The 115,343-nt window shown below is 31.3% G+C and carries 104 protein-coding genes, 1 pseudogene and 1 riboswitch (2 of these 106 running past the window's edge); of the genes and pseudogenes, 68 read left to right on the forward strand and 37 right to left on the reverse strand.

What is annotated here, in order from left to right; genetic code table 11:
• From BT107_RS02255 to BT107_RS02270, 4 genes are all read left to right on the forward strand, one after another.
• A protein-coding gene (locus BT107_RS02255; protein WP_072302127.1) for a peroxiredoxin-like family protein crosses the window boundary here: on the forward strand, positions 1–229 show its end. Its footprint begins 278 nt before the window's first position; 229 of the gene's 507 nt are visible here — the last part of the coding sequence; its start codon lies off the left edge, out of view; it ends in the stop codon at positions 227–229.
• 208 nt (positions 230–437) lie between these two features.
• The gene (locus tag BT107_RS02260; protein WP_072302128.1) at positions 438–629 is read left to right on the forward strand and encodes a cold-shock protein; all 192 of its coding nucleotides are present in this window, start codon (positions 438–440) and stop codon (positions 627–629) included.
• 147 nt (positions 630–776) lie between these two features.
• Entirely contained in the window at positions 777–2,036 is a 1,260-nt protein-coding gene (locus tag BT107_RS02265) for an NAD(P)/FAD-dependent oxidoreductase (protein WP_072302129.1), read from the forward strand.
• Between the two features lie 77 nt (positions 2,037–2,113).
• On the forward strand, positions 2,114–2,563 hold the full coding sequence (locus tag BT107_RS02270) for a KTSC domain-containing protein (protein ID WP_072302130.1): 450 nt from the start codon (positions 2,114–2,116) through the stop codon (positions 2,561–2,563).
• Positions 2,564–2,735: 172 nt separating this feature from the next.
• Here the strand turns inward: BT107_RS02270 and BT107_RS02275 are convergent, their stop codons facing one another.
• The 7 genes from BT107_RS02275 to BT107_RS02305 all read right to left on the reverse strand — a co-directional run bounded on the left by BT107_RS02275 (position 2,736) and on the right by BT107_RS02305 (position 8,017).
• Positions 2,736–3,545 (reverse strand): type 1 glutamine amidotransferase domain-containing protein, encoded by an 810-nt coding sequence (locus BT107_RS02275; protein ID WP_170854688.1) that lies wholly within the window; start codon positions 3,543–3,545, stop codon positions 2,736–2,738.
• 9 nt (positions 3,546–3,554) lie between these two features.
• A complete protein-coding gene (locus tag BT107_RS02280; protein WP_072302131.1) occupies positions 3,555–4,712 on the reverse strand; it encodes an iron-containing alcohol dehydrogenase in 1,158 nt (385 codons plus the stop codon).
• 35 nt (positions 4,713–4,747) lie between these two features.
• Positions 4,748–5,746, reverse strand: a complete 999-nt coding sequence (locus tag BT107_RS02285) for an NADP-dependent oxidoreductase (protein WP_072302132.1) — start codon at positions 5,744–5,746, stop codon at positions 4,748–4,750.
• Between the two features lie 11 nt (positions 5,747–5,757).
• Positions 5,758–6,390, reverse strand: a complete 633-nt coding sequence (locus BT107_RS02290; RefSeq protein ID WP_072302133.1) for an NAD(P)H-dependent oxidoreductase — start codon at positions 6,388–6,390, stop codon at positions 5,758–5,760.
• A 36-nt stretch (positions 6,391–6,426) separates the two neighbouring features.
• Positions 6,427–7,005, reverse strand: a complete 579-nt coding sequence (locus tag BT107_RS02295; protein ID WP_072302134.1) for a TetR/AcrR family transcriptional regulator — start codon at positions 7,003–7,005, stop codon at positions 6,427–6,429.
• A complete protein-coding gene (locus BT107_RS02300; RefSeq protein WP_072302135.1) occupies positions 7,005–7,373 on the reverse strand; it encodes a DoxX family protein in 369 nt (122 codons plus the stop codon). The genes BT107_RS02295 and BT107_RS02300 overlap by 1 nt, the downstream gene beginning before the upstream one ends.
• Before the next feature lie 98 nt (positions 7,374–7,471).
• Positions 7,472–8,017, reverse strand: coding sequence for a pseudouridine synthase (locus BT107_RS02305; RefSeq protein ID WP_425291836.1), 546 nt, complete (start codon positions 8,015–8,017; stop codon positions 7,472–7,474).
• 172 nt (positions 8,018–8,189) lie between these two features.
• Between BT107_RS02305 and BT107_RS02310 the strand changes: the two genes are divergently transcribed.
• The gene (locus BT107_RS02310; protein WP_072302137.1) at positions 8,190–10,313 is read left to right on the forward strand and encodes a M3 family metallopeptidase; all 2,124 of its coding nucleotides are present in this window, start codon (positions 8,190–8,192) and stop codon (positions 10,311–10,313) included.
• Positions 10,314–10,383: 70 nt separating this feature from the next.
• Here the strand turns inward: BT107_RS02310 and BT107_RS02315 are convergent, their stop codons facing one another.
• The 5 genes from BT107_RS02315 to BT107_RS02335 form a co-directional block, all read right to left on the reverse strand.
• A complete protein-coding gene (locus BT107_RS02315) occupies positions 10,384–12,600 on the reverse strand; it encodes a nitric-oxide reductase large subunit (RefSeq protein WP_072302138.1) in 2,217 nt (738 codons plus the stop codon).
• A gap of 11 nt (positions 12,601–12,611) precedes the next feature.
• Complete coding sequence (locus BT107_RS02320; protein WP_072302139.1) at positions 12,612–12,953, reverse strand: cupin domain-containing protein; 342 nt, start codon at positions 12,951–12,953, stop codon at positions 12,612–12,614.
• A 76-nt stretch (positions 12,954–13,029) separates the two neighbouring features.
• The gene (locus BT107_RS02325; RefSeq protein ID WP_072302140.1) at positions 13,030–13,464 is read right to left on the reverse strand and encodes an RrF2 family transcriptional regulator; all 435 of its coding nucleotides are present in this window, start codon (positions 13,462–13,464) and stop codon (positions 13,030–13,032) included.
• A gap of 136 nt (positions 13,465–13,600) precedes the next feature.
• Positions 13,601–15,340: a M14 family metallopeptidase gene (locus BT107_RS02330; RefSeq protein WP_072302141.1), complete on the reverse strand. Its 1,740-nt coding sequence runs from the start codon at positions 15,338–15,340 to the stop codon at positions 13,601–13,603.
• A gap of 10 nt (positions 15,341–15,350) precedes the next feature.
• Positions 15,351–16,970, reverse strand: a complete 1,620-nt coding sequence (locus tag BT107_RS02335; protein WP_084639080.1) for a M14 family metallopeptidase — start codon at positions 16,968–16,970, stop codon at positions 15,351–15,353.
• A gap of 284 nt (positions 16,971–17,254) precedes the next feature.
• Between BT107_RS02335 and BT107_RS02340 the strand changes: the two genes are divergently transcribed.
• The 3 genes from BT107_RS02340 to BT107_RS02350 all read left to right on the forward strand — a co-directional run bounded on the left by BT107_RS02340 (position 17,255) and on the right by BT107_RS02350 (position 21,733).
• Entirely contained in the window at positions 17,255–19,765 is a 2,511-nt protein-coding gene (locus BT107_RS02340; RefSeq protein WP_072302142.1) for a TonB-dependent receptor, read from the forward strand.
• 227 nt (positions 19,766–19,992) lie between these two features.
• Complete coding sequence (locus tag BT107_RS02345; protein ID WP_072302143.1) at positions 19,993–21,288, forward strand: phosphoribosylamine--glycine ligase; 1,296 nt, start codon at positions 19,993–19,995, stop codon at positions 21,286–21,288.
• A 7-nt stretch (positions 21,289–21,295) separates the two neighbouring features.
• Positions 21,296–21,733 carry a GNAT family N-acetyltransferase gene (locus BT107_RS02350; protein WP_072302144.1) on the forward strand — a complete coding sequence of 146 codons (438 nt, stop codon included), beginning with the start codon at positions 21,296–21,298 and terminating at the stop codon, positions 21,731–21,733.
• On the opposite strand, the gene BT107_RS02355 is transcribed toward BT107_RS02350, so the two are convergent.
• Both BT107_RS02355 and BT107_RS02360 read right to left on the reverse strand, forming a co-directional pair.
• Positions 21,730–22,410, reverse strand: a complete 681-nt coding sequence (locus BT107_RS02355; protein WP_072302145.1) for a LytR/AlgR family response regulator transcription factor — start codon at positions 22,408–22,410, stop codon at positions 21,730–21,732. The two genes, BT107_RS02350 and BT107_RS02355, sit on opposite strands and share 4 nt — an antisense overlap.
• Positions 22,403–23,425: a sensor histidine kinase gene (locus BT107_RS02360; protein ID WP_072302146.1), complete on the reverse strand. Its 1,023-nt coding sequence runs from the start codon at positions 23,423–23,425 to the stop codon at positions 22,403–22,405. Before BT107_RS02360 ends, BT107_RS02355 begins: the two co-directional genes overlap by 8 nt.
• Before the next feature lie 190 nt (positions 23,426–23,615).
• Here BT107_RS02360 and BT107_RS02365 point away from each other — a divergent pair, with 190 nt between their 5' ends.
• Genes BT107_RS02365 through BT107_RS02380 form a run of 4 tightly spaced genes read left to right on the forward strand, consistent with a single transcriptional unit; the run spans position 23,616 to position 25,942 of the window.
• Positions 23,616–23,906 (forward strand): EF-hand domain-containing protein, encoded by a 291-nt coding sequence (locus BT107_RS02365; protein ID WP_072302147.1) that lies wholly within the window; start codon positions 23,616–23,618, stop codon positions 23,904–23,906.
• Positions 23,907–23,918: 12 nt separating this feature from the next.
• On the forward strand, positions 23,919–24,755 hold the full coding sequence (locus tag BT107_RS02370) for a YHYH protein (RefSeq protein ID WP_072302148.1): 837 nt from the start codon (positions 23,919–23,921) through the stop codon (positions 24,753–24,755).
• Positions 24,756–24,771: 16 nt separating this feature from the next.
• Complete coding sequence (locus BT107_RS02375; protein ID WP_072302149.1) at positions 24,772–25,299, forward strand: toxin-antitoxin system YwqK family antitoxin; 528 nt, start codon at positions 24,772–24,774, stop codon at positions 25,297–25,299.
• Positions 25,226–25,942: an SCO family protein gene (locus tag BT107_RS02380; protein WP_244543090.1), complete on the forward strand. Its 717-nt coding sequence runs from the start codon at positions 25,226–25,228 to the stop codon at positions 25,940–25,942. The genes BT107_RS02375 and BT107_RS02380 overlap by 74 nt, the downstream gene beginning before the upstream one ends.
• A 32-nt stretch (positions 25,943–25,974) precedes the next feature.
• Here BT107_RS02380 and BT107_RS02385 read toward each other — a convergent pair whose 3' ends face one another.
• The 3 genes from BT107_RS02385 to BT107_RS02395 form a co-directional block, all read right to left on the reverse strand.
• Entirely contained in the window at positions 25,975–26,874 is a 900-nt protein-coding gene (locus tag BT107_RS02385) for a DMT family transporter (RefSeq protein WP_072302151.1), read from the reverse strand.
• 46 nt (positions 26,875–26,920) lie between these two features.
• Entirely contained in the window at positions 26,921–28,237 is a 1,317-nt protein-coding gene (locus tag BT107_RS02390; RefSeq protein ID WP_072302152.1) for a Na+/H+ antiporter NhaC family protein, read from the reverse strand.
• Positions 28,238–28,290: 53 nt separating this feature from the next.
• Positions 28,291–28,386: riboswitch (SAM-I-IV-variant riboswitch) on the reverse strand.
• Positions 28,387–28,439: 53 nt separating this feature from the next.
• Complete coding sequence (locus BT107_RS02395) at positions 28,440–29,258, reverse strand: DUF1853 family protein (RefSeq protein ID WP_072302153.1); 819 nt, start codon at positions 29,256–29,258, stop codon at positions 28,440–28,442.
• Between the two features lie 81 nt (positions 29,259–29,339).
• On the opposite strand from BT107_RS02395, the gene BT107_RS02400 reads away from it, so the two are divergent.
• From BT107_RS02400 to BT107_RS02410, 3 genes are all read left to right on the forward strand, one after another.
• Positions 29,340–29,906 (forward strand): phosphatase PAP2 family protein, encoded by a 567-nt coding sequence (locus tag BT107_RS02400; RefSeq protein WP_072302154.1) that lies wholly within the window; start codon positions 29,340–29,342, stop codon positions 29,904–29,906.
• Between the two features lie 140 nt (positions 29,907–30,046).
• Complete coding sequence (locus BT107_RS02405; RefSeq protein WP_072302155.1) at positions 30,047–30,670, forward strand: hypothetical protein; 624 nt, start codon at positions 30,047–30,049, stop codon at positions 30,668–30,670.
• A gap of 366 nt (positions 30,671–31,036) precedes the next feature.
• Positions 31,037–32,893: a T9SS type A sorting domain-containing protein gene (locus BT107_RS02410; RefSeq protein WP_084639082.1), complete on the forward strand. Its 1,857-nt coding sequence runs from the start codon at positions 31,037–31,039 to the stop codon at positions 32,891–32,893.
• Between the two features lie 70 nt (positions 32,894–32,963).
• Here the strand turns inward: BT107_RS02410 and BT107_RS02415 are convergent, their stop codons facing one another.
• A complete protein-coding gene (locus BT107_RS02415; protein WP_072302157.1) occupies positions 32,964–33,857 on the reverse strand; it encodes an AraC family transcriptional regulator in 894 nt (297 codons plus the stop codon).
• Between the two features lie 43 nt (positions 33,858–33,900).
• Between BT107_RS02415 and BT107_RS17480 the strand changes: the two genes are divergently transcribed.
• The 9 genes from BT107_RS17480 to BT107_RS02455 all read left to right on the forward strand — a co-directional run bounded on the left by BT107_RS17480 (position 33,901) and on the right by BT107_RS02455 (position 41,073).
• Positions 33,901–34,044, forward strand: a complete 144-nt coding sequence (locus BT107_RS17480) for a hypothetical protein (RefSeq protein ID WP_170854689.1) — start codon at positions 33,901–33,903, stop codon at positions 34,042–34,044.
• Positions 34,045–34,191: 147 nt separating this feature from the next.
• A complete protein-coding gene (locus BT107_RS02420; protein ID WP_072302158.1) occupies positions 34,192–34,743 on the forward strand; it encodes a thioredoxin family protein in 552 nt (183 codons plus the stop codon).
• 80 nt (positions 34,744–34,823) lie between these two features.
• Positions 34,824–35,453, forward strand: coding sequence for an alpha-ketoglutarate-dependent dioxygenase AlkB family protein (locus BT107_RS02425; protein WP_072302159.1), 630 nt, complete (start codon positions 34,824–34,826; stop codon positions 35,451–35,453).
• A gap of 220 nt (positions 35,454–35,673) precedes the next feature.
• A complete protein-coding gene (gene nfsB, locus BT107_RS02430) occupies positions 35,674–36,333 on the forward strand; it encodes an oxygen-insensitive NAD(P)H nitroreductase (RefSeq protein ID WP_072302160.1) in 660 nt (219 codons plus the stop codon).
• A gap of 173 nt (positions 36,334–36,506) precedes the next feature.
• Complete coding sequence (locus tag BT107_RS02435; RefSeq protein WP_072302161.1) at positions 36,507–36,980, forward strand: cupin domain-containing protein; 474 nt, start codon at positions 36,507–36,509, stop codon at positions 36,978–36,980.
• A 1-nt stretch (position 36,981) separates the two neighbouring features.
• Positions 36,982–38,088, forward strand: a complete 1,107-nt coding sequence (locus BT107_RS02440) for an L-dopachrome tautomerase-related protein (protein ID WP_072302162.1) — start codon at positions 36,982–36,984, stop codon at positions 38,086–38,088.
• Positions 38,089–38,245: 157 nt separating this feature from the next.
• On the forward strand, positions 38,246–38,839 hold the full coding sequence (kefF, locus tag BT107_RS02445; RefSeq protein ID WP_072302163.1) for a glutathione-regulated potassium-efflux system oxidoreductase KefF: 594 nt from the start codon (positions 38,246–38,248) through the stop codon (positions 38,837–38,839).
• A gap of 6 nt (positions 38,840–38,845) precedes the next feature.
• Positions 38,846–40,732 carry a monovalent cation:proton antiporter-2 (CPA2) family protein gene (locus BT107_RS02450; protein ID WP_072302164.1) on the forward strand — a complete coding sequence of 629 codons (1,887 nt, stop codon included), beginning with the start codon at positions 38,846–38,848 and terminating at the stop codon, positions 40,730–40,732.
• A 2-nt stretch (positions 40,733–40,734) separates the two neighbouring features.
• Positions 40,735–41,073 carry a TfoX/Sxy family protein gene (locus BT107_RS02455; RefSeq protein ID WP_072302165.1) on the forward strand — a complete coding sequence of 113 codons (339 nt, stop codon included), beginning with the start codon at positions 40,735–40,737 and terminating at the stop codon, positions 41,071–41,073.
• Between the two features lie 35 nt (positions 41,074–41,108).
• Here BT107_RS02455 and BT107_RS02460 read toward each other — a convergent pair whose 3' ends face one another.
• The gene (locus BT107_RS02460; RefSeq protein ID WP_072302166.1) at positions 41,109–41,840 is read right to left on the reverse strand and encodes an NUDIX hydrolase; all 732 of its coding nucleotides are present in this window, start codon (positions 41,838–41,840) and stop codon (positions 41,109–41,111) included.
• 259 nt (positions 41,841–42,099) lie between these two features.
• On the opposite strand from BT107_RS02460, the gene BT107_RS02465 reads away from it, so the two are divergent.
• The 6 genes from BT107_RS02465 to BT107_RS02490 are packed head-to-tail and all read left to right on the forward strand — an operon-like array spanning position 42,100 to position 48,978.
• On the forward strand, positions 42,100–42,969 hold the full coding sequence (locus BT107_RS02465; RefSeq protein WP_072302167.1) for a hypothetical protein: 870 nt from the start codon (positions 42,100–42,102) through the stop codon (positions 42,967–42,969).
• A gap of 21 nt (positions 42,970–42,990) precedes the next feature.
• Positions 42,991–44,055 (forward strand): substrate-binding domain-containing protein, encoded by a 1,065-nt coding sequence (locus BT107_RS02470; protein ID WP_072302168.1) that lies wholly within the window; start codon positions 42,991–42,993, stop codon positions 44,053–44,055.
• A 17-nt stretch (positions 44,056–44,072) separates the two neighbouring features.
• On the forward strand, positions 44,073–45,587 hold the full coding sequence (locus BT107_RS02475; RefSeq protein ID WP_072302169.1) for a sugar ABC transporter ATP-binding protein: 1,515 nt from the start codon (positions 44,073–44,075) through the stop codon (positions 45,585–45,587).
• 28 nt (positions 45,588–45,615) lie between these two features.
• Entirely contained in the window at positions 45,616–46,584 is a 969-nt protein-coding gene (locus tag BT107_RS02480) for an ABC transporter permease (protein ID WP_072302170.1), read from the forward strand.
• 11 nt (positions 46,585–46,595) lie between these two features.
• Positions 46,596–48,092, forward strand: a complete 1,497-nt coding sequence (locus BT107_RS02485; protein WP_072302171.1) for a mannitol dehydrogenase family protein — start codon at positions 46,596–46,598, stop codon at positions 48,090–48,092.
• Position 48,093: 1 nt separating this feature from the next.
• On the forward strand, positions 48,094–48,978 hold the full coding sequence (locus BT107_RS02490) for a carbohydrate kinase family protein (protein ID WP_072302172.1): 885 nt from the start codon (positions 48,094–48,096) through the stop codon (positions 48,976–48,978).
• A gap of 70 nt (positions 48,979–49,048) precedes the next feature.
• Here BT107_RS02490 and BT107_RS02495 read toward each other — a convergent pair whose 3' ends face one another.
• Complete coding sequence (locus tag BT107_RS02495; RefSeq protein WP_072302173.1) at positions 49,049–50,524, reverse strand: glycosyl hydrolase family 28-related protein; 1,476 nt, start codon at positions 50,522–50,524, stop codon at positions 49,049–49,051.
• 295 nt (positions 50,525–50,819) lie between these two features.
• On the opposite strand from BT107_RS02495, the gene BT107_RS02500 reads away from it, so the two are divergent.
• From BT107_RS02500 to BT107_RS02510, 3 genes are all read left to right on the forward strand, one after another.
• Positions 50,820–51,407, forward strand: a complete 588-nt coding sequence (locus tag BT107_RS02500; RefSeq protein WP_072302174.1) for a Crp/Fnr family transcriptional regulator — start codon at positions 50,820–50,822, stop codon at positions 51,405–51,407.
• 70 nt (positions 51,408–51,477) lie between these two features.
• The gene (locus BT107_RS02505) at positions 51,478–52,572 is read left to right on the forward strand and encodes an alkene reductase (protein ID WP_072302175.1); all 1,095 of its coding nucleotides are present in this window, start codon (positions 51,478–51,480) and stop codon (positions 52,570–52,572) included.
• A gap of 229 nt (positions 52,573–52,801) precedes the next feature.
• Positions 52,802–54,259, forward strand: a complete 1,458-nt coding sequence (locus BT107_RS02510) for a CotH kinase family protein (RefSeq protein WP_072302176.1) — start codon at positions 52,802–52,804, stop codon at positions 54,257–54,259.
• Between the two features lie 157 nt (positions 54,260–54,416).
• Here BT107_RS02510 and BT107_RS02515 read toward each other — a convergent pair whose 3' ends face one another.
• The 6 genes from BT107_RS02515 to BT107_RS02540 all read right to left on the reverse strand — a co-directional run bounded on the left by BT107_RS02515 (position 54,417) and on the right by BT107_RS02540 (position 62,193).
• Positions 54,417–55,277: a sigma-70 family RNA polymerase sigma factor gene (locus BT107_RS02515; protein ID WP_072302177.1), complete on the reverse strand. Its 861-nt coding sequence runs from the start codon at positions 55,275–55,277 to the stop codon at positions 54,417–54,419.
• A 242-nt stretch (positions 55,278–55,519) separates the two neighbouring features.
• Positions 55,520–56,896, reverse strand: a complete 1,377-nt coding sequence (locus BT107_RS02520; protein ID WP_072302178.1) for a right-handed parallel beta-helix repeat-containing protein — start codon at positions 56,894–56,896, stop codon at positions 55,520–55,522.
• Between the two features lie 200 nt (positions 56,897–57,096).
• Positions 57,097–58,491 (reverse strand): TolC family protein, encoded by a 1,395-nt coding sequence (locus tag BT107_RS02525; protein ID WP_084639084.1) that lies wholly within the window; start codon positions 58,489–58,491, stop codon positions 57,097–57,099.
• On the reverse strand, positions 58,491–59,852 hold the full coding sequence (locus BT107_RS02530) for an HlyD family secretion protein (protein WP_072302179.1): 1,362 nt from the start codon (positions 59,850–59,852) through the stop codon (positions 58,491–58,493). Before BT107_RS02530 ends, BT107_RS02525 begins: the two co-directional genes overlap by 1 nt.
• A 3-nt stretch (positions 59,853–59,855) precedes the next feature.
• Positions 59,856–61,523, reverse strand: coding sequence for a peptidase domain-containing ABC transporter (locus BT107_RS02535; RefSeq protein WP_072302180.1), 1,668 nt, complete (start codon positions 61,521–61,523; stop codon positions 59,856–59,858).
• A complete protein-coding gene (locus BT107_RS02540) occupies positions 61,513–62,193 on the reverse strand; it encodes a TetR/AcrR family transcriptional regulator (protein ID WP_072302181.1) in 681 nt (226 codons plus the stop codon). The genes BT107_RS02535 and BT107_RS02540 overlap by 11 nt, the downstream gene beginning before the upstream one ends.
• Before the next feature lie 1,157 nt (positions 62,194–63,350).
• Here BT107_RS02540 and BT107_RS02545 point away from each other — a divergent pair.
• Genes BT107_RS02545 through BT107_RS02555 form a run of 3 tightly spaced genes read left to right on the forward strand, consistent with a single transcriptional unit; the run spans position 63,351 to position 65,770 of the window.
• On the forward strand, positions 63,351–64,325 hold the full coding sequence (locus tag BT107_RS02545) for a YHYH protein (RefSeq protein WP_072302182.1): 975 nt from the start codon (positions 63,351–63,353) through the stop codon (positions 64,323–64,325).
• Between the two features lie 13 nt (positions 64,326–64,338).
• On the forward strand, positions 64,339–64,989 hold the full coding sequence (locus BT107_RS02550) for a DUF6702 family protein (RefSeq protein WP_072302183.1): 651 nt from the start codon (positions 64,339–64,341) through the stop codon (positions 64,987–64,989).
• 10 nt (positions 64,990–64,999) lie between these two features.
• A complete protein-coding gene (locus BT107_RS02555; RefSeq protein ID WP_072302184.1) occupies positions 65,000–65,770 on the forward strand; it encodes a hypothetical protein in 771 nt (256 codons plus the stop codon).
• Between the two features lie 90 nt (positions 65,771–65,860).
• Here the strand turns inward: BT107_RS02555 and BT107_RS02560 are convergent, their stop codons facing one another.
• Entirely contained in the window at positions 65,861–66,598 is a 738-nt protein-coding gene (locus tag BT107_RS02560) for an arylesterase (protein WP_072302185.1), read from the reverse strand.
• A 31-nt stretch (positions 66,599–66,629) separates the two neighbouring features.
• Here BT107_RS02560 and BT107_RS02565 point away from each other — a divergent pair, with 31 nt between their 5' ends.
• The 9 genes from BT107_RS02565 (at position 66,630) to BT107_RS02605 (ending at position 77,079) form a co-directional block, all read left to right on the forward strand.
• Entirely contained in the window at positions 66,630–67,319 is a 690-nt protein-coding gene (locus BT107_RS02565) for an ABC transporter ATP-binding protein (protein ID WP_072302186.1), read from the forward strand.
• A 44-nt stretch (positions 67,320–67,363) separates the two neighbouring features.
• Positions 67,364–69,859 (forward strand): ABC transporter permease, encoded by a 2,496-nt coding sequence (locus BT107_RS02570; RefSeq protein WP_072302187.1) that lies wholly within the window; start codon positions 67,364–67,366, stop codon positions 69,857–69,859.
• Between the two features lie 163 nt (positions 69,860–70,022).
• Positions 70,023–71,354, forward strand: coding sequence for a TolC family protein (locus tag BT107_RS02575; RefSeq protein ID WP_072302188.1), 1,332 nt, complete (start codon positions 70,023–70,025; stop codon positions 71,352–71,354).
• A gap of 10 nt (positions 71,355–71,364) precedes the next feature.
• Positions 71,365–72,570 (forward strand): efflux RND transporter periplasmic adaptor subunit, encoded by a 1,206-nt coding sequence (locus BT107_RS02580; RefSeq protein WP_072302189.1) that lies wholly within the window; start codon positions 71,365–71,367, stop codon positions 72,568–72,570.
• A 6-nt stretch (positions 72,571–72,576) separates the two neighbouring features.
• A complete protein-coding gene (locus BT107_RS02585; RefSeq protein WP_072302190.1) occupies positions 72,577–73,320 on the forward strand; it encodes an ABC transporter ATP-binding protein in 744 nt (247 codons plus the stop codon).
• Positions 73,321–73,322: 2 nt separating this feature from the next.
• Complete coding sequence (locus BT107_RS02590; RefSeq protein ID WP_072302191.1) at positions 73,323–74,543, forward strand: ABC transporter permease; 1,221 nt, start codon at positions 73,323–73,325, stop codon at positions 74,541–74,543.
• Positions 74,544–74,548: 5 nt separating this feature from the next.
• Positions 74,549–75,586: a sensor histidine kinase gene (locus BT107_RS02595; protein WP_072302192.1), complete on the forward strand. Its 1,038-nt coding sequence runs from the start codon at positions 74,549–74,551 to the stop codon at positions 75,584–75,586.
• Positions 75,587–75,589: 3 nt separating this feature from the next.
• Complete coding sequence (locus BT107_RS02600) at positions 75,590–76,318, forward strand: LytR/AlgR family response regulator transcription factor (protein WP_211435259.1); 729 nt, start codon at positions 75,590–75,592, stop codon at positions 76,316–76,318.
• Between the two features lie 170 nt (positions 76,319–76,488).
• Positions 76,489–77,079 (forward strand): DUF6515 family protein, encoded by a 591-nt coding sequence (locus tag BT107_RS02605; RefSeq protein ID WP_072302193.1) that lies wholly within the window; start codon positions 76,489–76,491, stop codon positions 77,077–77,079.
• 177 nt (positions 77,080–77,256) lie between these two features.
• Here the strand turns inward: BT107_RS02605 and BT107_RS02610 are convergent, their stop codons facing one another.
• Entirely contained in the window at positions 77,257–78,000 is a 744-nt protein-coding gene (locus BT107_RS02610) for an acyl-CoA desaturase (RefSeq protein WP_072302194.1), read from the reverse strand.
• A gap of 71 nt (positions 78,001–78,071) precedes the next feature.
• The gene (locus BT107_RS02615) at positions 78,072–78,641 is read right to left on the reverse strand and encodes a Crp/Fnr family transcriptional regulator (RefSeq protein WP_072302195.1); all 570 of its coding nucleotides are present in this window, start codon (positions 78,639–78,641) and stop codon (positions 78,072–78,074) included.
• A gap of 174 nt (positions 78,642–78,815) precedes the next feature.
• Between BT107_RS02615 and BT107_RS02620 the strand changes: the two genes are divergently transcribed.
• From BT107_RS02620 to BT107_RS02655, 8 genes are all read left to right on the forward strand, one after another.
• Entirely contained in the window at positions 78,816–80,486 is a 1,671-nt protein-coding gene (locus BT107_RS02620; RefSeq protein WP_072302196.1) for a hypothetical protein, read from the forward strand.
• Between the two features lie 76 nt (positions 80,487–80,562).
• On the forward strand, positions 80,563–81,558 hold the full coding sequence (locus tag BT107_RS02625; protein ID WP_072302197.1) for a hypothetical protein: 996 nt from the start codon (positions 80,563–80,565) through the stop codon (positions 81,556–81,558).
• Positions 81,559–81,818: 260 nt separating this feature from the next.
• The gene (locus BT107_RS02630) at positions 81,819–83,081 is read left to right on the forward strand and encodes a DUF2130 domain-containing protein (RefSeq protein ID WP_072302198.1); all 1,263 of its coding nucleotides are present in this window, start codon (positions 81,819–81,821) and stop codon (positions 83,079–83,081) included.
• 198 nt (positions 83,082–83,279) lie between these two features.
• Complete coding sequence (locus BT107_RS02635; protein WP_072302199.1) at positions 83,280–83,471, forward strand: cold-shock protein; 192 nt, start codon at positions 83,280–83,282, stop codon at positions 83,469–83,471.
• Positions 83,472–83,736: 265 nt separating this feature from the next.
• Positions 83,737–84,945, forward strand: a complete 1,209-nt coding sequence (locus BT107_RS02640; protein WP_072302200.1) for a hypothetical protein — start codon at positions 83,737–83,739, stop codon at positions 84,943–84,945.
• A 10-nt stretch (positions 84,946–84,955) separates the two neighbouring features.
• A complete protein-coding gene (locus BT107_RS02645) occupies positions 84,956–85,480 on the forward strand; it encodes a hypothetical protein (RefSeq protein WP_072302201.1) in 525 nt (174 codons plus the stop codon).
• 17 nt (positions 85,481–85,497) lie between these two features.
• Positions 85,498–86,457 (forward strand): DUF6175 family protein, encoded by a 960-nt coding sequence (locus tag BT107_RS02650; protein WP_072302202.1) that lies wholly within the window; start codon positions 85,498–85,500, stop codon positions 86,455–86,457.
• 11 nt (positions 86,458–86,468) lie between these two features.
• Positions 86,469–87,407: a hypothetical protein gene (locus BT107_RS02655; protein ID WP_139254262.1), complete on the forward strand. Its 939-nt coding sequence runs from the start codon at positions 86,469–86,471 to the stop codon at positions 87,405–87,407.
• Between the two features lie 106 nt (positions 87,408–87,513).
• Here the strand turns inward: BT107_RS02655 and tamL are convergent, their stop codons facing one another.
• On the reverse strand, positions 87,514–89,826 hold the full coding sequence (gene tamL, locus BT107_RS02660) for a translocation and assembly module lipoprotein TamL (RefSeq protein ID WP_072302204.1): 2,313 nt from the start codon (positions 89,824–89,826) through the stop codon (positions 87,514–87,516).
• A gap of 54 nt (positions 89,827–89,880) precedes the next feature.
• A complete protein-coding gene (locus BT107_RS02665) occupies positions 89,881–94,899 on the reverse strand; it encodes a translocation/assembly module TamB domain-containing protein (protein WP_072302205.1) in 5,019 nt (1,672 codons plus the stop codon).
• Between the two features lie 237 nt (positions 94,900–95,136).
• Between BT107_RS02665 and BT107_RS02670 the strand changes: the two genes are divergently transcribed.
• The 3 genes from BT107_RS02670 to BT107_RS02680 all read left to right on the forward strand — a co-directional run bounded on the left by BT107_RS02670 (position 95,137) and on the right by BT107_RS02680 (position 96,951).
• Positions 95,137–95,607, forward strand: coding sequence for a nucleoside deaminase (locus BT107_RS02670; protein WP_072302206.1), 471 nt, complete (start codon positions 95,137–95,139; stop codon positions 95,605–95,607).
• A 165-nt stretch (positions 95,608–95,772) separates the two neighbouring features.
• A complete protein-coding gene (locus BT107_RS02675; protein WP_072302207.1) occupies positions 95,773–96,294 on the forward strand; it encodes a DUF421 domain-containing protein in 522 nt (173 codons plus the stop codon).
• A 57-nt stretch (positions 96,295–96,351) separates the two neighbouring features.
• A complete protein-coding gene (locus BT107_RS02680; RefSeq protein WP_072302208.1) occupies positions 96,352–96,951 on the forward strand; it encodes a DUF6642 family protein in 600 nt (199 codons plus the stop codon).
• A gap of 62 nt (positions 96,952–97,013) precedes the next feature.
• On the opposite strand, the gene BT107_RS02685 is transcribed toward BT107_RS02680, so the two are convergent.
• Positions 97,014–97,781: a TIGR03915 family putative DNA repair protein gene (locus BT107_RS02685; RefSeq protein WP_072302209.1), complete on the reverse strand. Its 768-nt coding sequence runs from the start codon at positions 97,779–97,781 to the stop codon at positions 97,014–97,016.
• Positions 97,782–97,790: 9 nt separating this feature from the next.
• On the reverse strand, positions 97,791–99,053 hold the full coding sequence (locus BT107_RS02690) for a putative DNA modification/repair radical SAM protein (RefSeq protein ID WP_072302210.1): 1,263 nt from the start codon (positions 99,051–99,053) through the stop codon (positions 97,791–97,793).
• 135 nt (positions 99,054–99,188) lie between these two features.
• Between BT107_RS02690 and BT107_RS17650 the strand changes: the two are divergent.
• From BT107_RS17650 to BT107_RS02710, 5 genes and pseudogenes are all read left to right on the forward strand, one after another.
• Positions 99,189–99,365 (forward strand): annotated as a pseudogene (locus BT107_RS17650) (helix-turn-helix transcriptional regulator); the annotation flags it as partial.
• Entirely contained in the window at positions 99,360–99,794 is a 435-nt protein-coding gene (gene lexA / locus BT107_RS17655; RefSeq protein WP_280173621.1) for a transcriptional repressor LexA, read from the forward strand. The pseudogene BT107_RS17650 and the gene lexA, both read left to right, overlap by 6 nt.
• A gap of 254 nt (positions 99,795–100,048) precedes the next feature.
• A complete protein-coding gene (locus BT107_RS02700; protein ID WP_072302212.1) occupies positions 100,049–102,223 on the forward strand; it encodes an ATP-binding protein in 2,175 nt (724 codons plus the stop codon).
• Between the two features lie 148 nt (positions 102,224–102,371).
• Positions 102,372–102,887 (forward strand): hypothetical protein, encoded by a 516-nt coding sequence (locus tag BT107_RS02705; RefSeq protein ID WP_072302213.1) that lies wholly within the window; start codon positions 102,372–102,374, stop codon positions 102,885–102,887.
• A 319-nt stretch (positions 102,888–103,206) separates the two neighbouring features.
• On the forward strand, positions 103,207–103,545 hold the full coding sequence (locus BT107_RS02710) for a hypothetical protein (RefSeq protein ID WP_139254263.1): 339 nt from the start codon (positions 103,207–103,209) through the stop codon (positions 103,543–103,545).
• A gap of 114 nt (positions 103,546–103,659) precedes the next feature.
• On the opposite strand, the gene BT107_RS02715 is transcribed toward BT107_RS02710, so the two are convergent.
• Positions 103,660–103,812, reverse strand: coding sequence for a YqaE/Pmp3 family membrane protein (locus BT107_RS02715; RefSeq protein WP_072302215.1), 153 nt, complete (start codon positions 103,810–103,812; stop codon positions 103,660–103,662).
• Positions 103,813–104,270: 458 nt separating this feature from the next.
• Here BT107_RS02715 and BT107_RS02720 point away from each other — a divergent pair, with 458 nt between their 5' ends.
• The 3 genes from BT107_RS02720 (at position 104,271) to folE (ending at position 107,865) form a co-directional block, all read left to right on the forward strand.
• A complete protein-coding gene (locus BT107_RS02720) occupies positions 104,271–106,412 on the forward strand; it encodes a tetratricopeptide repeat-containing hybrid sensor histidine kinase/response regulator (RefSeq protein ID WP_139254264.1) in 2,142 nt (713 codons plus the stop codon).
• 393 nt (positions 106,413–106,805) lie between these two features.
• A complete protein-coding gene (locus BT107_RS02725; RefSeq protein WP_072302217.1) occupies positions 106,806–107,210 on the forward strand; it encodes a MerC domain-containing protein in 405 nt (134 codons plus the stop codon).
• A complete protein-coding gene (gene folE / locus BT107_RS02730; protein WP_072302218.1) occupies positions 107,200–107,865 on the forward strand; it encodes a GTP cyclohydrolase I FolE in 666 nt (221 codons plus the stop codon). Before BT107_RS02725 ends, folE begins: the two co-directional genes overlap by 11 nt.
• Positions 107,866–108,001: 136 nt before the next feature.
• Here folE and BT107_RS02735 read toward each other — a convergent pair whose 3' ends face one another.
• The 3 genes from BT107_RS02735 to BT107_RS02745 all read right to left on the reverse strand — a co-directional run bounded on the left by BT107_RS02735 (position 108,002) and on the right by BT107_RS02745 (position 111,396).
• Positions 108,002–109,123: an acyltransferase family protein gene (locus BT107_RS02735; protein ID WP_170854690.1), complete on the reverse strand. Its 1,122-nt coding sequence runs from the start codon at positions 109,121–109,123 to the stop codon at positions 108,002–108,004.
• A gap of 105 nt (positions 109,124–109,228) precedes the next feature.
• Positions 109,229–110,110, reverse strand: a complete 882-nt coding sequence (locus BT107_RS02740) for a LytR/AlgR family response regulator transcription factor (RefSeq protein WP_072302220.1) — start codon at positions 110,108–110,110, stop codon at positions 109,229–109,231.
• A gap of 440 nt (positions 110,111–110,550) precedes the next feature.
• Positions 110,551–111,396, reverse strand: coding sequence for an AraC family transcriptional regulator (locus BT107_RS02745; protein ID WP_072302221.1), 846 nt, complete (start codon positions 111,394–111,396; stop codon positions 110,551–110,553).
• Between the two features lie 145 nt (positions 111,397–111,541).
• Between BT107_RS02745 and BT107_RS02750 the strand changes: the two genes are divergently transcribed.
• From BT107_RS02750 to BT107_RS02765, 4 genes are all read left to right on the forward strand, one after another.
• The gene (locus BT107_RS02750) at positions 111,542–112,498 is read left to right on the forward strand and encodes a dihydrodipicolinate synthase family protein (RefSeq protein ID WP_072302222.1); all 957 of its coding nucleotides are present in this window, start codon (positions 111,542–111,544) and stop codon (positions 112,496–112,498) included.
• A 201-nt stretch (positions 112,499–112,699) separates the two neighbouring features.
• Complete coding sequence (locus BT107_RS02755) at positions 112,700–114,277, forward strand: aldehyde dehydrogenase (NADP(+)) (RefSeq protein WP_072302223.1); 1,578 nt, start codon at positions 112,700–112,702, stop codon at positions 114,275–114,277.
• A gap of 3 nt (positions 114,278–114,280) precedes the next feature.
• Positions 114,281–115,291 carry a 4-hydroxyproline epimerase gene (locus BT107_RS02760; RefSeq protein ID WP_072302224.1) on the forward strand — a complete coding sequence of 337 codons (1,011 nt, stop codon included), beginning with the start codon at positions 114,281–114,283 and terminating at the stop codon, positions 115,289–115,291.
• Between the two features lies 1 nt (position 115,292).
• Positions 115,293–115,343: the start of an NAD(P)/FAD-dependent oxidoreductase gene (locus tag BT107_RS02765; protein ID WP_072302225.1), read on the forward strand. Its footprint extends 1,197 nt past the window's final position; only the first 51 of its 1,248 coding nucleotides appear in the window; its start codon is at positions 115,293–115,295; its stop codon lies beyond the right edge, outside the window.

Consider the following 115,343-nt stretch of genomic DNA (forward strand, 5'->3'; position numbering starts at 1 on the left):
TGGTTTATCTATTGATGAAGCAAGAAAATGGGGTTTATTTATTTCTAGTGGAATAAAGCAGGAACCAGAATTTTTTGCAGAACCAGGCTTATTTTTATTAACAGCAGATAGTATAGTATATTGGGAGTCTATACAATCTATGCCATTTGGGCGTCCAGAATTTAGAGACGTCTTAGGAGGAATAGATTATATTTTAAAAGCAGATTATCCAGCAAGGGGAGAAGCTTAATTAGTTTTAAATCTGCAATTAATATTAAAACCTTTATTTAACTGGCTAATATATAAGAGATATAAGGCAGACAAAAGAGTAAAACAATACTTAAATATTGCCACTGTATTAACTTTAAGTTAACTGATTCTAAAGTGTTTAAAAATATTTGGTAATCTTATTCTTATGTATTATTTTTGTCTAAATTAATTATTATAAATACAATACAATGAGTAAAGGAACAGTTAAATTCTTCAACGATGAAAAAGGATTTGGTTTTATCACAGAAGAAGGTTCAGGTAATGACATCTTTGTACACATCTCTGGTTTAGTAGACGAAATTCGTGAAGGCGATGAAGTTGAATACGATGTTACAGAAGGTAAGAAAGGTTTAAATGCAGCAAACGTAAGAGTTTTATAACATATACTAGTAAAAGCTTTAAACAAAGAGCCTATTCATTTATTTGAATAGGCTCTTTTTTATTGCATCTATTTTAACGTAAAATAGGGTTTTATCTCGCCTTTAAAAAGAACCATATTTTGTATCTTTATAGTACAATTTAAACTTATGGGAAATAGAAAAAGAGTCGTAGTTATAGGTGCTGGTTTTGGCGGTATAACCATAGCAAAAGCTTTTAAAAATAAAAATGTAGACGTTCGTCTAATAGATCAAAATAACTACCATAATTTTCAGCCTCTAATGTATCAAATTGCTACAGGAGGTCTTGAGCCAGATAGTATAGCGTATCCAGTTAGGCGTATTTTTAGAGGATACAAAAATGTTACTTTTAGAATGGCTAATGTGGTTTCTGTTAACCCAGAAACTAAAGAACTAGAAACCTCTATAGGTACAATTAATTACGATTATTTAGTAATTGCAACTGGGAGTCAAAACAATTTCTTCAATTTTGAACCTATCAAGGATGAGTTACTCACCTTAAAGTCTATACCAGATGCTTTAAACTTAAGAAGCTATATTTTTCAGAATTTAGAAAAAGCATTGGCTAAAAAAGATAAAGAACCTTTAGATGAAATCTTAAATATTGCTATTGTTGGTGGCGGACCAGCAGGTTTAGAATTGGCTGGTGCTTTAGCAGAAATGAAAAAACACGTATTACCAAAAGATTTTCCAGATTTAGATATCTCTAAAATGAGTATCAACTTGTACGAGGCTTCTCCTAATCTGCTTAATGCAATGTCTAAAGAGGCTTCTGCTAAAAGTTTAACGTATTTAACCAATCTTGGTGTTAATGTGCATTTAAACTCTAGAGTAAGCTCTTATAAAGACAATAAGCTAGAGATAGATGATAAAAGCTTTTATACAGACACTGTTATTTGGACAGCAGGTGTAAAAGCAGCCCCTATAGATGGTTTACCAAACGATTCTATAATACGTGGTAACCGTATTGCTGTAGACAAATACAATCGAATTTTACAAACAGATAATATTTTTGCTATTGGTGATGTTGCTGCACATATTTCTAATGAAGAACCTAATGGGCTACCAATGCTAGCTCCTGTAGCACAGCAACAAGGTACGCACTTAGCTAAAAACATAATAAACCTATGTGATAATAAACCTTTGCAGCCCTTTGAGTATAAGAATAAAGGTGTAATGGCAACAATTGGCCGAAAAAAAGCGGTTGTAGATTTACCTAAATGGAAGTTTCAAGGAACGTTTGCTTGGTTGGTTTGGATGTTTATACATATTATGTCACTAGTTGGTTTTAAAAACAAAATATCTGCTTTTATGGGCTGGATGACAAACTACTTTACGTACGATAGACCTTTAGGTTTAATAATTAGACCCTTTTCTAAAAGAAAATAAGAATTCTTAACTGCTTTATAGATTGATTATCAATTAAAAAGATGTAATTTCGCGGCTGGTTAAAAAAAAGTATCCGTATGAAACGTATTAATGAGTATAAAAAAATGTTCTCTGTTGAGAATAACATAGAGCTAAAATCATTAAAAACTAGTTATAGAAATTTAGTAAAAGAATGGCACCCAGATAAATTTCAAGAGGGTGATGCTAAACGTGAAGAGGCAGAAATTAAAAGTAGACAAATTATAGATGGTTACCATTTTCTAGTGAGTATTGCACCAGAAACTAAAGCAGCAAATGCAGAAGAGTACAAGACTCTTACATCTGCATCTGGTATTTTAGATTTTCAACATAATGGTCAGCTTTTAGAAGTTACCTTTTTGGATGGTACTACATATGAGTATTTTGGAGTTCCAAAAAAGATATATGTAAAAATGATTAATTCTGATAAGATTTATCGTTTTGCAAAACGTAATATATTTGATTCTTATATGTACCGTAAGTCTAAAAAAACAACACAAGAAGCATAGTAACTTATTAATTTAAGTTATGTTTCGTAAAAAGCTTTGTAATAAATAGTTACTATTTATTACAAAGCTTTTTTTTATGTGCATAAGTTAACAGATCTACTTGTAATTTATGCATAAAAAAAAGCGTGTAAACTAAGTGTGTACACGCCCTTTTTAGAAAAAATGGAATCTTTTATTTCTTTAATTCTGCAACTAATTTTTCAGCAACTAACTCAGACGAAGCTGGGTTTTGTCCTGTAATTAAGTTACCATCTTGAATTGCATAAGCAGCCCAATCTTCTTTTTTAGAATAAATACCGCCGTTTTCTTTTAGCATATCTTCAACTAAAAACGGAACAACATCTGTAAGTTGTACAGCAGCTTCTTCAGTATTTGTAAAACCAGTTACTTTTTTACCTTTTACTAAAGGATTACCATCAGTACCTTTAACACCTTTTAAAGCAGCAGGAGCGTGACAAACAAATGCTACTGGTTTTTTCTGAGCATTAAATTTTTCAATTAACGCAATAGATTTTTCGTCATTAGCTAAATCCCATAACGGTCCGTGACCACCTGGATAAAATACAGCATCAAAATCATCTGCATTCATATCTGCTAAAACTTTTGTATTTGCAATTTTAGCTTTTGCATCTGCATCGTTGTTAAAACGCTCTGTATCTTCAGTAGCAGCATCTGGCGAATCACTACTTGGATCTATTGGAGCAGCTCCACCTTTTGGTGTTGCTAAAGTAATTTCGGCACCTTTATCTAATAGGTTGTAATATGGGTTTGCAAATTCTTCTACCCAAAATCCTGTTTTTTTACCCGTATCTCCTAATTTATCGTGAGATGTTAATACAAATAATACTTTCATTTTTTTATCTTTTTTAAGTTCTGTTTTTTCTTCTGAAACTTTTTCAGAAGATTGTTGCTCTTTTTTGTTATTGCAAGCTGTAACTGTTAGTATTACTAGCGCAATAACTGTTGTTTTAATAAAATTCATTAAACTTATTTAGTATGCCATTTTCACAATCTTTTCCGCGTCTTCTGGCATTAACGCTTGGTGCTCTCCTAATTTCCAACCACGTTCTGTAAAACGTTTTGCAATTTCTTCGGCAGTACCTTCGTAATCTTTTGTGTAATCAGATAATTTAGTGTCTATACCTAACTGGTGGAAAAAAGCTTCAGTTTTCTCTATTGCAGCATATGCTTTATCGTCTGTACTACCTTCAGTTACATTCCAAACACGTTCTGCATATTGAGCTAATTTTTCTTTTTTAGCTTCAAAATTATATTTGTAGTGACTAGGAGTAACTACAGCTAATGTTCTTGCATGGTCTATTCCAAAAAGAGCAGTTAACTCGTGACCCATCATATGTATAGCCCAATCTCCAGGAACTCCTTGTTGTATTAACCCGTTTAAAGCCATTGTACAACTCCACATAAAGTTAGATGCAGCTTCGTAGTTTGTAGGGTCTTTAACCACTGTAGGTGCAACTTCTACCAAAGTTTGTAAAATACTTTCTGCAAAACGATCTTGTAATAAACCACCGGCAGGGTAGGTCATATACTGTTCTAAAACGTGTGTAAAAGCATCTGTAATACCATTTGCTAATTGGCGTTGTGGTATAGACGTAATTACCTGTGGATCAAGTATAGAAAAGGTTGGGAACAATGCTGGTCCGCCCATAGAAAGTTTTTCTTTGGTTTCTTTTCTAGATACAACTAACCCAGAGTTCATCTCAGATCCTGTTGCTGGTAAAGTTAATACAGTTCCAAAAGGTAACCCTTTGCTAGGACGTTCCTTGTTTTTTAGCATATCCCAAGGTTCTGCACCATCATATAAAGCAGCAGCAGATAAAAATTTAGTTCCGTCTATAACAGAACCACCACCGACTGCTAATAAATAGGTGATTTTTTCGTCCTTAATTACTTTTAAAGCATCCATTAAAATAGAATACTCAGGATTTGCAGGAATACCACCAAACTCTATAATATCTACTTTTGCTAAAGCAGTTTTTACTTGGTCGTAAATTCCGTTTTTCTTAATGCTACCACCACCATAAAGTAATAAAACTTTAGCATCTGCTGGTATTTCTGTAGTTAATTTTTCTATAGTATTTTTCCCAAATATTATTTTAGTTGGGTTTTTATATTCAAAATTATTCATTTTCTTTGTTTTTTAAGTTGATAAAAATCTAATTCTTAAATTTTCACAATCATTTTTCCTTTGTTTTTTCCATCGAATAAATCGATAAAAGCACTTGGGATATTTTCAAAGCCGTTGACAACGGTTTCAGTATAGGTTAATTTACCTTCTGCTAACCAAGTTGATAATTCCTTCATTGCTTCAGGAAACTTATCTGCGTAGTTAGATACAATAAACCCTTGCATTAAGGCGCTGTTTTTAACTAAAAATGGTTGTACACTTATACTTTGCGGTAATTCGGTATTATTATATACAGATATTGCTCCACAAATAATCATCCTTGCAAACTTGTTAATATTAAAAAGCACTGCATCAGATATTGGTCCGCCTACATTATCAAAATAGATATCTACACCATTTGGAGCAGCTGCTGCAATTGCAGCTTTCATATCTTTAGTAGTATTGTAATTTATAGCAGCATCAAAACCAAATTTAGACTTAAGCATTTCTACTTTTTCATCTGTACCTGCAATACCAATTACATTAAGTCCAAGAATTTTTCCTATTTGGCCAACAACACTACCAACAGCACCAGCAGCACCAGAAACAACAAGTGTTTCGCCAGCTTTAGGTTTTCCTATTTGGTTTAAGCCTAAGTAAGCAGTTAAGCCAGTCATTCCTAAAACACCTAAGTATGTGCTTAAAGGAGCTTTAGAACCATCTACTTTTAATAGGCCTTCGCCGTTAGATATTTGCTTTGTTTTCCAGTCTAACATTCCGGAAACAAAATCTCCTTCTTTAAAATTGTCATTTTTAGAAGCAAGTACTTTTGCAACAACACCAGAATGTACTGGTTTATTTAACTCAAAAGGAGGGACATAAGACTTTGCATCGCTCATTCTTCCTCTTAAGTAAGGATCTACAGATACGTAAGTTGTTTCTAAAAGCAACTCACCATCTTTAATCGTTACATCAGATTCATCCTTTACAAATTCAAAATCTGATACTGAAGGCTTCCCCTCAGGTCTGTTTTTTAATAAAATTGTCTGAATCATAATTTTTGTTTTTATTCTATTACAGTTACTAAATCTTCTGTACTATTACGTACTTTAACTAAATTTACTAACCAATCTTCTTCTGTTTTTCTGTATCCTAATGGTAACAAAACTGCACTACGTAATCCTTTTTCGCGTAATCCTAAAATTTCGTCTACTGAAGCAGGATCAAAACCTTCTAACGGAGTAGCATCTACACCTTCAAAAGCAGCAGCTATAATTGAGTGAGAAAAAGCAATGTACGCTTGTTTTGCAGCGTGATTAAAGTTTTCTTCTGCATCTCTTTGTGGGTACATATCTAACAACATTTTTCTGTAGTTTTCCCAACCTTCGTTTTTAAAGCCACGGATATCGTTAGTTAAATCGAACATTCTATTAATACGTTCAGGAGTATAGGTATCCCAAGCAGCAAAAACTAATAGGTGAGAACAGTCTGTAATTACAGATTGGTTCCAAGCTATTGGCTTAATTTTTTCTTTAATTTCTTGATTTTTTACTACAAAAATTTCAAAAGGTTGTAAGCCACTAGATGTTGGTGCTAAACGCGCTGCTTCAATAATTCTGTCAATTTTGTCTTCAGCTACTTTTTCACCATTCATTGCTTTAGCAGCGTATCTCCAATTTAATTTATCTAATAATTCCATTTTTTCTGTATTATATATTTAGTTTATCTATTTTTTTTATGCTTTAATGCTATTCCAAGCCGCCAAATAAGACTGTTCTATATGCTCCTTAGTTAATGTAATTGCTCCTCTTTTTTGAGAAATAATTAAAAATGATAACGGTATAATTGTGTATGCATATAAAATATGATCTGACATTGGTTTTATTAAACCTTCCTTTTTACCTCTTCCCCATAAATCTAACAAGGTCTGAAAATGCTTTATGCCAACTTCTCGACTAGGTTCGTCTATCATTGGTGTGTTATCACACTGTGCTAAAAACATTGCCTCTTCACAATGTTTAAATTTAAAATCGGCAATTCTATTCCAAATCAATTTAAAACCTTCTTCCACAGACATACTTTCTTCAAAAGTTTCAAAGGCATATGCAGTAAATTTTTCTTTAACCTCTATATATGTCTTGTTTACTAAATCTTGTTTGTTTTCAAAATACAAGTATATAGTAGCTGGTGAAACATTTGCCATTTTGGCAATTTTAGACATAGGAGTAGCGTGGAAACCATTGTTATTAACCAACTCTATTGTTGCTTTAATAAGTGCATTACGTTTATCTATACTCTTTTGTAATTTTGCCATTATGCTTTAATTTTATATAATTTATAAGACAAAGCAATTAAAATTAGCTGAATAGGTAATCTTATTAATGCGGCTTCGTGACTACCAATTGCCGGTGTGTCTGAAAACACATCCCAAATGTGTATTGGTAAAAAAAGTAACATTAAAATACAAATTGCTAATGCAGCTTTTTTAGTAAATTTTGGAAAAAGTAATAAGACACCCAAAGTAACTTCTAAAATTCCTGAGGCATAAATAATAAAGGTTTTAAAAACCAATACATCTGGCACAAATGGATTAAAAAAGTCTGGATTTACAAAATGCTGACTACCTGCATATATCATAAATACAGCAAGAAGTAGTTTTAAAATGTTCCAAATTAATTTCATGTCTTTGTTTTGATAGTACAAAGATATATAAAAATGAATGTTCATTCTTTTTTTTAACGTTATTTAATATCAAATTAACATAGACGTTAAAAAAAGGACTAAATTTGGATGCTAATTATTTGGCCAGGAGTAAGGTTATCTAATGTAATGTCTGCGATGCGTGCACGTACAAGACGTAGTGTTGGAAAGCCAACCGATGCAGTCATTTTACGGACTTGTCTATATTTGCCTTCAGTTATAGAAATGCTAATCCAGCTGTTAGGTCTGTGTCTACCTAATCTAATTTTAGAATCTGGTTTTGGTAAATGCACAGGTTCATCAATAAGCTTAACATTGCAAGAATTTGTAGTATATGTGGTACCATTTAAGCCAATTTCTACTCCATTTTCTAATTTTTGAATAGCATCAGCAGTAATTAAACCATCTAATTGTGCGTAATATTCTTTTTCTATACCAGATCTATTTATAGTATCACTTAATTTACCATCTGTTGTGAGTAAAAGTAGACCTTCAGATTTTTCATCTAAACGACCAATGGGCATTATACCATCAGTAAAAGTATAAAATTCTGATAAAAACTTTTTTTTAAGTTGATTTGTGTCATTCGTCGCCAACTGACTAAGTACACCGTATGGCTTGTACATTTTATAATGAAGATGCTTAGGCATAAAGTATAATCAAATATGAGATGCAAAAATAATAAGAATATAGACAGCAGCTCTATTGTTTACAATCTAATAAACATTAAGATAATTTTAAGAGTATAGCCTTGCTAACAAAAGTATCTTTATATTCAATTTTTAAAACCTATTATTAATGAAAAATATATATGCAGTAGCACTCGTTACTATTTTGTTTGCCTCTTGTAAAGATGGTAAGACAAAAACAGAAACAACTACCGAAAATACTATGAACAAAACAGAAAACCCTTTGCTAATAGAGAGTAAATTACCTTATGGTGCACCGGACTTTACGTTAATTAAAAACGAACATTTTAAGCCTGCATTGCAACAAGGTATAGCTGCACAGAATGAAGCCGTAGCTAAAATTGCAAATAATACAGAGCCAGCAACTTTTGATAATACTATTTTAGAATTAGAAAAGAGTGGTACATTATTACAAAGTGTACAAAATGTATTTTCTGGACTTACAGGTGCGCATACCAATGATGAATTGCAGGCGGTACAGGAAGAAATGGCTCCAAAGTTTTCTGAATTGCAAGATGGTATTTACTTAAACGAAAAGTTATTTAAGAGAGTTAAAGAGCTTTATGTAAAAAGAGATAGCTTGGTTTTAGATCCAGAATCTAATAAATTATTAGAGACTTATTTTGAAGCCTTTGAAAAAGCAGGAGCAAACTTAAGTGAGGCAGATAAAGAGACACTAAAAACATACAATACTAAGTTAGCTACACTTATTAATACCTTTAATAAAACATTATTAGCTGCTAATAATGACGGAGCTCTAGTATTTACTAATAAAGAAGATTTAGTTGGTTTAACGGAATCACAATTAAAATCTTTAGAAAATAAAGATGGTAAAGGGTGGAAAATTCCATTATTAAATACAACGCAACAACCATTATTACAAAGCTTAGAAAATAGAGCTACTAGAGAAAAAGTATTTAAAGCATCTTGGACTAGAGCAGACGGATCTAAAAATGATACAAAAACGATAATTACGCAAATAGCAGAATTAAGAGCTAAAAAAGGCGCTTTATTAGGTTTTGCTAACTACGCAGAGTGGAGTTTACAAGGAACTATGGCAGAGAAACCAGAAAATGTAATTAATATGTTTAATGGCTTAATACCCGCTGCTACAGCAAAAGCAAAGAATGAAGCTTCTGAAATTCAAAAAATGATTACCAAGAATGGAGAAGATTTTACTTTAGAAGCTTGGGATTGGAACCGTTACGCAGAAATGGTTAAAAAAGAAAAGTACGACTTAGATGAGAGTGCTATTAAACCATATTTTGAAGTAAAAACTGTTTTAGAAAAAGGTGTTTTTTACGCAGCAGAAAAACTATACGGTATTACCTTTAAAGAACGTAAAGATATACCAACCTACCATAAAGATGTTATGGTATATGAGTTATTTGAAGAAAACGGAGATCAATTAGGATTGTTTTATGCCGATTACTTTGCAAGACCTAGTAAAAGGGGTGGTGCTTGGATGAGTAATTTTGTGACGCAGTCTCATTTATACAATAAAAAACCTGTTATATATAATGTATGTAACTACCCTAAACCAGCAGAAGGTGATGCTGCTTTGTTAACGTATGATGAAGTTAGTACAATGTTTCATGAATTTGGACATGCATTACATGGTTTCTTTGCAAATCAAGAATATCCTTCTTTATCTGGTACAGCTGTAGCTAGAGATTTTGTAGAGTTTCCTTCTCAGTTTAACGAGAACTGGGCATTATATCCAGAAATATTAAAAAACTATGCTTTAAATTATAAAACAGGAGAGCAAATACCACAGGCTTTACTAGATAAAATTAAAAAGGCTGGTACGTTTAATCAAGGATATAGTTTAACAGAAAACCTTGCTGCTTCTAATTTAGATATGCAATGGCATACTATTGCTGCAAATGCAAATGTTACCGCTGCAAATGCTTTTGAAAAAGATGCATTGCACAAAACAAAATTAGATGTTGTAAGCGCTGTACCACCACGTTACAGATCTACTTATTTTGCACACATATTTGGTAGTGGATATGCTGCTGGGTATTATTCTTATTTATGGACAGAAATGTTGCATCATGATGCGTACAATTGGTTTGAAAACAATGGAGGTTTAACTCGTGAAAATGGACAACGTTTTAGAGATATGGTTATTTCTAGAGGAAACACTGTAGATCTAGAAGCAATGTATAAAAACTGGAGAGGTAGCGACCCAAAAATTGAGCCAATGTTAAAAGCACGTGGTTTAAAATAAACAAATACTATATTAAATAAAAAGGAGCCTTTGAAAGGCTCCTTTTTTTGTTTAAAAAAATCGGGGATTACTATTTTTTCTTATAACAGTATATTGTTTCCTGTACTGTAAACCAGCAGAAGTAGAATATACCAATAGAGAATAAAATATCGCCCACCATACGCAACCATTTTAAGGTTTGTACTGTTGGTGAGTATAATAAGTTGGACTCTCTAGCAAAAGAATACCCTTGAGTTATAGAGGTATATGCTTGTATAATACCAATTGGTAATAAACTTAGTAATACCATAGCTATTAAGCCTATGTTTAAAAACCAAAAGGCTCTTTTTAGCTTTTTACTTTTCCAAACTCTGTCTGAATAAAAACGTAGACACATTATAATAAAGCCCATTCCTAACAAACCATATACACCAAACAAAGCCGTGTGCGCGTGCACTGCAGTTGTATTTAATCCTTGTATATAATACAGCGCAATTGGCGGGTTAATTAAGAATCCAAATACACCTGCACCTAAAAAGTTCCAGAAAGCAACAGCTATAAAGAAAAAGATAGGCCATTTGTATTTTTGTATCCATTCTTTACTTTTTAATAAATTCCAATGTTCCCTAATTTCAAAGCCCATTAAAGTTAATGGTACAACTTCTAAAGCACTAAAAGTAGCTCCTAATGCAATAGCTTGTACAGGTGTACCAGAATAGTATAGATGGTGTAATGTGCCAATAATACCACCTGCTAAAAATATTGAAGCAGATGCAATAGAAACTTTACCTGCTGTTTTTGCTGATATAATTTTCATTCTTGAAAAAATAAAAGCAATAACTACAGTAGCAAAAACTTCAAAGAAACCTTCTACCCAAAGATGTACCAACCACCACCTCCAATAGTTAATAACAGGTAAGCTACTGTTTTCGCCATACATTAATCCTGAAAAGAAGAACATGCCAATAGCCATTACAGATAATAGCAATATAATAAGTAAGTGTTTAGACTCATCATTCTTTTTTATAGCAAATAAAATATGTCTACTTACCATTATTACCCAAAGTACAAGTCCTATTCCTAGGAATATCTGCCAAAATCTACCTAAGTCCATATATTCATACCCTTGGTGACCAAAGAAAAAGTTAGTGGTTAAGTCTAAGAATTGATGTACACCAAGCCATTCTCCAAGCATAGAACCTAAAACAATTACAAGTAAGGCTACAAATAAGAAGTTAATTCCAAAAACTTGATATTTCATTTCTTTTCCTGATATCATCGGAGCTAAAAATAAACCAGTAGCTAACCACGTAGCAGCAATCCAGAATACTGCCAATTGTGTGTGCCAGGTTCTTGTAATAGAGTAGGGCAAGAAACTAGATAAATCGAACCCAAAAAATGCTTGACCTTCTACGGTATAATGTACTGTTAGTATGCCTAAGACTACCTGTAATGCGATTAAAAAGCATATTATTAAATAATATTTTAATACAGCTTTTTGCGAACGTAGCATTTTTAATCCAGTTAATGGGTCGGAATCTGGTTTAGTAATAGAATCTCCTTTTTCGTGATTTCTTAAGTAATAAAACGTAAGAATACCAATAAATAGTAGCAGTAAAACAATAGACAAGCCAGACCATATAATAGAATCGTTTGTTATATTATTATCTATTAATGGTTCGTGTGGCCAGTTAGATGTGTATGTGTAATCTTTACCAGGTCTGTTGGTGCTCGCAGCCCAAGAGGTCCAAAAGAAAAACGCATTTAATTGTTTTAATTTTGTTTTATCTGTTAATGCACCTACAGGTATAGCATACCTCTCGTTACCATTTGAAAAAATACTACTGTAGTGCTCGTTATTGCTAAGTATAGGGGCAACACGAGCTTCAGAAATAGTAATGGTTTTGGTATCAGGATTATAAGAATCTGTTTTTATATCCTTAATTAACTTAGCCTTTAATGCGGCTTTTTTTTCTACATCTAAATTAGCATAAGTGCTATTAAAGTCTCGTTTAGACCAATGTTCTAATATATAAACAGCTTCTTTGTGTATCCAGTCTGCCGTCCAATCTGGTGCCACATAACTACCGTGACCCCAAACAGAACCAACCTCCATACCACCAATAGACTCCCATACATTTTGCCCTATTTGTATATCTGCTTTTGTATAAAATATTTCACCTGTTTCCTTTACTATTACTTGCTCTGGTATAGGAGGCTGAGTTTGATAAACTTCTGTACCAACCCAAATTAGTACTATAAAGGAGAGTACTACTACGCTTGTAAAAGCTATCCAAATTTTTCTCATTGTATCTGTGTTTAGTTGTTTATTACTTTGTTTACACGGTCTAATGTATCTGCTTTGGAGATAGACAACCTAACAATAGCATCTTCAGTACAGACTAAATCGTGTGGTATGTTGCTTTTTAGACTTAATAAATCTCCTTTTTTAAGAAGATGTTTTTTATTATGTACACCAAATTCTATTTCTCCTTCAAAGATTTCTACAACTATAGGGCAGGGTGCTTTGTGTTCTTTCATTACGTTTCCTTTTCGCATTAAAATTCTTATTTCTTTGCTTACTTCTGTTTCCATTAGTAGTTGCAAAGAGGGTTTACCATCCTTATAGATTTTATCCTTTGTTAATGAAGCTGTTATCATAATTTTTAATTTAAATAGTTATTTATTTATATAAAAAGATAAGATTACCTTTTTATCCTTTATTGGGTTAAAAGTTTTATATTTTAAGGTGAAATATATCAGAGTTCATATCCTTAACCACCATAGATAAGGTGTTTTTTTCTAACATATTTTTAAGATCTTCTCTAATTTTCACAAATTTAAAATGAAGAGGGCAGGGTTCTTTTTCGTTACATTGATGTAGGCCTAAGCCGCAACCCGTATAAATAGAATCTCCGTCTAAAACAGATACAATATCACTTAATTTAATAGTAGATAAGTTTTCTTTCTCTATAAAAAAACCTCCGTACGGACCTTTAGAAGATTGTACAAATCCGCTTTTTGTTAGTTGTTGTAAAATCTTTGCTGTAAAAGCCTGTGGCGAGTCTATAGATTCTGATATAGTAGTTAAACTAACCTTTGTATCTACAGTAGATTGTTTTGCAATAAAAAGTACTGCTCTAAGTCCGTATTCGCAAGATTTTGAAAACATACAATTATTTTATGTTACAAAACTATACAATATTTTAATAGCGGACAAAATTATCCTTTATTATTTTTTAATAAAAAAAGAAGCAATTATTTAGTATAAATAATTGCTTCTTAAAACTTAAGTTTATGTTAGAATTTTAGCTTTGCTTTTTACTAATTAATCCTCCTTTTGCACTGTCTACAGTAACAGTAACTTTTCCACCGCCTTTAACAATCCATCTAACTTTAATAATGCTGTTGCCGGGAATATTATCTACTTTAATTTTACTAGGATTGTTTTTTTGTTCTGTAGTGATGTTAAAATCATCATTATCTACAATCATCCCAGCTAAAACAGTAGCTCCAGATAAAAAAATATAATCTGGTCTTTCTATTTTATATTTTAAATCTTGGCTAGCGTGTGTAGGCATTAGCCTATCATTTTTTATAATAGCGGTAATCTCTTTTAATCCGTTACCAATAGATTTTTCTGTAATATTATCTACAGAAAGTAGTGGCATATGATGTGCGTGGTAAAAAGTAAACACCATATTTCTATGTGCTTCTTCTTCCAGTAGAAAACCAGGAGTAGCTCTACCAACATTTTTTCTAAATCCACCAATTTCTATTTCTCCGTATGTAGGATGGTTGTATGGTTTCCAATTGGTAAATCCGTCACCTAAAAGCAAATCTTTTTCTGCTTTATATGCCTGATCTCTATCTCCGTTTTTATTTTTGTAATATGCAAAACCAGTAAATATCTCGTTGGTAAATGTATATACACCTCTAGAACCGTAAAACCAATCTAACTCACCACCAAAAACAGAATACAAATCTTTGTAAACTACCATATATCTGTAACCAGGTAACAATTCTGCTCCTTTGTTACCAATAGCATCATATATTCTAGCATCAACTCTGTTATACGTTTCTTTATCTTCTTCTGCACCTGGACCTCTTAATATCATTCCGCCAGAGTTATGAAAACTTTGTGCACCAGCAATATTTGGTCTAGTTAATACAAAATCTGCAACAGCTCTGTTTTCTGGAGCAGAGAACGGATATTTATAAGCGCCACGTTGTATGTAATCTGGTTGCCATTTCCAACCCCAATCTCTGTTAGGGTCATAATAACCAGGTACATCTTCATTAATACTACCATCACCATCATTATCTATACCTTCACCACCTAGATTTTCATAACGCTGTGCTGTAACCACATCATCTGGCCCTATTTGTATCATTTTTCTAGGATCTAATGGGTCAACAATCATATTACCATTAGGGTTTTTTCTACGCATTCTGGTAATAGAACCATCGTTATCTAAATCGTCATAACCATCTTCATCAAACAAACCATCGCTATCATCATCTAAAGCAATTAAACCAGCTCTAGGACTGTGAGCGGTATTACCTTCTTTCATATAGTTGTTACGTGCATCAGGATTTATGGTAGGCACAATGTAAAAAATACGATCTTTAAGCATCTGTTTTACATAGTCTACATCTTTAAAACTCTCTGTTAGATACCATGCGGTATAGGTGCAAATTTCGCCTCCTTGTATTTCGTTAGAGTGTATGTTACCATCTACATAAAAAGCAGGTTTTCGGTCTGCATCACCAACGGAATAGTCTGTAATTGCCAACATCCAAATATCTCTACCTTGAGTAGATTTACCAATAGATTTTCTTTTTACCAATTCTGGGTATGCATCTGCAATTTTTTTGCTAATGGTAGCTAAACCTTCCGCAGTATAGTATTTGTTAAATGCAACAGAAACTTTAGGGTTATGAGGAGATCCTGCGGCTCTAAAAATATCGTTTGCACTTTGTGCTTCTATAGTTGTAGTACTTAGACCAAAAACTAGAAGGGCTATAAAATATATATAAGATTTCATATGTAGTATTTTAAAGGTTTATGGTTATTTCTTGTGTTCCTGTTTGCGGTGCACCAGCTTTTAATACCAATTTCCCTTTTCCGTTAATTAACCAAGTAAAATGACTTGTGCCATCTTCGTCTATTTTAGTAATAAGTTGGCGTTGTTTACCAGATATTATTTTTTGACCGTTACCTAAATCTAAAGCAACGTTTATTTTGCGTAACCATCTAGATTTTGCTCCCATTTCGGTTTGCGTTGGTAGTAAACCTTGGTTGTGTAAATCTACTGTTATACGGGTAAGTCCAGAACCTAATTTTTCTTGTTTTAGGTTTGTAAAAAGTAAAGACGGTTGCATTTTAACAACATCTAAAATAAATGTATTGTGTTTTTGTGCTATACTGTCTACCATTTTATACGGAGGGTTATTTTGTACAAATGGAGCTATACCACCAACTTCTACTTTGTTATTAGGAAAATCAGGATGACTTATTTCTTTCCAATCTACAAATGCATTAGTTACATCTTCTTGTTCTGCCCATTTTAAAAAGTTAGCGTCTCTATTCTTTGGAGCCTTGTTAATAGAATCTCCTTTAAATTCTGGTGCCCACCATGCAGGTGTACTTAATGCTAATCTTCCAAAGTGAAAGTAAGACCACTCAAAAAAACCACCTCCATTTGTAATAGATGCAGGAGCATTTTTGTTTGGTATAAGTTCATTATATTTTTCTGATAATTGTTTGTTTAGTTTAGCATCATTCTTTAAAACACTTGTAACAACACGTTTTTTTGCATTAGAGGCACTGTATTTAAGGGGTTCTGATAAGTTATTAGCTGGTCCAAATGAAAAAATACTGTATACATTCCATTTTTCGTATAAGAAATCTAGCATAGCTCTGTTTTCTAATTCAGAAACAGCGTGTTCGCCAGCGCCAGGCTTAAAGTAAGGAGAATTATAGGTGAAGTTTTTGTTAAAGTGTACGCCACCTTCACCATCTTCATTAAAAGCACCATCTTTATCGTTATCTATACCTTCTGTAAATACTTTATAAGTTCCTTTTTCTCCTTTATTCGTATCTGCCTTTACCATAATGCGGTTGTCTTCTTCAAGCATCATATAATCTCCAGTAGGATCTTGAATACGCATAAGAGTAATTAGTCCGTCTTTGTTTAAATCTTCATAAGCATCTTCATTTATTTGTCCGTCTCTATCATCATCTGTCTTTTTAGCATTTCCTTGACGCTCATATTTTAACTTACTAAAATATTGTTCAGTAGCATCCGGACTCATATTAGGAAAAATATAGAATGTAGTATTGTCTAAAACGCTTTTGTTGTTAGTTAAAACATTTTCGGCAAACTTAATAGCTAATTCAGTACCCAATAAATAATTGCCTTGTACGCCACCAACAACTACCATTGCAGGGTTGTTATCTGGGTTACCCTTAGACAATGTTAGTACCCAAATGTCTTTACCACCTAAAGTTTTGATTAAAGATGTAAGTTTAGCGTTGCTTTTGTGTTTAGAAACAAGGCTTTTTAAGTTTGATGTTAATTGCGTTGTTGTTTGGTAATTTTGTTGCGCAAATAGGGTAGAAGTAGATGCAAAACAAATACACCCCAGCAACAAATACTGTAGTTTTAATTTCATTAGTTGAGTTTGTTAGTTATTTGCTATGAAAATACTACTTCTTGTTAAAACGAACTTTGTTTTAAGATAGTTTTAAGACTTTGCTTTGATTTAAGATTGAAAACACTCTGTTTTGTAGATGTGTTTTAAGCCTTCTTTAGATATCTATTTACTAAAACGTTTTCGTGGTTTTAACATATTTAAGGACTTAATTTTTAGTTTAAAAGTTGATATATTATATACATTTACTACAACTAACTTAATAACCTATACATCCTTTTTTTATCAAAACAAATCATCTTTTTATGAAAATTAAAATACTCTTTACACTATTTGTAATGTGCTTTGTAATTACCAATGGAATAGCACAAATTACTGGTAAGGTTAGTGATATAAGTAATAACGAAGCTTTAGAATACGCTACGGCCGCATTATATAATAAGCAAGATGCCAGCTTGGTTACAGGAGTAATTACAGATTTAAATGGTACATTCTCTATAGCTAATGTAAAAGCGGGTTCTTATTATTTAGAAGCATCATTTTTAGGCTACACAACTAAGACTATAAGTTCTGTATTAGTGTCTAAAAAAGGTGCTAAAATAGATTTAGGAACCATACAATTGTCTTTAGGAAACCAGTTAAACGAAGTTGTAATACAAGCAGAACGTCTTGCTGTTGTACATAAAATTGATCGTCAAGTTTTTGATACTAAAAAATACCAAAACAGTGAAGGTGGTTCTGCAGTAGATGTTGTAAAAAACCTACCATCAGTTACAGTAGATGGTCAGGGAGGAATAAGTGTAAGAGGTAGTCAAGGTTTTTCTGTTTTAATAAATGGTAAACCAACCCAAGGAGATGCTAGTGCTATTTTAGCACAGCTACCTGCAAATGCATTAGAATCGGTTGAACTTATTACTGCTCCTTCTGCAAAATATGATCCAGAAGGAAAAGGCGGAATTTTAAATATAATCACAAAAAAAGGAGCTACAAATGGTACTTATGCACAAGTAAATGTACGTGGTGGTTTTCCGTCTATAGAAGAATACAAAACAAAAGAAGCAGCACAGCGTTATGGTATTGATGCTACATTGAATAAACGTACAGATAAATGGAATTTTTCTTTAGGCGCAAGTTATCAGCGTAATGATAAAACGGGAAGAAGAGAAGGTGATATGTTTATTGTAAATGAAGCTGAAAATAAAACTACTTTTTTACCCTCTGATGGCGAACGTAGTTTTGATGAAATTAGTTACAACGGAAGATTTAATGTAGACTATACGCCTAATAAAAGAGACAGTTATTCTATTGGTTTTTTTGCAGGAAAGCATACTAAAGATCGTTTAGCAGATATAGTTTATTATGACAATCACGCTGTATCACCAATAGGGAGTGACTCTAGATTATATACTTTTAAGTATTACAACCATAATCTTAGAATTAGAAAAGGAGATTTTGCTTTAGGTAGTTTTGATTATGAGCATAAGTTTAATAATGAATCCAGATTATCTACTTCATTTTTATACGAGTATACTTTTTTAGGAGGTCCAACAGAGAATGATAATCTTGGACATCCGGATAATAGTATTGTTTATCAACAAGAATACAATACCAATGATAACCCGTTATATGGTACACGTGTAAATATAGATTATGCATTTAAGCCATTTTCTTTTGGTACAATTGAAGCAGGGTATCAATATCGGAATCTAGACCATACAGGAGAATTTGTATACCAAAGAGATGGTGTTTTAGTGCCTGAGTTTTCTAGTGATGTTAGTTTAAACAGAACAATACATTCTGGTTACGGACAATTAACAGGGGCTAATGAGAATTGGGACTATGCTGCTGGTGTACGCTTAGAGTCTATGGACCGTGAGTATACAGAATCTTTAAAAAGTGAAGTGCTACCTAGTACTTATAAGTATGATTTTGTGAAACTTTTTCCGTCTGCATCTTTACAATATGAGATTAACGCTAAAACAAAGCTTAAAACGGCTTATAGCAAAAGGGTAGAACGTACCACGACTTTTAAAATGAATAGTTTTGCAGAGAGAGAACATTCGGAAGTTTTTGAGCAAGGAGATAATAAATTAGAACCAGAGTTTATTGACTTAGTAGAAGTTGGAATTACAAAAAAATTAAAACACGGAAATTCTTTTTTTGCAACAGCGTATTATAGACACGTAGAGAACGTTATAAATAGAGTTAATGTGCTTGCTTACCAAGAAAATGGTGCCGTAATAGATACTATTATTAACCGTGTTTATTCTAATGTAGGCAAAAGTAATTCTTATGGTCTAGAGATAGGAGCTACAATAAAACCATCTAAAAACTGGTCTAATTTTATTGGAGCAAATGTATATAGTTACAATATAAATGGCGCTCTTAATTTTAACCATAGAGATGGTGTATTGCGTACTTATGATATAAATAGTAAAGCTACTATTTACTCTGTAAACCTAAATTCTACTTATAATTTTTGGGAAAACGCAAGTGTACAGTTTTCTTTTAATTATTTGTCAGACAGAAATACAGCAATGGGTGAAGACTCTAGATTTTACTCGCCTAATTTAACTTTTAGAAAAACATTTTTAGATAATAAGCTAACAGCCACATTACAATGGCAAAATATAGATATGGGTATGTTAGATACTAATGAACAGCGTATTACTACATCTAGGCCTGGCCAGTTTTATACCACAACAAATTATAGGTATGAGGTAGATATGGTTTCTTTAAACCTATCGTACACCTTTAATGCAAATAAAAATAAATCTAAATTTATAGATAGTGAATTTGGAAAAAGAGAGTTTTAATTAAATTGTTAGATTTGTTAAAAGCCTAATTAGTGTACAACTAATTAGGCTTTTTTTATGGTATATTGTTTTACTAGACTTGTGGCATTTTTAATATTATAAAACATCTTTTAGTCTACTTTATTATTTTGAGTAACGTATCAAAATAAAATATACATTTACAAGCTTTATTTACAACTAAAATGTACTGTAAAGCGTATATAATTTATATTATTTTTTAAATTAAATTGAAAAAAGAAGAAGGGATAAGTAGAAAAATACTTTTGGTTTCTAAATACGGAGAAACCTTAGATATTGCGTATGCTATGAGCCAAGAAGGGCATAGTATTAAAATGTTTATACAAGAAAAAGGCTGTAAAGAAATTGGGTATGGCTTTGTACCAAAGGTTACAGATTGGAAAAAGCATATAGATTGGGCAGACTTACTAATTTTTGATTACACTGGCTATGGTGCAATTTGTGAAGAACTACGCGCTGCGGGCAAGCTAGTTGTTGGTGGCTCTACATATACAGATTTGTTAGAGATGGATCGTAATTATGGACATCTGCAATTAAAAGCACATAAAATAAAGGTGTTGCCATCTTATGAGTTTACCAATTTTAAAGATGCAATTTTACATATAGAAAAACATCCAGATTCTTACGTAATTAAGCCCTCTGGAGAAACTCAAGAATTAAAACAACTGCTTTTTGTTGGTAGTGATGACGAAGGCTTAGATGTAATTAGAGTTTTAAAAGCATATGAAAAATCTTGGGGGAATGACTTTGGAGATTTTCAACTTCAGAAAAAGGTAAAAGGAGTAGAGATTTCTGTATCTGCTTATTTTAACGGTAAAGAGTTTCTAAAACCGTATGACATAACTTTTGAGCATAAAAAACTGTTTCCAAAAGAGCTAGGGGTTTCTACAGGAGAAATGGGTTCTAGTATGTTTTGGACTAAAGATTCGCCTATTTACGATGCTACACTTAAAAAGTTTGAACCTACTTTGGCAACATCTAACTTTATTGGCCATATAGACATTAATTGTATTGTAAACGGTAATGGTATTTATCCTTTGGAATTTACATCTAGATTTGGTTATCCGCAAATAATGATACAAAGAGCTGGTATTACAGAGCCTATTGGGCAAATGTTTTACAAACTAGCACAAGGTTTAAACTTTACTATTGCTACTAAAAAGGGCTTTCAGGCGGGTGTATTTATTGTTGTGCCTCCTTTTCCTTTTAACGATAAAAAGGCGTTTAAACTATTCTCTAAAGATGCTGTGGTTATCTTAAAAAAGAATGCAAAAGAGGGGATACATCCAATGCATTTAAAAAAGATTAATGACGAGTGGTTAATTACAGGCGATACTGGTATTGCTCTTTTAGTAACTGGTACTGGCTTAACAATGAAAGATGCGCAACGTAGTATGTATGGTAGAGTGCAAAATGTAATTGTAAACAATAGTTACTACCGTACAGATATTGGAGATCGTTGGCAAGAAGATTGTGATAAGCTTTGGTCTTGGGGACTTTTATAATATTAATATGTTAATAGATATTACTAATAATCCTTTTCCTTTCTTTAGTCTACTGCCTAAAGATTGGACAGATGGCTTAGTGCCAAATTGGAATTTATTAAAAAATAATGCAACAGTATTCGTTTTAGAAAATGATACAGAAATATGTGCTGGAGGCATTATTTTTTCTAAAATTACTCCAGAGATGGATAGTTGTAAAGAAGATGCATTATATTACTTTTCTAAAAATTATCTATATGTAGGGTATGTTTGGGTGCCAGAAAATAAACGTAACCGTAGCTACGGTTCTCAATGGTTTAAGGAGCTATTTAGGGCAGATAAAAACAAGCACTATTGGCTAGTAACAGAAGATAAGATGTTGCGTAAATTTTATGAAAAAATTGGATTTGTATACCAAAAAACCATCAATTTTAATGAAGAAGAAGAGGAGTTGTTTTGTTATTAAAACAACTCTTGCTTCACTTTGTCATAATAGCTATCACTTACAGGTATACTTAAGTTAGATAGTAGTAAGTCTCTGCCTTTTAAACTTGTAACTTTAGTTTTATTTACTATAAAAGATCTGTGTACACGCATAAACATAGTCGCATCTAAGGTTTTCTCTAAAGACTTTAATGTTTGGTGACTCATTATTTTTTTAGAATTAGTATAAAAAATAACATACTCACTATCGCTCTCTATATGTGTAATATCTTGTAATTGTAGTTTATGTAGGTCGTACCCAGATTTTATTGTAATTGTTGTGTCTGTAACTTCTTTATTTTCTATAACGGTTTTAGTCTTTAGCTTATCTACAGCTTTTAAAAAGCGCTCAAACGTTATTGGTTTTAATAAATAATCTAAAGCGTTAAGTTCGTAGCCTTCTAAAGCATAATCTGAATAGGCTGTTGTAAAAATAATTTTTGTTGATGCAGGTACAATTTTAGCAAAGTCGGTCCCTTTTAGGTTAGGCATTTGTATGTCTAAGAAAATTACATCTACGGTTTCACTTTTAACTAATGAAATAGCTTCTAATGGGTTTTCAAACGAGCCAATTTGTTCAAGAAAATCTAACTTGTCAATATAACTAGTAAGTAAAGCTCTTGCTAGTTCTTCATCATCAATAACAATACACTTATACATAATTCTCTAGTTTTAATTCAACTTTAAAAATACCATCGTTTTTAGAAATAGACAAGTTGTGTTTGTTAGGATATAGAATTTCTAGTCTCTTTTTTACGTTTTCTAAACCAATGCCACCAACAGCATCTTTTAAGATGTTATCTTCTGCAATACTATTCTCTACTTTAAACGTAATTGTATTGTTTTTAGATGTCAAGTATATGTTTATGTAAGTATCTTTAATTTGCTCTATACTACTATGTTTAAAAGAGTTTTCTACAAAAGGAATAAGTAACATTGGTGCTATTTTTATTGTGCTGTCTTCTATGTTAAATTTAGTTTCTATAGGATATTTTTTGCTGCTTTTTAAAGCAAATAATTTAATATAGTTTTCTATGTATTCTACTTCTTTAGATAGTAATACAAAAGGTCTTTCGCATTCGTATAAAACATAGCGTAGCATAGTAGATAAGTGACTAATACTCTCCTGTGTTTTGGTTGTATCTATTGCAGATAAAGCATAGATATTGTTTAGGGCATTAAATAAAAAATGCGGATTTATCTGTGACTTTAAAAGCTTTAATTCTGTTTCTAAATTTTCATTTTTACTCCTAATTATCTCTTCTTCTTTTCTTTTAGCATAAACTACAAACTCTACTACAGTGGCTAATATGTATGCAATTAATAAAAGTAATATTTGCGTAAAATATCTTGATGGCGGCCTTGGTTTTAGTCCTCTGAGACCAGGAGGGCCTTGTATGTTAGGAAGCGGAACTTTTGTGCTTATTAAAGAAGATATACCAATAAACACTGCAATAGCAGTTAAAGAGATAGCTATAAAATAGAAGTGCTTCTTTGTAAATAAAAACTTAGGAGCTGTATAGAATATAAGTAATGCTATGAGCGAAATTTGACCTATTAAGGAAAAACTATTCTCTTGTAAAAACCTATAATCCCAAGTTTGTTGTGACCATAAAACAAACCACAAAACCACCCATAGTACAGACTGAAAAATAAATCTAATTGTTGTATTCATACTGCAAATAAATGAAAATAAAAATCAATAGATTGCTAAAAATAGGCTCATTTTCCTGCTTTATAATTGGTTTTACAGAATATAAAACCAGATTCACAGAAAGTTCATTGGCATTCACTTAAAACGTTACATCTGCATTAATCTTATGTTCATCTTTGACATCTAAATAGTTGAATTTAAAATTAAAAATATGAAATCTACAACAGTAAAAAAAGGAGTTTTAGCAGCAGTTATGGTTGCATTTGGGGTAATGGGAGTAAAAGCACAACCACCAAAAGGAGAACAGCGTAAAAGACCAACAATAGAAGAGCTTTTTAAACAAATGGACGCCAATAAAGATGGTAAATTATCTAAAAAAGAAGTAAAAGGACCTTTAAAAGACGATTTTAAAAAGATTGATGCTAACGAAGACGGATTTTTATCTAAAAAAGAGATAGAGAAGATGCCTAAGAAAAAGGAAGAAAGACCATCTAAAAACTAAAACTATATCAATATGAAAAAATCTAATAAATTAAGAATAGGAGTACTAAGTACATTGTCTTTATTTGTTATAGCATTTGTTGCTTGCAGTAGTGATAGTAATTCTACAGACGATACAGTAGCTACAACAGGAGAATTACACGCAGCTTTTGCTGAGTTTGATGTTGATAATGTAACCATTATGTTAAGCGGTACAGATGTAGAAATAGAAACTAATGGTATGCCAAACCATACTTCTCCATATTGGTCTAATACTACGGAACGTTCTGCGGTAGACCCTATGGGAAACACATTAACTACTGAAGCAGCAGACACAGACCACCCTTTATTTGTAGAGCCAACTGTAACTAGTTATCAGAAAATGGCACCAGGGAATATAGATGATTTTAATGGTTCTTACTCTTTAACAGTTCCGCAAGTGCCATCTAAGGCATCTGCAAGTAGTTCTACAGGTTTAGGAGCAATTGGTATTGCTGTTAGTGGTGCAATGATTTATAATGATGAAGAAGGGCCTAATGTACCTTTAGATGATGCTGTAGGGTCTTTAGATTATACAGCAGCGCATACAGGACCACAGAGTTACCATTATCATCTAGAAACAAAGGCGTGGTCTAACGATGACGAAAACTTAATTGGAGTAATGGCAGATGGTTTTTTTCTTTATGGAAGAAAATGTAACTCTACTAGTACTTATCCGGAAGATTTAGACGCATCTGGCGGACACACAAGTACTACGCAACATACAACAGAACAAGAATATCATTATCACATACAAAATGAATTATACCTTAATCAATTTTACATCTTATTTCCCGGAGATTACCAAGGTACGCCAAATACTATTTTGTAAGGTATTGCTAGCTTGTATGTTGTTTACGGCTGCAAGTTGCACAAATGCTACAGTAATTTCTAAAGACAAATTAGAGGTTAACACACGTAAAGGGCTTGTATATTATAAAAAAGAGCCTTTTACAGGTGTAGCGGTAAGTTACTATGCAGGATCTGTACTAGCAGAAAGTATTAGCTACGAAAATGGTAAAAAACACGGCGTTTATAAAAAATGGTTTAGTTCTGGTGATCTTAGTTATGAGGCGTATTATAAAAATGGAAAAAAAGAAGGAGTTGCCAAATCCTGGTGGGTTAACGGTAATCTTAGATCTAAATCTATTTTTAAAAAAGGTATTGTAAACGGATTACAAAAACAATGGTACAATACAGGTGCTAAGTTTAAAGAAATGAACATTGTAAATGGTAAAGAAGATGGAATTCAAAAATCTTGGAGAAAAAATGGAAAAGTTTATAACAATTATGAAGCAAAAGATGGACGCATTTTTGGGCTTAAACGAGCAAATTTATGTTTTCAATTGGAGAATGAAGTTGTACAAGTTAAATAGAATAGTAGCTGTTTTTTTAGTTACTGCTACGGTTTTTAGCTGTAAACAAAATACTACTCCAGAGAAGGTTAGTGCTTTGCCTTATTATCAAGAATCTAGTTTTACTCCACAGTGGTTAGCTGCTAATAGTAAAGAGGTTAAAAATTTACATACTATACCAGATTTTAGTTTACAAAATCAGGAAGGTAAAACTATTACAGAAAAAGAGTTTGACAATAAGATTTATGTAGCTGATTTTTTCTTTACTACTTGCTCAGGAATTTGTCCTAAAATGACATCAAATATGGCTGTTATTCAAGATGCTTTTAAAGATGATGATAATGTGCTTTTATTATCTCATTCTGTAACTCCAGAGACAGATTCTGTTTCTGTGTTAAAAGAATATGCAAATTTTAAAGGGGTTATTACAAATAAATGGCATTTGGCTACAGGCAAAAGAAGTGAGATTTATAGTCTTGGTAGAGATTCTTATTTTATAGAAGAAGATTTGGGAGAATTAAAAACAGATGATGATTTTTTACATACAGAAAACTTTGTGCTTATTGATAAAGACAAACACATTAGAGGTATTTATAACGGATTAAATAAAACTGCTGTACAGCAATTAATTAAAGATATTAAAACTTTAGAAGAAGAGTCTTAAGTGTTTTTATTTTTAATTGATTATGATTTTTTTTAAGAATATAGAATTAATGCTACGCCTAGCATTATACCAGCAAGCGGAATAAGTTTTTTTCGCTTGTTTTTTTCTTTAAATAAGATTCCGCCTAAAACAACAGCTATTAAAATTTGACTTCTTTTTATTGCTGATAATAGCATTATTAAAGCATCTGGATCTTGTAATGCTTTAAAATAAAAGTAGTCTGCTGTTTGCAATAAAATACCAACAGCAGGTATAGACCAACGCCACTTAAATGCTTTTCTTTTTTCTGCTTTTGGAAACCACGTAATGGCTAATATTATTAAAAGGATTAAGATGGTATACCAGCAAAACCAAAATTGTAATGTCTGCGGATTTAAATGTATATGCTGTATTAGAAATTTATCATACAAACCACTAGAAGAGCCAAGGAATGTGGCTCCTATAATAGCAAATATCCATTTGTTATTTTTAAAATTTATGCCTTCTTTTTTACCTATTCTAGAATATAGAAAAACAGAAAAAATAATTAAGAAAAACCCAATCCATTGGTAATTGTTAGGTCGCTCTTGATATATAAATATAGCCCCAATAAACGTAAAAAATGGTCCAGCAGAGCGTATAGGTGTAACAATGGTTATTGGTAAGTGTTTTAACGCTTGGTATGCTAGTACCCAAGAACCTGCCATTAGTATAGATTTTATAATAATAAAACCGTGTTGTTGCCAAGGAATATCTGTTATGTAAAATCCTATTTCTTTGGTAAAATCAGGAAAAAATTTAGAGCCTATAAAAAAAGGCAATAGCATTAAGAATCCCGCAGTTATGGTGCCTAAGAGCACAGGAAAAACTTCATTACCTTGTACTGCGTGTTTTTTACATAAGTTATGTAACCCTAAAAATAAAGCCGATAAAAGGCCTAAATACATCCACATGGCCGCGAAGATAACTTTTTAGCTAAGTTTTAAAAGAGTAGATCCTTTAATTTATGCTAGTTTTCTTCAATTTAAATGGGGTAAAGGTTATGTAAAGAATAGTGTAGACTAAGAGCAACAGTAAATACCAAGTGTTACTAATTAGATCTGCATATGTTAAACTTCCGTCAGAAAAACTTAAAATCATTAAAACCTGTGCTCCATAAGGCAGTAAACCTTGTGTTATACAGGCAAAGATATCTAGTATAGATGCTGTGCTTTTATTGTCTAATTTATATTCATCATTAATAGTTTTGGCAATAGAACCAGAAATAATAATAGAAACAGTGTTGTTTGCAATAGCCATATTTACAGTGCTTACAAGAGTAGCAATACCAAATTGCGCCGATTTTTTACTTTTTATTAAGGTTTTAATTTTGTTTAAAATATAGTCAATTCCGCCATTTTTAGCCACTAATGAGGCTAAACCACCTGATAGTAATGAAAGTAGAAAAATCTCTGTCATACTCGTAAATCCAGTATATGCAATTTTAGTAGATTCTATAATTGTAAAATCATCATAAAAAACACCTAATAGAGCAGCAAAAATTACACCTAAAAGTAACGTAATAAATACATTTACACCTATTATAGATAATGTTATAACCAATATGTAAGGCGTTATTTTTAGAATTGAGTATGTATAAGATACATCTTCTAAACTGTTAGATTCTAGTGCTGTACCTTTAAAAATTAAAATAGCAATAGTTAGTATTGCGGCTGGTAACGCAATTTTTATGTTTTGTTTAAACTTGTCACTCATTTTAACGCCTAAAGATTGTGTTGCGGCTATTGTAGTATCAGATATTACAGATAGATTATCACCAAACATAGAGCCTCCTAAAAGAGCACCACAAAGTACAGGTAAAGATGCGCCACCTTTGTCTGCAAAACCTATAACAATAGGTGTTAGTGCTACTATTGCGCCTACGGAGGTTCCTGTAGAAACAGATAAGAACGATGCTATAATAAAGATTCCAAAATAGATATATTGTATGGCTATGTAATCTAATCCAAAATTTACAATAGCATCTACACTGCCTGTTGCTTTTGTTATTGCAGCAAAAGCACCAGCTAGTAAGTAAATAAGGCACATTGTTAGTATTTTACTATCTCCGCAGCCTTCTAAAAGTGTATTAATTTTAGAATTTATACTTTGTTTAAACAGTAAAAAGGCGACTATTATACCTGCAATTACAGCAATAGGAGCTGGTAATGCATAAAAATCGTTTTGATAAATACCTACGCCTAAAAACGTAAACACAAATGCAAATAAAGGAAGTAGTGCAGTAAAACTTGGTGAATTATTTTTAACAGTTGTCATTTCTATTGTTTTATAGAATAACAAAAAGATGTATAAGACAAATATTAGGGATTACAATTAACGTTTGTTCCAAAGTATTGGCTTATCGCTTTAGCACCTTGCTCGTTACTGCAGGTTGCTATCTCTTTTTGAGATTCTTGATAATTAAGTCAGCAAAACTAAAACATAACAACGAGATAAAATCATAATTTTCTGTTATTTTTTATTGCCACCAAACAACAAAGAATTTTTGTAATTTGCCATTAGGGAATTTTATCCAACATAAAGGCGATTTTTTATCGTCTACAAGGGTGTGTATTTTAGAGGTAAAATTGTTGTATTGTAGCCAATTAACTTGTGTCTGTGGGTTTTGCAACCAGTTAACTTTAGACGGAATGTAGAATTTACAATCGTTAAATTGACCCAACTCTTTAACGTTAATATAAAAACCTTGTACACAATCTTCATTTAAAGTATTAAAAACTGTTGTTTTTCTTTTGTAGGGTGTAAATAGCTGTGCTTTAAAAAATACACGTTGCTCTAATTCATTTGCTTCTATATTTAAAGCGTCTAAAGTGGGCTTTGTATGTATGTTGTAGAGTAGTGGTAGTTGTTTTTCTTTTAATTTGGTTAGCTTTTTTATAAGAGTATCATTTCTGTTTGGGCCAATCCAATGTTCTAGTTCTGTTGTACCAACAGTTGCATCAAACAAATAAAACTTAAAAATTATTTCTACGTGATATAATCTATTATCTTGTTTTAAAATACAATCTATTTCACCAATAGTAAGTTTGTCGTTTTGTATTTGTATGTTCTCTGCTAGTATACTTATAGCTTTGTTATTTTTTAGCTCTGCACTTACATAGCGCTCAACTCGTTTGCCTAGGCGTAAGTTTATAGGTATACTCTCGTTAAACGGAATGTTGTTTTGTTCTTTATATTCTAATTGTTTTAAATCTAAAACAGTTTGCTTTGTCCATAGAAATGGAGTACTTGCATAACCTATAATTTGTAAATCTATGTCTTTAGAATTTGTATCCATTTTACAGAAAATGTAGAAGAAAGATTACTTGTTAGCACTACTTTACAAATAAAGTTATATTTGTTTTAATAAATCGTTTAAATGAAAATTAAAATTGCTCAGTTTTTATCAATCATAGGGCATCCGTTGTTGTTATTTTTTTTCCTGATTTTATTTTTTAATCTAGGACAAGAAAAAGCAGCGTTTTCTAACACATTATCTATTGTTTTTGGACTTTTTTCCTTAGTCCTAATATCTTGGGTGTATATTGGAAAAAGAAGAGGGAAATATACAGATTTAGATGTGTCTAATAAAAAGCAGCGTAAATCTTTATACATATTTGTTATACCCTTAATGGTGTTAACATTAACCTTTTTAATGTACACTAATCAGCCTAAACATATTGTAGCAAGCTTTGGGTTAGCTACACTTTTATTACTAGTTTCTTTTTGTATTAATTTTTATATTAAGGTATCTATGCACGTTGCCATTAATATATACTTGGCTTTAGCTATTAGTAAAGTTAATCTAGAATTAGGAGTATTATTGGGGGCTTTTACAATTGTAGTGCTTTGGTCTAGACTAGTTTTAAAAAGGCATACACCTAAAGAGGTTGTTCTTGGGTTTGTAGTTGGTTTTATATTTGGAACAGCATTATTGTTTGTTTAGTAAGTCTTAGATTAAATAGAAAAAAACGAAAATTGACCTAATCCATCTAAATAAACATTAGATAGCTACAGATTTACATTCTAGTTTCTTTAAAAACCTCTATTATAATAGTTTTGTTGTAAATAAAAGAACTAAATAATATGAAAATTATAGGGAAAATTGCATCAGTATTTATGCTTGTACTTATTACTTCTTGCGGAGGAAGTGGAGAAGAAACAATTAGAATATCTACACCAGAAGGTCTAGCAAAAGCAAAAGAGTTAATGGTTAGTTCTTTTGGACCAGATTTAGAAATACATAAATTACGTTTAAACTCATCAGAAGATTTAAGTTCTGATTTAGGTTCAATAGAAGTTAACTATCTTAAAGATGGTAAATTATATTCTAGAACTTATAAAAGTAAAACAAATTATACAGAGACTATTCTAGAGGACGAAGAGTTGCGAAGTAAAAATTTTCAGAGTGAGTTTTTTATAAAGAATGCTCAAGGAAAATTAAAAATTAGTGATATAGATGTAAATGCAATTATGGCAAACATAGATAAAGCTGTTACTTTAGTTAGCGAAGAAATAGAAGTTAAAAACTACCAAGTAAGAAAATACTATTTAAGTGTAGATCCTAAAACAAATAAAGTTACTGCAGATTTTGAGTTGCACGTAACAAAACCAGATAATAAGTCTATTGAAGGACGTAATATAGTTACTAACTTTTACGAAGTTAACTTTTCTTCAGATGAAGAAGGTAATGTAACTATTGAGGACTAGACATACTAAACACTAACCCCACTTTTAAGAAATTGGTTGCTTGTAAAAAGGCAACCTTTTTTTGCTTTTATACGTATTCTATAAGTTATCAATTATTCTTAAAATTAAAATTTAGTAAGAAATCTTGTGTTTGTGTAAGTTTTTACTTGTTTTTTTATTTTTCTTATGTAATTCAACGACTCATCGATAAAATACATAGCTTTTAAAAAGCTAGTAATTTAATTGTTGAGTATTTGTCTAGTGTATATCTATCATCTTTTTCTTGTTAAAATGTAGTTTAGCTCCAAAATAAATTTAGTCTGTTTCCCCAGGATATAAATTTTCAACTAAGAAATAATTTTAATCAATACTTAAATTACATTTTTTATGAAGAAGATTAGCCTACTATCGATTTTTATGTTCTTTCAATTACTAATTGTTAATGCTCAGTACGACTGGGATAACATACCCATACCAGCAAATGCTGGTTCGGGAAAAGTGTGGAAGCTACAAGCCCAAGCTAGTGACGATTTTAATTATCAATTTTTACCGTCTACTAGTGTTACAGAATTTGGACCCGCAAACAATAAAAAATGGTATAATAAATTTCACAATCAAGCTAATGGTCAACCTAATAACTGGCCAGGACCAGGACCTACAGTATGGAGACAAGATCACGTAGCTGTTTCTGGAGGAAACCTAAATATGTGGGCATCAAGAATTACTGGAGCAACTAAATCTTTTGTAGGGTCTAGCGGAAGTTTAATTTCTAGACCAGAAACAAGAGCAGGTTGTATTACAAATAAAACAAGGGTAAAGTATCCTGTTTTTGTGGAAGCTAGTATTAAAGTAATGAACTCATCTTTAGCATCTGACATTTGGTTGTTGAGTCCGGATGACACCCAAGAAATAGATATGATTGAGTGTTACGGTGGACCTGGAAACGACAACAGAAATGGCTTTTTTGCATCTAAAATTCATTTAAGTCACCATGTGTTTATTAGACCTCCAAACTTTAAAGATTACCAGCCAGCAGATTTTAATAGTTGGTTTCAAAAAAATGGAGTTAGTCAATGGGGAGGTAAAGTAATTAGAATTGGGGTTAATTGGGTTTCACCTACAAGATTAGAATATTTTGTAGACGGACAATTGGTACGTGTTTTAGATGATACTGCTGTGCAAACAAGGTTAGGAGATGGTACTTGGCAGTATACATATCCTGCAGGGGTAACAAGTACAGGTGTTAATGGGCAGTTGGTTAAAGAAAACGGATACCAGAAAATGAATATTGCTTCAAGTTTAAACGATGCAAAAAACAAATCTAATATAAGTGTTATAGATCCATTTAACTATTTAAATAATCAAAGACGATTAACAAAAGAAATGGATATTATTATTAATGTTGAAGATCAAAGTTGGCAAGCAGAAGCTTATAGATCTCCTACAGATACTGAAATAAATAATTTTGACAACAATAATTTACTTGTAAATTGGATAAGAGTTTACAAGCCTGTTAATTCTGGTAATGGAAGTAACCAAGGAGCTGTAAGTTCTGGGAGTTATGATTTTGGCTCTACTAGTTCTACTTTGTTTCCTAATTATACAAGAGTGTCATATGGTCTTAATGATAACATTTGGACAAATAAAAACGGCGTTAATTACGCAGATAGAGGTAGCTTTAATGGTACTAATGATTTAAACAGAGATTTTGCATATGGTTTGGGTACAACAAGAACATTACAATTTGCTGTAGAAAACGGAACTTATAATGTTACGGCTACTTTTGGAGATCGTTTAGGACCACGTAAAAATAATTCTATTAGTACAGGAAATAAAAAGGCAACAGTATCTACTGCTACTGCACAATATAAAAATGCGGTATTAAATAATGTTGTTGTTACTAATGGCATATTAAAGATTAATGTATCTGCTACAGCTAATGAATATTGGTCTTTAAATAGATTAACTTTTGCAAAAGCTGCAAATGCAGCAAGAGCCTTACAAACAAGTGAAGCCGAAGCAGAATTAACATTGTTTCCTATGCCAGCAAGTACTATTATAAATATTAGCAATGTAAATTATGTGCAGGCTAAGGTTTATAATTTGCAAGGGTTAATTGTCTTAAGAAAAGATGTAGCCGATGGCAAACTAAATGTATCTTCTTTAGAGAAAGGTATGTATGTATTAGAATTAGCTAAAAGAAACGGTGAATCTACAAAACAAAAGATAGTTATATCTAGATAACTAACTATAATATAATATGTAAAATCCCAAAATATACTTATGTTTTGGGATTTTATTTTTTAAGTCTTATTTAGGTTCTGGCAGAAGCGCAAGATCCTCTTTTAAGTAACATATATTCACCGTTATTTTTAAACTCGCGTATAGAAGTGCCAGCATAACGTTTAAAAGTTTTAGATAAATGGCTTACATCTGTAAAGCCTAAATCATCTGCAATTTGTGTAAGTGTATAATCTGAGTTTAGAAGCCTTATTTCTACTAATTTTAGTTTTGCTTTGATAATATACTCTCGTAAAGGCATATTTACTTGCTTTTTAAAAAACTCACTAACATAGGTTGGCGACATCATAAAAACAGCTGCTAAGTTTTCAACTTTTAGCAATTCTGTTTTATCAATGTTTTCATTAATATAAGTTAGCATTTTAGTAATTCTGTCATCAGAGTTATTCTTAGGAACTTCAAAATAAGTACTCTTCTTAATATTTCTAATCAATATTTCTAATATACTAGTCATTAAACTGGTTACAAGGTTTATAGATTCGTTACCATAGTTTCTAGATTCTTGCAAAATCATACCAATTAAGTTTTCTAAATGGTTACGGTCTATATCGTTCTTAATAATATCTCCAGGTAGTTGATTGTAATTAGATAGGATGTAAGATGCTTCTTTAAACCATTCATTCCTATCTATGGTAATTCGGTTAATATTTTTAAAAAATGAATCTGTAAACTTTAAAAACACAAACTTGGTAGGTTTTTTTATTGTAAAAGAATGGCATTTTAAAGGAGGCAGTAAAAACATACTTCCTTTAGTGTAGTTATAATCATTATAGTTTATGCATTGTGTACCTTCTCCGTCTTTAATTAAAACAAGTTCAAAAAAATTGTTTTTAACAGGGCGTTGTTTCCATTCTGTTAATTCTAGTTCTTGTATTTCAAAAGGTTTATATGCTTCTAGTACTTGCATTTTGGTATAATTTAATAAAAATTTAAGGCTAAAATAGAAAAAAATGAAATATCAAGTATTATTTTTGTGTTGTAAACCTTTAAAAGTACATAAGTATCCATTTAATGTACCAAAGAAAGAAAATGTTGTGCAAGAATATTTGTGTGGTAATTTAGTGCTTAATGAATTTATGTACTGGATGACATAAAGAGATCAAAAGAAATATTAATATTACAGAAGATAATAGATAAGCTGTGTTGCTCTTTGGAAGATTATAGCTGCAAGATAATTTGAAAAAACATTAGAAGATAGATTGATTTTTACGCCTAAAATAATAATATAAAATAGAAATAGTATGTCTTTAGCATATTCAAATATGATGGAATTGGGAGCGAAAGCACCCAATTTCTCTTTATTAAATACAGTAACAGGAAAAACTGTAGACTTATCAGAATTAAAATCAGATATAGCAACTGTGGTTGTTTTTATTTGTAATCACTGTCCGTTTGTACATCATATTAATTCAAAATTAGTAGAACTAGCAAATGTTTACCAAGCAAAAGGTGTAAATTTTATAGCTATAAGTAGTAATGACGTAGCTAATTATCCGCAAGATGCACCGGAATATATGACTGAAATAGCCAAAAAAGAAGGATATACTTTCCCTTATTTGTATGATGAAACTCAAGATGTTGCTAAAGCCTATAAAGCTGAATGTACACCAGATTTTTTTGTGTTTAATAAGGATTTAGAATGTGCTTACAGAGGTCGTTTTGATGAAACTAGACCAGGAATGGGGCAACCAACAGGTAAAGATTTAACAAATGCTTTAGATGCTTTAATAGCAGGGAATAAAGTAAATGTAGGCCAGAAGCCAAGTATGGGGTGTAATATTAAGTGGAAATAAAGTGTGTTAACATAAATTTACTCATAGTATTGTTTATTTTTTAGTTCGATTAAAATAAAAAATGATTTAGAATAAAAGAGATGGATTTATTTAATCAAATAGAACTTTTTTCAACAGATGAAGTCCGTAAAACAGAATTTAATTTACCGGGAGCTGATGTTGTTTTATTCGAGAATTTCTTTAGTATAGAAGAAAGTAACAATTTATATAGTAGCTTACTAAAAAATACATCTTGGCAACAAGAACAAATTACAATTCACGGTAAAAATGTAGATTACCCTAGATTAACAGCTTGGTTTGGAGATGTTACCAAGGATATTAAATACACAAACACGGAAAGTAAAATGCATTTATGGACTACTGATTTACTTTTTATTAAAGAGCGAATAGAGAAGGAGGTAAATGTAAAATTTACACGATGTTTGCTTAATTATTATAGAGACGGTAAAGATAGCGTAGATTGGCACCAAGACTATAAAGGAGAGCAACGTAAAAATACGGTTATTGCTTCGGTTACTTTTGGGGCAACAAGACCTTTTCAATTAAAACATACTACACGTAAAGATTTAAAACGCATAGATATTCCCTTAGTTCACGGAAGTCTGCTTTTAATGCAAGGTGCTACCCAAGACAATTGGAAGCATAAAATACCAAAAACTACAAAACAAATTCGGCCAAGAATTAATTTAACCTTTAGATGGGTTGGTTAAGTAAACTTTAACTTTGTATTAAAAAAGGATTAAGTCTCCATTTTTGGTATAAATAGCAGTTTCTAAGGTGCTATTTTGCTTTTTTTAATAAAAGTTTAAGATTATATCATTTAAAAACCTCTATTTGTACCAATATCACCTTTTTTTTTACTCTAAAAGAAGGGGTACTATTTTTAGCTTTGTATAAAATTAACAAAACAACTTTTTAAAACATATAATAATGAATTTACAAGAAACTTTAGATTGGAGATATACAACAAAGGAATATGACACAACCAAGAAAATATCTGATGCAGATATGACTGAAGTCAAAAATTTATTAAGAATGAGTCCTTCGAGTGTAAATCTACAACCTTGGCACTTTATCGTTGCTGAAACTAAAGAAGGAAAAGCGCGTATAGCAAAAGGAACACAAGGTTTTTTTAGTTTTAACGAGTCAAAAGTAACTAACGCTTCAGCTGTTGTATTATTTTGTTCAAAAATTGATGCTGATGATGAGTATTATCAACATATAGCTGATACAGAAGATAAAAATGGAAGATTTCCAAATGAAGATATAAAAAAAGGATTTTTAGGAGCTGTTAAGGCATTCGCCGGTATTCATAAATACGATTTAAAAGATCTTCAACATTGGATGGAAAAACAAGTCTATCTTAACATTGGTAGTTTTTTATTAGGTGTTGCAACTTTAGGTATAGATGCAACTCCAATGGAGGGGATTGATGTAAAAGTATTAGATGAAGAATTTGGATTAAGAGAAAAAGGTTATACTTCTTTAGTTGCTGTTTCTTTAGGATATAGAGCAGAATCAGATTTTAATTCAACTGAAAAAACTCCAAAATCTAGATTAGCAGAAAATGAAATTTTTACTGAAATATAATCTATTACAAAAATAAGCTAAGATGAAAGCAATAGGTTATAAAGAGAATCTTCCAATAGAAGATGTCAAATCTTTACAAGATCTATGTTTTAAACATAACACTTAGAATGGTTCTCGATACAAAATTATGAGAACGAATTTCACTGGAACTGACGAAATATATAAATAGAAAAATGAATTTCAAATCAATTATAGCAGCACTAGCTGTAACAGCATTTTTTGCTAGTAATACAATAAATGCACAGGTAAATACAATAGATTCTTTAGCCACTTCTAAAGTACAGCATTTCAATTTTGATGATATGGAATCTGAAACTATTGGAGAAGGTATACAACGTAAATGGTTTCACGGTCAAAAAGGACAAATGACCATTTTTAATCTAGAAAAAGGTGCACATATTCCTTGGCACAAGCATCCAAACGAGCAAATTACTTACATAATGTCTGGCAAAGTAAAAATTAAGACTATTATAGATGGTAAAGAAGAGTTTGTTATTGTTTCTGGTGGAGAAGTAATTGTTTTTCCAGAGAATGTACCACACGAATTTTGGGCATTAGAGAAAACGGTAGATTTAGATGTGCACGTTCCTGTTCGTCAAGATTGGCTGTCTAAAGAATTACCAGATTACTTAAAAAAGAGTAAATAAGATGAGAAAACAATTAATAACATTAATTGTAATTCTATCAGTTATGACTGCAAACGCTCAAAAAACATTAGCAAAGGCAGAATTTTTTGCAACTGTAGATCAAGCTGTTGGTAATATAACATTTACAAACAATGGTGATTTGGTATATAGTCATCATCCATTTTTTGGACCAGAAATTAGAGTTGTTAAGTTTGATAAAAAAACAAATACAACAACACCATTTCCTAACCTAGAGTGGAATACTCCGAGAGATACAGATGACAATTATTTAAGTAACGTTTTGGGTGTCAGAAATGATGAAAACGGTATTATTTGGATGTTAGATATGGCACAACGTAACAATGTAACACCAAAAATAGTAGGTTGGAACACACATAGCAATAGTTTGGAGCGTATATATTACTTGCCAAAAGCGGTAGTGCCAGCAATTGCACAACCTAACGATATGGTGGTAGATACTAAAAACGGTTATTTTATTATAGCAGATGAAGGTATTGGTAATGGTGGAGATGGGAGCAAAGCAGCGTTTATTATTGTAGATATGAAAACCGGCAAAGCACGTCGTATTTTACAAGGAACACGTACTACGTTACCAGAAAATACACCTACTGTTATAGATGGTAAACATTTAGCAGTAAACGGTAAAGATTTGTTAATTGGTAATGATGGTATTACAGCCGACGAAAATTTTGAGTATATTTATTATGGTCCTTTAAACGGAACAAAAATATACAGGGTAAAAACATTAGATCTAGTAGATAAGAAACTTACAGATGTAGAGCTAGATAAAAAGATAGAAACCTACTCAGATAAACCAAATAATGGTGGCATCTCTATAGATAAAGATGGTAACCTGTATTTAACTGCATTAGAAACAAAAAGTGTAGCTGTGGTTTTAGCTAAAGACCGTAGTGTGCACACAATGATAAAAGATGATAATTTGGTATGGCCAGATGGCGTAAGTTACAATCATGTAGATGGTTATATGTACGTATCTGCAGCACAGGTTAATAGAGGTGCAGCTTTTAATAATGGCAAAAATATAGCTACGAAACCATTTTATATTTTAAGATTTAAACCTATTACAAAAGGTGTTTCTTTTAGGTAAGATTTCTAGTATAAGCTTAACCGCTTTAAGGTCGTTTTTAGTAAGATACTAAAGACTGTTCCCCACTTAAAAAGTCGCTCTAGGGCGACTTTTTTTATAAAATTATATAGAGAATAATATTCATTTTTTGTATATTATTTTCAACTAAATTCGTAAAATGAAAAAAATACTAATTCTATTTTCTCATCCTAAATTTGAAAAATCTAGGGCGAATTCCATTTTAGTAGACAAAATTAAAGATAAAGAAGGGGTAACGTTTTGCGATTTGTATGAGCGTTATCCCGATTTTAATATAGATGTAGAAGCAGAAAAAGAACTTTTAACTGCGCACGATATTATAATTTGGCACCACCCTTTCTATTGGTATAGCTGTCCGCCATTAATGAAACAATGGATAGATATGGTGTTAGAGTTTGGTTGGGCTTATGGTCCTAATGGAAATGCCCTGAACACAAAAAAATGCTTAAATGTAATTACAACGGGTGGTACTAGAGCTTTGTATTGCGAAAAAGGAACCAATAGCTTTTCTGTAACAGAGTTTTTACGCCCTTTTGAGCAAACTGCAAACTTATGTGGTATGCGCTATCTTCCTCCTTTTACAATTATGGGAACGCATAAAATTGAAGATAAAGAATTACACGACTATGCAGATAAGTATGATAAGTTGATTGGTTTATTACAACAAGGTTTAAAGTTAGCCGATGTTGGTAATTTTTCTTTTTTAAACGATATTCCACAATTAAACACATAAGTACGTATGACGGGTAGTATTCTTTTTGAAGCCATTGTATTTTTATTAGGAGCAATTATTTGTGTATCTATAGCCAAACGTTTAGGATTAAGTTCTGTGCTGGGTTATTTGTTAGCAGGTGTGTTAATTGGGCCTTATGTTCTTGGTTTTATTGGTAAAGAAGGTGAAGATATTCTTCATTTTGCAGAGTTTGGTGTTGTAATGATGTTGTTTTTAATTGGTTTAGAAATAGAACCTAAAAACTTCTGGAAAATGCGAAAAACCATCGTAGGTATGGGAGGTTTGCAAGTCGCAGGCACAATGTTATTATCCTACTTCTTATTTATTTTATTTGGGTTCGATTGGAAAGTGTCTTTAACATTTGCTATGGCAGTTGCATTATCTTCTACGGCAATAGCCTTGCAAACAATAAAAGAGAAGGGCTTATTAAATACAACTTTTGGTCAATCTTCATTTTCAATATTACTTTTTCAGGATATAATAGTCATTTTTATGCTTGGTATGTTGCCATTGTTAGCAAACACGAGCAGCGTTTCTTTAGAAAACAATGATGGGCACACTAGTCTGCTTCAAAATTTACCATTAGGTCTACAAACCTTATCTATTTTAGTCTCAGTAGTGGCAATTATTATTGCGGGTAAATACTTAATAGTACCAATGTTGCGTAAAGTGGCTAAAACAGGAGTTAGAGAATTATTAATTGCAGCAGCATTACTCATTGTTTTTGGGATTTCTTTGTTAATGGAATTAGTAGGTTTAAGTCCTGCTTTAGGAGCTTTTTTAGGTGGCGTAGTTTTATCTAACAGTGAGTTTAAGCACGAGTTAGAAAGTACCTTAGAACCTTTTAAGAATCTACTTTTAGGTTTGTTTTTTATGGCTGTTGGTGCATCAATAAACTTTATTGTAATTGCAAAAAGTCCGTTAACGGTTGGTGGTATTTTAGTTGCTGTAATAGTACTAAAGGCGGTAATTTTATTTATTACTGGTGCCGTTTTTAAGTTAAAATTGAATCAGAGAATGTTGCTAACCTTTAGTTTAGCGCAAGTAGGAGAATTTGCATTTGTATTATTGTCTTTTGCTTTTTCATTAAACATTCTAGAGCAAAGTCAAATGGATATTATGCTCGTAGTAACGGCATTAACAATGACCATTACACCAATTATAGGAATGATTAATGAGCGTGTTCTATTACCTCGTTTAGGAACTAAAGAATCTATAAAAAGACCAATGGACCATATAGCAAAGTCACAAAAAGTAATTTTGGTTGGTTTTGGGCATTATGGAAGTACAATTGGCCGTTTTTTACGCACACACGGTGTAGAAGCTACTATTTTAGACCACGACTCTAATCGTGTAGATTTTTTACGTAAAATGGGTTTTAATGTTTATTATGGAGATGCTACAAGAGCAGATTTGTTAAAATCGGCAGGTATTGCAGACGCTAATATTTTAATTTGTGCTATGGATAACCCAGATGTCATTAAACAATTGGCAAAAATGGTAAAGAGTAAATATCCGAAAGTAAAATTAATGGTACGTGCTAAAAACCGATATGCTGCTTACGAGTTTTTAAATATGGAGATAGATCATATTTATAGAGATTCATTAGAAACTTCTTTAAAATTAGCAAGTGAAGTTCTTAGTCAAATGGGCTTTAGAAAATATACATTACAACGTCAGATTAAGAATTTTATCAAGTATGATGAGGATAGCTTAAGACGCTTGGCAAAAGAAGGTAAAATAGGAGACGATAATTATATTTTTAAAGCACGTAAAGAATTAGAGCAGCAAGAAAAACTATTAGAGCAAGACTTTAAAAGAGGTATTGTTGAATTTGATGGTCATTGGGATGCAGAGCAAATTAGAAAGTCTTTAGATGATTCTAGTTTTTAGATATGCCAATTTCAGGAGACTTTTTAGACTATGTACTAGATCGGTTACTAAAATGGAATGGTGTTTACACTAAAAAAATGTTTGGTGGTGTAGGCTTATTTTTTGATGGTTTAATGTTTGGTCTGGTTTATAATGATACTGTTTCTTTAAAAATAGACGATACTAATGTAAAAAAGTATATTGAAGTAGGGGAGTCACCTATAGAAATATTTAAAACCAATACACCCTTACCTTCATTCTATACTGTACCACCTTTAGTTCTAGAAGATATAGACAATTTTGTAATTTGGGCGCAAGAGTCTTATCAAATACAAGTAAAAAAGAATTCTATAGATTTGTAAAAAATAGAGTCTTTTAATATTTTAATAACAGCTATTTATATGTTTATTAGGTAGTTTTTCTTAAACATTTTTTCATACAAATCTAGGCTAAACATATAGAGTTGCGCAGGTTTTTTAGAGACACCAACTTGTTTCTCATCTAATGCAATTATATACTTTTTGTTTATTAACTTTCTTCTAAAGTTTCTGTTATCTATTTCTATTCCTAAAATAGATTGATATAGATCTTGAGCTTCATTTATGGTAAATTTATCTGGGAGTAGTTTAAAAATAATAGGTTCGGACAAACATTTTATTTTTAAATCTTCATATGCTTCTTCAATAATTTTTTTATGATCGAACCCTAATTCTGGTAAGTTGTTTACAGGAAACCACTTGGCTTGGTATTTGTTCTTATTTACATCTACATCTTCAGTTTTTAATAAAAAGTAGTAGGCAATTGTTATAGTTCTTAAGTTAAATTCTTCATTTTTAATCCAAATAATATCCTTTTCGTTTGTCAATCGATCTGGATTACCAAAAGCCTTAAACTGTTTTTTATACTGCCCTGTTAAGCCTGTTAACTCCTTTAATACCCTAGTTGCCGTTTGGTCTAATGTCTCTTGCTTATAGACATGATATCCTGTTAAAACATAATCGTCTACCAAAACTTTTCCTTCAGCTTCTAAAAAACGTTTTATAACTAAAACATTCAAGGATTTTGTAGTTATATCATATCCAAAGACAACACAATCTACAGATATATTTAATATTTTTTCTGGCTCCATAACTAAACGTATTTAAAATATTGACTTAACTAGTATTATGCTAATATAGTAAATCTTATTTTAAACGTATTTTTTACGTTATTAACCACATTGTACTTGTTGTTATATCCGTAATAAACAGGCAAAATAATATAGATTTATGTTAAATTTGTATATATTTTTACTGAATATTAGGTTGTTAGGTTTTTTTTTATTTACATTTGAAAAATAAACGTAAAAATGACGTTTGTAAATTTATAACCCAACTAGAGTCATAATTATGAAAAAAATAGCGAGACCAATGTTAGATTGTATTTTTGATTTAGGCATAAAAAAGGCAAGTAAATTACTTTTAACCTCTACAACCATCTTATTGTTTTTTGGCGTAAATTTAGGAGTAGCGCAAGAAGAAGTGGTTAATGAGGATTATAAACCTTTTAGTATAGGTGCACATATAAAGAATATGCATACTTGGCATGGGTTTGTAGTTCATCCAGGTGCTCTTTTTGCAACAAATATTGAATACAACTCAAAGGATACCAAATTTACCTTTGGTTTTTGGGGAGGAGCTAGTTTTTCTACTGTAGATGTTGCAAATACTACTACAGGAGAAAATGTAAGTGCATATTATAAAGAACTTTCAATTTATACTAAATACCGTTTTTCTGATAAGTTTTTTATTGAAGCTGTATCTCACAACAATTACACAGGTGTAGAAGAAAGAGGAGATAAGTTGCACTATTGGAGTTACGATAAAACGCAGGGATATAATTTTGTCGATTTAAATTTTGGATATAATGTTACTCCAAATACGTTACTATACTTGGCAACCATTATTAATGGTGGTTCTGGAGATTACGAAATAAAAGAAAACGGATCATTAGAGAATTCTTGGACACACTATTTTGAAGTTAGTAGTAAAGTATGGCAAGATAAAAACTCTAGTTTATCTCTTTTTGCAGGTGGTGCTTGGTCTTTTATTACAGATAAAACATTCTACACAGAAAGTTCTGGAAATATTATAAATGTTGGAGCAACTTTTAGTGAAAAATTAGCAATAAGAGATTATAAAATTCCTGTAGATGTTACATTAATGTGGAACCCTGAACAAGAAAAAACTGTACTACAGTTAGATGTTACTTTATTTTAAACGAACCAAACATAAATAATTATGAAAGCTAAAAATTTAAAAGCCACTTTTAATAAAATGTTTTTACCACTATTGGTTATTGCATTGTTTTTAAATGTAGTTGGCTGTGCAGAAGAAATTAAAACAACACAATCTAGCGGAAACGACACGGAAGATTCTGGAGAAATTTTTAATAGTAAATTAGATTTAACAGGCAAAAAAATTGGGTATTGTACTCCATCTTTAAACGCACCATACTACCAAGCATTACTACAAAGTATAAAATCTACAACAGAGAAAAATGGTATGGAATTTATATCTGCAGACGGTCAAAACGATATTAACAAGCAAATAGCAGCTGTAGAAGATTTAATTACCAAAGGTGTAGATGCTTTGTTATTAAACCCTAAAGATCCAGATGCCTTAGTTGGTGTAACAAAAATGGCTAAAGCGGCTGGTATACCTGTTTTTATTTTAGATAGCTCTATTAACCCTTCAGCAGATTTTGTAACTACAATACAGTCTAACAATTTAGCAAACGGTGAATTAGCAGGTGAGTGGTTGGTAAAAAAAATGGGGAATAAAAAAATGAACATCGCTTTATTAAGTGGTAATGCAGGTAACCCTGTTGGTAAAAAACGTAAGCAAGGTTTATTACAAGGTATAACAGAAGAACAACTTAGAACACAAGGTAAAATAGACTTAAATATAAAAACACAAGCATATACAGAATGGTCTTATGCTGGCGGTTTACAAGCTATGGAAGATATTTTAGTGGCTCATCCAGATATTAATGTTGTAATTACTGAGTCAGACGTTTGTGTTTTAGGAGCTATTAAAGCAATAAAACAAGCAGGTAAAACCAATGATATTTTAATTGTAGCTGGCGCAGATGGTCAAAAAGAAGCAATAAAATACATTATGGAAACAGATTTTTACGGATGTACGGCTATGAATAGTCCTGTACAAATAGGAAAAAATGCTGTTAAATACGCTATAGAATATATAAACGGAAAAAGAGATTTTGATAAAACTTCTTTTACTGCTCCGTTATTAATTACAAAAGCAAATGCTGCTAAGTATTACAATCCTAAAGCATTATTTTAAATTAAATATCCATTACTATGAAAGAGCCAGTAAATGAATACCGTCTTGAAATGTCTGGGATATCAAAAAGTTTTGGTGTTGTTTCTGTACTTAAAGATGTAAACATTAAGGTTAAACACGGAGAAATACATGCTTTACTAGGTGAAAATGGTGCTGGTAAATCTACATTAATAAAGATCTTAAGTGGTGTACACCAAAAAGATTCTGGAAAAGTAGTCTTAGATGGCGCAGAGATAAACCCTAAAAATACGCATGAAGGTCAAGTTCTTGGTATAAACGTAGTATACCAAGAGTTGTCATTGGTTAAAGATTTGTCAGTAGCAGAGAATATTTATTTACACAAATTAGGTGCTAGTAAATTTTGGATGAATTGGAAAGAACTAACTAAGAACGCACAAGAGTTATTAGATTCTTTAGGGTTTAAGATTGATGCTACTGCTACCGTAAGAGATTTAAGTATTGTTCAAAAACAAGTAGTAGAAATAGCAAAGGCAATATCTGAAGATACTAAAGTTTTGGTTTTAGATGAACCAACTACAGTTTTTGATCCTACAGACATTAAAAAATTGTTTAACAACCTTTTAAAACTGAAAGAAAAAGGAATCTCTATAATATACATATCTCATCATTTAGATGAAATTTTTAAAATAGCAGACACCATAACAGTACTTAGAGATGGTATAGATACAGGAAGTGTACCTGTTTCTAAAACAGATAAAGACAGTGTAATACATTTAATGATTGGTCGTGAATTAAAAGATTTATACCCAGTTAGAGACTTAAAAATAGGAGAAGAACCAATTTTTGAGGTTAAAAATTTAGCAGGTAAAGACTGCATAGTACATGATGTTTCTTTCTCTGTTAAAGCAGGAGAAGTTGTTGGTATAGCAGGTTTAGGCGGAAGTGGAAGAACAGAAACAGCAAAACTTATTTTTGGTGCCGACAAAAAGAAATCCGGAACAATATTTCTAGAAGGTGAAGAAATAAAAATTAATTCTCCTGTAGATGCTGCAGGTTATCAAATTGGTTTTGTTTCTGAAGATAGAAAGGAAGAAGGTGTGTTTTTACCTTTGTCTATTAGACGAAATATTAGTGTTACCAGTTTTGGATCTATATCTAGCAAGCTTGGTTTTATTAACATAGATAGTGAGTATAAAAAGGTTTTAGGTTTAATTGAAAAATTGAATATAAAAACACCAAGCTCTGAGGTTAATGTTAAAAACCTAAGTGGAGGAAATCAGCAAAAAGTAGCATTAGCCAAGTGGTTAAGCATAGATAGTAAAGTTATTTTTATAGATGAGCCAACAAGAGGAGTAGATGTTGGTGCAAAAATAGAAATCTATAAACTAATAAACGAAGTAGCTAAAAAAGGAGTTGGTGTTGTTGTAATATCTTCAGATATGCCAGAGATTATGGGTATTTCAGATCGTATTCTTGTGATGCACGAAGGTACTTTTTATGGAGAATTACAAAAAGATCAATTCTCTGAAGAAAACATATTGCGTTACTCCATAGGAGAACCATTAAAATAACCAATTAAATTATTAAAAAACTAACGTTATGGCTTTAACATTAAAAGAGCAATTAAGCAGTCCTAGTGGTATTCTTAAGTTTTTAGTAAAGTACAATACTGTATTTATATTTATTTTACTACTTATATTTTCAGCACTAATATCAGATGTATTTTTTACATCAGTAAATTTATCAAACTTACTAAAACAAGTATCTGGAATAGGTATTATTAGTATTGGTATGTTAATCGTTATTTTAACAGGAGGTATAGATTTGTCTGTAGGTTCTATGGTAGCATTACTGGCAGTAACCTTTGCCATACTTGTCAATTTAGTAGTATTGCCTCTTGCCATTTTAATTACAATTGCTATTGGTTTTGGGTTGGGTAGTATTTCTGGCTATTTGGTTGCTTATCAAAAAATGGCGCCATTTGTAGCCACATTAGCATTAATGACTATTGCTAGAGGTCTAGGTTTTATTTATTCTAAAGGATCTCCTATTACATTTAAAACCTACGGAGGTTTGTACATGTCTAATTTTGCAAACAACTCTACTTTAGGAATACCAAATATTGCTTTGGTATTTTTTATCATCGTTATTATAACAATGGTTATGCTTAGGTATAATGTATTTGGCAGATTAATTATTGCAATAGGTAGTAATGAAGAAGCATCTCGTTTATCTGGTATTAAAGTAAATAAATACAAGTTTTTAGTCTATGCTATTTCTGGAGCTTTAGCAGCTACAGCAGCTATAATTGTTGCTTCTAGAACAAATCTTGGTTCTCCTAATATGGGAATGGCCTGGGAGTTAGATGCTATTGCAGCGGTTGTAATTGGTGGTGCAAGCTTAAACGGAGGAAAAGGAACAGCAATAAACACTCTAATGGGTGTGCTTATTTTAGGACTAATAGGTAACATTTTAAACTTATTAAATGTACCATCTTACCCACAACAGGTAGTAAAAGGTGGCATCATCATATTTGCAGTACTGCTTCAAAGATTTGAAAGTAAATAATACAATATTCTATGAAAAATTATAAATTAAACAGTGAGAATCTTTCGGCTATATCAGAGAGAATTTCAATTCCAAAATACGATAGATCTAAACTAAAAACAGGAATAGTACACGTTGGTATAGGTGGCTTTCATAGAGCACATGAGGCTTTTTATACAGATCAGTTATTACATAACCAGAATATTACAGATTGGGGAATTTGTGGTGTAGCATTATTAGATTTTGATACTAAAATATACAACACCTTAAAAGAACAAGATGGCCTGTATACTTTAATTATTAAGGAGTTAGATGGCACCCACAAAAAACAAGTAATTGGTTCTATAGTAGAGTATTTATTTGCTCCTGAAGATCCAATAAAAGTTATAGAAAAAATGGCTAGTCCAGAAGTAAAAATTATAACGCTAACTATTACAGAAGGTGGTTATAATTATAATGAAGCCACAAAAGACTTTGATTTTAACAACTCATTAATTAAACACGATTTAAAAAATATTTTTACGCCAAAAACTATTTTTGGTTACCTAACTCAGGCTTTAAAACTTAGAAAAGAAAGAGGTTTAAAAGGATGTACAATTCAGTCTTGCGATAATATCCAAGGAAACGGACATATGACTAAGAGGATGTTGCTTAGTTATGTAAAGATTGCAGAACCTAATTTGGTAAAGTGGATAGAAACAAATGTATCTTTTCCTAATGCAATGGTAGATAGGATAACACCTGCTACATCAGAATCAGATATCTTAATGTTAAAAGAAACTTCTGGTGTAGATGATGCTTGGCCAGTTGTTTGTGAGCCATTTAGACAATGGGTTATTGAAGATGATTTTATAGAAGGTAGACCAGCCTGGGAAACTGTAGGAGCACAATTTGTAGCTAATGTAGAACCTTATGAAAAAATGAAGCTTAGCCTACTTAATGCAGGACATTCTGTATTGGGCATACTTGGTGCTTTAATAGGGTATTCTACGATAGACGAAGCTGTACATAACGAAAACATTAAAACGTTTTTAAATAATTATATGAATATCGAGGTAACTCCCGTACTGGGTGACCTAGAAGGTATTAACTTAAGTGAATACAAAACCTCGTTGCTAGAAAGGTTTGGTAATATGAATATAAAAGATCAAATAGATCGTATTTGTTCAGAGAGTTCTGCTAAGTTCCCAATCTTTATATTACCAACGGTAAATTCACAATTAAAGAAAAACGGATCTATAAAAATGGCTGCTTTTATGGTTGCGGCTTGGGCAATTTATAGCTTAGGTAAGGATGAAAACGGAAAGGTTTTAAATATTAAAGATGCCCTAAAACTAATTCTAGATATTAAAGCAAATGCAGCAAAAGAAAATCCAAAAGCTTTTTTAGAAATAGATTCAATTTTTGGTAATCTTATAGATGCTACACCTTTTGTAGACGCATATACATCTGCATATAAAAACATCACTACTAATGGTGTAGAAAAATGTGTTATTGAGATGAATAATAACCTTGCAAACAATAATTAATATGAAGAACATAGTTTGCTTTGGTGAAGTTTTATGGGATGTTTTTCCAACTCATAAAAAAATAGGAGGTGCGCCTTTAAATGTAGCCTTACGGTTACAGTCTTTGGGTAATAATGTCTCTATTATTAGTAGTATTGGTGATGATAAAAAAGGAAAAAAAATTAAAGCTTATATTGAAGAGCACGGCGTAAATGCTAGTAATTTACAGGTAAATGCAGCATTAAAGACAGGAAAAGTTAAGGTAATGCTTAACCAAAAAGGTTCAGCATCTTACGATATTAAATTTCCAAGAGCTTGGGATAATATTGAACTTACAGATACAAACAAAGCTCTAGCAGAAACTGCAGATGCTTTTGTGTTTGGTAGTTTGGTTGCGCGTGATAGCAATTCTAGACATACATTGTATACCCTTTTAAAATTAGCAAAATATAAAATTTTTGATGTTAATTTAAGAGAGCCATATTATACCACAGATGTTTTAAATTACTTAATGAAGCAAGCTAACTTTATTAAGTTTAACGATGATGAAATTTTTGAAATAGGAAAAAATATAAACTCTAAAACACACTCATTAGAGCAGAATATTAAGTTTATAGCAGCGCATACAAATACCAAGTCTATTTGTGTTACAAAAGGACGACACGGAGCTATTTTATATTATAATGATGTTTTTTATTACAATAGTGGTTACCAAATAGAAGTAGTAGATACCGTAGGCGCAGGAGATTCGTTTTTAGCATCCTTAATTAATAAGTTAATTAATGAAAAAGATCCACAAGAAGCAATAGATTTTGCTTGCGCAGTAGGCGCATTGGTTGCTGGTAGCGAAGGTGCAAATCCAGAGATTAAAGAAGAAGATATTATTAAATTTATTTCCCCCAATTAACCGTTCCCCAAAACTAAAAACAGCTGTTTATTAATTTAAACAGCTGTTTTTTTATGGTATAGAAATAAAATTAATTACAAGAATTAATGGTGCCAACACCTTTATTACAAAGTTTAGCTGTATTATGTTTTACATTTAAAATGTAATTATTAGGAAAACCTTGTACGCTAGAAGTACTTACGTTTACATTATAATTACCTAGACTATTATTACTTTTGGTATTGTCTATAGTAACGCCTAAAGAAGGACCGTTATACTCAAAACCAGTAGGGCCAGGTTTACATAGTTTAGACCATTCTGAACAAGGTAAATAAGGTAAAAAAGCTTGTTTTAACTTAGCTCCTGTATTTTTGTAAGTTACTTTTACATTTTTTACAGTAGAGTTTTTAAAACTTCCTGGCTTAATACCGTTTACAGTAGCATTAGGGTGATTGTATGCCTTTTCGCTAAAATCATTAGCTATTCTTGCAGCCCAAGTTCTTCCATTGTTACGTTTGTATACAATTTCTACAGAACCTGCACCCAAAATACCTTCTATGTAGTTTTTAAAAGCATCACCACTAGCTCTATTTTGCTTATCAAAAATTTCTATAAATCCGTGTTCTACACGCACCGCATACGCGCAACCAATAGCAGTTACACCGTCTACAGTTACTTTGCCATTTTCCATAAAGTGTGGAGAAAACATAAGTGGTGTTAATCCATTTTTATTAATAATATTAGTAGCAAATATTTTTCTTACGCCTCCTTTTTTAGCGGTTTTCATAGCAAGGTTATCAGTCTCTAGTCTTAAAGTTACGCCACCAGAACAACTTAAGTTATTAAAAAGTATATTATCTGCAGCATATGCTTGTATTAAGCCGTAACCTGTATGTGCATTGGTTTGGTCTATATTCTCAATAATACCATTATGTGGCCAAGCATTACCAGGTTTACCCGTAAAGCTTATAAGTATAGATGCAAATACCGTTTTTTCATCTTTAATAGAAAAGTTAGCTATTTTAAAATTATCTACATCACCAACATCTGCTACAATAATGTTTTTAGAAGAGTTACCTCTAACATCTACAATAAACTTTCCGCCTTTACCAATAATACTTACATTCTCAATTTTGGTTTCGGTTTTACTAGCAAAATCAAAGATTCTATGGTTTCTAGCTGGTGTTAATCCTTTTGTAGGGTAAATTACCGTTTCTTTTTCAATCTCTAAATGTACATTAGAGCGCATTCTAATTTTATTAAAATAATACTTTCCTTTAGGTATAATAACTACACCTCCAGAACTAGCTTGGTCTTTAATAGCTTTATTTAATTTTTCTGTGTCATCATTAGCATCTCTATTGTTAACACCATAATCTGTGACTAAGTTTACTTTGTTTGCTAGCACTGTTCTGCTTGGCGGTGTATAGAAGTTTGTGGCGTTTGCCCTCATTTCTATTGGAGCTTCTAAAATTTCGGAATCGTTAATTTCCTCTGCTTCTTTAGAGCATCCAATTGCTAATAATGCAATTGTAGCTAGATAAACATGTTTAAATTGTAATTTCATAGTAAATATTTTAAATTAATATTTACGCAATTTATGATGTTTATTCTTACGTATATAAGAGTAAATTACTGTTAATTAACATTGTTTTACCTTTTAAGACCATTATTTAATGTTCAAAACCTGTAGTTTTAATGTTTTAGGATGTGTTACAAACTGCTTAAGTCCTGGTAGTTAGCTAGTTGTGTGTTGTAGAACTAAATTTCTAGTAGGTCAATTAAATGTAAACTAGAATAGAGGTATTGTTTACCATCAACTAGGTATTGTTTAAAGACAATGCTTTTAGCATCTTTGTAAGATGCATCAATCTATAGAAAAACATATTAGTAAACATATTAGCCCAACAGCAGAAGAGTTGCACCAGTTTACTTCAGTTTTAAAAGAAATAACTATTGGTAAAGGTCAATTTTTAGTAGAACCAGGACAAATTGTTAAACATAAGTATTTTGTAACAAAGGGATGTTTAAAAGCATATTATATAGACCCTAAGGGAAATAAACATATAATTCAGTTTGCAATAGAAAATTGGTGGGTTGGCGATTTTGATGGCTATTATAATAAAGTGCCATCTAAACTACATATAGAGGTTTTAGAAGACTCGGTATTGTTGTCTATAGATTATGACAGCCTACAAAAAATATATGATAATATGCCAATATTTGAGCGCTACTACAGACTTTTGGTAACAAATAGTACTATTGCACAACGTAAGCGTATACTGTCTTCTTTAGAGAAAAACACACAAGAACGGTATCTAGAATTTTGCGAAACGTATGCTAATATAGAGAATAGAGTGCCAAATTATGATATAGCAAATTACCTAGGTGTATCTCCGGAAAACTTAAGTAGAGTTCGTAAGCAACTAAAAAAGTTAAATATATCTTAATTGATATAGGTCAATGGAATTGATAAAGCAGTCTCGTAAATTTGTATATACAAACAAAATATACATTAGAATGAGCAAGCAACAATTATTGACACCATATCATAAAAATATAAACCTAAAAAACAGAGTTGTTATGGCGCCTATGACGCGTAGCAGAGCAGATAACGAAGGTAGTGTAGCTACAGACGAGTTACACGGACTTTATTATGAGCAAAGAGCATCTGCAGGTTTAATAATAACAGAAGGGTCTCAAGTATCTAAGGATGCAGTAGGTTACATACACACTGCTGGTATACATACAGAAGAACAGGTAGAAGGTTGGAAAAAAGTAACCAAACGTGTACATGATAAAGGCGGAAAAATCTTTATACAATTATGGCACGTTGGCAGAATGTCTCATCCAGATTTTCATAACGGAGAGTTACCTCTTGCGCCATCTGCTATAAATCCTAATGCAAAATCTTATACTCCAGAAGGCTTTAAAGATACTGTTACACCTAAAGCAATGACTATAGATGACATTAAAACTACGGTTAAAGATTTTAAAAATGCAGCTGCAAATGCTATAAAAGCTGGTTTTGATGGGGTAGAGATTCATTCTTCTAATGGGTACTTATTTCATCAGTTTTTTACTGCTACATCTAACCTAAGAACAGATGAGTACGGTGGAAATATTGAAAACAGAACACGTTTCTTTTTTGAGGTTTTAGACGCTATGAAAGAAGTTATTCCGCAAGAAAAAATAGGAGTACGTTTTAATCCGTCTTTAGATGGTTTATTTGGTATAACTATGGATGAAGAAACAATACCAACATTTGAGTCTATTATTAAAAAATTGAACGATTACAATTTGGCCTACGTTCATTTATCAGAACCGTTTACAGATGTATCTAATATTCCGTTTGCAGTAAAAGAAATTGCAAAGCATTTTAGACCATTATACAACGGAACGTTAATGATAAATTCTGCTTTTGATCAAGTAAAAGGAAACAAAGTTATAGAAGATGGTTATGCAGATTTAGTAGCTTATGGTAAGCCTTTTATATCTAATCCAGATTTAGTAGAGCGTTTTAGAGATCATCTAGAATTAGCAGAGTGGGATGAAAGTACATTTTACGTTCCTGGAGCAAAAGGATATACAGATTACCCAACAGCTTCTAAGTAATTTGCTATAGAAAAGAACAACACTTAAAGTGTAATTCAATATTATTTAAAAGAGGCTCTATGCAACCATAGAGCCTCTTTTTTGCTTTAATTTTTAATCTCTTATTTTTTCTTATAGGATTTAAAAGTGCATTCACAGAAAACCAAACCCTATTCACAGATAGTATCTAAATGCTATGTTTGTTCTCTGCATCTTTGAGCCAGATTAATAACTATAATAAGACTTAAGGATGAAAAAAAATAATTCGATATTGCTATTAGCATTACTAAATTTTATGTTTTTACTATCGTGTTCTTCAGATTCTGAATCTACAGCAGACGATTTAGAAGAAACGGAAGAAACAGAATCGTATGTAGAAATGTATGAAGATTCTGACTTTACGGCTACAGATTGGACAGACAATACGCATAGTAAAAGTGCAGATCCTAATTTTGAAGAAATTTTTCCTAATACAAAAGTAAATCGTTTAGACTTAGTTGTTACCAAAGATCGTTGGCAAAGTATGTTAGATGATATGACAACCAATTATGGCGAATTTGGAACCACTACAGGTGGTCCTGGAGCTGGTGGCCCTCCTGCAGGTGGTGGCGAATTGGTAGAAGCAGATGAGGATCCTATTTTTGTTCCTGCAGATGTATTTTACGAAGGTAAAGAATGGTATAGAGTTGGTATACGTTTTAAAGGAAACTCTAGCTTACAATCTACTTGGTCTAGCGGAAACTTAAAATTGTCTTTTAAACTTGATTTTGATGAGTTTGAAGATGAATACCCACAAATAGACAACCAACGCTTTTACGGATTTAAAAAATTGAGTTTAAAAAATAACTACAATGATAAATCTATGCTTAGAGAAAAAGTAGCTGCCGATGTATTTACAGCTGCAGGCTTGGTAAGTTCGCATACGGCATTTTATACAGTATACGTAGATCACGGAGACGGACCTGTGTATTTTGGATTGTATACTTTGGTAGAAGAAGTTGATGATACTGTTATAGATACACAGTTTTCTGATGATGATGAAAATTTATACAAACCAGATGGCGATGGAGCTAGTTTTGCAGAAGGTTCTTTTTCTGAAGAGGTATTTGTAAAGAAAACAAATGAAGACGAAGCAGATTATTCTGATATATTAAGTGTTTTTGATGCTTTGCATGCAAGCAACAGAACAACAGATCCTGAAGCTTGGAGAACAAATTTAGAATCGGTTTTTGATACAGATCAGTTTTTAAAATATTTAGCAGTAAACACGGTAATTCAGAACTGGGATACGTATGGTAGAATGACGCACAATTACTTTTTATACAACAATCCAGATACCGATAAATTACAATGGATTCCTTGGGATAATAACGAGGCCTTACAACAAGGTAATATGCAAGGTTCTTTAGCCTTAGATTTCTCTGACTTAAACGAAGAAGAATGGCCTTTAATTGGGTATTTATATGCAGATGAAACATATAAACTACAATACAACTCTTATGTGCAAGATGTTATAGACAATGCCTTTAATGCAAGTACATTACAAGCAACATATACTACGTATGCATCTTTAATAGAGCCGTATGCAACCACAGAAATTACAGGACATACATTTTTAAACTCTAGTACAGATTTTAGTACGGCAGTAAACGAATTAAAAAATCACGTTACAGAACGTGCAACAGCAGTACAAAATTATTTAGATTAGTAATTAGTTGAGTTAGTTTTTTAAGCCAGTTATTTTAAATAACTGGCTTTTTTGTGTTGTATAAACAAACAATCGCATATGGCTTTAGGTTTTAAAAAAAGGCATAAAAAAACCGACCTTTTTTGGTCGGTATTTATTTGTGGGGAAAAGGACCTTTTTACAGGTATGCTTTTAATACTTGGTTTTGAGATTTTCTGCGCAGTATTACAATTGCTTTTTCTCTAATTTGTCTAACGCGTTCTCTACTTAATTCAAACACTTCACCAATCTCAGAAAGGCTCATAGGAGCTTTTTCTCCAATACCGTAATACAGGCGTATAATTTCGCTTTCTCTACTAGGTAAGGTTTTTAATAACTGTGTAATGTCAGAACTTAAAGATTCTTTAATCATATTAACATCAGGACTTGTTACGTCTTTAGATTGTATAACAGTGTATAGGTTAGATGTTTCTCCGTCTTCAAAAGGAGCATCCATAGACAAGTGTTTACCAGAGTTTTTCATAGCAGTTTTAACCTGTGATGTACTCATATCTAATTCTCTAGCAATTTCTACAGCGCTAGGAGGTCGTTGGTAATTTTGTTCTAAAGAAGAAAAGACTTTGTTAATTTTACTAATCTCTCCAATTTTATTTAAAGGTAAGCGTACCATACGAGATAGTTCAGATATTGCTTGTAAGATAGATTGTCTAATCCACCATACTGCGTACGATATAAATTTAAAACCTCTTGTTTCATCAAAGCGTTGTGCAGCTTTAACTAGTCCAACATTTCCTTCATTAATTAAATCTGATAATCTCAATCCGCTTCCTTGGTATTGTTTTGCAACCGAAACTACAAAACGTAAATTGGCGTTTACTAATTTGTTAAGTGCAACTTGATCTCCTTCGCGTATTTTTTTTGCCAGTTCTACTTCCTCATCAATGGTAATCATATCTAGCTTAGATATTTCTTGAAAATACTTTTCTAATGATTTAGTATCTCTGTTTGTAATTTGCTTCGTGATCTTTAGTTGCCTCATATATGTGTTTTAGTTAATATTTCTCTTACCTTATTATACCATTTTATTTACGTAATTCCTAATTAAAAGGCATATTTTATCAATTTTTTGTTAAAAAATAGTTATTTAGGGTTAAAATAGTACTTTTTTAGATTTTTGTAAAAACAAGAAAATACGTTAACAAGTTGATAGGTAGTGAACTAAAAATGCCTTTCTGAAGAATACTTCAAAAAGGCATTTTTGTATTTAAATTATACTAAATGTTACCAACCGTCTAAAACGCACTGCATAGTATATGGTTTGGTTGTAGATAAAGGTAAATCTTGTAGCTCATCACCCAAATAATTACCACTAGCAGAACCAGTAGCATTTTTAAAACGATAAGACCAACAGTACCTAAGGTTGGTATGTTCTTCTGAATATGTTACTAAATTATCTTCTAGAATTACATTGTCAAAATCTGAGAATGCTAAAAAGTAGCCTAAAAACTTGTTTCTACGTACATCTGCATCTGCACTTTTGTACATATACATTCCGCAATTGTTAAGTACGTTGTCGTGTACATAAGTAGCTCTGTTGTGTCCTTTATCTCCACCACTAGAATATTGTATGTAACCCAGCCTACCATTTACAGAGCCGCTAAGCATTGTAATTGTATTTCTGGCAATAATGTTGTGGGTTTTATGCCAAGAAACAAGAGGACCATCTATATATACGTTACCATCTCCTTGCTCTAATATGTTATCTAAAATATAAACGTTTTTACCACTAGTGTTTACAATGTCTCCGCCTTTGTTATGGTGAAAGTAATTGTTATGTATTAAAATGTCTTCATCTACACGGCCAGCACCCTCTATGTCTATTCCAAATTGTGGACTAGTACCATTTATATTATGTATTTCATTATCTGTAATAGTAATACGTTTGCCACCAACAATAGAAATTCCTTGTCTACGGTTGTTAAAAATGTTATTGTTTGTAAAAGTAACATCTGTAGCATCTAGGACTAAAGAACCATCGCCTGTTGTATCTTTAATAACCATATTATCTATTAAAACAATGTTACTATCGTTCCAAACACAAATACCATGACCCTCATCATGAGATGTAGCACCATCACTTTCGCGAGGTGTAAAAATATGAGAATCTCTATCACCCTTAATTGTACCATCTCTAACAATAATATTATCGCCATCTAAGCTAATAATACAGTAGTTCCATTTGTCGTTTGTATCCATTTCTAATACGGCACCTTCACTAAAGACAAACTCTGTATTGTTGTGTATTTCTATGCCACCTTGGTATATTTCGTTTACATCTTTACCAACAAGGTATTCACCTTTTGGTAATGTAACCATACCAAAACCCTCGTCATAAGCCCAGTCTATTGCAGCTTGTAAATTAGCAGTTGTAGTAACAGGGTCTGTGCCGTTGTTAGGTATATTCCACTGCTCTAAATCTATAATGTATTCTTGTATGTTGGTTACTTCTGGTTGCTTAGAGCTAAAGGCTAGTTTTGGCAAACCATCACCGTCTAAGTCTTCTGCAGTAACTTTATTAACTACGTCTAACTCGTCCTTATTACAAGAGGTTAGGCATACAAGTAGGGCTAAAAATAAAGAATGGGATACTTTTTTCATGTTGTTTTTTTCTAATTTAATAGGTTGTAAAAACTATGTTATATCTAAATTTAGATATAACAATGCATAAAATAGTAAACTGATTTTTTCTTTAATTAGTATTATAAAGAAGCACAACTTTGTTTTTTTAGAGGCATCTTATTCTTTGATAATTAACTTAAAAGCTATAGTTAATAGGAGGGAAGAGTCTATTTTAAAATTTACTCTAAACTACTAATAATGTTTAGAAATTTATACTTACTATTAAACAACTTGTATTCTGTATCTATTTCTTTAAGCTGACTTTCTATTAGTTTTACTTCTCTGTAATTAACTAAAAAAAGAGAACCTTCGCCCAAATTAAACATACGTTCTTCTGCGGTTACCAACCTTGTATAATCTATGACTAAACTCTTTAAAATGGAATGCTGTACTTGGTAAGACTCAATTTCTTGTAAACTACTATTTATTTTATTTTTTAAACTCACTTTTGTAGCCATAATATCAAAGTCTACATCTTGCAGCTTTACTTTGGCTAACTTTAAATCTGCACGTTCTTTTCTTAAAAATAAAGGGAAGCTAATAGCTAAACCAGTTTTGTAATTGGCAGTATTAAAGCTATTAAGATTTTCATAATCTGCACTTAAAAAGTTATACTGCAAATCTATTTTAGGCAATAGGTTGTTTGTTTTATAGCGCTTATCTATTGTTAAAATATTCTTTTTAATTTCTAATGCTCTTAATTTAGGATGATTTTCTATTAAATTATCTGTTGTATCGTTTAAAAGTGAACTATTAAGTACAGCGTCTATAGTAGCAATGGTGTTTATGTCTGGTGTAATGTTATCTTCAATCTCTAATGGTACATTGTTTTGCAACCATAAAAAGTTAGAAACTTCTAGGGTCGATTTTAAATAACCAATTTTTGCTTTTTCTAAATCTAACAATCTATTTTTGTAATTAATGCCAGCCTCTAGCGTATCTATTGCAGGTTTATCACCAGCTCTAAAGCTCTTTTTTACGTTTTGTAAACGTGTGTCTGCATTTACCAAATAGCTTTTGTAAGCAACAACAGCTTTGTAGTTTTTTAGCCAATTAAAATAAGACTCAGATGCGTTGTACAAAAAGTCGCTAATTACCAATTTTTGTTTTGCTTCTGCTTGTTCTGTATATAGTTTGGCTTGTTTTAGGGTTGCCATTCTTTTATTGGTAAGCAAACCTTTTGCAAGCGATACAGAAACACCAGCACTATACAAACCATCTTCTGGCGTATTGTATTCTGGGTTTAGATAAACCCCTTCGTTATTTTCATAATTTGCTTTTAGCTCTATACCATACCAGGTAGGTATTTTAAAAGTAGCGTTTAGCTTATCATAATAATCTGTGTTTTTAAACTTTTTATTGGCAAAATCTACTTCTAATTTAGGATCAAAAGCACCTCTAGATTTTAGTAATTTAGCTTCGCCCTCTGTAGTTATAAGACGCGCTTGTTTAACTATAGGGTGGTACTTTTTTACATAACCTAAATATTCCTCTAGACTTAATATAGTATCTGTTTTTTGCGAAAATGTCACAGAAAACCATAAAGAACACACAACAATTAGTATTTTTTTCATTAGGCTTTCTTTTTGTCTTTAGAATCGGTTTTTTTAGCTGTAGGCTGATAAAAATTTGGAGGAAAACTGTTTATTTGTCTCCAAAGTTCAAACCAAATAGGTACGTTCTCTAACAAAGCAATGGTTTTAGCACCAGAGCCTACACGTATAGCTGTTGGCCAAGCTACCATATTAGAATCGGGCTTTAAAAGCACACGATATTTACCATTATTACTAATAAAATTTTCTATAGCAACAATTTTAGCACCATACGTACCATAAGACACATTTGGCCAACCGCTAAATACAATTGCAGGCCAACCATCAAACTGTACACGTACTTCTTCACCAACGTGTATTAAAGGTAAGTCTATTGGTTTTACATACATTTCTACTGCCAACTCGTAATCTGCGGGCATAATACTTACCAAAGGCTCACCTTCTTTAAAGGTTTCACCCAAACCGGCTTTTATTGTTTTGTTTATAAAGCCAGCTTGTGGCGCAGTAATAAATAATAAACTGTTTCGTTTTTTGTAATTGGCTAAATTGGTCTCTAGTTTAGACACTTGTGCTTCTATATCTAATCCACCAGATTGTGCAGTGTATAAACTACTTTGTGCTTTGGCAATTTTATCTGCGTATGTAGCGCCTAAAGTAGCAATTGCAAGCTCACTGTTAATAGCATCTTGTCTTGTACTTAGTAATTTATTTTGTTGCGATATTAACTTGGCGTTTACCTCTTGGTATTTAGAACGTTTTTCTTCTACATCTTTTACAGCTTTTAAACCATCTTCTTGCAACTGTATTGTACGTAAATACTGTTTGTTTGCAATATCTGCGTTAATTTTTAAAGCTTCTAAATCTATGCTATCGCTTACTACTTTTAAGAGTGTTTGTTTTACCTTGTTTTTTGCTTGTTCTAGTTTTAAACGGCGTTCTTGTTGCAATGCGTTAATCTGACTCTGTAATGCGTTTACTTTGTTTTTATAAGCTGTAACAGAAGATGATTTTGCTGTAATTTGGTTGTCTGTACGCTCTGCCAAGCGCTCATCAAAATACTCACTTTTTACTTCAGAAATCCTAAGTATAGTATCTCCCTTTTTTACAAAATTACCCTCTTGTACAAACCATTCTTCTACACGCCCAGGAATCTGAGATTGCAATGTTTGTGGTCTTTGGTTTGGTTTTAAAGTAGTAACATTACCCTGACTAGATATATTTTGCGTCCACGGTAGAAACAAAATGAGAATTAAAATAACAGTAAAAATCAATAAGAACTTTTTAAAGCCTTTGTTGTATTCTTTTGTAAAAATATCTTTACCAGACTTGTACTTTGTCAAGTCAATAAATTCAGATACTTTATTGTTAGATATATTTAGCATAGTCTATTTTTTGTTGTTAATTATAACTCCGTTCTTAAGTGTAATTTGTTTGTTACACTTTTTCTCCCAACTCTTGTTATTGCTTACAATAACCAAACTCCAAGAGTGCGTAGCTAGCGTTAAATAATTAATAATTGCTGTTGCTTCTTGCGAGTCAAACAAGTCTAACGGATTCTCTAATATCAATAGTTTTGGTTGCTTAACAACAGCCCTAGCCAAGACCAATTTTTTAGTAGCTGTATAAGAAATTTGCTTTCCTTCTGGTATTAACATTGTATTTAAACCATTTGGTTGCTGCTTTAAAAATGGTGTTAAGCCTAAGTTTTCAAAAGTGTTATAAATAGTGGCATCAGAAATATCTTTGTTACCAAATGTAATGTTCTCTCTAATGGTTCCTTCAAAGGTAGTTTCTTCAAAAAGAGACATTCCTAAAATAGCTCTGTATTTATTAATGTATAAACTCTCTATAGACAAATTGTTTACGTGTATATAGCCCTCTGTAGGGAAGGTAACACCAGCAATAAGTTGCAATAGGGTAGACTTACCAGAACCACTCTCTCCAGATATTAAAATACGGTCTTTAGGGTTTATGGTAAAAGATATATCTTTAAGTAAAGGCGTATTATTTTCGTTTACTTTATAAAATACATTTTTAAGCTCAACAGTTAAGTCCTCATTGTTATCTAACAATTCGCCTTCTTGCGCTTCTATAGGTTTGTCTACAACTTGCCCTAGTTTTTCTATGGCAGTTAGTACATCATAAAAAGACTCTAAACCTAAAATTAGTTTTTCAACCGAGTTTATAACCAAAAGAATAATAATCTCTGCGGCAACAAATTGTCCAATATTCATACGTTGGTCTAGAACTAAAAAACCACCAATAGAAAGTAATCCAGCTGTAACAATAACTTTAAAACCAACCATTTGTAAAAACTGAATCTTTAGTATTTTAAAATGACTTTCTCTAGATGTTACATAATCACTAACCAAATCATCGGTTTTTTCTAAAGCTAAAGCCGTTTTTCCAGATAGTTTAAAGCTAATAACAGAGCGCGAAATTTCTTGTAACCAATGCGCAACTTTGTATTTGTTTTTAGACTCTTTTAAACTTGTATCTAAACCTCTTTGAGACGTATATTTAAAAACAATGTATACCAAAAGCAGTAGCAATACCCCAAATAATATAAAAAATGGATGGTAAAAAGATAGCAGAATTAAAGCAAACATTATTTGCAATAGGGCAGATGGTACATCTATTAATATTTTAGACAAGCCTTTTTGTATGGTAAGCGTATCAAAAAAACGATTAGCCAATTCTGGAAAGTGAAAATTACGTAACTCGTTCATCTTAATTTTAGGAAAACGGTAACTTAACTCAAAAGACGATCTTGTAAAAATACGTTGCTGTATGGTTTCTATAATACGAATCTGCATTAGTTTTAAAACGCCCGAAAAAGCAACACCCACAGTAACCAAAACAATTAAAACCACCCAAGAAGCAGAAACCTGCGCACCTTGTAGTAAATTAATAATAGTCTGTATACCAATTGGCAAACTTAAAGCTACAATACCCTCAAAAATGGCAAAATAACCTATCTGAAAAATGTCTTTGCGCTCTAATTGTAATAGGCCTAAAAAACGTTTCCAAGGAGATAAAGTATTATTTGGCATTTGTTACTGTTTTTAAAGTTAAGTCGGTAAAAAAGTCTGTTGGTGTTGTAGTAGTATTACAATTGGTAATAGACTTAAAATGTTGTTGTATAAAATGTTGGTGTAAAGATCCCTCTACCATAGTACTAGCATAGCTTAATGCAAATTTATAGTCTGGGTTGTATGCCAAGATAATATCTGCAATACGCTGTATAGTGCGCTTGTAAGGCATAAAAAAGCCCTCTTTATTATCCTCGTCTACATCTTTAGTATAGTATACCTTAGAGTTCTCGTTAATAATAATAGAATTAAGTAACACCTCGTTAATATGGCTGTATTTATTGTCTTGTTCTGTGGTTTTAGTTACCACTTCTATGGCTTTTTTAAGTTTTTCTGTAGCATCTGTAATACTGTAGGTTTCTATAACCAATTGGTATTCTACCCAACCCCAATACCAAGCTGTTAAGTACATAAGTAGTTTGTGTTTACTCTCAAAATAACGGTAAATAGAACTCTCGTTAGAACCAATATTAGCACCTAGTTTTTTAAAGTTAAAATCTTCAAAACCAATTTCTTCTAGAAGAATAATACTGTTTTCTATAATTTTTTTACCTAAAGTAGAAGATTCTGGATCTTTTAAGTAGATGCCTGTTGGTATTTCTATTTTAATGTTTGATAGTAATGTCTTCATAGATACAAATTATACGCGCAAATATAATAGTATTACTATTAAAAAAGAAATACAAGCTATTAATTAGATGTTGTTTTAATGTAAAATAAATGTAATGTACTGTTTATTATGTGCTTGTACTGATGCTAAAAAACAAAATAAATGATATCTTTAGACGTTAAGTCGATAAAAACACCAAAATCGCAATAGTTTTAGATTGATAATTTGATGTATGAATATTTAAAAAGAGCTATAGTTGCAGTGAGGAAAATGAGTAAAGGAGTCTAGATTTTTTTGGTTCGTTTTTTTATCAATGAAAAAAATGATCAAATATTGTTTAGTGTACAATTAGTTACCGACACATTTTAATCTCCTTACTACTACAATTAAAACACTAGAATTGACAGTTTATTAAATCTTAATCAGAATATTCTTTTTAGGCTGACCTACGAAAGTCTTGAGTAAAACTAAAGTTGAGATTTCGTGCAAATAATCCGTTTGTTATGAATTCAAACAGCGTTTGAAGAAGTTAGCGGTTATTTAGAAATTGAAACGTATAGTTTAGCAATGGGTTCGTGAGTCTAGATTTTTTTGGTTCGTTTTTCTATCAATGAAAAAAATGATCAAATATTGTTTAGTGTGCAATTAGTTCCCGATACATTTTAATCTCCTTACTACTACAACTAAAACACTAGAATTGAAAGTTTATTAAATCTTAATCAGAATATTCTTTTTAGGCTGACCTACGAAAGTTTTGCGTAAAATTAAAGTTGAGATTTCGTGCAAATAATCCGTTTGTTATGAATTCAAACAGCGTTTGAAGAAGTTAGCGATTATTTAGAAATTGAAACGTATAGTTTAGCAATGGGTTCGTGAGTCTAGATTTTTTTGGTTCGTTTTTTTATCAATGAAAAAAATGATCAAATATTGTTTAGTGTACAATTAGTTCCCGATACATTTTAATCTCCTTACTACTATAATTAAAACAATATAACTGATACCATCTACTCTTCAGAAAAAAATGAATAAAAAACCTCTTTTCTACATTTTATAAAATCTAAAAACGAGTACAACCAAGGTTTCACAGAAAACCTAGCAGCGTTTACAGAAAGTTACTATTTGGTACAGTATCTATACATAGATTTGAAATAAAAAATTATAACTCAATCTATAATAATATGAAACTAAAACTAATAAGCATATTTATAGCAACACTAGCTGCTGCTTGTAATAGCAACGATGATTCTAATACTACAACTAACTCAAATGATTTGGTTGTAAGTGTAGATCCTTCTTTATTTTTAACAAACTCAGGCAACGTAACTGTTACAAAAGTACCTTGTACTTTATCTGACGGTACAGTTACAGATTGTTACGAGATTGTAACAACAAGTACACCTACAGACCACGAAATGGGACCTTGGTGTCCAGAAAATATTGCTGATGACGCTTCTAAAGGCGGAATTTGGTTAGAAAATGGTGAAGTACACGATGTAGATGGTGCTTTTATAGAAAATATGGCCACTTTTTACAACGATACTAAATGGAAAATGTACGATGCCAATGGTGATATCTATACTACAGAAACCGAAGAAGATTGTGCCAATGCTGCCAACCCAAATGTTGGTGAGGAGTACGAGAATTTTTGTGTAGAGTGTTTACCATCTTATTTAGGAGAACTAACACAGACATATACAATACCAGTTACACCAGTAAAACAAAGTAGTACTTATAGTTTTGGTGGCCCTCCAGGACCTCCAGGTGCAAATGGAGCTGGCCCTTCTCAAAGAGGTGTAGCTTTTAATGGTGTTGTTTTTGATGCTCCGGCACCTACAGACGCTATTTTAGGCGCATATACTTTAGCACCTTTTGATGATGCAGGCGGACATATTAATTTAAACGCAGGTTACCATTATCACGCAACTACAGGAGTATCTACGCAAATTGCTCAAGAAGATGACCATGCGGCACAAATTGGGTACGCTATGGATGGTCACGGTTTATATGCACAATTAGATGCTAATAGTAAAGAACCTACAGATTTAGACGAATGTAGAGGGCATACAGATAGTGTTAGAGGATACCATTACCACGCAGATGCTCCAGGATCTAATAATTTTATAGATTGCCTTTACGGTGCTTACGTTAACTAAAAACAATACAACTATGTTTAAAAAATTGCTATGTATAGGTATGCTTTTGGTTGCATTAACTACTAAAGCACACCAAACAGATATTTCTACAACAATGTTGGTAGAAAAAGAAAATAATTCTTGGGTTTTGCAAATTAGCGCATCATTAACGGCTTTTCAGCAAGAAATAAGACTTCATTATGCAGATACACCTTATAAAACACCAGAGGAGTTTAAGCAAATGGTTCTAGACCATTTAAAAAAGAATGTAAGTTTTGTTTTTAACGGGTCAAATACTATTACGCTTAGCAATGGTTTTGTACAACTAGGACACGAGACAAAAGTAGTTTTTACGGTTGAAGGTGTACCAGCCAAACAAACCAAGTTATTGGTAAAAAACACAGCTTTTACAGACGTTTATAAAAGTAAAAGTGCTCTAGTAATATTAAAAAAAGGGTTTACAAAAGAGCGTTTTGTACTAAATGAAGCTAACAAACATAGGTTAGAGTTAAGAGCTCAGGATACTAATTTTGTGTTGAGTACAACACAGGAAGCAAGCATATTCTCTTATCAGAATTTATTTGTAATACTTTGTATTACAGGTATTGGTTTTATGGTAAAAAGAGTGTTTGTGGCTAAGGAAAACGAGGAGGTAGAGGACCACAAATTAAGAAGACTAAAATAAAGAAAACACTATGAAAATAAAATTAACAATCTTATATTTTTTAATCTGTACCGTTATTATAGCGCAGGATAAAGAAACGTTTACAGGAAGTGAAGATAATGTAGAATACAAAGCAATTTTTGACGGCAAAGATGTGTATGTAACATTACGCACAGAGTTTAAAGAAACTATGCAATCTATGTTACACCGTGGTTACACCATATATTTTGATGTAAAAGGAAAGAAAAAGAAGAACGTAAGCATACAATATCCTTTAAAGGCAGCAAGACCAGAAAAAGGTTCTAGACCAGAAAGAGGAGAACGTAGAGAAAATGATGAAAAAGGTGAGGAAAAAGGTCCAGATATAGCAAAAATGATTGAAAATACCCCTAAAAAGGCAAATTACACCTATTTTGATTCTTCTGAGGATTTTAATTTAGATATGAATAATTTGGGTATTGTAATGAATTATAGCTATGAAAATAGTGAAGTAGGTCCAATTTTAGAATATCATTTAAAAATACCAGCATCTAAAATATCTGAAGATACTAGAGATATGTCTAAATTATCTATTGGTATTGTTTCTACCAAACAAGAACAAAAGAAAAACGGACAACAATCTGGTTTTAGTATGGGAGGAAAACAACGCGGTGGCGGACAAGGCAGACCTCCTGGTGGAGGCGGTGGCCAAGGTGGTGCAGGAAGAGGTAGTGGCGGAAGACCTCCACAAGGGAATACTACAACAACTGAAGTAGAAAAAATAGATTTTTGGTTTAAGTTATATCCTAAAAAAATGAAATAAGAGAATAAACACTAACCATTACATATTGCAGAATATTTTATTTCTGAACCGATTACTTAATTGTAGTCGGTTTTTTTATGCTCTAACCCATTATTTTTTTATAATAGGTTCTAATACGGCCCAAACATTATTTGCTACTATTTTTTGACCTTTACTAGTAGGATGAATACCATCTTCTTGGTTTAATTCAGGAATACCACCAACATCTTGTAGTAAAAAAGGAATTAAATAAAGTTCATTTTGTTTAGCTAACTCAGGAAAAATAGTTTTAAACTCTGTACTATACTCCTGTCCCATATTTGGAGGCAATTGCATACCAGCTAATATAATTTTTGTTGTCGAATTTTTTGCTAGTACTGCATCTATAATAGCTTGTAAGTTTTTTCTTGTTTCTGATAAAGGCACTCCACGTAAACCATCATTAGCACCTAATTCTAATATAAAAACCTCTATTTTTTGATTTAGAACCCAGCTTATTCTGTTTTTCCCGCCAGCAGTTGTTTCTCCACTTAAACCAGAATTTATAACAGTATATCCCAAAGAAAGTGAATCTATTTTTGTCTGAATAATTGCTGGAAAAGCATCATTTACATCATCTAAACCATAGCCAGCCGTTAAACTATCTCCAAAAACTAAAATGGTTTTGGTGCTACTTTTTTCTTTAATAGCTTCTTCAGTTGCTTTCTCTTCGGGAAGCTTATTCTTAGAATTATCTGATTTACAAGCGAGTAGGAGTATTAAGAATGAAAAATAACAAAACTTTAGGAAAAGCTTTACTGCATTAACCTTTATATCTAAAATCATTTGATTATTTTTCAAATTCAGCATTTTTTTTGAAACATTATATTTAATAAGTACTATGGCAAAGATATTAAAGATTGACCAACTGGAGAAAACATATACAAGTGGTTCTAAAAATTTAACGGTATTATCTAATGTTTCTTTTGAAGTTGAAAAAGGCAGTATTTTTTCAATTGTTGGTCCTTCAGGAAGTGGTAAAACAACCTTATTGGGTTTATGCGCTGGTTTAGATTACCCAAGTGCTGGTAAAATTGAGTTATGTGGTAGTAATTTAGAAAACTTAGATGAAGATGAACGCGCGCAATTACGGAATAAAGAGGTTGGTTTTATTTTTCAGAATTTTCAATTATTACCTACACTTACTGCTTTAGAAAATGTAATTGTGCCTTTAGAGTTACAAGGTGATAAAAACGCCAAAAAGGTAGGTATGGAACTGTTAAAAAAAGTAGGACTAGGAGATCGATTTGATCATTATCCTTCGCAATTATCCGGTGGGGAGCAGCAACGTGTTGCGTTGGCCAGAGCTTTTTGCAACAAACCATCTATTTTATTTGCTGATGAACCTACAGGAAATCTAGATGAAGAAACAGGTGAAAAAGTTATTCAATTATTGTTTGAATTGAATAAAGAAGCTGGAACAACCTTAGTAATTATTACACACGATTTAGATTTAGCCAATAGAACACAACAAATACTACGATTAAAAGGAGGTAAAATTATGTCGAACGAAAAAACAATGGTAGGCTAATGAGTGTTTTCTCTTCAAAAACTTCAGTACAATGGCTGTTTAAAATGGCGTGGCGAGACGGAAAAGCTAGTCTTTCTAGATTAATGCTTTTTATGGCATCTATTATTTTGGGTATAGCTGCGGTTGTCTCCATTCAATTGTTTAGTGAAAATTTAAAACAAAATATTAAAAACCAGAGTAAAGCTTTAATGGGGGCTGATTTTATTATAGATAGTCGGCAACTCCCAAATGAAAAAGTTCAAGCTATAATAGATTCCTTAAATGTGGCAGCTTCAGAAGTTAATTTAGTTTCTATGGCAGCATTCTCCAAAAATGATAGAACAAAATTAGTGAAAGTACGTGCTATAGAAGGTGACTTTCCTTTTTATGGCACATTAGATACCGAGCCGGTCAGTGCTGCTGGAAATTATCAAGAATTAGGTGGAGCATTAGTCGATGCCACGTTAATGCTTCAATATAATTTAAAACCAGGAGATTCTATTAAATTAGGGAAAATCACTTTTCCTATTATAGGCGCTTTAAAAGCTATACCGGGAAGTACCGCTATTTCTACCTCTGTAGCACCACCTGTGCTTATTCCTTTTCGATTTATTGAAGATACTGAGTTGCTACAATTAGGAAGTAGAAAAGAATACCAATATTTTTTTATAGCACCACCTTCCATGGATTTGGAGGAGTTAGATAAAAAGATTGATCCTATTTTAGATGATGAAAATGCAGATTTAGATACTCATACAAGTACAAGTGAGCGTTTAGGGAGAAGGTATGATAACGTGAGTAAATTTTTAAATTTAGCTGCATTTATAGCACTTCTATTGGGCTGCGTTGGTATTGCAAGTTCTGTTCATATTTATATTAAAGAAAAATTAAAAAATGTGGCTGTTTTAAAATGTTTAGGAGCCACCAGAAAACAAACTTTTTTAATTTACCTAATACAAGTAATTGGTATTGGGGTAGTTGGTGGTATTTTAGGTGTTACTATTGGAATTGGATTGCAATATATCTTTCCGTATTTTTTACAAGATTTTTTACCTTTTGATGTGCAAATATCAATTACAATGCAACCATTAATAATGGGTATAAGCTTAGGTGTTTTAATGTCCGTCTTATTTGCTTTACTACCGTTATTAGGTACATGGTATGTTTCACCTTTAGAAGTTTTAAGAGGCACAGATGAGAACGTAGTAAAACCTAGAAAAGCTAGATTTTTTACGTTGGTAGCGATTTTACTTTTTATGTTTTTATTCTCTTTTTGGTTGTTGAAAAATGCTTTGTTTGGATTGGCTTTTACGGTAGGAATTTTAATTGTTTTCGCTATAATGGCAGGTATTTCGAACCTTTTTATGAACATTATTAGAAAGTATTTTCCGAGTAATTGGGAATTTACAGAACGTCAAAGCTTATTAAATTTATTTCGGCCAAACAACCAAACAATGGTGCTAATTTTAGCCATTGGTTTGGGTACTTTTTTAATAAGTACGTTGTATTTTACTAAAGATATTCTGCTAGCTAAAACTTCTATTGAAAACAGCTCGGACAATCCAAATATTATATTAATGGATGTGCAAACAGCACAAAAAGAAGCAGTTGTTAAAACTATAGTTCCTAAAGGTTTGAAAGTGATTGATAATATTACTATTGTAACAATGCGATTACATCAAATTAAAGATGCATTGGTAAATGATATTAGGAAAGATACAACTTCAACTATGAATCAATGGATTTTAAATCATGAATTTAGGGTAACTTATCGTGATTCATTATTAGATTCGGAAGAATTGTTAGAAGGAACTTGGACAGGAGAAAGAAGTGAGGGCGAACCTATTTTAATTTCAATATCAGATAATATTGCGCGTGATGCAGATTTAAAAATTGGAGATAAACTTGTTTTTAATGTACAAGGTGTTCTAATGGAAACCATTATTGGTAGTATAAGAAAAGTAGATTGGGGACGAATGCAATTGAATTTTTCAGTTGTATTTCCTAAAGGTGTTTTAGAGAATGCGCCTCAGTTTAGTGTTTTAACAACTAATGTTCCAAATGAAGCTATTTCTGCAGATTTACAGCGAGATTTAGTGGCTAAATTTCCAAGTATTTCAGTGTTAGATTTAAGACAAGTATACACTGTAATTGAGGATGTCTTAGATAAAATTTCTTGGATTATAAATTTTATGGCTTTCTTTAGTATTCTTACAGGAATTATTGTTTTAATTGGTTCAGTTAGGAATAGTAAATATCAACGAATTAAAGAAAGTGTATTATTAAGAACCTTAGGAGCTAAAAGCAAACAAATTTTACAAATTACAGCTTTAGAATATATTTATTTAGGGATATTAGGAAGCTTGGCGGGTATTTTATTATCGCTAATTAGCAGTCAGTTATTAGCAGTGTTTTTATTTAAGGAACCTTTTATTCCGTCACTTGTTCCTTTTTTAGTATTTCTTCCTGGTATTACTTTGTTAGTGTTAATTATTGGTTTAAGCAATATTAGAAGTGTATTAAAAAGTCCGCCATTAGAAGTATTGCGGAAAGAAGGTTGATAATTTTTGGTAGGTTATTATAATAACATATAGAACACTTAACAAAAAATCTCATCGATAGAATTGTGGGTTTAGTATAGTAATATGCCCAATACATCTATTACTGTTTACTAAGATTGTATATAGTTTCACCTTTGAAGTGTAAATCTAAAACACCTTAAATATGAAACTATATTTCATTTTAGCAAGCTTACTATTTGTGCAATTCTCTTTTGCCCAAGAAGCTTCTACTACCACAACACCAAAAGTTTGGTCTTTAGAAGAATGTATTGCTTATGCATTAGAAAACAACATTACAATTAAAGATGCTGTATTAGATAAAAATAGTGCAGCGGTAGATTATAGCAAATCTAAATCTGCTAGGTTGCCTAATTTATTTGGTAGTGCATCTCAGAATTTCTCTAGCGGTAATACCATAGACCCTATTACAAGTGATTATGTTACAGACCAAATACACAGTACTAATATTGGTATTAATAGTTCTGTGACTTTGTTTCAGGGAAAACAAATTACCAACCAAGTAAAACAAAGTAAACTGTTGTTAGAGCAACGTATTTACCAAGAAGAAATAGAGAAGAATAACATTGTTCTAAACCTTTTAGAAAACTACTTACAGGCATTATACAGTAAGGAAAACATTGCTATTGCAGAGAGTAATCTAGCAGCATCTGAAAAGGAAGTATTGCGAGCTAAAGCACGTTTAGATGCAGGTACAATCGCCTTAAACGACTATACAGAGGCACAAAGCCAAGCAGCTACTAATAAATACAATGTAATTTCGGCAAAAAACGAGTATCAGCAATATATAATTGTGCTTAAACAATTATTAGAATTACAACCTATACAAGAGTTAGAAATAGAAACAATATCTAATGAGGATTCTGCATTAAACTTAGAGCTTAATAGGGTAGAGCTGTATAATAAAGCGTTAGATTTTTTACCAGAATTAAGAGCAAGTACTGTAAATATTGCTGCCAATGAAAAGGAGTTGGCTATTGCAAAAGGTGGTTATTTACCAACACTTTCTTTAGTTGGGAGTATGGGATCTGGTTACACAAGTATAAACGATAATACCTTTACAGATCAGTTTAATATAAACTTTAACCAGAAACTGGGATTGTCCTTAAATATTCCAATTTTTAATAGAAACCAAACAAAAGCAGCGGTAGAAACGGCAACTATTAATATAGAAAAAGCCGAAATACAGAAACAAATTACCGAGAAAGAAATTTATAAAAAGGTAGAAACCACGTACCAAAACGCAGTGTCTGCTCAGGAACAAGTTATTGCTTCAGAGGCATCTAAAAATGCAGCAGAGGAGTCTTACAAACTAGCTCAGAAAAAATACGAGTTAGGAGGTTTAAGTACAACTGATTTAGTAATTAGTCAGAATACCTATACCAACGCACAACAGAATTATTTACAAGCCAAATATTTAAATATTTTGTATCACCAGTTGTTACAATTTTATCAAGGAAACGACATCAAACTTTAATATAAACAGTATGAAAAATAAGAAGAATATAATTATAGGCAGCATTGTATTAGTTGCGCTTGCTGTAGTGGCATTCACTTTTTTAAAGGGTGATGATGCTATTGTCGTAGAAGCAAAAACAGTAGCTGCAAAAAAGGCAAATGTAACAACAATGGTTACTGCAACAGGTACAATGGAACCTATTACTCAGGTAGAAGTTGGTACGCAAGTATCTGGAGTTGTAGAAAAAATATATGTTGATTATAACAGTATTGTAAAAGAAGGACAACTTATAGCGGAGTTAGATAAAACCAATCTTAACGCTTCTAAAATACAGGCACAGGCTGTGTATGATAATGCTGTTAACCAAAGAAACTATATGCAAAGTATTTACGACAGACAAAAAACCTTGTTTGATAGTCAGGTTATTAGCAGATCTGATTATGATGATGCTTTAAATAATTTGCAGACAGCAAAAGGGACGGTAACGCAACGTTATTCAGATTTGCAACAAGCAAGAACCAATTTAGGGTATGCCAATATATACTCGCCAATAGATGGTGTTGTATTGTCTAGAGCTATAGACGAAGGGCAAACGGTTGCAGCAAGTTTAAGTACGCCAACCTTATTTACCATTGCACAAGACTTAAAAGAAATGCAAGTAGAGGCAGATGTAGATGAAGCAGATATAGGACAAGTAAAAGAAGGGCAACGTGTAACGTTTACCGTAGATGCATATATAGGAGAAACGTTTGAAGGTGTAGTTACACAAGTACGTTTAGACCCAACTGTTACTTCTAATGTAGTAGCGTATACGGTTGTAATTAAGGCAGATAACCCAGATTTAAAACTGAAGCCGGGATTAACAGCAACTATTTCAATTTACACATTAGAATTAAATGATGTATTAACTGCGGAAGCTAAAGCCATCAACTTTAAACCAGAAAGAGAAGTTTTTGCAAGCTATAATTTACAACACCAATTACCAGAAAGTACGACTACGAAATCTAAAGAAGGAACAACACTATGGATATTAGAAAGCAATGGGGCAATTACTCCTAAAACAGTAACTCTAGGTGCTAGCGATGGTATAAATGTGCAGGTCCTAAGTGGAGTGTTAGAAGGAGAAAAACTAGTATATAGCTTAAAAGGTGTTGTTAAATCTGAAGCTAGTGTTTCCGGTAAAAGCGAAAGTCCGTTTATGCCACAAAAACCAGGAGGTAACAGGAAAAAATAGATAATCATGAGTAAAGCAATCATAAAAATAGAAGATTTAAAACGTGAGTTTACCATGGGAACTGAGACGGTTCATGCATTAAGAGGTATTTCGTTTGATATTAAAGAAGGAGAATTTGTGACTATTATGGGATCAAGTGGTTCTGGAAAAAGTACCATGCTTAACATTTTAGGATGTTTAGATCAACCAACGTCTGGAACCTATGAAATTGATGGTGTAAGAGTGAAAGACTTATCTAGAAATGAATTGGCAACTATTAGAAACGAGAAAATTGGATTCATTTTTCAATCTTATAATTTATTAGCAAGAACATCAGCTATTGAAAACGTAGAATTACCACTGTTATATAACAGTAAAGTATCTACAGAAGAACGTAGAAAACGTGCTATTGAAGCTTTAGAGAAAGTAGGATTAGGCGAACGATTGCATCATACACCTTCGCAGCTTTCGGGAGGACAACAACAACGTGTGGCTATTGCCAGATCGTTGGTTAATAATCCAGTAATGATTTTAGCTGATGAAGCCACAGGAAATTTAGATACAAGAACGTCGTATGAGATTATGGCGTTATTTCAGGAGTTAAATAAACAAGGGATTACAATCACATTTGTTACGCATGAACCAGATATAGCCACATTTAGTAGTAGAACTATTGTGTTAAAAGATGGTGAAGTGATGCAGGATTATGAGAATCATAATATTCAATCTGCAGCAAATGAATTGGCCAAATTACCTAAACAAGACGATTAATTATGAGACTATTAAATTTATTTAAAATCGCTACAAAAGCCATCATTCTTAATAAAACAAGAACCTTATTAACGATGCTTGGGATTATTATAGGTGTAGCCTCTGTTATTGCAATGTTAGCTATTGGCGAGGGCTCTAAAGAAAGTATACGTACTACTATTTCTAGTATGGGTTCTAATATGATAACTATAAAAGCAGGAGCAGATGTTCGGGGAGGTGTAAGGCAAGAAGCAAGTGTTATGGAATCGCTGACTTTAAGTGATTATGAAGCAATTAAAGCACAATCTACATTGTTAAGTTATAGTTCGCCAGTGGTAGATGGTAGAGGTCAGGTTATAAACGGTTCTAACAACTGGCCGTCATCTATATATGGGGTAAACCCAGAATACTTAAATATTAAAGTTGTGGGCTTACAAAGCGGTAGTATGTTTACAGATACAGAAGTGCAAACGGCAGCTAAAGTTGCTGTAATTGGACAGACTGTTGTAGAAAATGTTTTTCCTGATGGTCAAGATCCCGTAGGGCAAATGATTCGTTTTAATAACATTCCTTTTAAAGTAATTGGTGTTTTAGAGGAAAAAGGAGAAAACACCTTTGGTCAAGATCAGGACGATGTATTTATTGCGCCATATACAACGGTGCAAAAACGTATTTTAGCTATCGATCATTTAAATCAGATTATGTCATCTGCTATCAGTGAGGAAGATGCGCCAAATGCTGTTTTAGAAGTTTCTGAAATTTTAAGAGAACAACACAAATTAACAGATACTGATACAGATGATTTTACAGTACGTTCTATGGAAGAATTAATTTCAACCTTTAGTTCTACAAGCGAAATGCTTACTATATTATTAGTTGCAGTAGCTAGTATCTCTTTATTAATTGGCGGAATTGGAATTATGAATATTATGTATGTTTCTGTAAAAGAACGCACCAAAGAAATTGGCTTACGTATGGCAGTAGGAGGTAAAGGATCTGATATTTTAATGCAATTTTTAATAGAAGCTATTTTAATTAGTATTACTGGCGGAATTTTAGGTGTAATCTTAGGCTTAGGAGCAACCGTCTTTATAGAAAAATTCTTAAATTGGCCTACAAGCGTTGCAATGTATTCTATTGTAATTTCTTTTGTAGTGTGTGCTGTAACAGGAATCTTTTTTGGATGGTATCCTGCTCGTAAAGCATCTGCATTAGATCCAATAACCGCTTTACGTTACGAATAATAATTATGTATAAAAACAGAAAAATAACAGTCTTATCGCATATACTAGTTTGGTTACTTTTATTTAGTATGCCTTACTTATTGTCTTATGGTCAAGAACAAGAAGTTAATAGAGTTTTAGCACGCTTTTGGATACCGCTAGTGTTCTCAGCTATTATCTTTTACCTCAATTATTTTGTATTAATAGATCAATGTTTTTTTCCAAAGAAAATGGTATTGTTTATTACTATAAATGTAATTATTATTGCTTTTTTTCTGTTTTTAAAAGAATATATAGAAGATAATTTTTTTCAAGATATTATTAAAAAACGCTCTAAGGACAGTGTTAGATCTGGACCAACTTTTAAAATGGGAATCTATATACAAGTACTGTCCTATATGGCACCTTTGTTATTTTCAATAGCTATAAAATCTACAAAAAGATGGGCAAAAACAGAAGCAGAGCGTAAAGAAGCTGCTAATTTTAAATTAAAATCAGAGTTGCAACATTTACATTATCAGCTACAACCACATTTCTTTTTTAATTCTTTAAATAACATTTATGCTTTGGTAGATATTTCTCCAGAACAGGCAAAAACATCTATACATAGTTTAAGTAAACTAATGCGTTATATGTTGTATGAAACTAATGTAGAATTGATATCGTTGTCTAAAGAAATAGATTTTTTAAAAAAATACATAGAGTTAATGAAACTTCGTGTATCTGATAAAACAGTTGTAAATTATAGTTTTCCAGCAGAAGAAACAGGTATTAAAATAGCACCTTTATTATTTATTTCATTAATTGAAAATGCTTTTAAACACGGTGTATCTGCAAGTAAAAAGAGTACAATTAATATAGAAATGATTTGTAAAGAAAAGACGGTATATTTTACAATAAAAAATGATGATTTCCCTAAAAAGATAGATGATAAAAGTGGCTCTGGAATAGGACTTCCTAATATAGAAAAGCGCTTAGAGTTACTGTATCCAAAGAAATACAACTTTAAAACAACTCTAGAGAACAACCATTTTGTATCTCATTTAGAAATTGAAACCAACTAGATTATGAGCAATATAAAAATTACTTGTGTTATTGTAGATGATGAACCTATGGCGCTTAATTTAGTAAAAAGCTATGTTGAAAAAACCCCTTTTCTAGAGTTAAAGCAAAAGTGTAGTAGTGCAATTGAAGCTATGGAGTGTATTAAAAACGAACCTGTAGATTTATTATTTTTAGACATACAAATGCCAGATTTAACAGGCATAGAGTTCTCTAAAATGCTACCAAAAGAAACACGTGTAATATTTACAACTGCGTTTGATGAGTATGCTTTGGAAGGCTTTAAGGTAGAGGCTTTAGATTATCTATTAAAACCTTTTGATTATGCAGAATTTCTAGCAGCAGCAAACAAAGCAAGTACTTGGTTTTCGTTAGTAAAAGGAAAAAAACAATCTATAGTTTCAGAAGAAAAAGAATTCCTTTTTGTAAAATCTGAGTACAAGCAATTGCGAATTAAACTTGCAGACGTCTTGTATTTTGAAGGTTTAAAGGATTATATAAAGATATGGTTAAAGGACAATCCTAAACCTGTTTTAACACTTATGAGTTTAAAGTCTTTAGAAGAGGAGTTGCCAGAAACTAATTTTATGCGTGTTCATAGATCTTTTATTGTTTCCTTAAAAAATATAGATGTTATAGAACGTAGTCAGATTATTATTAACGACCAACGTATTACCGTTTCTGAACAGTACAAACCTCGATTTTTAGAGTTTATAACAAACAATTCGCTTTAATTAATTCCATTTAGACTTTATTACTTCTATGTAATTTGTGTATTCGTAGATACAATTAAGGCATCTATCTATTTGCTTTTTTTAAGACCTTTTTAGGGTATACTTTTAAACTATTGATAAGAAATAGAGTCTTATTAAAGTATAAAGTTTAACCTTAAAATGTATCAATTATGAAAAAATTAATTAAAAAATACATAGTACCTATAACTCTTTTGGTGGCGTTTACAACACAAGTTTCGGCACAAAGAAAACGTACTACTAAAGAAAAAACTGTAGTAACAACTACAACCACAAGAAGTACAACAAGTAGAAGAGTGCCAAGTACAAAAGTAACGTACAGAACACCTAAAAAGAAAGTTGTATCTGTAAGAACAGTACCTAATAGAACAGTTATAAAACATAGAGGGCAAGATTATTACTATGCTAATAATAGGTTTTATACACAATCTAGAGGTAGGTATATTGTAATTGCACCAAAAGTTGGATTTAGAATAAAAGTATTGCCTACAAACTATAAAAGAGTACGTTTTAACAATCACACTTATTTTAATGTACAAGGTATTTTTTACTCAGAAGTAAACAATGAATATGAGGTTGTAGATCCAGAAGTTGGTACTATTGTGTATGAGTTACCAGACGATTATGAAAAGGTAACCTTAGACGGACAATCGTATTACGAGTATGCTAATGTATTGTATGAAAAAGTACAAGTAAACGGAACAAGAGCCTATGAGGTTGTTGGTATTATAGATATGAACTAAGTTGGGTTTGTTTAGGTTAGTTCAAAAAAAAGGAGGATAATTATACGCTAATTATCCTCCTTTTATATTTTATTGTTTCTTCAAAAAAAATAACTTGAATAGACAAAATGTTTCTAATTTAGAATAGAAGTTTAGTTTTAGACACACCTACAAAAGTATTGCATAAAACTATAAAAACTATTTATTAGAAACTGTAATAGGCTTAAGTTTAATAACACCAACAGCATTTAGTATTTTAATAATCACGTAGGTAACATCTACCTCGTACCATTTTACACCAAAATTAGCTCTACTAGCATATTTATGGTGGTTATTATGGTAACCTTCACCCATCATTAAAAAATCGAACCTAAAAAGATTTTTGCTGGTGTTTTTCATTTTAAAGTTTACGTAGCCATAAATATGACCAAACCAGTTAATAATAACACCGTGTATTGGTGCCATTAAAAAAGCAATTGGTAATAATGCCCACTGCCAAACTGCTGTTGTAAAGTATGCGAAAAACAGAATATACAATGTTATCCAAAGCAATCTAGAAAATCTAGAACTCGCAAAGGCATCAAAAGCTTTCCATTGCGGCACATTTTTAGTAAAACGTTGGTCTATTTCAATGCGTTGTTTATTTATATCTTGGTATACTGTTTTTGTACGCCACATCATAGCAAATAAATTGGCATCATGAGATGGTGAATGTGGATCTTTTTCTGTATCTGTATATGCATGGTGCATACGGTGCATAACGCCATAACCATAGGCACTTAAATAACTAGAACCTTGAAAAATCCAAGTTAATACAAACGTAATACGCTCCATAGTTTTGGACATTGTAAATACTTGGTGTGCTGCGTACCTGTGTAAAAAGAAAGATTGAAAAAATAAACCTCCGTACCATAGTACTATAACAAAAATGACTACTGCCATAACTCTTTTTTTTTACAAAGGTAGACTGCTGTTTATCTAAAAACAATGAACCTAAGTCAATAAAAATGGGCTTATAGGCGCTTTCTTATACGACTAAGAGCTTGTGCCGTTATGCCAATGTAAGAACTTATGTACTTTAATGGAATTATCTTTAAAAGTTCTGGTCTTTCCTTAAATAATTTAAGGTAACGTTCTTCTGCGGTAAGGTTTAATAAATTCTGTTCTCGCTTAGATTTTAATAAAAATAAACGTTCTGCTGTTAACCTACCTATAAAATTGCCTATTTGTGTTTTGGCGTAAACCTCTTGTAAATCGTTATAAGTAATACTTAAAAGGGTAGTTTTAGAAAGTGCCTGTAGCTCGTATGCAGATGGTTGCTGCGTTAAAAAAGAATCGTATGCACTAACAAACTGATTGTCAAAACTAAAACCAAACGTAATTTCTTTATCCGGATTTTCTTTAGGTATAAACAAACGCACCACGCCAGTTTCTATAAAAGAGATATGATTTTCTATTTCATTAACCTTTAAAAAAACAGTCTTTTTAGCAATTACACGACGCTGTAATTTAGACGTAAAAAACTCCCAATCTTCATTAGAAATTGTTGCTATTTGATCTAAGTATGCTTTTATCTGGTCCAAACCTTTTAATCCTAGTAATTAAGCCTGCAAAGATAAGCATTACTGCTTTTTTGGCGTCAATTAAAAATTATAATTACAACGAATATAGATTGAGACTACTCAAATATATATGCACTATATATCTCTATAATAAATTGGTCTATTTTTGGTTACCACATTAAAGTGTATCATAGAATGAAAAAGTTTATTTATTTGAGTGCCATAATCGTTGTTTTTTCATCTTTTTTTTCGTGCAAAAAGGAGCTAACAGAACAGCAAAAAGTATTTTTAGAGTTTGCAGAACTAGAAAATACGTATGGAGGTTCTAATTACTATTATAATTTAGATTTACAGAGTTTTTATGAAGAAGAACCTGTTTTTTATGATAGTATTTTTGATATTAAAAAATTAGAAAAAGAATTACAACAGAACTTTACAATTCAGAAAGATGATAATTCTACCCTAAATTACAGCTACTCTAACATTAGTAACCCTTTACAATACCCGCATCAAGTAGTTTTTAAAGATGTTGTAGAAGATACTGTACATGTAGAATTCTCTGTTTTTAACCCAGATAGTTACGAAAAGTTTTCTTTAACAAAAGAAGATGTTGGTACTAAATTTATAAAAGATGGTTTAAATATTACGGTATTGGATGTAAGAAATGATGCAGCAACTTTAGTATTAGAAAATACAGCAAAAACTAACGATTATTCTTATACATACGGTAAACGTACAAATAGAGGAGACACTGCAGAGGAACCAATAGGTTATAAAAATAATTTATTTAGTGATGGTAATTATAAAAAACCAAATAAAAAAGGTCGTTTTACTGGGCTTAAAAACGATACATTAAAAGTTACTTTTGATAGGTTAAGTATTAGTGTTACAGACGAAAAAGGAAAAACCATTAAAAGTGATGGGAGTATTATAGATTTTAGACATTATTTATGGTACAGAAATAATGATATGCCTTATCCAGAGTTATTACAATCTTATTATAATTTAAGAGATAGGTATAAAGAAGAAAGTAAAGATCCAAACCATAAGTATAATCCGCTGTATGTAGTTAACCTTAGAGGTATGGGTAAAATTGATAAGTTAAACTTTTTTCTTCGTTCAAATAAGGGAAAAAAGGAAGTTTTAAATTTAAAACCAGTAGTAAATGAAGTGCTTGCTAGCACCGTTTTAAAGGAAGATAAATACATTGAAAAACCAGTATATAAAAAATTAGAACTTTTAACTAATTCTATTATAAAAAAGGAATTAAAAACACGTTTTGTGGCTTTAAACCAGGACAATAAATACAATTTATATACTTCATTACCTTCTAATTATGACAATCTTAATAAAATTTATGTAACAGATCTATATATAAAGACAGAAGGTAACGATTCTATAGAAGTTAATAGAATGGAAAGTTATTACAATGGTTTTTTAATAGGAAATCCAGAAAATATACAAAGTAGAACGTTTGAGATTCAAGACGATACTATTTCATATACAAAAGTAAGAGGCACAATAAGTGTAAGTAGGCAAAAAATTGAAGAAAAAGTTTATACGTTAGATAAACTACCTAAAACATATAGTTATGATAAGAGTACTAATTCTTTAGATGTAGAAGTAGATAACTCTTTAGGGCAATTCTTTTTATATGCATTTACAAATGAAGACTTGCAAACATCAATACCTTATTACGTGTTAGAGTCAGATCAAGAGAATCACGTAATTATAAATTTTAAAACTAAACCTAAAACAATAATTATTAGGCATAAACCTTATGATTGGAAATATTCTACAGATGATTATATAACAGAAGTTCCTTTTGAAATTAAAATACCGAGTAAAAACCTAAAAAAAGGGTAGCACATTTTTTATTAGTAGAATAAAAATGACTATAAATAGAAAAACACTATTAACAAGAATCATAAATAATTTAAAGATGAAAAAATACATTGGCTTATTAGTACTTATTTTTAGTATTAGTTCACAAGCTCAAGATTATAGAGAAATAGTACCGTTTCAGTACAAAGGTAAATGGGGAATTGTAGATTCTTTAGCTAATGAAATAGAAGCACCTAATTATGAAAGGCTAAAGTTATTTAATGACTTTACTTATGCCGAGTTTGATGGTAAAGATTTATTTAATTTAAAAACAGGAGAAAAATTTAAATCACCTGGGCATTTTAAGGCAACTTTAAATTTAGAAAACCAGACTTATTATTTATTCACCAATGATAAAAACTCAGTTTTAATAAATTTTGATACAAACGATACCATTCAGCTTTCTAGAAAATATGATTATGCAACAATAGTTCAATTGCATGATATAAATGGAAACAAAACAAATAGTATTATAAAACTTTCTTTAGGAAATTATAAAATGATACTTGCTAAGAATGATAAAAAACTAACTCCTTTGACTAATTTAGAATACGGAGATAGTGATGTAGAAATGATAAATAAAAGTGGAGACGCTGTTGGTTTTGTTATCAAAAATAAAGGGTATTATACTTTTTATAATGACAAATACGAAATACTTAAAAAAGCCAAAGTACAACCCAATACAGATGAGAATAATCTTGATTTTATAGATGAAGTTGTTACAAAACAATTACCAACTATATACAATACATATGTAGAGTCTACAGAATCTTACAGTAGTGATATTTGGGACGATTCTTGGGATTTAACTCCTTATGTGGCAGAACCTAATGTAGTAAGTGATTATTATATAACAGGGAACGGAAATTCATTTTTTATAGCAAATAAGAAGGACCAAAGCAAACAGCTGAAAATATATACAAAAACTTATAGTTATAGTAAATCTTATGAAATGATAGCTATTAGAGAAACAAAATCTAGCTTCTTTTTTGATTCTAGATATATGAATTTATCACGTATATTATTCCCTGAAAAATACTTAAAGCAAGAATAGTAAGCTATTAGAATAGTATTTGTTGTTATACAAGAAACCCAATCTTTAAAATTAGAAGATTGGGTTTTTAGTTTAGTATAGAATACAGATATCCGTAATCTAAATGGTATTAAAGGTGGTAACTTTATATGCTTACTTTAAATAGTGACATAATTTATTTAATATTATACGCACATATAAATATATTTAATAAAAGTATTTTATAGTTTTACTACATAGTAATAAGTTACACTTTTTCAAGCAGAATAGAATTCCATAATATGAAGAACGAAAATCAGATTAAATGCCCTAATTGTGGTACATCAATAGATGTTCAAGACATTTTATCGCATCAACTAGAAGAAGAAATAAAACAAAAATATCAGTCTCAAATAGCAGAAGAGAAAAGAAAATACCAAGGAGAGCAAGAGAAACTGAAACAAGAGAAAATAGTTTTTGAGCAAAAGAAAAGACAAGAAAATGAATTGTTTCAAGAACGATTAGAAAATCAGCTTAAAGCAGATAAAAAGGAAATAGAAGCTAAATTAAAGCTAAAATTAAAGGAAGAGCAGTCTGAACAGTTTAGTGCCTTGCAAAAGGAATTGAACGAAAAATCTGAACAAGTAAAAGAACTAAACAAATCTAAAGCGGAAATAGAGAAGCTAAAGAGAGAAAAGTCTGAGCTAAAGGATGCAGCAGAAGCAGATGCTCAGAAAAAATTAAATGAAATTCTTATTTCTGAAAAAGAGAAGATTAAAAAATCTGAAGAAGATAAAAACGAATTGCGTTTTAAAGAAATGCAAAAACAGTTAGAAGACCAGAAAAAGCTTACTGAAGAAATGAAACGTAAGCAAGAGCAAGGTTCTATGCAGTTGCAAGGAGAAGTACAAGAATTGGCAATAGAGGAGTGGCTAGCATCACAATTTCCATTAGATACTATAGAAGAAATAAAAAAAGGAGCTAGAGGCGGAGATTGTATACAAATTGTACATACTAGAACAGAGCAGAATTGTGGTACTATTTACTATGAGAGTAAAAGAACCAAGGATTTTCAGCCAAGTTGGATAGAGAAGTTTAAAGCAGATATTAGAGATAGAGGGGCAAATATTGGAGTTCTAGTTACAGAAGTTATGCCGTCTGATATGGACCGAATGGGCTTAAAAGACGGAATCTGGATTTGTAATTACGAAGAATTTAAAGGATTGTGTACTGTGTTAAGAGAAGGCATTGTGCAGGTAAACAATGCTATAATGACCCAAGAGAACAAAGGCGATAAAATGGATTTGCTTTATGATTACCTTACCAGTAATACATTTAGAATGCAGATTGAAGCTATTGTAGAAGGGTTTACACAAATGAAATCTGATTTAGAAAGTGAAAAGCGTTCTATGCAACGAATTTGGAAACAAAGAGAGAAGCAAATAGATAAGGTTGTAACCAATACTATAGATATGTATGGTTCTATTAAAGGTATTGCCGGAAATGCCATACAATCTGTAAAAGCGCTGGAGTTGCCTGGTTATGATGAGGAATTAGACATGTAACTTGTTTATACTCTTTTATTTAAATAATATGAAGAAGTGTAATTAGTAAAATTAAATATTTTTTAAAGTATTGATTTTTAGTGTGTTATAAATTAAAAGTGTTTTGTTTTTAACTTAAGCAACTATTATGTAGTCTTTCTAGTTTATTTGGCACTATCTTTGTAATCTTATTATCAAATTATTAATTACAATATTATTATGAGTAAAGGAACAGTAAAATTTTTCAACGACACAAAAGGATTCGGATTTATAACTGAAGAAGGAGTAGACAAAGATCATTTTGTACACATTTCAGGATTAGTAGATGAGATTCGCGAAGGTGACGAAGTTGAATTTGATTTACAAGAAGGAAACAAAGGATTAAATGCAGTAAACGTAAAAGTTATCTAATTATATATTTCAAGTTTTTTAAAAGCCCATCAATTTATTGATGGGCTTTTTATTTTTATATACCTCACCTACAATACCCAATATTATACTTCCTTAAAATTACAATAGTACACTTCAATTATTTAATAAGTTAAAAAGCATTACGAATAAAGATTAAAGAGATACGAATATATATGCGTCTTATAATCTTCTAGCCCTCCATTCTATATTTACATCATATATAGAAATGCTTTAAACAACAAACTATTAATTTAAATAATTACCTATGAAAAAAACAATACTATGCTTATTAGTATCTGTAAGTACTTTTGGAAGCTATGCTCAGGAAAAAACTGACGTAGTGTATAGAAGAAGCTCTCTGTTTACTGTTATGGTTACAGATGAAGATAGAAAATATGCAGATGTTATTGAAGAAGCTTTTATCTCGGCAGATATACCGGAAAAGTTTAATAACCACAACATCGATTTAAGAACAATGCCTAAGACTTACGATTCTTCATCTTCTAAAGAAGAAATCAAGGCAGCTCAAAAAATTGCTATTCAAGAATACTTTTCAAAAAATAACATTGCAAAAGCAGTTGTAGCTAAATGGTTTAATAGAAGTGCAAAAGGCGGATTTAATATGGATCTTATTTCTGAAAGAGGATCTTATAATGCTACAGACTTAGATGTAAAGATTGCTAAAAGCAGTGAAAGAGGTTTGGCTTTATTAGCAGATGCTGGTGAAGAGCTTATTAAAACCACTTTTGTTGTAGTTAACGATTTTGACTATATAAGTAAAGAAGAAGTAGCAGAAAAAGCAAAAGCAGGATTAGGATTTGCATCTAGCTTAACCGGTAATAGTGGTTTAGGTAATAAAATTGCAAATAAAACTCTTGATGTTGCTGGTAAAGGATATGTAATTAAAACAACATCTAACCTATACAAATTGGTTTGGGACGAAGAGACTGCAGCTATTTTTTACAATGACTATTGGAATGATGATTCTGATATAGATCAAGCAAAAAAAGTTGCTTTTGAAGAATCTGATATTTTTAAGTTAGAATTAGTTGGTACAGAAGTAGCTTGGGCAGATTTACAAGCAACATCTTTTACTAGAAAAAGTGAAGAACAATTAGTTGCAGTTGCAACAGTTAAAGCTGTTGATGCTGTAATTGCAAAATTGCAAAGAAAATACGAAGTGTTTAGAACTAAGACACCTTTACAAAGTGGAGATCCTTTAGCTGCTAAAATTGGACTAAAAGAAGGCCTAGAAGCTGGTGATAAGTACGAAGTTTTAGAACAAACTATAGATAAAAACGGAAAAACATTTTACAAAAGACAAGGTATTATTAAGGTTGATAAAAAACAGATTTGGGACAACCGTTTCTTAGCTGGTGAAGAAACTGATGCACCTAAAGATGCAAAAGAATATACTTTATTTAAAGGTGGTAAAAATTACTACTCAGGAATGTTAATTAGACAAATTAATTAAACGCAATACAATGAATAAATTTATATCAAAAATTGGCGTAATAGCAGTACTATTAGTATGCTTTAGCTTTAATGCCAACGCACAACGCAAAAAGGCAAATAGAGATACTAAAGAGTGGAGATATGATGTGGAATGCGAAGGCATTGCAAAGCAAGGATCTAAGCTAGTAAAAGTTTGGTCGTACTCTAAAAACCCAAAGTTTGCTATTGAGCAAGCAATGAAAAATGCTGTACACGGTATGGTTTTTAAAGGATATTCTGGCGGAGGTAATGGTTGTACTTCGTTTAAACCATTAGTTACAGACGTAGGAGCAGAGAGTGAGCACGCTGTATTTTTTGCAGATTTCTTTAAAGATGGTGGCGAATTTAGAAAGTATGTTACAGCAGCAGCAGATGGTAATATAGCACCTGGAGACCGTTTAAAAGTTAGCAAAAAAGAATATAAAATAGGAGTGGTTGTTAATGTTTCCACAGATCAATTAAGAAAAGCATTAGAAGCAAAAGGAATAATTAGAGGTTTAAGCTCAGGATTTTAATCATAAAAAATAAAATAATGAAAAAGAATATTATCGCACTTGTTGGTTTTTTAATGCTAGCAGTATCATTCAGTTTTGCTCAGGCAAAAAAACCAACAATAATGGTTGTACCTAGTGATGTTTGGTGTAATCAAAACGGATATATGTTAAGTTATAATAACCAAGGAACAATTGTAAAAATTCCTGATTATAAAAGAGCTTTTCAAGAAAATGCACAAGTACTACAAGTAATTAGTCAAATTAATGGTATGATGGCAGAAAGAGGTTTTCCTCTTAAAAATATGGAATCAGCTATTAAAACATTAGAGTCTAATGCAGCAGAAGACAATATGCGTTCTTCTAAAGATTCTGGTAGTGGCGTAAGTGAAAGTCCAATAGACGCACTTAAAAAAGTTGCTAAAGCAGATATTATTATGCAGTTAACTTGGACAATTAATAAAACAGGTCCTAAAAAGTCTATTAACTTTAATTTACAAGGTTTAGATGCATATACAGACAAACAAATAGCTACAGCATCTGGTACAGGAGCACCTTCTTTTGCTGCAGAAGTACCAGTTTTATTATCAGAGGCAGTATTATCTCATATGGATAATTTCTCTAGTTCTTTACAAACGCATTTTGATGATATGTTTGAAAACGGACGTGAGATTATCATTAGAATCCAGAAATGGGATGATTGGGATGGTGATTTAGAAACTGAATTTGGTGACGATGACGAAGAGTTAGGAATTGTTATTGAAGATTGGTTAGCAGATAATGCAGTTAAAGGTAGATTTAACACTACAGATATGACAGCAGATATGGCTTTATTTGAGCAAGTTAGAATTCCTCTTTTTAATGAAAAAGGAAGAGCTATAGATGCTAGAAGATTCGTTAGAGAATTAAGTAAAAAATTAAAAGATGCTCCTTTTGGAATTCCTAACAAAGTTGTTATGAAAGGTTTAGGTAGAGCAACAATTATACTAGGAGGTAAATAAAACATAGAATTATGAAAAAATTATTATACATACTATTGTTTTCTGTTGCAGGCTCAATGGTTGCTCAAGAAAAAATTAATACAGATGGTATTGCCTTGGCTACCTATGTACCACAACAAATTGAAAATGTACCAGCTTCTGCAAGAAAAATGCTTGTAAACAGATTGGCGCAGATTATTACTAAAAACGGAATTAGTGAAAACCCATACAACTCTAGGTTTGTATTGGTACCTAATGTTACTGTTTTAAGTAAAGATGTTACAGCAACTGCACCACCAAAAATAGCATTAAATTTAAACGTTACGTTATATATTGGCGATGGTATTGAAGGTACAATATTTGCTAGTGAGTCTATAGAATTAAAAGGTGTTGGTACTAATGAGACTAAAGCGTATATGTCAGCTATTAAAAGACTTTCGCCTAAAAATGCTCAGGTTTTAGAATTTGTAGAAGCAGGTAAAACAAAAATTATAGAGTACTATAATGCTAACTGTTCTAACATTCTTAAAAAGGCATCTGCTTTAGAGTCTCAGAATCAATTTGAAGAAGCATTGGTTTTATTAACTACTGTTCCTGAAGCTAGTACTTGTTTTGATAAAGTAAAATCTAAAATTAAAGTATTATACCAAAAGAGTATTGATAGAGATTGTAAGCAAAAGCTTTCTGAAGCAACAGCGATATGGTCTGCAAATCAAGATTTAAATGCTGCTAACGAAGCAGGAGCTATTTTAGCTAGCGTTGAGCCACAAGGTTCTTGTTATGGTCAAGTAAAGTCATTATATGCTAAAATTGCAGCTAGAGTTAAGGATGTAAGCGATAGAGATTGGAAATACCAGTTAAAAGTTTTAGACTTAAATGAAACTTACATTAAAGCAGCTAGAGATGTTGGTGTTGCCTACGGTAAAAATCAGCCTCAGAATGTAAATTACAATGTAAGAAGTTGGAGATAATCGTATTTTTTTATAAGATAGATTAGTTTGTTTAGAAAGGCCTATCAATTTATTTTGATGGGCTTTTTGTTTTATATAAATGAAGAATTAAAGTTTTATATTCACTTTAAAAAGGGTATCCAATAGCAAAGTTGAACATTAGATTATCATCTCCACCATCAAAAAAAGGAATTCTACTACGTTCTCCTTCTGTAAGGTAAGGTACTCTAAATGGAGATGCTAAATCTAAACGAATTACAAAACTTTGTACGTCTACTCGCAACCCAAAACCAACTCCTGCTCCCAATTCTCTAACCCAATCACTGCCAAATTTACCTTCACTTTTTAATTGCTCGTTAAAAGCGATTCCTTCTGCAGTTTCATCATCAGATATTTCTGGGTCATAGGTTAACCAAACATTACCAGCATCAGCAAATAAAGCTCCTTTTAAGTAAGAGAAAATAGGAAAACGATATTCTAAGTTTGCTTCTAAACGCAGGTTACCAGACTGATCAAAATAAGAAGAACTATTATCCTCTGTAGAAAAAGTTCCAGGACCTAAAGAACGAATACTAAAAGCTCTAACACTATAAGGTCCGCCAGAAAAGTATTGTTTTACAAATGGTAAGGTAGTAGAGTTGCCATATGGTAATCCCCAACCAGCAAAAGCTCTTGCTATAAATGTTTGTTCATTTTTCCATTTAAGATAGTATCTAAAATCTACATCTAATTTTGCATACTGTGCATAATCTAAACCAAAAGCAGTTTCTTTTCCGCCATTTAAAAGATGTAAGGCGTTACCAGCGATATCAAAATTTGCAGAGATGTAAATGGGTTTGGATATATTTTCATCTACCAATTCGTTATAGGTAAATTTATAATTAAGTCCGGCTATAAATTGTTGTTCAAAACTGCTTTTTAGATACGGATTATCATCTAATATTTCTTCAAACTCAGTGGTAGTGTTTGTTAAGTTTACATAGTTTATACTTATAGGATTTAGCTCGTGATACACATAGTTATTGGCTTTCCAGATGTAACCAAAAGAAGTATTAAAAGATGTTAGCGTGTATAATTTACTTCGATCTAAAAAATCTGCACCCAAACTAATTTTTGTTTTAGGTACATTGTATTTAAACCTACTTGGAGAAAAAGGTACTAATCTAGGAATAATTAAATCTGTTTTTAAACCACCAGCAATACTACTAAGCCCAGAATCGCTACTGCCAGAAAGTTGAGTTTCGTAAGAAAAACTACCTGTTATGCTTAACGTTTCTCCGCCTCCAAAAACATTTCTATTGTTGTATGACAATGAAACACCTGGGCCAGCAAACCCATTAGATTTAGTAACACCTTGCAATTCTGCTCGTAAAGACCTTTTTGTTAACGGAGATAAGTAAATATCCATATCTAAAGAACCAGAACCGTCTGCAATTGCTGTAGTATCTTTTTCTTTAAATTGAATGTTTACAAATTTGTAACTCCCTATAGAAGATAGTCTATTACTTGTAAGTCTAGCTGTATTTGCATTGTACTTTTGTCCTTTTTCAAAAAGAATATAAGGTTGCAATTGTTCTGGTTTAAAAAACTCATTGCTCTGTACAAATTTAATACCGTTTACAATACTTGTTTGGTTTACAGTAGCAGTATCGCCAATAACATATTTAGGGTACACTGTAATAGAATCTATAGTGTAGGGTATGGTAGACTTTGGAGGCGTATTTTTCTTTAAACGAAGAAAAAGGTCAAATTTAGACGTATCGTATCTATTGGTATCTGCTTCAAAAATTAGAAAATCTGAGTTAAAATTGTAGTATCCTCGCTGTTTTAGTCGATTATCTATACGTTCTCTCTCAAATTTCATTAATTCTAAATCAAATCTATTTCCAGGTTTAATTTTAGTATCGGCTAATATTTCTTGTATTTCAGCATAAATAGGTAATGAATCTTTGTCTAGTTCAAATTTTTCTAAACGGTAGGGACGTGGCAAGTTAGTGGTATAGGTTACGCCAGCATATTTTTTAGTGCTATCTATTTTAGACTTTACTTTGCTGTAAAAAAAGCCTCTGTTATCTAATCTGTTTAATATTAGTTTTTCTACACGTTTAGGATCTACATCTGACAAAAAAACAGGTTCTTCTCCAAACTTTTTATTCAGCCATTTATTAATAAATCCGGGTTTTTCTTTTTGTGCTTTGTAGTGATAATATAAACCTAAGTTGCTGCCAAGAAATTTAGAATTTGGTTGAAGCGGTATTAATGTATTTAGCTCTTCTTTTACTATTTTGGTTGCTATGGTATCTTCTTCAGTTTCTACTATTATTTTAGACCCTGCATATAATATTTCATCTTCAGGTATAAACTTAGCTACGCTACAAGAATAGCAAACCACTAGTGTTAGCAGAATAAAAATATAACGGTATGGTGCGTTTTTTTTCAAATTAAAGTATGCTTTATTGTTTAGGATTAGCCAGTAAGCTTATCCGTTTTATAATTACTTTTCACTTTTTGTGTCTACTTGCTTTTCCTTTTCTTCTTTCTCTTTTGCTTCTTTGTTTTTAGCCTTTTCTTCTTTTTTAAGAGGACTAAACAGCTCACTAAAACTATTAAATTCTCTATTAAAAATTAAGGCGACGCCAGTTAAAATAAGCTGACCATCTATAACATTCTGGTATTCATTTCTACGAAACCCTTTAAGTCGGTATCTTCCATCTTCAGACAATAAATACTCCAGACTTACATTACCAATAATAGGTGTTTCTCCTTGGTCTTCTTGTGCACTACCTTCTACATCTACAGCGCTACCTGCAGACACAATTAACCTATTATTAAATAGTTTTTTCTTGGCATTTATGTTTAGTTGGGTTCTGTCTTGTGGGTTATCTCCTTGGTAGTCTGTAAAGCTATCCAAATCAAAATCTAGCTCAAAACCAGAACTCCCAAATATTTTATCAGAAAAAGCATTTAATTCTCCAGAAAGCACCTTATTTACATTGTTACGTGCAATTGTTGCTGTACCGCCACCGCTACCATCACTGCCAGTATCAGGGAAAAACCGGTTTAAAGCCAATAAAGAAAATACTTGTTTGTTTAGTTCGGTTTCTTGTTCGTTTAACTGTTGTACTCGTGCGTAAACAGCACCACTTAAAGAGCCTTGTGCTTCTTCTGGCATATCTAAATCAAAAGACAACTCAGGTTTTAATAATTGTCCGTCTACATTTAAGTAGACCATAAATGGTAGTACTTGTTGGTATTTGCTAGAAACGCTGGCATCTTCACTAGAAGTAACACTAGCCATTAATGTACTTGCAGATGTTTCTACATTATAAATAGCTGTAACATCTAAATCTGCATCCATTGGGTTTCCTTGCCAAGTAATAGTACTACCAGGTTTAATAGTAAATTTCCGTTTTACTAAATTATAAAGAATAGTCTCGTAATGGCCATCTTTAAGCTCGTACCTTCCGGAGAGACTCATATTTCCATTAGAATTCATACCAAAATTTAAAGCTGCATCTCCAGAAACTCTAAGGTTATCACCCGTTTTTTTATCAATTATAACATTAAAAACAGCATCATTAGCAATTTCTAAAACCGTATTTACTTTATACCCTTTAAATATAGAAGAAGACTCTTCTTTGTCTTTACGGGTAAGTATATCATCAGGATTTTCTCTATTTACAAAAATTACAATACCATCTCTTTCTTCTACATCTAGCTGCGATTCTGGTACAACGTATGTAATGTCTGTAACTTTGCGCACTCTAAGTAAACCAGAGACAATAGGGAGGCTCATATTACCTTTTACAGTAATATCTGCATCCATACTTGCTTTACCGTAAAACAACTCGTTATCTTCTTTGGTAGAGTTTATGACCTGGAACGCATCTGCTTTTAAATTAAGATCAAAACTAGGGTTGGTTAATTCTTTGGTTTTAATGGCTCCGTTTAAGGTAAAACTATTGTTATTGTTATCGTTAATCTCAAAATTATCTAGAAATAAGCCCGAGTTATTGATCTTTAGTTTTTCATTAGAAATTTTAAAAACTGAATTTAAGTCTGCTACTTTAAACTGAGTATCATTAAATGTAAAATCTCCATTGTATTCTGGATCTGTAGTAGTGCCAGATACTTTTACAGTACCAGAAATAGCACCTTCTGAGTTTGTTATAGCACCTTCTGCAAAAGATTCTATAATTTTTAATTCTAATTTATTAAGGTCTAAGTCAAGATTTAGTTTTGTGCCATTCTCAGCAGCAGCATAATCTCCAGTAAGATCCATATCTATACCGCCATCTTTTAAAGATAAGTCAAAATTGTATTTAGAATTACTTGTAGATTCGGCATTAAGACTAAGATTACCCAACGAGTTTTGTAAAGCTTTTAACTGGTTAATTTTAAAATCGGCTACAATTCCTGAGGCTCCAAAAGGATTTTCTACCACTAGGCTACCATTTACCAAACCAGAAGCTAGTGCTTCATCTGGGTTTAATAGGCTTAAAAAAGTCTGAAGGTTAAAATTACTAAACGCAACACCCAAATGTTCTTTTGTGCTACCAGCAATAGCGTTACTAATTAATAGTTCTTGCGTGTCTTTGGTAAATTTTACATCTTTAAAGTTTAATAATTTTTCTGCAATAGTAATGTTGTTTTCTTGCGGAATTGTCCATTGTTTTTTATTAAAAATAAGTTCAGACGGATTTATATGAACTTGAACTGTATCTTTTGCTAGCGTTACTTCTGATGCTATATGTACCAGTTTTTTATCATCGTCAAAAGATGTAAAATCTAATAAAAGCGCATTGTTTTTTAAATTACCCGTAAATAAGGTTTTCTTTATTAAAATAGGATCTGCTACCAAGCTTTTAAGTCCGGCAGAGAAGTTTAAATCTGTAGCATCACCATTTACCAATATACTAAGACTATCTATTACAGTGCCATTATAAACTGCAGAAGGCATTAAAAGTTGTGCACTTAAATTTTTAGTAGTTGCATTAAAATTAGCCTTCATTGTAATAGAATCTAATTGCTCTATACCGTTTAGCAAAACATCAGTTACAATAGGAGAGGGCTTTAACAGAAAGTTTACATCTACTACAATAGGACTCACAATAGTATCTATTTTTTTAGTAGAAAAATAACTTTTAAACTGTTTGTCTATGGCAGAAAACACAAGTTCTGGTGAACCATTAGAGGTTAGGTTTCCTTTAAGAAAATCACTAGAAACAAGCATTTTTGTATTATCGGCATCAATTTTTGCATCTAGCGTTACATTGTCCATTCTGTATTGCTCATTATTATACACAGCAATAGTTTCTAAAATGTCCATTTTTAGTTTAAAATCTTCCGGATTACCACTAAAATTTGCATTTAACTTAGTTCCAAGTTTTATATTCTCTTGCGTAACTCCTAATGCATATAAATCTGCACCAATAAGGTTTAGTTTTAACTGTATACTAGATGCAATAGAATCTAGTTTAAGCTGAGTATTTGTTTCTATGTTTAAGTTATCATCCTTAAAATTTAGATCAATATTACCCTTGCCATTTGTAATTTTTCCTGATAAATTAAGCGATGAAAAATCGTAATTATTAAAGTCTAATGTAGTAAACTGTGTGTTTAAAGTTGCATTTAAGGTGTTTATACTAGAACCATTACCTGCAGCATTCATAGTAAAAGAAAGTCCGCCTAATTGTTCATTTTTTAGCAGCTTATCTAACCGTAGATTGTCAACATTTAAATTACCAGTAAAAGCGATTTTAGTTGTATTGCTATAGTTTCCGGTAAGTTTTGCTGTTCCTTCAGGGATTTTAAGTTCTAAGTTGCCTTTTACATTTGTTGGACTACCACTTGCCATAGCAGTTAAAGTAATGGTTTTAGGCACACTAATTCCAAGGTCTTTTTCAGAAACAAAATTTAGAACATCTTTACGGTCTGTAGTTGCTTTTATAGTATTAAAATTAAACAAAAGCGAATTAGTATCTGTAACATTATTTAATTCCCCTTGTGCAATTAATTGTGTGTTTTTCCCCCATTTTAGCTTTAAATCTGGAATTTTAATAGCTTTTAGGCTTCCTTTTGCTGTAATATTGCCTATTATCTGTTTATGGGCAACCTTGGTAATATATTCGTTTTTAGCTAAATCTGGTTGAAAAACATGAGCATCGGTTATTGCTACATTTAGCTTGGGTATAAAAAGATTTAGAGTTGCTAATTCTGGAGTATCTATAAGTTGTTGTATAGAGGTGTAATTAAGTGATGCATTACCAGATAAAGCACTCCTATTGGTTTGCAGCTCTAGATCTGAAACCGTAGTAGAAGTATTATCTACACTAGCTTTTAAAGCAGCGTTTTTTAGGGTGAAACCACTTTGCTCTTTAAAAGAAAAAGCATCTAAAGATACATTGGCTTTACCGGCTGTATAGTTTATGTTACTGGCTTGTATATTAAAATCTGTAATAGCCATTGCAGAAGCGTTAAATATGCCTGTAACTGGTTTTTGGTCTCCGTTTAAAATAGTTATATTATTGTCTGCTAAATCTACTTTTTGTAGTTGCACGGTGTATTTAGGCCATTTAAAGGAAAGATTATTTTTAGGTACGCTAAGACTATCATTTTTACTTACTTCTTGTTCAGCTGTTTTTAGGTATACTGTAGAATTTTTTAAACCTACATAGTCTATGTTAAAAACGTTGTTTGCTAGATCTGCCTTTGGAATATCTAATGTAAAAGCACCAACTTTTACAGTTGCTAGCATATGATCTGGAACCGACTTATAATTTGCTTTTATTGCCTTTAAAGATAAGTTGTTTATAACAAAATAGGGTAGTGCAGATGCTGTAGTGTCTTCTTTGGCTATAGGAAAAGCTTTGGTTTGCGTGTAGTTAATGTTGGTTTCTTTTATAGCAAGTTCATCAACTATAAAACGCATTTTTTCTAGGTTAATCTCATCTACGTCTAACTCTAAATTGCCTAATTTAAAATGACTATTTACCCCTAAAAATGCATCATTGTACGTAACATCAAAATCAGAAAAAGAAACAGTACCAATAGTAATATCTAAGGGTTTGCTTTCTGTGGGTGTTGTTACCGTATCTTGCGTAGCAAAGGCATTGACTAAAAAACTAAAGTTAAATTCTTCAGTGTCTTCTTTTCTTGTAATATTGGCTTTTAAACCATTCCATTCTAAGGATTTTAATTCTATAGTATTACCCCAAATAATAGGTACAAATGGTACATTAGCTTCAATGTTTTTAGAATATACTAGTGTGTCACCTTTTTTGTCTTCTAAATAAAGGCCTTCTAAAAAAATGTTACCGGAAAAAGTTAAAAAAAGACGCTCTATACGTACCTCTGTATTTGTTTTTTTAGAGACGTAATTTACAACTTTGTTCACTATAATATCTTGTCCCCACTGACTTCTTATAAATAGTATAACACCTATAAATAGTAGCAGCAGTACGGCAAGTACTTGTAGTGAACGCTTAAGAATACGGTTTTTTTTCTTTTTCATCTAAGACACAAATATCTAATAATTTTATGGAAAGAATATCCTTTACGGCACCTACTTTTGTTAGAGTGTAAGATTTAACATCAATCTATAAAAATATTAAAGTTATAACTACATATTTGGTATTTAGATATCTAAGGTTATAGTGCTTACTATTTTAAAAATTGATGTGAATAATAAAGTCACATTGTTTATGAAATTGTGAAATGATTTGTATTTTACTAAAAAAATAGAAGTAGAATGAGTAAAGAAAAGTTTATGCAAGAAGCTGTAAATGCAGCTTTAAAAGGAATGCAAAACAACGAAGGCGGCCCATTTGGCTGCGTTATAGTTAAAGACGGAAAAATTATTGGTCGTGGTAACAACAAAGTAACATCTACCAATGACCCAACAGCGCACGCAGAAGTTACAGCCATTAGAGATGCGTGTAAAAACTTAGATTCGTTTCAGTTAGACGGTTGCACAATTTATACCTCTTGTGAGCCTTGTCCTATGTGTTTAGGTGCAATTTACTGGGCAAGACCAGACAAAGTATACTACGGAAGTACCCAAGGAGATGCCGCTAATATTGGTTTTGATGATGAGTTTATTTACAAAGAAATTCCGTTACCTTATAGTGAAAGAAGTATACCTTTTGAGCAATTAGCGCCAGAAATAGCTATAAAGCCTTTTCAAGAATGGACAAAAAAAGAAGATAAAACAGAGTACTAATTATAAGTTACTTGGTTTTAAAGCACTACTTAAACAAGTTAAATACTGGTTTAAGTAGTGCTTTTTTTATTGATTGGAGAATAAAATGTATAGCGTTAACAAAAAATTTAATTGCGATAATACCACAATACAAATACCTATAATTTTGACTTTTAAAAAAAAGATATGGAAAATTGGTTGTTTGCCTCAGGTGAAATTATAGGAAAAGTTATACTAAGTATTTTAGCAATTTTTACAATAGTTATTGTAATTACCAGAATATCTGGCTTACGTACTTTTTCCAAAATGTCTAGTTTTGACTTTGCATCTACCATTGCAATAGGTTCTATATTAGCGTCTATAGTTTTAAATTCTAGCCAATCTATTACTAAAGGTGCAATAGCTTTGGGTGGTATTATATTATTTCAATCTGTTTTTTCATATTGTAAACGCAAGTTCTCCTGGTTTAATAGCTTGTTTACTAACAGTCCAATGTTATTAATGGAAAATGGCGAATTTATATTTAACAATTTAAGAAAAACAAATGTAGATGCTAAAGATGTGTATGCTAAGCTTAGAGAAGCTAATGTAAAAGATAAAAGCGAAGTTTTAGCCGTAATATTAGAAAGCACCGGAGATATATCTGTACTACATAAAAGTAAAGATGTTGAGCTGTCTAAAGACATTTTAACGGGTGTTAAAAAGTAAACAGATTAAAAGATATGCATTACTTTTGTACTAATTAGGTATTATAAAAACTATAATTTGTTAGAAAAAAGGCAACAATTGCCCTCAGAGCAATTAACAGATACAGACTATTTTATTTACTGCTTAGAGGCTGTAGAAGATATAGAAATTGATACGGTTACCACTGCACAAAAAAAGTTAGCAGAATTAACCTCGCAATATGGTGTAGCTAGTATTTATAAAACGTGCGATACCATTGAAGGTTTAGAGACAAGCTTAAATACATTGATCCTAGATGATCATAATTTTAAGAACTATGAAATTATTTACCTGGTTATAACAGGTGAAGCAAATAGTATTTGTTTAAACGACTATTACTATAGTTTACAAGAAATTGCAGAAATTTTTGAAGGAAGATTAGAAGGTAAGATTTTACATTTTTCAAACGCAAAAATCTTAGATTTAGACGAGGAAGAAGCACAATATTTTATAGATATCACTGGTGCAAGAGGTGTTTCTGGTTACGGTAATGCATATAACGGCGTAACTAGCTCGGATCTAGATATAGCATTCTTTAACTTATTTAAAGAAGATGATAATATGTTTGATGTTGTAGAAGAGTTACATCAAAGACATTATAAAATGTGTAAACTATTAGATTTTAGATTGTATTATTAATTTACCTGTAATAACTACACTTTTAAATACAAAACACTTGGTAAACTATTAATTATAGACAATTAAATGTTTTTCTCGCTTAAATATTTCCAGTAACGTTTAGGTACATGTTGTACGTGGAGTTTCATATTTTTTCTAGATGCAATATTTGTACTTTTAAAATAATCGTTCCATAATTGCTGAAATTCTAATTCTACTTCAGCAAAAATAGCTGAAGAAGTTTTTGTAGGATCAAAATTAGCATCTAACTCTAGCGTAATTATATCTACCTTTTTTAAATCGTAATAAATACCATATTTACGCTTTAAATCATAAATAAGCCATTTTTGGTCTGCATAGCGCTTTTCAAAATGTTTTTTTATAAGTGGTAGCACATTAAAATCTGGTTCTATATTGGCAAAATAAACACCATCTTTAGTAAGTTTAAATCGTACAAAAGCTTCCATTCTGTGTTTTTCCCTTCCAACGTTTTTGGTAAGCTTGGCTATATCTAAAATATGTTTGTTTGTAAAGTCAGACCCAACATTTTTTTTAGATGCAAACACATACACTATGGCATTGTATAACGTATCTTCTACAATGGTTTTTTCACTTAAAAAAGCATAATAAAACCGACGTACTTCGTCTGTAGACATTTTCTTTTTTAAGCCAGCCCAAACACGGTTTGCTTTTTCTTGGTTGGTATATACTGTTTCAGAACCACCAAACAAAGGTTCCTGAAATCGTTGTTTAGTAACAATTTTAACTGTTTTTAATTTCATCTCAAAAGCAGTAAAAACCGCAGTTAAAAATCCATCAAAAGATCCGTCATAAATTAGTGTTGTTTCCATAACACAAGTCTATCCAAAAAGATTTAATTGGTTGCTAAGTAAATCTGTATACTTACTGCTGGAGTTTTGTAATATTAACCCCTTAATTTTTTCGGCAGTTAAATCTCTAGTTTCAAATTTATTAGACGCACAAACTAAAAAGTATTGCGCACGATTTAACGATACGCCAATAGCTTTTAAATGGTCCCAATTAAGTTCTCTGTAACGTCTAGCTTTTAGTATTTTATAAACAGATTTCATACCCAAACCAGGTATTCTTGCCAGCATATGCTTATCGGCCTTATTTACATCTATAGGATACTCGTGTAAATTACGTAAAGCCCATCCTAATTTAGGATCAATATCTAAATCTAAATGTTGGTGCTGTTCGTTTAAAATTTCTTCAATATTAAACCCATAAAATCGCAATAACCAATCGGTTTGGTACAGTCTGTTCTCGCGTAGCATAGGAACAGGAGTTCCAATTTGTGGCAAGCGCGTATCATAACTAATAGGCACATAACCAGAGTAGTACACACGTTTTAAATTAAAATTTTTGTAAAAGTAATTAGAGGTGTACATAATTTGCATGTCATTTTCACCACTAGCGCCCACAATCATTTGTGTGCTTTGTCCACCAGGTGCGTATTTTGGCGTACTTTTAATAAGTTTCTTTTCTTTTTTATACTGTATAATTTCATTTTTAACCTTTATCATAGGTTTAATAAAATCGGCTCTATTTTTATCTGGAGCCAAAAGCTTTAAGCCTTTTTCAGTCGGAATTTCAATATTTACACTTAGTCTATCTGCATATAAACCAGCCTCACGCATTAACTCATCACTAGCACCAGGAATAGATTTTAAATGTATATATCCGTTAAAGTTTTCTTCTAAACGCAATTTTTTAGCCACAGCAACCAAGCGTTCCATAGTATAGTCTGCACTTTTAAAAATTCCAGAGCTTAAAAAAAGACCCTCAATATAATTACGTCTGTAAAAGTTTATGGTTAAATCTACCACCTCTTGTACTTTAAAAGCAGCACGCTTAATATCATTGCTTTTGCGCGTAACACAGTAGGCACAATCAAATATACAATAGTTGGTAAGTAGTATTTTTAGTAGCGATACACAACGGCCGTCTTCTGTATACGTATGGCAAATACCAGAAGCAGATGCATTACCTAATCCTTTATTAGTGTTTGTTCTGTTGCTACCGCTAGAGGAGCATGATACATCATACTTTGCAGCATCTGCAAGGATGTTTAATTTTTCTTGTACACGTTCAAAAGACATACCTAAAAATTTGAGTTTAGACTGTAAAGATACAATGTAAACAAATAAAAAACACATTTTGTAATTAATTTATATCTCATATTATGATATATAAGTGTGTAATTTACTATATTTGACACTGAAAATAATGCAGTTATGAACCGTATTAAGTACGTATTAGAAGACAAAGGAATAAAGCAAACTTGGTTAGCAGAAAAGCTAGGTAAAAGTTACAATATGGTAAATTCTTATGTACAGAATAGGAGGCAACCTAGTTTAGAATTGTTGTATGAAATTGCCCATATTTTACAAGTAGAAGCCAGAGATTTGTTAGACGGCAACCAAGCAGTTTTTAACACCAATAATACAGTTAAAACAGACACTGTTAGTATACCTTTAGTAGGCTCTGTAGCGTGCGGATTGCCAATTTTTGCAGAAGAACATATTGAAGCTAAAATTGAAGTTTCTACCAAGCTAGTAAAAAAACCTTCAGATTATTTTTTGCTAAGAGCTACAGGAGACTCTATGAACAAAAAAGGAATAAACAGTGGCGATTTACTACTAATAAAACGCCAGCATACTGCAGAAACCGGAGATCTAGTACTTGCCTTGTTAGATGATGAAGCAACGGTTAAAGAGTTTATAAACAACGGTAGCAACCTTGTTTTAAAACCTCACTCTACAAACCCAAAACACCAACCAATTATTTTAACTACAGACTTTAAAGTACAAGGTGTTGTAGCAGATGTTATTAAGGTGTAGTTAAATACATAAGTTTTTTAGTATTTTCTTTTGTACAAAGCAGGAGGGAAGTAGCATTTTGTATTTAGGATAAAAGATGTTACACATAATTAATTTTATACCATTTATAAATAAATAGTACCCAAGTACACATATCCGTAATTGTAGTAAAAAAAATAGTTCTACATTGTAGGGGAATTAAACAACCAAAAGTAAACCAAACTACACTATGTGCGTTTATATGTAGTTAGCTGTAATTTCCATAAAAACTCAGAATGAAAGAAGAACTTCATATTCAATTTGAAAATTGTTTCGGAATCGGAAAATTAGACCACTTATTTGATTTCAGCATAAGTAATTCATATCTAATTTACGCCCCAAATGGAACGATGAAAACCTCTTTCGCAAAAACATTTGATTTAATTTCGAAAAATGATTCGAAACAAAAACCTAGCGATAGAATTTATAAGAATAGAATTACTAAATACGAAGTTCTAATTGAAAATAAGGAGATTAATCCAGAAGATATATTAGTAATAAACGCTGAAGATAATAATTTCGATGCATCAAGTAAAATCAGCAGTTTCTTAGCTAGTAAAGAATTAAAACAAGAATATGATTCTATCTACAAAGAATTAAATGACAATAAAGTCGAATTTATAAAAAAACTAAAAATTATATCACAAAGTACGGATTGTGAAACAGAATTTATAAATACGTTTTCAGAAGATGAAAACGCTAATTTTTTTGAGGTTTTAAATCAACAAATTATTAATCTAAAAGCAAAATTTGAAAAATTTGATTTTAGATATAATGATGTTTTTGACAGGAAAGGAAACGTGAAAAAATTTCTTGATAAAAACAAAACTATTTTAGACCAATACATTAATGATTACAAAAATATTATTTCTAAATCAAGGTTCTTTAAAGATTCAACTGATAATACTTTTGGGACTTATCAAGCAAACGTTATTATCAAATCTATTGAAGATAATTCTTTTTTTCAAGCAGGTCATAAGTTTGTTTTAGAAGATGGTACTGAAATAGAAAATGTAGAAAATTTAAAATCAATAATTCAAGATGAAATTCAAAATATTTTAAATGATGAAAAACTAAAAGCATCCTTTGAAAAAGTAGATAAAGCAATTGGTGCTAATGCAGAATTAAGGTCTTTTAAAAACGTTTTAGAAAAAAACAACTTAATTCTAATTAAACTAAAGGATTATGAAAAATTTAAACAAGAAATTTGGATTAATTATTTTTCAGAAATAAAGGAAGAAGCAATAGAATTATTAGATTTTTATAAATCCAAAAAAGCTAGGTTAGAAAAAATTATTAGCGATGCTAAAAAGGAATTTACTTTATGGAAAAATATTGTAACCACCTTTAATTCTAGGTTTCACGTTCCTTTTAAAGTAAATATTATAAACCAAGAAGATATAATATTAAAACAAGAGACAGCTAATCTAAACTTTGATTATTCTGACAGAGGAAAAGAACCAATAAAACAAACCCGAGATAATTTACTTTCAATACTAAGTAAAGGAGAACAAAGAGCTTATTTTATTTTACATTTCCTATTCGAAATTGAAGCTCGAAAATTAAAGCAAAGTAGAGATTTACTAATATTCGATGATGTTGCAGATTCATTTGACTATAAAAATAAATTTGCAATTATTGAATACATAAAAGAGATTCACGAAAAAAATGATTTTAAAGTTATTATTTTAACTCATAATTTTGACTTCTATAGAACCATTACATCAAGACTGTATTTAAATAGAGATGTAATTTATATGACAACAAAAAATTCAGAAAATGAAATCACTTTACATAAAGGTGAATATGTAAATGATGTTTTTAGTTATTTTATTAAAAAATTTAAGAAAGAGAAGTTTTTTATTAGCTTGATTGCATTTGTAAGGAACTTAATTGAATACAGTGAAAGCAAGAATAATCAAGATTATTTAATCCTAACAAGTTGCTTGCATCGAAAAGAAGAGTCAGAAAATTTACTAGCTAAAGACATTTTTAAAATATTTCAAAAGAAACTAATCTTTTTAAAAGATAAAGCAATTGATTTTGGAGAAGAAAATTTAATTCAGTTAATAATCAAAACAGCAGATTCTATAAAATCAGATGACTCAAATGAAATAGCTCTAGAAAATAAAATTTGTTTAGCAGTTGCAATTAGATTAGAAACAGAAAAATACTTGATTAATAAACTTCCTGATTTTGATTTAAAAGCTATAAATAAAAACCAAACTCAAGTTTTGTTTAAAGAATATTGTAAAAAATATCCTGACAGTCAAAATAGTTTGAAAATAGATAAAGTCAACTTAATGACACCTGAAAACATTCATATTAATGCATTTATGTTTGAACCTTTAATTGATATGTCTATGATTCATCTAATGAATTTATATAAAGAAATAAAAAGTTTGAATTAATAAAAAAAACTGGGCATAACACCGTCTATAATTAATTACTAGTTTTAGCTAGTTTAGAAAGTCCTTACGGATTTTCTATTCGGTTTTTATTTGCTAAATTAGGTGCTTAAACACGCAACTAATTTTACACAAACAGGTTTGCAGTAATATGAAAAAAGAAATTCAAAACAGAAAGGTTTCACTTAGATATATTTGTTTAGTTTCATTTATCTCAATTAGTCTTTATTCTTGTATAATGGGAAAACATTATCCAGCGAAGATATCTAAATTTCACCCACTTTTTTGGGGTGAGATTAAAGAAAATAATTTGAAAGGAATTGCAGACACCACAGTTGTTTTTATTACCGGAAAGGTGAATAATTATGCTTTGAATGCAGAAGAAGGAATTGAACTAATTTTTCTTAATAAAGAAAACAACAAAGAATTTAAAACAATTACTGATTCTAATGGTGATTTTAAAACAGAAATAATTAACGGATTATACAAATTAGAGATAATACCCTACGAATATGGGAGGACCCCAACATTAAATTTTGAAAATTTAAATTTTAAACCTGGAGAAATACGAGAATTAGTAATTTATACGGAATCATCTTCTGAGACTATAGCGAAGGATACCATTTTTAAAAGTAAAAGAGCTTATAATAAATATCTCAAAAGGTAACAGCTTTAGAATAGAAAAAGATTAAAAAATAGCCTAGAAGCCTAGTGACTATCAGACTTTCTATATGTGATTTATTTGCTAAATTAGGTGCTTAAACCACGTAACAAAATCATACACTACACCATTAGACGAGATAAAAAAGATGAGAAAAATAATATTTATAGTTTTAATTGTACCAATGTTTGCTTTTGGTCAAGACACCCTTAATGTCAGCAAAGACCAAAGAACCTTCTGTTTAAATGTAGTTAAGTCAGTAATAGAACATAATTGTGATCAATATTATAACTCAATAAATGACAGTATTGTATTTTTTCATAAGATGAGAGACACAATAATACCTAAATCTGCCTTAAAGCCTCAGTTGATGGAATTATGTAATTCCATCGTAAAAAACGACTCTCTAGATTATCAATATTACCTTAATAACTTTAAAATGCAATTTTATAATGTAAACGAAGTTGCAGAAATTATAAGCCGGGGAAGAAAGGAAAGAAACTTGTCAACGTTAAAATATTATAAAATCAAGGATGGAGATATTTTTTTTCAAGGAGCTAATCATAAAACAAGAGATAGAGCAGACTTCATCTTAGATGATGCTTTTAAATTTATTTTCAGAAAAATAGACGGAGAATATAAAATATTACTAATTGCTCCCTAAAATAAATACAACTAACACCAATACAACAAAGTACTTTAGTAAAAAAGTAAAAACTACTAATTTTTAGCCAAAGTACTTCTGTATGTATTATTAAATATTAAGTTGCTAACGCATTTAATCATTAACTATAAATGCGTGTATAACTCCTGGTAACCAACCAATAATAGTTAGTATAAGACTAATAAAAAATGTTTTTCCTATTCCGTGTTTCATAAATACTGTTAAAGGTGGTAGTATTATATTTAGTATAATTGTTAGTATTGACATATGTAGTTGTTTTAATTGTTAAACAGTTACGTTAGTTGTTTCTGTACGTATTGTTATGCCAAATTAAATGTATTCTGCCTGAAGCATTAACTCAATTCGTAATATTATTAACCTTATTGAGATTGTGCTAATTTGCTTATAATTAAAACAGAACTTTGGCTTTGTTAGGATGCTCGTTTTTAAAAGCCAGTAATTTTTAGTACATCAATTTTACATTCTGCTTTTTTTTGATAGTGTTTTTTTATAAAAAGCCAATTTCACGAGAATCGCGTATTTAAAAATTTCTGTACCTAAATACAGAATACGCAATTTATTAGTAGTATGTATTTTAATGACAAAAAAGTACAAATAACAGTACTAGGAGGGAAGTAGCGTGTACGTTTATCGGTATTTATTCTTTTTTAAGCTGTTTTTAAAATATTCTTTTTATATTAAATGAGAATACTAAAACATACATATTGAAAAAAAAGCTACTTCTAATCTTACTTGTATGTTGCAATAATGTGACTGTTTTCTCTCAAAGTAATTTAGATAAAGTTGTAGATAGTGTAAATGTATTAATTGTATTATCTAAGAAACAAAATTTAAATGGAAATTATAAAGATGCACTTGAGTCTGCTATTTCTGCAGTAAAATTTGCTAGTGCAAAAAATGATAAAACACTACAAGCAAAAGCTTATGTAAGTTTAGCTAATACCTACCTAATAATTGATGATGCCGATAATGCTAAAAAGTATTATAATATAGCATTAAATAAAGCCAAAAACACAGATAATTACTTTGTAAATGTAGCTAGTCTTAATGGTTTAGGAAATATATATTCAATTGATTTTAGTACAGCAGATAAAGCCGCAAGCTATTTTGAAACCTCCATAGTACACGCATTAAAAGCAGGTAAAAACGAATATGCATTTTTAACGTATTTTAATATAGCTGGTATGTATTTAAATTTTGAAGATGCAGATAAAGCTTATCCATATATTATAAAAGCAGAAAAGCAATTAACAAAAATTGATAAGGAAAAGCCCTTAAATGCTGCGCTATTGAATTTAAATTTTGCCATATACTACAAGTTAAAAAGCAATTATAAAGTTGCTGCAAGCTATATAGAAAAAGCGCGAGTAATAGGAGAAGAGCATAAGCTGAATAGAGAACTAATAGATATTTATGATTTTAAACATGAAATTCATCAAGAATTAGGTGAATATGATTTGGCAATTGAGAGCCTTAAAAAACAATATTATTATAAAGATTTAAACTTTAATGCTGAAAAAAACCTTCAAATAGAAGAAGTTACAGCAAATTTTAAAGTGAATGAGTTTAAGGAAGCAGCTAAAGCATCTAAGTTAAAAACCAATTATATAATTATAGTAGGTATTGGTTGCTTGTTGTTTTTAAGTACTTGTTTTTTAGTGTTTTATAATTACAAAAAACGCTTGTCTTTTGTAAAACTAGAGAAAAAAAACGAGGCACTTTTGCAAGCTAAAAATGAAGCTGAACGTGCTAATAGATTAAAATCTGAATTGCTAGTAAACATTAGCCATGAATTACGTACACCCTTATACGGAATTGTTGGTATTACAGATATGCTTATAGAAAATAAAGAAGCAAAAAGCAACCAAGAGCAACTCCTTAATTCTTTAAAATTTTCTGGAGATCATTTAATATCCGTTGTAAATAATATACTAAGAATTAATGAGGTAGAGTCTAATAGTGTTAGTTTAGAAATAACTAAGGTTAATTTACATTCGCTTTTAAAAAATATAGTAAGCTCTTTAAATTACTTAGCAGATCAACAAGAAACTCAATTGGTCTTAAACATTTCTAAAGACATTTTAGAAGTGTACAAGATTGATGGCGCTAATTTGTCAGAAGTACTTATAAAACTAATTGATAATGCCATAAAGCACACTAAAAATGGTGTTGTTAAAGTTTCTGTAGACTTGGTTAAGAGAAAAGAAAATAAAGATGATATAGAGTTTAAGGTTTCAGATACAGGAATTGGCATATCTAAAAAAAATCTAGCTGTGATTTTTGATAACTTTAAACAAGGAAATTCAGAACAAAATACATCTTATGGCATTGGCCTAGGACTACCTATTGTTAGGCATTTAATAAAAATTATGGGTAGTACATTATCTGTAAATAGTAATGTAGGTAAGGGGTCTCAGTTCTCATTTATATTAGAATGCGAGGTTTTAAAGGATGATTTAAACATAGAACCTGTACAAACTAAAAAGAACATAAATATATTAGTTGTAGAAGACAATAAGATAAACCAACTTGTTACAAGTAAGCTAATTACATCTCTTGGTTATACATGCACAATTGCAAAAAATGGTTTAGAAGCTGTAAAATTATGTAACAACAATGTTTACGATTTAATACTTATGGATTTAAATATGCCATTTATGAATGGTTTTGACGCATCTAAAGCTATTAAAGCAAAGAATAACAATATACCAATTGTTGCATTAACAGCATTAGAAATTAGTGAAGTTAAAGAGCGTTGCCTAAAAGCAGGTATAAAGAGTATTACTAACAAACCAATAAGTAAAGAAGGCTTAGAAGAACTAATACAAATTAATGTGTTACATTAATAATTGCGGAACCTTTTAGATACTAAAATTAGTGTTACCTAATTTATAAGGTTCATATATTCTAATTTAAAATTGTTTATGCAACTACGTAGGAGGAAAGCGATAGCATAGCTTTAACTATTTCAGTTAGCAATACAAATTCTTAAGTAAATACGCTGCCAGTACTATTTTAATCAACTAATAGTACAATTGCATACTTCTTAAATAGCTGTTGATTGCCAATTAAACTCATTATAGGTATTGTAATAAGTTTTGTTTTCCTTAAAATTTCCCTAGTACAAATAGAGCGTAACTAAAGTCTACAAAAAAGATAAAGGCATTTTAATGCAACTATGTTGCGTTATGTGATAATAATATTATATTTGCAACTTAGTTGTATTAATAAAATATGTAATGATTATCACAAACCAAAAATCAGATAACATAGGAGCAATTGCAAGCTCACTATGTCTTATACATTGTGTGGCTACACCACTATTATTTATAGCGCAAACGTGCTCTATAACTTGTTGTAGTGCTACACCAATTTGGTGGAAATCTATAGATTATTTATTCTTAATAATTTCATTTTTTGCCATTTACCGTTCTACAAAAACTACTACAAGTAATTGGATAAAGCCAGCCCTATGGTTCAGTTGGATTCTTCTATTTGTAATTATATTAAATGAAAAAATAGCGTGGTTTAACTTTCCAGAAAGCCTTTTATATGCGCCGGCTTTACTACTTATTGCTTTGCATTTATACAATAGAAAATACTGCCAATGTAAAACCACTAATTGTTGTGTAAATGAAAAGTAAAGAAGAAATTATAAAAGCAGGAGATAATCATTTTTCAACAAATATAAAAACGCCTTTGCGTCTAGATGCCTTTAATAAATCTGACGATGAAAAAATAAAGAATATTCAGCATCATTTTAAAATGATAATGGAAGAGATGGGACTAGATTTAACTGATGATAGTTTATCTGGCACACCATACCGGGTTGCAAAAATGTATGTAAAAGAATTATTTTATGGACTAAACCCAATAAACAAACCTAAACTGTCCACCTTTGAAAATAAGTACAGTTATAAAAAAATGCTAGTAGAACAGAATATTACTATAGATTCTGCTTGCGAGCATCATTTTTTACCCATAATAGGCTATGCAAATGTTGCATATATACCTAAAAATAAAGTAATTGGACTATCTAAAATTAATCGTTTGGTAGATTATTATGCACGTAGGCCACAAGTTCAAGAACGTTTGGTTATCCAAATATTAAATGATTTGCAAACTGTTTTAGAAACTAAAGATGTTATTGTTTCGGTAACAGCAAAACACCTTTGTGTTTCCTCTAGAGGTATAAAAGACCAAAGTAGCTTTACAACAACTTTAGAATATGGTGGCTGTTTTTTAGATACTGAGACCCGTAAAGAATTTCTAAATATTATAAACCAACAAACACCATAAAACCAAAAAAATAATCTCGTAGGAATCTAAGAAAATCGGGTATTTAGAAATTCCCTTTTCATTACAATTAAAACACGCAAACATACAGCCAGCAATAGTGATAGGAGGTAGGTGGAGTGTGTCTATAGTAAAATAGCTATTTATTAAACTTATCTCTTTTTTTCATTCCAAATAGTATTCTGGTTATTTTAAAAGGGTAAATTAATAATCTATATATAATTATAATTAACGGGAAGGTAGTAAAAACTAATAATACAATTTTAGAAGAAATAGACATTTGCAATTGAATGATATAATAACCTACTACAATAATTATTGTTTGATGAAGTATATAGAACGGATATATTGCCTCGTTACATTTTTTGAGTAACTCACTTTTTTTATGAAACCAAATTTGTCCATATCCAAGTAATGTAGTTATGAGTGTCCAACTTACTAAGGCACAAACTACATACCAAATACTCCATCTAACGCTTTTAGATACATACGGAGATACATATTCATTTGGTAAAAAATAGTAGGTGTAAAATAAAATGGAACTTACTATAAACGCTATAAGATTTAATTTTCTGTGTAACTTTAGATATTTCCAAATATTTTTAGATGTGGCAAAAAGAATTCCTGAAATAAAAAAATAACCGTAATAAAAAGTAGAAGAAAGGTTTGTAATATTTTTTGACTCGTCGGGGTATATTTTTTTGAGCAAAATGGTTCCTATTAGTAAGGGAATTACCCATAATAATATTCCGTAGGTTTTAGAAGAAATAACATCAAGGGCATTAATAAATTTAATAGATTTAGATGATTTTATCAGTAAAATTAATGGAATTAAAACAACAGATAAAACAAAAAGATTCTCTATAAACCATAAATGATTTGTTGGAAACAATCCACTTTTATAAACCTCTATATAGTTAGTATACTTATCTATATATTCATAATACGTTTGCGGTGGAATAATAAAAAATATACCAAAAACAAGCGGAATTATTAAACGTGTACTTCGTTCTTTTAGGAATTGAAACCACGTTCTTTTAGAAAACGCTAACATAGTTCCTGTGCCAGATATTAAAAACAATAGCGGTAACCTAAACTGCTCAAAAAACACCATAATATCATCTAGCAATTTACTAGAATCTAAATTCATTATATGAAATTTATCTCCGTTAAAAGGCATACAAATGTGGTGTACATATACGGCAAGTATAGCAATTACACGGAACCAATCTAGATCGTATCGTCTTTTTTTATTTACCAAAATCTCTATTTTTTAGTTAGTGCGTAAACTTAAAAACTAATTAATAAGGGATTATATATTTGTGATAGTCTGCAAGAAGAAGTGACGAAATACAAAATGTTTTATTTATGCTTTAGTGTAGGCAGCATTAAACTTGGTAGTCTTAGAGCGAGAAACAGGAATTGTAATTGAACAATTTTTTAATGACAATTGGTAACCTTGAGCATTACCAGAAATTGATTCAATAGCATTTAAATGCACCAAGTAAGAACGATGTGTTTTAAAGATATATTGGTCTACTGGTTGTAATTGCTTTTCTAGTTCTTTAAGTGTAATACGAATTAATTTTTTACGAATTCCGTTGGCAGAAGAAGTGACTATTTCTGTGTAATTACTTTCTACTTTTGCAAAAAGAAAGTCTTTAATTTTTAGTTCAAAATTATCATTAGAAACGGAGCTATTTATTAAAATTATGATATTGTTTTGTAACTCTAAAGCTTTGTTTTTTGGAAGTTCTCTTAAATTAGTTGTATGCTTATTTATTAGTCGCTCTAAGTTTAGTGGTAATATAATTAGTATTAAAAGAAACCCTACTAAAAAGGTATTACGCATTTCTTCCCATAAATAACGCAAAGACCAATTATCAGGATTTGTATAAATTAGATCTCTTATTAAAAAACTACAAATACCTATAATTAAAAGAATAATGGATAAGTGAAAAATTTCCTTACCAAGAGTCCAAACAGTATTATCTTTTAGTGTTATATCTAATAATCTAAAATAGATATAAGCTATAGGAACAGGAATAAATGCATGAAATAATATAATCCATATAGAATTAATTTTATGCTCAGTAACATTAAAACCAAAAGGCTCAAAAAAATAAGAGAAACTAAAACTTAATATGGAAATAAGTATTAGTAAAACAAATAATCTTTTTGTGTTGTCATAGTAATAAGGATAAGGTTCCTTTAAATATTCTTTAATTTGTGTAAATCTTAATTTCATCTAAAAGCTAAATTAGTTTTTTTACAGCAACTGAATTAATATTTCTTCTAAAAACCAATCCACGAGAATCGCGTATTTAAAAATTTCTGTATCTATTTAAGCGAATGAGCCAGCTAGCGCTTTGGCAAACTACAGTTTCTTAAATAAATTTATTCTCAAAAGTTTCATCTGCAATGTAATGAAACCGAATATTGAGATTAGGTTGGGCGTAGCTATACCAAATAATCTCAATGAGGTTCACGAGCTCCTATTTATCAAATATAAGATAGCGAGCGAGTAAACACTTTTTACGAAACGACGATAGGAGAGAAGTGGAATGTGTGTGGAATGGAAATTTAAGCCAGTAATTTATTTAATTCTGGTGGAACCAATAAAATCACTTGTAATTACATCTTTAATTATGTCAAATATCAATTGAAAACACAATAGTATAGGTTACATTAAAGATTAGTCTTCCTAAACGTATTGGGAGACATGTGTTTTATCATTTTAAATTGTCTATTAAAATTAGAAGTGTTGTTAAATCCCGATTTAAAAGCAATGTCGTTAATAGATAAATCCTTGTCAGTACTTAATAATTTACAAGCATTTTCAACTCGTAATTCAATTAAAAAACTAACAAACGTTTTGTTCGTTCGCTTTTTAAAATATTTACAAAACGCATTTTTTGTCATATTAGCAACGCTTGCAACATCATCCAAGGTTATATTTTGATACGCGTTTTCTAATGTAAAATCAAATACATTTCGCATCCTTTTTCCTTCAAGATCAGAATATTTTTTAGTGTAAACAAAATTAGAAAGCGGTTGGTATTTGGACACCGATATAATTTTTAAAATTTCTAATAACAAAATAAAACGCTCTAATTTTGACGCTGTTTTAAGTTTAAAAAAGGCGTCAATAATAGCATTCTTATTTGTTTGTACTACTAACCCTTGCGAGAAATTTGTAAAGCAATGGTTAATTTCTGCAAAGTCATTTAAATCAAAAAAAGTATCTCCAAAAGAAGATGCTGTAAAAAACAGACTCAACATTTTAGAGTCGCTTACTGCATTTTTATCACTTTTAAAAGCATGAGGTAAATTGCTTCCAATAACAAAAATATCATTTTCAGCAAAGCTAGAAATACGATCACCAACCAATAAAGTACCATTCCCTTTTTCAATAAAACTTATTTGAATTTCGTCATGTTGGTGCAGTTTATCATAAAACACCAATTCAATATCTTCTTGATAAATCAAGGCGTTATTTTCTGGTTTAGGAATTTTAAAGGGTAAAACTTTCATTTCAAATAGTTGTATTTTAATCTAAAATTATTCAATAATACAAAATTATGTGTTATTAAGGATAATATAGTATCTAAAGTGAGTAATTTAATCTTATTTTAATATTTGTTAACTCTTTAATTTTACTAACATTAAAAATAGAATTATGAGTATACAATGGAATGGCGTAATGCCAGCTGTGTTTACATGGTTGAAGGAGTCAAAATCTGGCGCTCTTGAAATTGACTTTGAAGCAACACAAAAACAGGCTGCAGGTATTTTAAAGGTTCAAGGAAAAGGCGGAAGCAGAATGAGCGGACTTGTCGGTTCTGGAACACTGGGTGAGAATAGCTACCTGAGCACCAAGCAGCGTCTTTCTTTACTTAAATCCCTTTCTGAGGTTGCTAAAGAATACAATGTCCCGTTAATTAGCGGAGCAGCAGCAGAAACTAAGGAAGAACTTGCTAAAATTGTTGAAGGACTTGCAACAGTTGGAGTTGATACAGTCATGGTTATGCCACCAAAAACTAAGGCGATTCCTTCTGAAAAAGAAATGTATGAGTACTATGCACTTTCTGAAGCGACTGCAAAAGATGTAGGCGTAACAATTATGCCTTATAACAATCCTGATGCAGCCGGTTATCATGCGCTCTCAACAGACCTTCTTAAAAGACTTTCTGTTCTTCCTAAGGTAACTGCTCTTAAAATATCGACTATAGATGTTTCAATTATTGAAACCTTGATGTTAGAGAACAAAGATTTAAAAGTTTTGGCTGGAGTAGACACAGTAACTGTATATGCAGGACTTGCTGGAGCAAGTGGTGGTATTACAGGTGTAGGTACTATCTTCCCAAAAGCAAGTGTTACTATGCAGGAGTATGTTTTAAATGGAGAATGGGCTGAGGCATACAAAATTTCTCAGGCTTTAAATTCATTATCGTATCTAGATGCTCAGCCACTGCTTATGGAATATCTTAAGCTTGCTATGGGAATTCATCATAATGATGTTGCTGGAGGGCTTCGTACTTTTGGTAAGAAATTAACGCAACAGCAAATTGATGATGTACGTGCAAGATATATTCTGGCAAAAGAAAGACTTGAAGTTCTGGACTTAATAGGGTAAGCCTTTCAAATATTCAAAAAAGAGAAAGCTTCGTTTTTAAAGAAGGCAAAATATAGACATTATAACACGTTTATCATAATTCTAGAGATGATTTGGAGAAAAGGTTTTTCATCTCAAGCTATTATTGCAAAATATCGATAATCAAAAAAAGGTAGCTTACAAACCAGTAAAATTGAAAAAACATTTAAAAAATTAGTAAAGATGATATCAGGAAAAAACTTTATAGGCAATCAATTATCTGCCAACGGAACCAAAACATATAAAACTTTTAATCCGGAATTAAATACAGAGAATGCTATTGTTTTTACAGAAGCAACAGCTCAAGAAATTGATGATGCAGTAAATTTAGCAGCATCAGCTTTTAAAGAATTTAGAGCAGTTTCTGGAATTAAAAAAGCCGAATTTTTAAACGCAATTGCAGATGAAATTTTAGCACTAGACGATGTATTAGTCAAAACATATTGCTCAGAAACAGGTTTGCCAGAAGGAAGAGCAAAAGGAGAAAGAGGAAGAACAATTGGACAATTACGAAGCTTTGCAAATTTAGTAGCAGAAGGATCATGGGTTGAAGCAACAATAGATACAGCACAACCTAATAGAGAGCCAATGCCAAGATCCGATATCAGAAAAATGTTAATTCCTTTAGGTCCAGTTGTTGTTTTTGGCGCAAGTAATTTTCCTTTAGCCTATTCTACAGCTGGTGGAGACACAGCAGCAGCTTTAGCTTCAGGTTGTCCAGTAATTGTAAAATCGCATCCAATGCATTCTGGAACAGGAGCACTAGTAGCATCTGCAATTATTAAAGCAGCTGAAAAAACAGGAATGCCAAATGGTGTGTTTTCTAATTTAAATTCTAGCGGAATAGAAGTTGGGCAACAATTAGTGGCACACCCAAAAGTAAAAGCAGTTGGTTTTACAGGAAGCATAAAAGGAGGAAGAGCCTTATTAGATTTAGCTTCAAAAAGAGCAGAGCCAATCCCTGTTTTTGCAGAAATGGGAAGTATAAATCCGGTTATAATTTTGCCAAAAGCATTAGAAAATATACAAGCAGACATTGCTAAAACGTATGCAAGTTCTATCACTTTAGGGACTGGTCAATTTTGTACAAATCCTGGATTATTATTAGGTATTAAAAGCGACGCTTTAACAAGCTTTATAAATAATGTATCGGAAGAAATTACTAAAATAAATCCGTCATGTATGTTGCATCCAAATATTAAAAAAGGATACATCAGTAATAAAGAAAAAGTAGTGTCGCAAGCTAACGTTACAGTAACAGCAAACTATACATTAGACCTTCAAAATAATTATGCAGCACAAGCTATTGTTACTGTCCATGGAAAAACATTTTTAGAAAATCCGACATTACATTTAGAAGTTTTTGGACCTTTTTCTATGATTGTCCAATGTGAAAACGCATCAGAATTAGAAACCATTATCGCTAGTTTAGAAGGGCAATTAACAGGAACTGTAATTTCTGATGCCAATGAAGTTGCTAACTATTCAGCAGTAATTGCTGCACTACAAAATAGAGTGGGACGTATTATTTTTAACGGAGTTCCAACAGGAGTAGAGGTTTGCGAATCTATGGTACATGGAGGTCCATATCCTGCGTCTACAGATAGTAGGTTTACAGCAGTTGGAATAGGTTCTATAAAACGTTGGGTACGTCCGTTTAGTTATCAAGATTGGCCAAATAATTTGTTGCCAAATGAATTAAAAAACGATAATCCTTCCAATATTTTTAGGGTTATTGATGGATTAAGAACAAAAAATTAAGAAATGAGTAAGCACACGTTTGTTTGTATAGATGCTCATACTTGCGGAAACCCTGTTAGAGTTATAAAAAGTGGAGGTCCTAAATTAATTGGAAATACCATGAGCGAAAAACGACTTCATTTTTTAAAAGAATTCGATTGGATCAGAAAAGGGTTAATGTTTGAGCCTCGAGGACATGATATGATGAGTGGTAGCATCTTGTATCCACCACATAATCCAGAAAATGACTTTGCTATTTTATTTGTTGAAACATCAGGTTGCTTACCAATGTGTGGACATGGTACAATTGGTACCATTACAATTGCAATTGAAGAGGGTTTAATACAACCCAAAATTCCAGGGAAAATTAAAATGGAAGCGCCTGCTGGTTTAGTAGAAATTGAATACAAGCAAGTAAACAATAAAGTAGAATGGGTAAAACTTACTAATGTAAAAAGTTATTTAGCTGCTCAAGAGTTAACAATAGATTGTCCAGAATTAGGAGAGATTACGTTTGATGTTGCTTATGGCGGAAATTATTATGCCATAGTAGATCCTCAGAAAAACTTCTCTGGTGTTCATAATTTTACAGCGTCCAAGATTATTCAATATTCTCAAATAGTGCGTAACAGAATTAACGAAAAATATCCTAATCAATTTGTGCATCCAGAAAATGAAACCATAAAAAATGTAACGCATATGTTGTGGACAGGTAATCCTATAGACCCAACATCATCAGGAAGAAATGCAGTGTTTTATGGAGACAAAGCTATCGATAGAAGTCCTTGTGGAACTGGTACTTCTGCTAGATTAGCACAATTGTATGCCAAAGGAAAATTAAAAATTGATGAGCCTTTTATACACGAAAGCTTTATTGGTAGTAAATTTATAGGACGTGTTGAAAAAGAAACCATTTTGGATGGTAAACTAGCCATAATACCAAGCATTCAAGGATGGGCAAAAGTTTTTGGGCACAATACTATTACTATTGATGATCAAGATGATCCTTATGCACATGGTTTCCAAGTAATTTAATATGAATAAAAACGTAATAATCATTGGTGGAGGAATAATAGGTTTAAGTACA

Origin of the sequence: Cellulophaga fucicola, from assembly GCF_900119145.1 — a bacterium.
Classification (GTDB): Bacteria; Bacteroidota; Bacteroidia; order Flavobacteriales; family Flavobacteriaceae; genus Cellulophaga; species Cellulophaga fucicola.

Bases quoted from the DNA above. Each gene is read 5' to 3' on its own strand.
- BT107_RS02270 (WP_072302130.1), top strand. From the start codon at position 2,114: ATGAAACGTATTAATGAGTATAAAAAAATGTTCTCTGTTGAGAATAAC.
- BT107_RS02690 (WP_072302210.1), bottom strand. From the start codon at position 99,053: ATGTCTTTTGAACGTGTACAAGAAAAATTAAACATCCTTGCAGATGCT.
- BT107_RS02610 (WP_072302194.1), bottom strand. From the start codon at position 78,000: ATGGCAGTAGTCATTTTTGTTATAGTACTATGGTACGGAGGTTTATTT.
- BT107_RS02685 (WP_072302209.1), bottom strand. From the start codon at position 97,781: ATGGAAACAACACTAATTTATGACGGATCTTTTGATGGATTTTTAACT.
- BT107_RS02325 (WP_072302140.1), bottom strand. From the start codon at position 13,464: ATGTTTTCAAAATCTTGCGAATACGGACTTAGAGCAGTACTTTTTATT.
- BT107_RS02400 (WP_072302154.1), top strand. From the start codon at position 29,340: ATGAAAATTAAAATTGCTCAGTTTTTATCAATCATAGGGCATCCGTTG.
- BT107_RS02715 (WP_072302215.1), bottom strand. From the start codon at position 103,812: ATGTCAATACTAACAATTATACTAAATATAATACTACCACCTTTAACA.
- BT107_RS02335 (WP_084639080.1), bottom strand. From the start codon at position 16,970: ATGAAATTAAAACTACAGTATTTGTTGCTGGGGTGTATTTGTTTTGCA.
- BT107_RS02460 (WP_072302166.1), bottom strand. From the start codon at position 41,840: ATGGAGCCAGAAAAAATATTAAATATATCTGTAGATTGTGTTGTCTTT.
- BT107_RS02265 (WP_072302129.1), top strand. From the start codon at position 777: ATGGGAAATAGAAAAAGAGTCGTAGTTATAGGTGCTGGTTTTGGCGGT.
- BT107_RS02550 (WP_072302183.1), top strand. From the start codon at position 64,339: ATGTTTAAAAAATTGCTATGTATAGGTATGCTTTTGGTTGCATTAACT.
- BT107_RS02620 (WP_072302196.1), top strand. From the start codon at position 78,816: ATGAAAAAGTTTATTTATTTGAGTGCCATAATCGTTGTTTTTTCATCT.
- BT107_RS02725 (WP_072302217.1), top strand. From the start codon at position 106,806: ATGATTATCACAAACCAAAAATCAGATAACATAGGAGCAATTGCAAGC.
- BT107_RS02505 (WP_072302175.1), top strand. From the start codon at position 51,478: ATGAGCAAGCAACAATTATTGACACCATATCATAAAAATATAAACCTA.
- BT107_RS02280 (WP_072302131.1), bottom strand. From the start codon at position 4,712: ATGAATAATTTTGAATATAAAAACCCAACTAAAATAATATTTGGGAAA.
- BT107_RS02380 (WP_244543090.1), top strand. From the start codon at position 25,226: ATGGACGCATTTTTGGGCTTAAACGAGCAAATTTATGTTTTCAATTGG.
- BT107_RS02495 (WP_072302173.1), bottom strand. From the start codon at position 50,524: ATGAAATTACAATTTAAACATGTTTATCTAGCTACAATTGCATTATTA.
- BT107_RS02535 (WP_072302180.1), bottom strand. From the start codon at position 61,523: ATGCCAAATAATACTTTATCTCCTTGGAAACGTTTTTTAGGCCTATTA.
- BT107_RS02440 (WP_072302162.1), top strand. From the start codon at position 36,982: ATGAGAAAACAATTAATAACATTAATTGTAATTCTATCAGTTATGACT.
- BT107_RS17480 (WP_170854689.1), top strand. From the start codon at position 33,901: ATGAAATATCAAGTATTATTTTTGTGTTGTAAACCTTTAAAAGTACAT.
- BT107_RS02650 (WP_072302202.1), top strand. From the start codon at position 85,498: ATGAAAAAGAATATTATCGCACTTGTTGGTTTTTTAATGCTAGCAGTA.
- BT107_RS02355 (WP_072302145.1), bottom strand. From the start codon at position 22,410: ATGTATAAGTGTATTGTTATTGATGATGAAGAACTAGCAAGAGCTTTA.
- BT107_RS02645 (WP_072302201.1), top strand. From the start codon at position 84,956: ATGAATAAATTTATATCAAAAATTGGCGTAATAGCAGTACTATTAGTA.
- BT107_RS02375 (WP_072302149.1), top strand. From the start codon at position 24,772: ATGTTGTTTACGGCTGCAAGTTGCACAAATGCTACAGTAATTTCTAAA.
- BT107_RS02745 (WP_072302221.1), bottom strand. From the start codon at position 111,396: ATGAAAGTTTTACCCTTTAAAATTCCTAAACCAGAAAATAACGCCTTG.
- BT107_RS02470 (WP_072302168.1), top strand. From the start codon at position 42,991: ATGAAAGCTAAAAATTTAAAAGCCACTTTTAATAAAATGTTTTTACCA.
- BT107_RS02420 (WP_072302158.1), top strand. From the start codon at position 34,192: ATGTCTTTAGCATATTCAAATATGATGGAATTGGGAGCGAAAGCACCC.
- BT107_RS02480 (WP_072302170.1), top strand. From the start codon at position 45,616: ATGGCTTTAACATTAAAAGAGCAATTAAGCAGTCCTAGTGGTATTCTT.
- BT107_RS02450 (WP_072302164.1), top strand. From the start codon at position 38,846: ATGACGGGTAGTATTCTTTTTGAAGCCATTGTATTTTTATTAGGAGCA.
- BT107_RS02590 (WP_072302191.1), top strand. From the start codon at position 73,323: ATGAGACTATTAAATTTATTTAAAATCGCTACAAAAGCCATCATTCTT.
- BT107_RS02390 (WP_072302152.1), bottom strand. From the start codon at position 28,237: ATGACAACTGTTAAAAATAATTCACCAAGTTTTACTGCACTACTTCCT.
- BT107_RS02760 (WP_072302224.1), top strand. From the start codon at position 114,281: ATGAGTAAGCACACGTTTGTTTGTATAGATGCTCATACTTGCGGAAAC.
- BT107_RS02360 (WP_072302146.1), bottom strand. From the start codon at position 23,425: ATGAATACAACAATTAGATTTATTTTTCAGTCTGTACTATGGGTGGTT.
- BT107_RS02405 (WP_072302155.1), top strand. From the start codon at position 30,047: ATGAAAATTATAGGGAAAATTGCATCAGTATTTATGCTTGTACTTATT.
- BT107_RS02710 (WP_139254263.1), top strand. From the start codon at position 103,207: ATGAGAGACACAATAATACCTAAATCTGCCTTAAAGCCTCAGTTGATG.
- BT107_RS02605 (WP_072302193.1), top strand. From the start codon at position 76,489: ATGAAAAAATTAATTAAAAAATACATAGTACCTATAACTCTTTTGGTG.
- BT107_RS02530 (WP_072302179.1), bottom strand. From the start codon at position 59,852: ATGCTAAATATATCTAACAATAAAGTATCTGAATTTATTGACTTGACA.
- BT107_RS02600 (WP_211435259.1), top strand. From the start codon at position 75,590: ATGAGCAATATAAAAATTACTTGTGTTATTGTAGATGATGAACCTATG.
- BT107_RS02485 (WP_072302171.1), top strand. From the start codon at position 46,596: ATGAAAAATTATAAATTAAACAGTGAGAATCTTTCGGCTATATCAGAG.
- BT107_RS02300 (WP_072302135.1), bottom strand. From the start codon at position 7,373: ATGAAATTAATTTGGAACATTTTAAAACTACTTCTTGCTGTATTTATG.
- BT107_RS02555 (WP_072302184.1), top strand. From the start codon at position 65,000: ATGAAAATAAAATTAACAATCTTATATTTTTTAATCTGTACCGTTATT.
- BT107_RS02310 (WP_072302137.1), top strand. From the start codon at position 8,190: ATGAAAAATATATATGCAGTAGCACTCGTTACTATTTTGTTTGCCTCT.
- BT107_RS02575 (WP_072302188.1), top strand. From the start codon at position 70,023: ATGAAACTATATTTCATTTTAGCAAGCTTACTATTTGTGCAATTCTCT.
- BT107_RS02750 (WP_072302222.1), top strand. From the start codon at position 111,542: ATGAGTATACAATGGAATGGCGTAATGCCAGCTGTGTTTACATGGTTG.
- BT107_RS02580 (WP_072302189.1), top strand. From the start codon at position 71,365: ATGAAAAATAAGAAGAATATAATTATAGGCAGCATTGTATTAGTTGCG.
- BT107_RS02525 (WP_084639084.1), bottom strand. From the start codon at position 58,491: ATGAAAAAAATACTAATTGTTGTGTGTTCTTTATGGTTTTCTGTGACA.
- BT107_RS02540 (WP_072302181.1), bottom strand. From the start codon at position 62,193: ATGAAGACATTACTATCAAACATTAAAATAGAAATACCAACAGGCATC.
- BT107_RS02415 (WP_072302157.1), bottom strand. From the start codon at position 33,857: ATGCAAGTACTAGAAGCATATAAACCTTTTGAAATACAAGAACTAGAA.
- BT107_RS02475 (WP_072302169.1), top strand. From the start codon at position 44,073: ATGAAAGAGCCAGTAAATGAATACCGTCTTGAAATGTCTGGGATATCA.
- BT107_RS02395 (WP_072302153.1), bottom strand. From the start codon at position 29,258: ATGGATACAAATTCTAAAGACATAGATTTACAAATTATAGGTTATGCA.
- BT107_RS02490 (WP_072302172.1), top strand. From the start codon at position 48,094: ATGAAGAACATAGTTTGCTTTGGTGAAGTTTTATGGGATGTTTTTCCA.
- BT107_RS02640 (WP_072302200.1), top strand. From the start codon at position 83,737: ATGAAAAAAACAATACTATGCTTATTAGTATCTGTAAGTACTTTTGGA.
- BT107_RS02500 (WP_072302174.1), top strand. From the start codon at position 50,820: ATGCATCAATCTATAGAAAAACATATTAGTAAACATATTAGCCCAACA.
- nfsB (WP_072302160.1), top strand. From the start codon at position 35,674: ATGAATTTACAAGAAACTTTAGATTGGAGATATACAACAAAGGAATAT.
- BT107_RS02305 (WP_425291836.1), bottom strand. From the start codon at position 8,017: ATGTACAAGCCATACGGTGTACTTAGTCAGTTGGCGACGAATGACACA.
- BT107_RS02385 (WP_072302151.1), bottom strand. From the start codon at position 26,874: ATGTGGATGTATTTAGGCCTTTTATCGGCTTTATTTTTAGGGTTACAT.
- BT107_RS02675 (WP_072302207.1), top strand. From the start codon at position 95,773: ATGGAAAATTGGTTGTTTGCCTCAGGTGAAATTATAGGAAAAGTTATA.
- BT107_RS02315 (WP_072302138.1), bottom strand. From the start codon at position 12,600: ATGAGAAAAATTTGGATAGCTTTTACAAGCGTAGTAGTACTCTCCTTT.
- kefF (WP_072302163.1), top strand. From the start codon at position 38,246: ATGAAAAAAATACTAATTCTATTTTCTCATCCTAAATTTGAAAAATCT.
- BT107_RS02455 (WP_072302165.1), top strand. From the start codon at position 40,735: ATGCCAATTTCAGGAGACTTTTTAGACTATGTACTAGATCGGTTACTA.
- BT107_RS02635 (WP_072302199.1), top strand. From the start codon at position 83,280: ATGAGTAAAGGAACAGTAAAATTTTTCAACGACACAAAAGGATTCGGA.
- BT107_RS02435 (WP_072302161.1), top strand. From the start codon at position 36,507: ATGAATTTCAAATCAATTATAGCAGCACTAGCTGTAACAGCATTTTTT.
- BT107_RS02595 (WP_072302192.1), top strand. From the start codon at position 74,549: ATGTATAAAAACAGAAAAATAACAGTCTTATCGCATATACTAGTTTGG.
- BT107_RS02510 (WP_072302176.1), top strand. From the start codon at position 52,802: ATGAAAAAAAATAATTCGATATTGCTATTAGCATTACTAAATTTTATG.
- BT107_RS02545 (WP_072302182.1), top strand. From the start codon at position 63,351: ATGAAACTAAAACTAATAAGCATATTTATAGCAACACTAGCTGCTGCT.
- BT107_RS02290 (WP_072302133.1), bottom strand. From the start codon at position 6,390: ATGGAATTATTAGATAAATTAAATTGGAGATACGCTGCTAAAGCAATG.
- BT107_RS02410 (WP_084639082.1), top strand. From the start codon at position 31,037: ATGAAGAAGATTAGCCTACTATCGATTTTTATGTTCTTTCAATTACTA.
- BT107_RS02670 (WP_072302206.1), top strand. From the start codon at position 95,137: ATGAGTAAAGAAAAGTTTATGCAAGAAGCTGTAAATGCAGCTTTAAAA.
- BT107_RS02565 (WP_072302186.1), top strand. From the start codon at position 66,630: ATGGCAAAGATATTAAAGATTGACCAACTGGAGAAAACATATACAAGT.
- BT107_RS02705 (WP_072302213.1), top strand. From the start codon at position 102,372: ATGAAAAAAGAAATTCAAAACAGAAAGGTTTCACTTAGATATATTTGT.
- BT107_RS02330 (WP_072302141.1), bottom strand. From the start codon at position 15,340: ATGAAATCTTATATATATTTTATAGCCCTTCTAGTTTTTGGTCTAAGT.
- BT107_RS02655 (WP_139254262.1), top strand. From the start codon at position 86,469: ATGAAAAAATTATTATACATACTATTGTTTTCTGTTGCAGGCTCAATG.
- BT107_RS02260 (WP_072302128.1), top strand. From the start codon at position 438: ATGAGTAAAGGAACAGTTAAATTCTTCAACGATGAAAAAGGATTTGGT.
- BT107_RS02515 (WP_072302177.1), bottom strand. From the start codon at position 55,277: ATGAGGCAACTAAAGATCACGAAGCAAATTACAAACAGAGATACTAAA.
- BT107_RS02630 (WP_072302198.1), top strand. From the start codon at position 81,819: ATGAAGAACGAAAATCAGATTAAATGCCCTAATTGTGGTACATCAATA.
- BT107_RS02740 (WP_072302220.1), bottom strand. From the start codon at position 110,110: ATGAAATTAAGATTTACACAAATTAAAGAATATTTAAAGGAACCTTAT.
- BT107_RS02320 (WP_072302139.1), bottom strand. From the start codon at position 12,953: ATGATAACAGCTTCATTAACAAAGGATAAAATCTATAAGGATGGTAAA.
- BT107_RS02275 (WP_170854688.1), bottom strand. From the start codon at position 3,545: ATGAATTTTATTAAAACAACAGTTATTGCGCTAGTAATACTAACAGTT.
- BT107_RS02570 (WP_072302187.1), top strand. From the start codon at position 67,364: ATGGCGTGGCGAGACGGAAAAGCTAGTCTTTCTAGATTAATGCTTTTT.
- BT107_RS02585 (WP_072302190.1), top strand. From the start codon at position 72,577: ATGAGTAAAGCAATCATAAAAATAGAAGATTTAAAACGTGAGTTTACC.
- BT107_RS02755 (WP_072302223.1), top strand. From the start codon at position 112,700: ATGATATCAGGAAAAAACTTTATAGGCAATCAATTATCTGCCAACGGA.
- BT107_RS02295 (WP_072302134.1), bottom strand. From the start codon at position 7,005: ATGGCAAAATTACAAAAGAGTATAGATAAACGTAATGCACTTATTAAA.
- BT107_RS02520 (WP_072302178.1), bottom strand. From the start codon at position 56,896: ATGAAAAAAGTATCCCATTCTTTATTTTTAGCCCTACTTGTATGCCTA.
- BT107_RS02285 (WP_072302132.1), bottom strand. From the start codon at position 5,746: ATGATTCAGACAATTTTATTAAAAAACAGACCTGAGGGGAAGCCTTCA.
- BT107_RS02665 (WP_072302205.1), bottom strand. From the start codon at position 94,899: ATGAAAAAGAAAAAAAACCGTATTCTTAAGCGTTCACTACAAGTACTT.
- BT107_RS02560 (WP_072302185.1), bottom strand. From the start codon at position 66,598: ATGCTGAATTTGAAAAATAATCAAATGATTTTAGATATAAAGGTTAAT.
- BT107_RS02365 (WP_072302147.1), top strand. From the start codon at position 23,616: ATGAAATCTACAACAGTAAAAAAAGGAGTTTTAGCAGCAGTTATGGTT.
- BT107_RS02700 (WP_072302212.1), top strand. From the start codon at position 100,049: ATGAAAGAAGAACTTCATATTCAATTTGAAAATTGTTTCGGAATCGGA.
- folE (WP_072302218.1), top strand. From the start codon at position 107,200: ATGAAAAGTAAAGAAGAAATTATAAAAGCAGGAGATAATCATTTTTCA.
- BT107_RS02350 (WP_072302144.1), top strand. From the start codon at position 21,296: ATGTTAATAGATATTACTAATAATCCTTTTCCTTTCTTTAGTCTACTG.
- BT107_RS02625 (WP_072302197.1), top strand. From the start codon at position 80,563: ATGAAAAAATACATTGGCTTATTAGTACTTATTTTTAGTATTAGTTCA.
- BT107_RS02370 (WP_072302148.1), top strand. From the start codon at position 23,919: ATGAAAAAATCTAATAAATTAAGAATAGGAGTACTAAGTACATTGTCT.
- BT107_RS02340 (WP_072302142.1), top strand. From the start codon at position 17,255: ATGAAAATTAAAATACTCTTTACACTATTTGTAATGTGCTTTGTAATT.
- BT107_RS02465 (WP_072302167.1), top strand. From the start codon at position 42,100: ATGAAAAAAATAGCGAGACCAATGTTAGATTGTATTTTTGATTTAGGC.
- BT107_RS02425 (WP_072302159.1), top strand. From the start codon at position 34,824: ATGGATTTATTTAATCAAATAGAACTTTTTTCAACAGATGAAGTCCGT.